The organism is Rhodococcus sp. ACPA4 (assembly GCF_002300185.1).
GTDB classification, from domain to species: Bacteria; Actinomycetota; Actinomycetes; order Mycobacteriales; family Mycobacteriaceae; genus Rhodococcus_F; species Rhodococcus_F globerula.
Map to the genome: position 1 here is coordinate 187,355 of NZ_NSDY01000002.1, position 115,343 is coordinate 302,697.

The window sequence follows — 115,343 nt, forward strand, 5'->3', positions numbered from 1 at the left end:
TTTGCCGGCATCGTGCCGAGTGGGGATCTTCGACGCGACCTTCGCAGGTTCATCCGTGCGTACGTCGCGGCCTTCAGTGCGCCGGCGGCGCGAGCGGCCGCTGCGGGGCTTCTTGCTCAGCACCAGAAGCCGGATCGCGATGCGCCATCGGAGGTATACCCGAGGATGTCGGTGCGGCCGCTGTTCGAGGACATTCTGCGCGCAGCAGCTCCCGGAAGTGTTGATCCCGCAGTCGATCCCGACGACGCCTTCGACATGCTTCTCGGTGCAATTCTCACTCGCACAGTGGTATTCACGCCGACGTCGAGGCAACGTCCCATTGAGCGCACGGTCGAGATGATGGTGCGATTGTTACGCCCGGTCGACTGAAGGTCCCGTCGCTAGCGGGCGCCGCGCAGATATGCATCGATCGGGATCCTCAGTTGAAGAACTAATTCCGACGATTCGGCGTGATGGGTCGGGGTTGATCTCGCTCCGATGCATCGATCGAATAGCAGTCCTTCCAGCAAGCTGACAAGATCGGCTGCTGCGCACTCCGGATTCTTCACGCCGTGACGTACGAAGATCTCTTGCGCTCTGGCCGTGGAGAACAGGCTTTGCGCGAGGGCGTCATGCAATTCGCGATTGCTTCGCGTCTCGAGGAGAAGTGCGTACCGGGCGATCAACTCGTCGCGGCGACGGGACAGGAGATCGCCGAGATATCGGGCGATCAGAGTTGCCGGATCGGAATTCGTCTCCAGCAGTTCGTCGAATGTCGATTGTGACCGTTCGACGATGTGTTGCACTGCAGCTGTCAGCAGCGCTTCTCGGGTTCGAAAGTAGTACGAGGTTGAACCCTGCGGGATACCCAGGGCGGCATCGACGGCGCGATGAGTCAATGTCCGCGGACCGTGTTCAGCGATGATCGTGACAGCGCACGCTCCGATGAGGTGTCTGCGATCTCCAGTCATGCCTATCCCGTTCTGCGTAGTGCGGATCACGTTGACTTGGCTCCGAGCCGGTCTCTAGCCTCAACTCTACAGATGTAGAGGAGGGTCATGCGACTGGACGAAGAGCAGTTGTCGGCACGTGCATCACTCGACGCCCTGCGGGCCCGGATTGCGATCGGCGGCATCGGGGGTGGGATCTACCTCTGGGGTGGTGTCGGACGTGGAAAGACCATGCTGATGGACGAGTTCTACAACAGTGTTCCAGTGGCGAAGCGGCGCATTCACTTTCACCAGTTCTTTGCCGATCTGCACACCCACGCGCACAGTCTCGGGTCGATGGGCGAGGCGCTGGATCAGGTGGTCGCCGGGATTCGGCTGCTGTGCTTCGACGAGTTCCACATCGACGACATCGCTGACGCACAGTTCGTGGCGAGAGTTCTGGAGAACATTGTTGCGAAAGATGTGACTGTTGTTGTCACGTCCAATGTTCCGCCGTGCGATCTCCTTCCCAACCCACTTTTTCACGATCAGTTCGTGCCGTCCATCGAGTTGATCGAGAGGGTGTGGGAGGTGATCGAGTTGGGTGGAGCGGTTGACTACCGAATGGTGGGGGAACCGCGTCAGCAGGATCGACGGTTTGCGTCGGGAGTTTTCCACTCGAGTGCAGGCACCGTTGACGGTGAACCGGTCGAATTAACAGTGGGGTCACGCACATTGATGTGCTCTGCGCTTCGCGGCGGAGCTGTCTGGTTCGATTTCGATGTGCTGTGCGGTGGTTCGACGTCGGCGGCCGACTACCTCGATCTTGTCACCCGCTTCGATGAATGGGTGATCCACGGTGTGCCGATCCTCAGCACCGCAACGGAATTCGCAGTGCGGCGTTTCGGGAACGTCGTCGATGTTCTCTATGACGCCGACGTGCGGTTGACATTGTTCGCCGAAGGAGGCCTCGAGGACGTAGCCGGCCACCTTCGTGGCGCCGCGGGGCTTGCCCGGCTGTTCAGTAGGTTGTCGCTGCTTCAGTCGATGGGCGTCATGGTGCGGTCAGAACAGTAGTCAGCGCGCTCGACAGTGCTGCCTTCACGTATGGCGTGAGGTTCTCGACGAGCCGCGACGCGATCGCAGTGGCTACCTCCGCCGGCTGTAGCGGAACAGCCGGTGATTCGGGAAGGCCAGGCTGCGGCGGCGGAGTGCTGTCGGTCATCATCGGTTGATACGTACCGTGTTTCGTGAAGTAGCCGAAAACCGAGTCCACAAACTCTTCCGGTGCATCGCGTGGTTTGGGCATGTTGCAGATGCCGTCTCCTTCGATACATACCTCCTGGACGGGTATGTCGCCGAAGCCGGCGCGCGTCCCGGACATCGTTGCACCCGGAACAACGTTCGGGATCACGGTTTCGATGCCGCCGTGAGAGTTTCGTGGATCTGAATACAGGACGCCGGTCACCTGGGATTGGGGAATTGACCCGTCGCGGGCGATGTCACCGAGAACGTCGCCCGCAATCCGTGCACCTTGGGAGTACCCGGTGATGACAACGTCGCTCCCGGGGCACTGGTTGTGAAAGGTATCAACTTCAGCATGAAGTGCTTGGACGCCCACAGCCACGCTGGCGTCGTAGGTTTGGTCGCCGAGAGGCCAGAAACTGGCGGGGTAGCTCACGGGTTTTGCGACGTATCCCTGGGCGGCATAGCGATCGGTGACGGGTTGTGTGGTCTGGCCGGTCGGGTCCCAGGTTCCACCAACTGCGAATACCGCGCCGGTCGGGCATGAGTTCGGTGATGCCGTCGCAGCATTGGCGGACAGCAGCGCGGTCCCCAGGGCGAATGTGCACACCACTGACAGCGAGTATTTCCTCATCGGGCCGTCCCAATCCATCTTTTGCTCTCGTAGCTCCACTGGGAAGCTCGCGGTCCGACGCGGGTTGTTCGGTACTGAGCGCAATGGTGACGGTGTGATGAGTCCTGGAGGTATTCCTCAGGTAAATACGACGTTGCCAGTCACAAGAATGGCAGTGACAGAGAAAACTCGATCTTACGGCCCTGGCACCTGCGGCGGGTTGTCCGGAACCATGACAGCACCGATGGTGTTGCTGATGGGGACAGCGTTGTTGCCGTTGGCGTTGGCTGTGGGGCCGAGAGTGGCATAGATGACAATGGTGGTTTCGGACTTCGGTTCGTAGAGTGCAACACCGTTGTATCCGCCGTACGACGGGTTCATGACAAGCCACCCGCCCAGGTGCGCCGTTCCGAACGTGAAGAACTTGTCGTCGGTCAGAGGTCCGAGACCTGCGGTTGTCGGGGCCATCTGTTCGTCGAAGACTGTGTCGGAGAGCAGCTCGCCGGTTCCGAGGGCGCGAACCCATTTCCCGACGTCGGTGACTGTCGAATTCATATTGCCGCTGTGTAGGAAGGCTGTGGGATTCCAGAACGTCGAGTCCTCGAAGACACCGCGTTCAGTGGTGTAGCCGTGCAGGACGGGATCCGGGATTTGCGGGTTGAGCGCAACCCGACTGTCGGTCATGCCGAGTGGGTCGAAAATACGCTGTTGCAGTAGGTCACTCAAAGATTGCCCGGCCGCCTTCTGGACAACTTCACCGAGCAGGGTCAGGTCGCTGTGTGAGTAGGCAAAACTCGTTCCGGGCGCGAACAGCGGTGGACGGGTGTTGGCGAGATCGAGGATTTCCTGTGCGGTCCACCCCAGGATCGGGTTGGCGTAGAAACGCTTCTCGAATTCGGGGTTGGTCACGTAGTCGGAGATTCCGGTGGTGCTGTTGGCGAGCATTCGCGGTGTGATCTGGGCGGAACGCGGAAAGCTCGGTTCCCACTTGGCAATCGGTTCGTCGAGTGGGAGAGTGCCGGACTCGTCGAGTTGGAGGAGGACGGTCGACAGCATCGGTTCCATGGGCTGTCCGACGCGTAGTTGCATATCGGTTGTTGCTGGCACGCCGAGTGGGGATTCGCCGACAGCGCCGGTGACCACGTTGGTGTCACCGCGCCACACCCCGTACACCGCGCCGCTGAGGCCGAGTTCGGTGACCTGGGTGCGGACAATGTCATCGATCTTCTGTGATTCGGGGCTGACGGTGCTGGACGCGGGACTACTCGTGCCAGTGGTGGTGTCCTCGTTGGATCCGCAGGAGGCAAGAGCTGTCACGGCGAGTGCAATCACGGCCAATCGAGTTCGTCGCTGTCGCGAGATGGACTTCATCGGTGGCGATCCCTTCGTGTCCTCAGCGGAAAAGGATGTCGCAATTGACTGAATCTACCGCGACCGAACAGTGCTCGTCGCTGAATTAAACGGGTGGAGTCAACAGAAAAGCCCGGCACCTTCGTAGAAGGTGCCGGGCAGTGCTGATCGAGGGCTTGTCGGCCGAAAATTACGGAAGTAGTTGGTCGAGGAAGGTGTTGCTGAAGACCTTGTGCGGGTCCAGTGCGTTGAAGGCGGCGTTGGCAGTGTCCCAGTTGTCGCTGGTGGGGACGCCGTCGCGGTAGGTCTGGGGGAGGGCGTTTTCGATGATCTGCGTGTCGGTGTACGGCTTGTCGGAGCTGAATGCCCAGCCCTTGGACCATTCAGGGCGGAAGGTGGCGTCGTTGTTGTTGTAGTGGCCGCGCATCCATTGCTCCATTTCGCGGTAGAACGCGAACATGCCGGGTGTTCCGGGGACTCCGAGGACGTTGAGCCAGATGGCGGTGTCCCATTCGGGGTGGTCCGGTCGCGGACGCATAGCGGAGATCGTGGGGGCGCCGGCGGATGCGACTTCGACGTCGGATGACTCGTCGAGGCCGCAGCATCGGATTTCGACGGGTCCGTTGAGAGGGAATTGCCCGATGGAGCGGTAGTACTCCATGCGGCCGTTGAACCACTGCGTGAAGTCGTGGATGACCTGGCCGATGTTGGCGCGGGACGTGATGACGGCGCCACCGCCTTCGGTCAGGCGCAAGGTGGTGGCCCGGATGTAGAACTGAACGTCCTTGGACCATCCCCATAGGTCGTTGGCGAAGGTCGCGGCAAGGCCGGCGACGGTGGTGGCGTACATAATCTGCCCGAATGCGGGTGCGATGCCCGGGTTTCCGGAGTTGATCTGTCCGATCATGTCGGTGATCGGTTCGGGGAGGTTGTCGGAGAAGATGTAGTTGTACGGTCCGGTGACTTCGCGGGAGAAGCGAGGCTTTTCAGGAGCGAGGGACCACACCTTCATCCACGGGCGTTCGGTGAAGGGGTACCAAATTGCCTCTGCGCGACCGTTTTCGCGGACGAACTTCTCGAAGGTACGTCCGGAAGCCCCGCGAGCGCCGAAGAGTTCCTGCCAACCGATGTCCGTGTGGCTGACGCAGCGCATGCGGTAGTTGGGCGCAGCCTGCAGTGTGACTGAGGTGAGGAAGGTGCGGCCGAGGTGAGTCAGGAGTGGCTTGATGGCGGTATCGGCCCGCGAGTACGTCTTCAGTGCGTATTCGTTGCCGTTCCAGACCACTGCGGTCAGGGAGGTGACGAGGTTGGAGAGTGAACCGAAAGTTTGTCCGGGAACGTGTGCTTCGCCTTCCGCGGGAAGGGCTGCGCCGTGGGCGTCGACGGCGAGGCAGCCTGCGATGGACAGGACGCCGGGCGCGGGGAGATTAGCGAAGCCAAGGCCCTGGGCCTGAAGTGCTGTGGTGATGGCGTCGAGGGTGGCACCTGGTCCCGCGGTGACCGTCGCCGGTGACCCGCCGGCGTCGACGTTGACCCAGTTCAGATGAACCATGGTGTCGGCGAGAATGACCTTGTCGATGGAAGCGCCGTTCACCACGGTCAGGGGTGTCCAGCCGTGCATGGCTCCGCGGGGCCGGATGGTGTAACCGTTGGCATGTCCCCAGTTGGCCAGGCGTACTACGTCTTCGGGTGTCTTGGGAGCGCAGGTCCAGATGGTGTCGAGCATGATCTCTTTGGACCAGTTCTGGTATGCCTGCTGGTAGAGCGCGATGCCTTCCGGGAAGGCCGGGGGTGCAGCGAGTGTGGGTACTTGTCCGCCACTGGATCCGACCGGAATTGCGTAGGCGGGGGTCCAGCTGCCGGCAAGGGCGGTGGCGGCGACTGCGCCGGCTCCGGCGGCGAGGAATCCTCGTCGGGACAGTCGGGTTGTTTCGTCTTGGGCCGTCATCTTCGGGCTGCTCCATCGGGGGTTGGGAACTGCAATGAGTTCGACAGGTGAATCTCAGGCAAGAGTGAGAACTACGTCAGCTAGGGCGGGGGCGTCGCGCTCTGCGACAGATGCGGAGATCAAGAGTTGCCCTTCGCCTTTCCAGATTCGGATGCTCAGGTTCTCACCCGGGAATACCACCCCGGCAAAGCGTGCACGGAACCCGGCCACCTGCGTGCTGTCGCCGTCGAGCATTGTGTCCACTGCGGCCTTGCAGACCATTCCGTAAGTACACAGTCCATGCAGGATAGGCGCTGGAAAGCCTGCAGCGGAGGCGAATTGCGGATCCGAGTGCAATGGATTGCGATCGCCGCACATGCGATACAGCAAGGCCTGCTGCGGAAGTACCGGTATCACGACCTCACCGTCGGGCCTGTGATCAGGCAACGGAATCGACTCCGACGGCCCGCGCTGCCCGCCGAATCCACCTTCGCCGCGCGCGAAGATCGACGAACGGGCAGTCCACAACGGGTTGCCCTCCACGTCGACGGTGACTGATTCCTGCACGATGACTGCAGCTTTGCCCTTGTCCCAGATCTCGGCGATCCGAGTTGTGGTTCGCCCGGTGCCGCTGGCCGGAATCGGCTGATGGACCGTGACTTCCTGGCTTCCGTGAACAACTTTCGCGAGATCGATCTCGACACCGGGGAACGAGACCTTCGGTGCTTGGGTGGCGTGAAAGTTGGCCGCGACGGTGGCGAAGGTGGGCAGCACCTGTGGCTTCTCGTCGTCGAGGTATCGCAGTTCGTTCGGATCGAGCGGACGAGCCCCAGCGCCGAGCGCCAGGTGGTAGTGCTGCACGTCCGACGGCGTCCACGAGAACTCCTGTGGCGCAAGCTCTGCGCCGAGTGCGACAGAAGGATCAATTGGCATGATCGACCGCCGTGTTTGCAGCCTCGGAGGCCTCAGGGGTCTCAGGGGTCTCGGCGGCCGTTGCGGTTTCTGTGACCTCAGCGGTCTTCATGCGCTCTGCGATGTCCAGCACTGCCAGGTACCCGAAAGTCATTGCGGGACCGATGGTCGCGCCTGGTCCGGCGTAGGTGTGACCCATGACCGGTGCGCTGGCATTGCCTGCGGCGTAGAGACCTTCGATGACGCTGCCGTCTTCACGCAGTGCTCGGCCGTTGACGTCGGTGCAGATTCCGCCCTTGGTGCCGAGGTCGCCCGGAACCATCTTGATGGCGTAGAACGGGGCCTTGCTGATTTCGGCGAGGCTGGGGTTCTTCAGTCTCGGATCGCCGTAGTACGCGTCGTAGCCGCTGTCGCCGCGCCCGAAGTCCTCGTCCTTGCCGTTGCGCGCGAAGCCGTTGAACCGCTCCACCGTTTCGGTCAGGGAAGCGACGGGAAGTCCTGTCTTCTCGGCCAATTCGGCGATCGTTCCCGCCTTGACCACGATGCCGGCCTTGAGCCAGCGGCTGGGGAAGGGGGACCGGGGAGTAATGCCGGCAAACGTGTAGCGGTTGCGGTAGCGCTGATCGAGGATCATCCAGGTCGGGATGTTCTCGCCGGGGCCTTTGCCCTGGCCGTACTCGCCGCCGTACATCGCATGCGTTGCCTCGACGTACGGCGCCGCCTCGTTGCCGAAGCGCTTGCCCGACAGGTTCACCATCATGCAGCCGGGAAGAGTGCGCTCGGACAGGGCGAACCACGGTCCACCGGTGAGTGGGATGGACGGGCCCCACCAGGCGTCGTCCATGAAATCGACTGCGGCGCCGATCTCTTGGCCCGCTCGGATGCCGTCGCCGGTGTTTGCCTTCGCGCCGACGGTCCATTCGGTGCCGATGGGCCCGCGCTGGTACTTCTCACGCATTTCCTTGTTGTGCTCGAATCCGCCGGAGCCCAACACGACTCCGTGGCGAGCACGGATGACCTGAGCTTCGCCGTCGACGAGAACATTGACGCCGCGAACCACGCCGTCTTCGGTGTAGAGGGACGTCAGGGGTGTGTTCAGCAAGATGGGAACACCGGCGGACTGAAGGCCGAGTCGAATGCCGGCGACGAGTGCCTGGCCGCGAACCAGCAGATCCTTCTTGGTGGCCTTGGCTGCGAGGAATCGCATGCCTACCTTCATGGCGCGCAGAGGTCCGCGAGGATTGCGCATCAGCAGGTTGAGCCACTTGTAGTCGGCCTGGGTGATGACAAAGTTCTTGGGTGCCTTGACGTAGTCGGGTTCGAGATTCTTGCGATCGGCACCCAACTTGTTGCCGTCGAAAGGGGTGGGCTCGACACTGCGTCCACCGAGGCGTCCACCGGGAGCTTCCGGGTAGTAGTCGGAGTAGCCGGGTACCCACTGCAGTTGGAGCGGAGTGTTCTTCAGAACGAACGAGAGCATCTCGGGCCCACGCTCGAGGTAGGTGTCGATGCGCTCGGGAGCGACGACGTCGCCGATGATGCTGTGCAGGTAGGAACGTGCGGCATCGGGTGTGTCGGTGACACCGTCTGCCTGCAGTGCCTCGTTGTTGGGGATCCAGACTCCGCCACCGGAACGGGCGGTCGATCCGCCGTAGTGGGCGGCTTTCTCCACGATGACCACACTCAAGCCCTGATGGGCTGCGGTCAAGGCCGCTGTCATACCTGCGGCACCACTGCCGACGACGACGATGTCGTATTCCTGCTTGCTCATGTAGAACACGTTATAGAATGATGGGGGTGTCAGTCCATGCTTTCTGCCAGGAAGTATTTACGAACGTTGCCTTCGATAACGAAACGCGTTGCAGTAAAATTGAGGATGGTGCAGTGTGACCTGGGATACTTCGGTTGATGTCCTCGTTGTCGGATTCGGCGTGGCGGGGGCAAGCGCCGCACTCGAAGCGGTGGCGGCCGGTTCATCGGTGATGGCGATCGACCGGGCATTGGGAGGTGGCGCCAGCACCATTTCCGGTGGAATCTTCTATGCCGGTGGCGGCACCGCGATTCAGAAAGAAGCCGGTATCGAGGACACTCCGGAAGCCATGCTCGCGTACCTGAACCGCGAGGTCGGTGATGCGGTGACGCCCCAGACCTTGCGTCGGTTCGTGGAGGAGAGTCCGGCGACAATCGACTGGCTGCGCGGTCACGGTGTGCCGTTCGAGGCGTCGCTGTGCCCGTACAAGACCTCGTATCCGAGCAACAAGCACTACCTGTACTTCTCGGGCAGCGAATCGGCCGGCGGGTTCCGGGACATCGCCAAACCTGCTCCGCGTGGGCACCGTGCCAAAGGCCGAGGAACGTCGGGGAAGATGCTCTACGGCCCGCTTGCGAAGTCGGCCCAGGCCAAAGGTGTGCGGTTTCTCGGTCAGACCCGAGCAGATCGGTTGATCATCGAGGACGGCCGGGTGATCGGCGTCGAGGCGCTGACGCTTCGGGATGCACCCGCCGGGGTCCGGCGGCGTCACGCTGCGCTCAGTTCGATTTCCGCCAAACCGGGTGTGTATGCGCCCCAACTGCGTTCGATTGTCGACGCCCAAATCAGCAAGATCGAGAAGAAGTACGCCAAGAAAATCCGCATAAAGGCGCGTGGCGGCGTGATCCTCAGCGCGGGTGGATTTGTATCCAACCGCGAGATGATGCGCACTCACGCACCCGCGTACAAGGGTGGGATCCCGCTCGGCACGTCGGGCGACGACGGCAAGGGAATCAACCTCGGAATCGAGGCGGGCGGCGCCACCGACAAGCTCGGTAACGTTTCCGCATGGCGGTTCATCGTCCCGCCCAGCGCTTTTCTCGGTTCGATACTGGTGGGCGAATCCGGAGCGCGAATCGTCGACGAATCGCGTTACGGTGCGGCGCTGGGGCAAGCAATGGTCGAGAAGAGCAACGGAATCGGTTGGCTGCTGGCGGATTCCGACCTCGTTCGTGAAGCGAAAGCGCAAATCCCCGATCAGTCCATGTGGTTTCAGCGGGTGCAGACCGCCGGCATGATGCGTACCGCAGTACACGGCAACACGATTGCCGAAGTGGCGCACAAGGCGGGAATCGATGCAGCCGGCCTGTATGAAACGGTCGATGCGCACAATACTGCTGCGGCGAACGGTCAATCCGATCCGATGGGCAAGCCGTCCGACTTCATCAGACCGATACTCAACGCCCCGTTCACGCTGTACGACGTCTCGATCAAGCCCAACATGATGAATCCGTGTCCCATGCTCACACTTGGTGGATTGGTGGTCGACGAATCGACCGGCCTGGTGAAAAATGAAGCCGGGGAATCAATCCTGGGACTCTATGCAGCCGGACGCACAGCCGTCGGTATTTGTTCCAATTCGTATGTGAGTGGCTTGTCGCTCGCTGACTGTGTGTTCTCCGGCCGTCGCGCCGGACTTCATGCGGCCACGGTCACCGCGATGGCCCGTTTCAGTTCACCCCCCAGCTTCAGCTCATCTAGGGAGTAGTCATGACCAAGGCAAGTGTGGCGATTGTCGGGTCGGGAAACATCAGTACCGATCTGCTGTACAAACTGCAACGTTCGCAGTGGCTGGAGCCGCGGTGGATGATCGGAATCGACCCGGAGAGCGAAGGATTGGCGCGCGCCGCCGCGATGGGGCTCGAGACCTCCGCCGAGGGGGTCGACTGGCTGTTGAATCAGGCGGAGAAACCGGACCTGGTATTCGAGGCGACGTCGGCCTACGTTCACCGTGACGCGGCTCCGCGTTACGAGGCCGCGGGAATCCGCGCTGTCGACCTCACCCCGGCTGCTGTCGGCCCGGCGGTAGTTCCTCCGGCCAACCTCCGCGAGCACCTCGACGCGCCGAACGTCAACATGATCACCTGCGGCGGGCAGGCAACTATCCCGATCGTGTACGCGGTATCTCGTGTGGTGGAAGTGGCTTACGCCGAGATCGTCGCCTCCGTTGCATCACTGTCAGCCGGACCGGGAACCCGCGCGAACATCGACGAGTTCACCAAGACCACCAGTCGCGGTATCGAGACGATCGGCGGCGCCCAGCGAGGCAAGGCGATCATCATTCTCAATCCCGCCGACCCGCCGATGATCATGCGAGACACCATCTTCTGCGCCATCCCCGAAGATGCAGACCACGCCGCGATCACCGACTCCATTCATCGCGTCGTCAAGGACATCCAGCAGTACGTGCCGGGCTACCGGTTGCTCAACGAGCCGCAGTTCGACAAGCCGAGCGTCGTGTCCGGCGGATATGCAACGGTCACAACGTTTGTCGAGGTCGAAGGTGCAGGCGACTTCCTGCCGCCGTACGCCGGAAACCTCGACATCATGACGGCGGCAGCCACCAAAGTGGGCGAGGAGATCGCCCAGAAGCTTCTGAGCGTGAAGGCATGAGCGACATGATTCACTTCGATTCGAGCTGGGACATCCGCGTCACCGACACCTCGCTGCGCGACGGTTCCCATCACAAGCGTCATCAGTTCACCCTCGAGGAAGTCCGGGCGATCGTCGGTGCCCTCGACGGAGCCGGTGTGCCGGTCATCGAGGTCACCCACGGTGACGGTCTTGGCGGGTCCTCCTTCAACTACGGCTTCTCGAAAACGCCCGAGCAAGAACTCATCAAAGCTGCTGTGGAGACGGCAAAAAACGCAAAGATCGCCTTCCTGATGCTGCCGGGGCTGGGTATCAAGGACGACATCGTCATCGCTCAGGACAACGGCGCGTCCATCTGCCGTATCGCTACTCACTGCACCGAGGCGGACGTCTCCATTCAGCACTTCGGCCTTGCTCGTGAGCGTGGACTCGAGACCGTCGGATTTCTCATGATGGCTCATTCGATTCCGCCGGAGACGCTCGCCAAGCAGGCGCGCATCATGGCCGACGCCGGTTGCCAGTGTGTATACGTGGTCGATTCTGCGGGTGCTCTTGTTCTCGAGCAGGTGTCCGAACGGGTCGAGGCGCTGGTCCAGGAACTCGGCAGCGACGCTCAGGTCGGCTTCCACGGACACGAGAACCTCGGTTTGGGTGTCGCGAATTCGATTGCCGCCGTGCGCGCTGGGGCCAAGCAGATCGACGGCAGCACCCGCCGTTTCGGTGCCGGTGCTGGTAACGCGCCGGTGGAGGCGTTTGTCGGAGTCTGCGACAAGATCGGCGTCAAGACCGGTATCGACTTCTTCGCGATAGCCGACGCCGCCGAAGATGTTGTGCGACCGGCCATGCCGCAGGAATGTCTACTCGACCGCCAGGCGCTGATGATGGGCTACGCCGGCGTGTACTCCAGCTTCCTCAAGCATGCTGAACGTCAAGCTGAGCGGTACGGCGTGTCCTCTGCCGAGCTACTCGTGCGCGCGGGGAAGCGCAAGTTGGTTGGCGGACAGGAAGATCAGCTGATAGATATCGCGTTGGAGCTTCAGCGGGAGGCCGCCGCGTCGTAGACTCGGTGTGTGGCTGACGTACTGGACGGAAAAATTGCACTGGTGACCGGCGCGTCCTCGGGGTTGGGGCGCGCCGTCGCCGAGATCCTGAACGGCAGAGGCGCCAAGGTTTTCGGAGTTGCCCGGAGCAAGGACACATTGCACCAGGCAATGACCGAACTGACGGGAAGTGACGGTGCGGGCCGTTATTCGGCTTCCGACGTTTCCGACTCCGCTCAGTGCGACGCCGCCGTGCAGGCGTGCGTCGACGCCTTCGGCGGAATCGACATCCTCGTCAATGTGGCTGGTTCACATACCATCCGCCATACCGCAGACATTGCCGATGACGACTGGGCACATGACCTCGCGGTCAACCTGAACGGGCCGTTCTTCCTGTCACGAGCTGCGCTGCCCCATCTTCTCGCGCGGGGCGGCAACATCGTCAACGTTTCCTCGATCGCTGGACTCGAAGGGCAGGCATACTCAGCAGGGTACTGCGCTGCCAAGCACGGGCTGATCGGGCTCACCCGAGCGATGGCTATGGAGTTCACCGGGAAATCTCTGCGCGTCAACGCAATCTGCCCTGGCGGCATGATGACTCCGCAGGTCACGGGATTCACCTTCCCGGACGGCGTCGATTTCGATCTGATCATGAAGGTCGCGTCACCGCGCGGACTGATGGAACCGGAGGACGTGGCGAAGATGGTGGCCTTTCTTGCTTCCGATGATGCCTCTGCGATTCACGGCGCGGTGTATTCGGTGGACAACGGAAAAATGGCATGACCCCGCTGGTTTCGGGACCGATCTTTCAGATCTGTTGGGTAGTAGCCGACATCACCGCAGCGGAAGAGGAGTTCTCCGAGAATTGGGGCGTTCAGCGATGGCTACGGATGCCCGACCTTCACTTCGGTCCGGAGACCACGACTTATCGGGGCCAGCCCGCCGATTACACAGCCCACATTTCCCTTGGTTATGCGGGAACTCAGCAAATTGAACTGATCCAACCGGTTTCGGGGCGCAGTCTTTATTCGGAGTTCCTCGACACCCATGGTGTTGGCGTTCATCACGTGGCATTTGTTCCGGACGATTACGACGAAACCTTGGCGGAGGTAGAGCGTCGGGGAATGTCGGTGTTGCAGCAGGGGCGCATCGAAGACGTGGGAATGGAATTTGCCTACGTCGACGCAGGCCCGACGGGCGGCTACGTGGAACTCATGAAGCTCTCGCCCGAGATCCGCTTGATGTTCGATTCGCTCATCACGTATTGAACGCAAAGACTTTCGATAAGTAGCCGGAGATACCGGCGCAGTCACCTCGGTATCCGAGGTACCCGTCCGGTCGGATTACCAACGCACAGTTCTCTTCCACGCCGTAGGCGGCACACAGCTGGGAATCGGTGTCGCGAATGATCGGCAGTGTCGAATAGACGGAATCAGACGACGGTGGTGCGATCACGTACACGTCGAGCTGTCCGTGTGCCGCGTGAACAGCAGCGGCAGAATGCTTTTCGCAGTCACCGATGCTGTCTTCGGATCCGTCCGAGCAGAGAAGAAGCGTGTGGTTGACACCGGCCAGCAATTCGAACAACCGGATGGGGAACTGCACGCAGTCGCGGGTTAGCCCACGTGCGTCCGGTGCCCGTTCGCCGGGGTGAACGTTCGAGACGTTCCCGGTTTCTCCGCCGTTGAGCGGACTGTCGGGATAGGCAACCAGTAGTTGTGCCTGCCGACGCATCGCGGTCTCGATCGAGGACTCTCCAGCGCCGATCCCTTCTCGAGCGTTTCGGACGGTCATTCCGACAACTTCTTCACCAACCGGCCGTCTTTCGGCGTCGTAGGTGTCGAGAAGGCCAGGGGAAGCGAAGTTCTGGGTTGCCAGTGCCAGTTTCCACGCGAGGTTGTGCGCATCCTGGATTCCGGTGTTCATACCTTGTGCGCCGGTGGGCGGATGAATATGCGCGGCGTCACCGGCGATGAAAACCCTTCCGCGACTGTAGGCATCGACAATGCGGTGGCTGATCCGAAAGACCGACGACCACCGCATCGCCGACGCTGTCGTAGGTTCGGGCGACAATCGGTCGAGCACAGCCTGAATGTGGTGGAGTTCGGGCGCCTTTCCGGACGAAAAGCCGTGTGCAATTCCGTCAAGTCCGGCAGGATCCGGGAGAAGCTCGTCGGGAACCAGCATCGACATCCGATATCGTTTGTGACCGGGGAGCGGGATGCACACCAGGAGATCGTCGGTAGTTCCAGCGTCGTCGACATGACTGGCGCGAATCGCGTATCCGCTGGGCATCGACCAGTCAACTTCGACGTCGCCGAGCATGTAGCTTTCGGCAAAAGCTCCACCCTCGAAGGTCAATCCCAAGCCCTTACGGACAACACTGTGCGCACCGTCGCATCCCACCAGATACTTGGCCCGCACGGTACTTCCATCGTTGAGTATGCAACTGACTCCGTCGTCGCTGTCCTCGAAACTGTCGAGTGAGAGCCCGCGTTCGATCGAGGTTCCGAGTTCTCGCAGCCTGGCCGTCAGGATTCTTTCGGTCTCGTACTGGGGGAGTCCGCAAAAGGTGTACGGCACGTCGCCGGGGAGTGTGAGATCCATCCGCCCCACTTCGGAACCGTTGGTGTAGCTGATCTGCCCGCGCAAGATGGTGGCGGCATCGAGAACCTGTCGCAGTACGCCCATGTTCTCGAATACTTCGAGGGTGCGGGGTTGGATGCCAACTGCTTTGGCGTACTGCGGAGGTTCGCCGAGCGGGTCGACGATCCGAACGTTCACCCCGCGACGGCGCAGTTCGATGGCGGCGGTCAGCCCGATCGGGCCGGCGCCTGCGACGAGTACATCGATATCCATGTGCACCTACTGGGTAGGGGGAAGCATCCATTCCAGTATGGCGAGCGAAATTTTGAGGCGTGGGAAATCTCGCAAATCCGGCATCATGCCATTCGAGTGAAAACGCGTCGAGGCAGAACTCAGGGAATCGGGGTCGGCGCGTCCACACTGGCTCGAATGCTCTCCATTCGCTTCTCGACGTAGTCGAGATAATGCGGGTGCGTGACGATGTACGGGAGATTCTGCGCTATCCCTCGAGCAACGTGTGCGCCTGCGGTCGCGGGCTCCATGCCGATGTTTCCCGTTCCTTTGATGTGGCTGACATCCTCGACCTGACCACCCAATTCGGTGGTGTTCCGATCGAGATTCGACATGACCAATCCCGGGCACAGCACGGAAACGCCAACACCGTGTGGCGCCATCTCGCTGCGCAGTGCTTCGGACAGAGCAATGACTGCGCTCTTTGCGGCACTGTATGCGCCCCGCCCGGGAGCGCCTGCGGTCAATCCCATGACGGAAGCGGTGTTGACGATATGCCCGTATCCACGTGCTCGCATATCCCCGCCGAAGGCGGACACGCCGTTGAACACTCCGGTCAGATCGATCGCGACAAGATTGTCGAAGGTCTCCGGATCCATGTCGACCACATCGCGCCCGTTGAAACCGATGCCCGCGTTGTTGACGAGGATATCCACCGGGCCGAAAGTATCTTCGGACGTTGCCTTGGCCGCTGCCCAGGCCTCGCGATCACGGACGTCGAGTGAGACGGCACTAAACCCGACACCTCGGGAAGCGATCACCGAATCCAGCGACTGCCGATTGATATCGGCGACCGTGACGGATAACCCGCGCTCTGCCAGCGCGTCGGCGATGCCGAGGCCGATACCGCTCGCGCCGCCGGTAATGAATGCGTGCCGCGCCGAGGACAACTCCATGCTTTTCCTCCAGTGAATACTGTTCGATCAGAACTCGGTGACACCCGCGTCGGGTGCCAATTCGTGTGCGGTGATGTACTTTGATTCGTCGGATGCCAAGAACAACACCGTGTCTGACACATCTTCGGGGGCGATGATGTCGACGGGTAGCATGTTGATCATCATCGCGCCGATACGACTGTTGCCGGCAATCGCCTTGTCGAGCTGCCCGCCGAGGCCACCGTCGTTGACCATGGGCGTGTTCACTCCGGTGGGATGGACGCTGTTCACCCGAATGCTGTGTTGAGCGAGTTCCGCGGCGAACGCTTTTGCCATTCCGCGCACTGCCCACTTGCTCGTGGTGTACGGCATCGTGAACGGTTGGGCCTTCAATCCCGCTGCGGAACTGATCAAGATGATCGATCCGCTACCGCGCTCGACGAGATGTGGGGCCGAGACCATGACGGTGTTCCAGACACCGGTCACGTTGGTACCTATTGTGTCCTCGAAGGATTCGGGGGTTACCTCATGCCAGGGAGCGGCAGAGCAGATCGCCGCGTTCGCGACGACGACATCCAGACGGCCGAGACGAATGACGGCATCGTCGACGATCCCACGAAGCTTCTCGAGGTCCCGCACGTCGACAATCGCTGAAATTGCCTGCTGTCCAGTCTTTTCCACCAGCCGAACGGTCTCCTGTAGATCCTCGGGGGTGGCCGGTGCATACGGGACGCCTCGGATGGGTGCGCACAGATCGACGACAATGACGTCTGCGCCCTCGGCGGCCAAGCGAACGGCGTGCGCTCGTCCTTGTCCGCGGGCGGCACCGGTGATCAGGGCGACTTTGCCGGATACACGCCCGTTTACGCGCTCGGTCATAGGTTTACCTTTCAGGCCGGCGACTTGGCGGGGTGGTTCGAGAACCACAGGTTCTCCTCGGTCACCCGAGCGCTCTTCCAGCCGTCGGCGGTGCGAACGACCTCATGGTGGTAGTTGCCGCCGCAGTAGGTCATCTCCGCAGCGCCCGGGAGTTGCATCGGGTTGTAGAACATCGCCCGTACGTTGGCGGTGTCACCGTCGAGTTCGACCTCGACGTTGGTGACAAAATGCTGAGTCATCGGAACCTGGCCGAGTGCTTGTGTGAGCAGCGTCAGCACTTGGTCCCGGGATCCGGCCGGGTAGCCGACGGCGCTGTAGTCGAGATGCGCATCCTCGGTGAACACGGTAGTCAGCAATTCCCAATTCTTGGTGTCCACGGCGCGGGCGTATCGGTAGATCAGTTCGGCGATCTCGATCTTGTCCTGAACAGTCTGCAGATCCACGAAGTTCCTTTGCTGACGGTGGGTTCCTGGCCCTCGTTTGCTCGATGAACTCTCGGCGAGGCGTCACGTTCATGAGAACGCAATTCTCATAAAGTAGAACATGAAGTGTGAAAAATCCATCGCCGCCGGATCTGGTGACGGGTTGCGGCTTCTGTCGACCTATGTGACCTCGTGCGAATTGCGATTGGATGTATCGATTCGACTGTCGAACAGCGTTGCCTTCCAGTACTCTACGCTGCTCATTTCGGCGTAGCCGCACTTGGTGAATGTGTTCGGTGTTGCAACCAGAAGGATATTCTTGAGATTGAGAATCGCCTTTTCAAAGTGTGGTCGAATCAGGCATGATTCACCTATGAGTACCTTGGAACATCTCCACGACCTGACCGGCAAAGTTGCGATAGTCACGGGTGGATCCCGCGGGATCGGCCGAGCGATTGTCCAGATTCTTGCCGAGGCGGGAGCTGACGTTGTCATCGCGTCCCGCAAACTCGACTCGTGTGAACGCGCCGCCGACGAGGTCATGGCGTCGACCGGGCGAAAGGTTCTGCCGGTTGCGTGTCATGTCGGACGTTGGGACGATTGTGAGCAGTTGATCGACCGGACGCTCGAACACTTCGGCCGACTCGACGTGCTGGTGAACAACGCGGGTATGTCACCCCCGTACAAGAACCTCGACGATATTACCGAGGACCTGTATGACAAGACTCTCGGCGTTAATCTCAAGGGGCCCTTTCGTCTTGCCGTGCGCGCCGGAACGTACATGGCCGAGAACGACGGCGGTTCGATCATCAACGTCGGCACCGCGGGCTCCCTCGTCGCCAGCGTTCGCGAGTTGCCATACGCGTGCGCCAAGGCGGGCCTCAATGCCCTCACTGTCGGACTGGCTGAGGCCTTTGCGCCGACGGTGCGCGTCAACGCAATTCTTCCCGGGCCCTTCCTGACGGATATCTCCAAGTCCTGGGCTCCGGCCGAGGGCGAAGATGCACCATTCGTGCCGCTCCGTCGGATGGGCCGTCCCGAGGAGATCGGTCCACTTGCACTCCATCTCGCAAGTGCGGCTTCCAGTTACACCACCGGGGCGATCATCCGCGTCGACGGTGGAGTTACCCGCAAGGTCTGACGAAAGGGAAACATGACCGACAACCTCCTACTCGAGGGCAAGGTGGCCATCGTTACCGGTGCCGGCGGCGGGATCGGCCGCACCTACTCTCAGGGACTCGCCGAGGCCGGCGCCGCCGTGGTCCTCGCTGACGTCAACCTCGAGGCCGCCAGTGCAGCAGCAGGCGAACTGACAGCGGCCGGTCACCGCGCCCTTGCGGTGCATGTCGATGTCCGGGACGAATCGAGTACGACCGAGATGGCGGCTACCGCGGCCCGGCACTTCGGGTCCGTCGACATTCTCGTGAACAACGCCGGACTGATGGCCGAAGTGGTGGGCGAGGGATCCCTGACCACTATGGATCTCGAACTCTGGAACCGCACGCTGGCAGTCAATCTCACCGGTCCGCTCCTGTGCGCCCGTGCGGTAGTGCCCTATATGAAGGAACGCGGATACGGCAAGATCGTGAATCAGTCGTCGAGCGGTGCATTCATGGCTGCGCAGGCGTACGGCATCACGAAACTCGGCCTGGTGAGCATGACTGTGTCGTTGGCGCGAGAGTTGGCGCCGTTCGGTATTCGTGTCAATGCGATCGCTCCGGGAATGGTCAACACCGAAGCGGGTTCGATCGCGTCACCGCCGGAACTCAAGGAAATGGTCAAGCACGCCATTCCGTTTCCGTTCGGCGAGCCGGAAGAGCTGATTCCCGGTCTGTTGTACCTCGTCTCGTCGGGTAGTGACTGGGTGACCGGCCACACGCTCAACATCGATGGCGGTTGGGTTGTTCGAGTCTGAATCTGCACTGCCACCAGTACTTCTCACAGTGAGGATCCACATTGAAGCATTATCTGGTTGTCGAATCGCATCCCTCTCATCCGGATCGGCTCGACGAGTTCAATCGGTGGTACGACGAGATCCACATACCTGAAGTAGTGGCTCTTGACGGATTTGTCGGCGGCACCAGACTGGCAGCCGCCGACGCAGATGGCGGTCCTTCCGTGACGCTCTACGAGCTCGAGGGTGATCCCCATGAGGCAAAGCGAAACGTTCATATCGCCGCTGCGGCAAAGAAGTTGAATATGTCGGACTCGCTGAGCTATGGCCCGATTCCGAAAATGCGGATCATGGCCGTGCAATCGGAGTATTCCAAGCCGCGTTGATCGTGCAAGGCACAGAAAAAGATCCGAGGCCGTCGTCGCACTGCGACGGCGGCCTCGGATGGTGCGGGCGGTCAGCTCGGCAGATTTGCTGGGATCCAGTTGGGGTCGCGCTTTTCCATGAAAGCGCGCATTCCCTCACGGGGCTCCGGTGACGTTTCGAGCGCGCCGAACATGGTTTCGTAGTCGAACAGTCCGTAACGCTCGTTGAGCATTCGCTTGACCTGGGCACGGGCCAGTGGCGCGCTCTGCAATACCTCGCGTGCGGCCTGGAGCGCGGCAGTTCGGAGATCCTCGTGCGGCACGACGCGGGAGATCACTCCGAGCCGAAGTGCCTCTGCGGCATCGAATTTACGTGCGGAGAGCATCAGATCGCGCGCAGCTGCAATGCCGACGTGAGCGGGCAGTACGGCGGCATAGGTCGCGTCAGGGATTCCTCGCAGAAGTTCGGGAACGCGGAATGTGGCCCGATCGCTGGCGACGGCGATGTCGGACATCATCGCAACAAGGAGGCCGCCGGCCTGACAGATTCCGTTGACCGCGGAAATCACAGGCGCGCGGCTGTCACGGATGGTCATGAACGGGACGACGTCGTTGCCCGAAAGCCCCTCCGGCATATTGTCTCCCGGATCGGAGCGTCCACCGAGATCGCCGCCGGGCGCAAATACGTCGTCGACGCCGGTGATGATCAGTGCTCCCAGATCAGGATCTGAGTTCACGAGGCGAACTGCTCGTTTCAGTCCGTAATACATTGCGGGGGTGAATGCGTTTCTCGCCGTTGGTCGGTCGATGGTGCACCACCCGATCGCGCCTTCGCGCTCGAACCGTAAACCGTCTGCTCCCAAGTCGTCTCCCATACGAAGAGCATACGTCATTCTCTGATGTAAGAATCACAATCTCGTCAAAAAGTAGGGCCCAGGAACACTGCTGTTCCCGGACCCCACTGATGACTTCTGCCTGTCAGGACGTCAGGTCGATGAGGACCTTCCCGACCGCCTGGCCGTCGGCGACCATCCGAAGAGCATCAGATGCCTTGTCCAGCGGGAACTCGGCACCGATGTGGGGAACTGTGCGGCCGGCGACCAGTAGATCGGTGAGTTCGGCTTCATTCCGACGGTATTCTTCCGGCGGTATGTCCTTGAACTGGAATCCGTTGACCTGCACACCCTTTACCAAGATCAGATTGAGCGGAATCTTGGGGATGACACCGGACGCGTACCCGATGGTGACAAAGCGGCCGCCCGGACGCAAAGCACGAAGCGCAGGTTCGGAGAGGTCGCCGCCGACTGGATCGGCAACAACGTCTGCTCCATGCGGGAGAGCCTTTTTCAGTGCCGTGCGCAGGTCCTCGGTGCGATGGTTGACGAGGTGCCCGGCGCCGTACGACGCCGCGACGTCAAGCTTGTTCGTGCTCGACGCGACCGCAGTGACCGACGCCCCGAGCGCAACACCGAGCTGAACGGCGGCAAGGCCGACGCCGCCACCGGCGCCGAGAACGATCAACTCGTCTCCGGGTTTGATGTGAGCCACGGATCGGAGCGTGTGGTACGCCGTGCGGTGAGCCACACCGAAAGCGGCGGCAATGCGTGTCTCGACACCGTCCGGGATGCGGCCCAGCGTGAGTTTGTCGGAAGCTATGACAATTTCCTCCGCAAACGCACCGACAAAACCGGTGCCGGTGACACGGTCACCCACGGAGACAGCTGTGACGCCTTCGGCAGTCTCGGACACGACTCCGGCGAACTCACTGCCGGGCGTGAATGGCGGTGGGACACTGACCTGATACTTGTTGGCAATCAACAACACATCGGAGAAGTTGACGGCTGCGGATTCGATACGGATCCGAATCTGCCCGGCCTCGAGCGGAGCCGAGGGGAGTGTTTCGACGGTGACAACCTCGGGAGGTCCGTACGCCCCGCACACAGCAGCGCGCATCGCAGGTTACCTACCCTGCCAGATCGGGGTGCGCTTCTCGATGAAAGCAGCAGCGCCCTCCTTGGCGTCACCACTGCTGAACACCGTTGACTGCCATTGCCCGAGTTTCTGTGCAGCGCTGGCTGAATCGGTTACCGCGAGGCGGACGAGTTCCTTGCATGCAGCCAAGCCGAGTGGAGCGTTTGCGGCGACGCGTTCGGCATATCCCACTGCGGCCTCCAGAACCTGGTCCGGATCTACGACGGCGTTGATCAGTCCGAGTTGGTAGCCCCGGTCAGCCGTGATGAGATCGCCGGTGAGGGTTAACTCCAGGGCGACGTGCATCGGGATTCGGGTTCCGATGTTGGTGCCGCCGCCGCCGGGGAACAATCCCCGTTTCACTTCGGGGAAGCCGAATTTCGCGGCCGACGACGCGATGATGATGTCGGAACCGAGGAGGAGTTCAAGCCCGCCGCCGATGGCGGTGCCGTTGGCGGCACCGATCACCGGGGTCGAGAGTTTGCCTGCTGCGAGTCGAGCGAAACCTTCGGAGGTGAAGGCTCCTTCGCCTTCCGTGGCAAAGGCCTTCAGGTCCATGCCTGAGCAGAATGCGCGGTCACCGGTGGCGGTGATGACGATTGCGCGGACGTCCGGATCGGTGTCGGCGGCCAGTACTGTATCGCCGAGTTCGCGATACAGGCTGCCGGTGAGCGCATTTCGTGCGTCCGGACGGTTGAGACGCAGGATCAGGATCTGTCCGCGGCGTTCCTGGATCAGTTCGGGGGTTGTGTCGGTCATGACTTGTACTCCGTTGTCTCGGCGAGTTCGGCAGCAGCGATCATCGATTGGGCGACAATGGGACCGAAGGCAAGGAGTTTCTCGTTGTCGCCGGCGCGCTGGAACCCCTGTTCGAGGATGATCGCGAGTTTCCACTTGGCGAGGATTCGGTAGTAGTCCAGGTCGTCGACCTGGCGACCCGAGATCTCGGAGTAGTGCCCGGCCAACTGTTCCATCGACGGCATGCCCTGCAGGTTGACGTAGCTGCTGGTTGCTGCCTCTGGAGCGCTGGTGTCCTTGGGCCAGCCCTCTAGCATCCAGGCGAGGTCCAGTTTGGGGTCGCCGACCGTTCCCATCTCCCAATCGACGATGGCGGAAAGCCGGGCCGGTGCGCCGTTTTCGAACATCACGTTCGCGAACTGGTAGTCGCCGTGCATGATTCCGGGGATGAAGTCGAGCGGCTTGTGGTTCCGCAGCCACTCGGTGGCGACTTCGATTCCTTCGAGTTCGCGGCCCTTGATCTTCTCGAACAAGCTGGTCCAGCGATCGACCTGACGCTCGTGGAAACCGTCGGGTCGACCAAGATCCTGGAGGCCCTTGGCTTTCCAATCGACCTTCGACAGAAGTGCGATGCCTTCGGCCAGCTGGTAGCCCAGTCCGCTCCGTGCTTCGAGGTCGCTCTTGAAGGGCTCCGGCCAATTCCGGTCGTCCATGGGGGACCAACCGTCGACAAATCCCATGAGATAAAACGGTCGGCCGAGTACGGATGCGTCCTCGCACACGGCGATTGCCTCGGTGTGGGGCACATCGGTGCCGTCGAGTGCCGAGATGATCTGCCACTCGCGGAGGATTCCCTTGTCGCGGTTTGCGGGAGCCTCCGGCGGTGGTATCCGGATCACGCAGCGCAAGTCGTCACGGGTGAGTTCGTAGATTTCGTTCTGGGTACCGCCGGAGAGGTATCGGTGCTCGAGCGGCGCGCCCTTGCCGAGGCCCTCGCCGTCCATCCAGTCCGAAAGCCGTTGAAAATCGATCACAGGTTCCCCACTTCCAGTTCGATGTAGTCGGCGTACTTTGCCTTAGCGGCTTCTTGCTTGCGCGGGATCCATTCCGTAGGCCAGAGGTCGTCACTGGGGCTGTAATCCCGCAGTACCTGCTTGGCGACGGTGGTCTTGTGTACCTCGGTCGGGCCGTCGGCGAGGCCCATCACTGCGGCACCGTGAATCATCTGGAAGAGCGGAAGCTCGTTGGTCACACCGAGCGCACCGTGTATTTGCATTGCCCGCCAAGCGATGTCGTGCAGCACAGTCGGCATGATGACCTTGGCGGCGGCGATGTCCTTGCGGACCTTCTTGTAGTCGTTGTACTTGTCGATCTTCCATGCCGTGTGCAATACGAAGAGCCTGAACTGAGCCAGTTGGGCGTAGGAGTCCGCGATGTAGCCCTGCACGAACTGCTTGTCGGCGAGCCGGCTGCCCGCGGTTTCGCGGCTCAGTGCGCGCTCGCACATCATGTCGATTGCCTTCTGTGCAAGGCCGATCGTCCTCATGGCGTGGTGGATTCGTCCGCCGCCGAGGCGCGTCTGTGCCACGGCAAATGCCTGACCTTCGCCGCCGAGGAGTGCATCCTCGTGTACCCGGACACCCTCGTAGTGGATGAGGGCGTGGGTGCCGTCGTTGAGGGGCTCACCGTACAGACCCACGTTGCGGACGATGTTGATTCCCGGTGTGTCCGACGGTACAAGGAACATCGACATGCCCTTGTACACACTGACATCGGAGTTCGTGACGGCCATGACGATCAGGAACGACGCGGTTCTCGCGTTGGAGGAGAAGTACTTCATTCCGTCGATGACCCAGTGGTCGCCATCCTTGACTGCGCGCGTGGTGAACTGCGCGGGGTCGGCACCGGCCTGTGGTTCGGTCATGGAGTAGGTCGAGAACATCTCGCCGTCGAGTAGTGGCTGCAGGTAACGCCGCTTCTGCTCTTCGGTGCCGTAGTGGGCAATGATCTCGGCATTGCCGGTATCCGGTGCCTGGCATCCGAATACGATTGGTGCCCAGGATGATCGACCGAGAATCTCGTTCAACAGAGCCAGCTTGAGTGCGCCGTATCCCTGGCCGCCCATGTCGGGTCCGAGATGCGTGGCCCACAGTCCTTGCTTCCGAACCTGCTCCTTGAGCGGGTCGATCGCTTTACGCCTGGCTCCGTCCAACGGCACGAACTGCTCGTGCGGCCAGACCAGGTCGAGCGGCTCGACCTCTTCACGTACGAACTTGTCCGCCCAGTCCAGTTTCGCTTGGTACTCGGGGTCGGTCTCGAAATCCCACGCCATGTGCGCCTCCTTGGTTACTTGGAGAATAGCGTTCTTATTGATAAAAATGCAATTCTTTTCGGGCAAAATTCTAATTCTTGATCGCCTCGACGGTCGGTGTGTGATCCAGTCAAACCTGTTGGGCTGGTGAGGTTCTCCAGCAGGCGCACCGCCCGCGTGTGGGTACGACAAATGCCGCCGACACGGGTGTCGGCGGCATTTGTCCAAGCATGGAGGCTACGAGTTGGCGAGCTCGTAGCGTCGACGGTATTCGGCCTTGGATGTCTCGCTGATGTCGACATCGGTTGCCCGTGCACGCAGGGCGCCCACGGTGGCGTCCTCGCGCTTGATGTGCTTGAAGGGATCCCAGTCGAAGAACCGGGCAACGTTTCCGAAGGTGATCTTGTCGATCTCCTCGTCGGTGAGCTTGGCGTCGACGAGTTCTTCCATCAGCATCTCCGGCGAAATAGGCCAAGTGGAGTCGGAATGGGGGTAGTCGCATTCCCAGGCGATGGTGTCGATGCCGAGGCGGTCACGGTTGTTCAGTCCGCTCGGCTCGGTGATGTAGCACGCCAGGAAGTTCTTGCGCCACACGTCGGTTGCCGTCATTCCCTTGGGTAGGAAGCTGGTTCCGGTCCAGGACTGGTTGACGACGTGGCGTTCGACGCGGTCGAGCCACGGTGCAACCCAGCCGACGCCACCCTCGCTCATGGCGACCTTGAGATCCGGGAACTTCTGGAAGGCTCCGCTGAGCATCATGTCGTTTGCCGCGATAGTCGAAATGAGCGGTGTCAGAACCATCATGTCGTCGATGTTGAAGCCCTCGGGGCGCTTGACCAAGCTGAAGCCGCCACCGATGTGCAGGCTCAGGACGATGTTGGTCTCGACGCATGCCTTGAAGATCGGATCCCAGTAGCCGGACTTGAAGTCGGGGTAGCCCTCACCCACGCCGTACGGAGTCTCAGGGATGCTGATGGATCGGCAACCCATCGCGGCGAGACGGTGGATCTCCTTGACGGATTCCTCCACGTCGAAGAACGGGATGATGCCGAGGGGGATGAAGCGCCCGGGGTGAGCATTCGGTACCTCACCGACGACCCAGTCATTGAAGGCCCGAGATGCCGCTAGGGACAACTTCTTGTCCGGCAGGCTCGCAAGGTGGGTTCCGGCGAATCCGGGGAAGGTAGCAAAAAGTGTTGCGGCCAAGGTGCCGTTGGCATCCATGTCGCGTACACGCAGGTCCATGTCGTAGACGCCGGGACGCATCTCGGCGTAGCCCGTGGGATCCATGCCCCATTCTTCCTTGGGCCAGGAGACGACGGCGTTCAGGCCGGAACTGCCGACCACCGTGTCCTGGAAAAGCCAGGCCTGCACGTTGGGGTTGCGGGGGTGGGCCGTCAGCTTGGGGGCCTGGTCCATGAGGCTTTTCGGGAAGTGCTTTTCGAAGATGTCAGCCGGTTCGACCACGTGGTCGTCGATGCTGACCATCACCATGTCGTCAATGTTCATTGAGAATCCTCTCCTGCGCTGCGCAGAGATGCCCGGCAGCGGCGCCTACTGCAATGAGAATATTGTTTTCGCTATTGAGAATCAATAGCTGGACGAGCGGAGAATCACATATTCGCTGTGTCCGGTCACCGCAACACCGTGCCGCCGTCGACGTTGACGACCTGCCCGTTGATCCACTCGCCGTCATCCGACATCAGGTAGGCGACCATGTTCGAGATGTCGCTGGGTCTGCCTCCCCGTGTACTGCGAGAACGCGCGATCAACGACTGCAGCAGTTCGGGCGACGCGCCCTCCTCGATCTCTTTGGTGAGGATCAGGCCGGGAGTGATGGCGTTGGCGCGGATGCCGTCGCGGCCCCAGCGCGACGCGACGTGCCGGGCCAGGGAGTTGATAGCGGCTTTGGTTGCCGAATAGGCAGGACGCTGCGGATCACCCGTGAACGAAGCGATCGACGATGTATAGACGATCGTGCCGCCACCGCGTGCGAGGAGTTCGGGAATGGCGTGCCGGGTCACGAGCATGTGGCCGCGGAGGTTGACGGCGATGGTGCGGTCCCAGACCTCGAGGTCGATGTCGACGATATCGGTGTCCTTGGACACCGAACCCATATCTCCGGCATTGATATGGACGGCGTCAAGGCCGCCGTAGGTCCGGACGCTGAATGCCACCAATTTCTTGACTGACGTGTCGTCGGAAATGTCGAATTGTGCTGCAACGGAACGCCCACCGGCTTCGTTTATTGCCGCAGCGGTCTTTTCGGCACCTTCGAGGTTGAGATCACCGATCACGATCTGTGCGCCCTCGTTTGCCAGTCGCTGCGCGGAGGCGGCGCCGAGGCCGGTGGCGCCGCCGGCAATCAGAATGACCTTGTCTGTCAAACCCTGCACGAGGGTCTCCTGTTCTGTCGTCAAGCGATAGGGGTGACGTTGCTCGCCCGATAACGGTCACGCAACAGGCGCTTGTACAACTTGCCGTTGGGATCTCGGGGGAGGGCGTCGACAAAATCGATACTTCGGGGGCATTTGTACGACGCGAGCGCTTTGTGGCAGTACTCGATGAGCTCGGCGGCGAGGGTAGCGTGGGCTGCCGCTGGATCGACCAGTTGCACAACAGCCTTCACCGACTCGCCCATCTCGTCGTCGGGTACGCCGATGACTGCGACATCGGCGACGGCAGGATGCCCGGCGAGTTCGTTCTCCGCTTCTTGCGGATAGATGTTCACTCCACCCGAGATGATCGTGTGCGCCTCGCGGTCGGTCAGATAGAGGTATCCGTCCTCGTCCAGACGCCCGATGTCGCCGAGTGTGCGCCACCCGCGGTCGTTGGTGACGGACGCGGTTTTCTCGGGATCGTTGTGATATTCGAACGGACGGCCGCCGGAGAAGTACACCGAGCCGACCTGTCCGACGGGGAGTTCCGCTCCGTCCTCGCCGACGATGTGGCATTGCTGCATCGGTCGCCCGACGGATCCGGGGTGCGTCAGCCACTCCTCGGGTGTGATCGTCGAAGCGCCGACATCCTCGGTGCCCGAGTAGTATTCGTGGATTATCGGCCCCCACCAGTCGAGCATCTGCTGCTTCACGAGGATCGGGCACGGCGCCGCTCCGTGAATTGCGTTGCGCAGGCTCGACAGGTCGTATCGCGCTCGCTCCTGCGGTGACAACCGAAGCATGCGCACGAACATGGTCGGCACGAACTGCGCGCTTGTCACTCGGTGACGCTCGATCAGTTCAAGGCATTGGAGTGGGTCGAAGTTCTCCATCACCACGACCGTGGCGCCGAGACGGTGCCATGACATCGAAAAGACCAGGGGCGAAGCGTGATACAGCGGTGCGGGCGACAGGTACACCGCATCGGTGACGGTGTTGCCGGCCATCAGGCCCCTGGCGATCAAGACGGGGGCGGCACTCGGATCTCCGAACGCCGTTCCTGGCAACGGTTTACGCACACCTTTGGGACGTCCGGTGGTCCCGGACGAATACAGCATTTCGCGGCCCTCGCACTCGTCGTCGAGTGGTGTGGCCGTCTCGCCGGCCAGCACGTCGTCGTACCGATCGAATCCGGAGATGTCACCGAGTGCCGATACCCGGATGGAAATACGCGAGACGTCGAGGCCGGCCACGACGTCGGCAAGTGCTTCGCTCGAGATCAAGGCGCGGGCACCACAATCGTCGAGAACGTACTGCACCTCGAGCGGGCGTAAGTGGCGGTTGATCGCGGTGTAGTGAATGCCGGATCGCTGCGCTGCCCAAGCAATTTCGAGAAAGGGGCGGTTGTTCTCCATCAGGATCGCGATGTGGTCGCCGACGCCCAACCCGCGCGCCCGCAATGCCCGCGCAAATCGCGTCGAGCGTTCGTCGAGTTGGGCGTATGTCGTAACCTCACCGCTCGAAGCCATCACGATGGCCGGGGTGTCCGGGCTCCGGCGAGCGTGGTAGCTGGGTGTCATCGTCGCGGTCGTCATTGACGCGCCTCCACTATCGATCCGTTCGAAGGAGCATTGCGCCGCCGGGGGACAGGCCACCCGTGGCCGCGACGGCGACCTTGGCGCCGACGACCTGACGTTCACCGGCCTCGCCGCGCAACTGTGTGACCGCTTCGTGAATCAGCCCCATGCCGTGGGTGCGGCCGTGTGAGAGTTGTCCACCGTGCGTGTTGAGTGGGATCACGCCGTCGCGGGCAATGTTGTGGCCGCCGTCGAGGAAGTCCTTTGCTTCGCCGATGCCGCAGAAGCCCAGCGCTTCGATCCAGGACAGGCAGTTGAACGAGAATCCGTCGTAGAGTTGCGCGACGTCGACATCACTGGGGCGCATCGTGGTTCGTGTCCACAGGTGAGCAGCTGGGCCGAGAACCTGAGGCTCGTGTGTCAGTGTGCTCTGATCCCATTCGATACGTTCGACAATCTGCGTTCCGACAGCTTCGACGAGTACCGGCGGCTTGGCAAGATCGTGTGCTGCATCGATGGCGGACACGATTACTGCGACCGAAGCGTCGCACGGTACGTCGCAGTCGTAGAGACCGAATGGCGTGGTGATGGTGCGGGCCGAGAGGTAGTCGTCCATCGTCATCGGGTCGCGATAGATCGCGCTCGGATTGAGTGCGGCATTGGCTCGTTGGTTCAGCGCAATCCAACCCAAGCTTTCGCGAGTTGTGCCGTACTTGTGGAAGTGGCGCTGCGCATTCTGCGCGAGAGTGTGTGCTGCGGAGGTCGCCCCGAACGGGAACATCCAGCTCGGGGTGCGACTCGGCGCAGGTGGGCTGATTTCGCCCAGACGCATCAATTCGTTGTGGGTGGCTTCCCAGACGGTTCGGTAGCACAGCACGTGGCGGGCAAGACCGCTGGCGACGGCGATCATCGCCGCGATCACGGAACCGCTGGGGCCGAAGGTTTCAATGCCGCCGTTATGCCAGGTCGGCCGGATGCCGAGAGCCGCCTCGACGCCGGTCACCCCGCCGCCCTCGCCGAACCCCCCTACCGGTCCGGCGCCGGGATAGCTTGCGAGACCGTCGATGTCGTCCATCGTGAGGCCGGCATCGGCGACGGCACGCTCGCACGCCTGCACCGTCAACTCCATGGGGGAGAGCATCAAGCGTCGGCCGATCTCGGACATGCCGATGCCGGTGAGCGCCGCCTTGTCCTCGAACTTCACGGTGGTGGACATCGGTCGCACGCGTCGCCGGATCTCTTCCGGATCACCCTCGGCCTGTGGCAGCGGCGCAGGTTCTGGTTGCTCGGCCGTCGGCCGGAACAACGGGAGCCACACGTCCCCGTCCTGATGGAAGACAACTTCCATGCGCATGCCCAAGTGCAGCTGCGCAGGATCGCACTCGATGACGTTGGTAGTCAGCCGAACCCGAGGATCGTCTTCGATCGCGACCTGAGCCACCACGTAGGGTGCCGGAAGCCCGGGCATGCTGAAGCGTTCGTTGACCGTGAATCCGATGAGTGTGGCGTAGCCGGAAACCACGCGCACGCCCATCTGATGTGAACGGCAGTACCTGCAGACCGGCTGCGGCGGATGGATGAGAGCCGAACAGGACTCGCACTCCTGTACGCGCAGCCGGCCATCCGCGCCGGACGTCCAGTAGAACCGGTTTTGCCGGGTCACAAGGGGAAGAGGACGCCCCGACTCGGCTACCTTGTTCTCGTTTACCGGATCGACTACCGCGGAATCAGTCACTTACTTCAGTTTCCTTACTTCTGCGCAGTGATCGGTGCGGCGAGTCCCTGCTCGTCGACGATCAGTTGGATTTTCTCGAGGGTCTCGTCGAGGCCGGCACCGAGACGCGGGCCGGGGGTGAAGGTCGCCGGGAGGTGACGCATGCCCTGGATGACGCCGATGGAGTCGTAATGCACGGTGCCTTCGGGGTCGCACGTGAAGTCCGGCATCCGGTCGAACACTGCGACGAGCATGCGCTTGAAGACCGTTCGGGCCAGGTTCGAGCCGATGCATCGGTGTACTCCCAGACCGAAACTGAAGTGTCGGTTGGCCGTTCGTTCGAGGTCGACGGTATTCGGGTCCTCGAAGAGTTCGGGGTCGCGGTTGGCCATTGCCCAGGAGAGCCAGAGTCGATCGCCCTCTTTGAACTGCACGCCGCCCAATTCGCCGTCGGCGGAGAAGGTGCGGCCGTCGCCCGGGGTCGGGCAGAAGAAGCGGAGAAATTCTTCCGTTGCCGAGTCCAGCATGGTGTCGCGTTCCCGGCTGAGGATCTCGCGCTGATCCGGGTTCTGTGACAGCCACTCGAGTGCGTGTGACGTGAGCGCCGTTGTCGTGTCGAACCCGCCGCCGATGAGCAGGCTGAGGACTCCGAGAAGTTCGAGATCGTCCGGCTTCTCGCCGTTGACAGTGGCTCGGGCGATCGCGTCGACCATGCCGGGCCTGGGGTTCTCGCGGATCTGGTGGAGATTGGTGAGGAGGTCCAATCCCATGGCGCGGTGGAGTTCACCGATCCGGGCGATGTCAGGTGAATCCGGCGGGGTGTACATAGCCGCGTGTACCGGCTCGCAGTAGACGGACCATTTGACGACGGGGATACCGAGCATTGCCAGCGTGATGACGGCCGGGACGATGTTTGCCAGATCGTCGATGAAGTCGATCTTGCCGGACTCGATCTTCTCGTCGAGGCTGGCGCGGATCACCTCGTCGATCAGCGGAACCCACTTCTTGATGGCAGCAGGAGACAGGTAGGGGTTGAGAACCGCACGGAACTCGCGATGCTCGGGGTCGTCCATTTCCAGGATGCCGCCACGGACGCCGGATGCGCGCTCGGCCGTCGGGATCATGATTCCCTTGTAGCCACGACGAACTCCCTTGAGGTCGTGATCATTCGAGATGTCAGCGGACCGAGCGAGAGCGAAGACCTCGTCGCCGCCCGACGCAACCCAGTGCCCGCCGTGAGTATCGGACCAGGCCATCGGACACTTCGAGTGCATCTCCTGGGTGATGTCCAGGAAGTTGTCGCGATAGTCCGCTGCGTGCCGGTCGAACTGGAATACGGGCTTCTCGTGGTTGTCTTGCGCTGGCGCATTGTCGATGCTCATGGAGCTGTCCTCTCTGGCGTCTTGGCGTCGGCGTTCTCGGAGGCGGAGTTGCTCGCAAAGATGGTGATGGCCTGCTCCGGGCAGGAATGGGCAGCTTCCCGCACCTTGTCCTCGAGATCGGCAGGAACATCGCCTTCGATGGCCGTAGCGTGGCCGTCGATGTCGCTCAGTTCGAACACATCCGGTGCAGCCATAGCGCACAGTGTGTGCCCTTGGCACAGTTCTGGGTCGACCTTCACCTTCACAATATTCCTCCTGTTTGCACGTGAATCTTTTTGTTATTCAGGCTGTTTCGACTAGCTGATCGGGGATGGCCGGCAATGACGATGTTGATCGAACTTGCGTCGTAGACGGACGGAAGGTGGGCACAGAACGTGTCCATGCCGCGAGATGGGCTGGGCTGGGAAATGGCTCGGGCCTGAGTGCGTGACTCACCGGCGACGGGGCTGCCGTCGTTACAGGTGAGCGTTCGAGTGTCGCATTCTGGTTCACAAGAATCTCCAATTCAATTTTGGAGAATCCTACTCTCGCTCTGACGTGGCCGCAAGATCCCGAGTAGAGACTGCTCAGGTGCAATGCAACCTTTCGGTGGGGGGTATGCGTACGACTTCACAGTTGCTACATTCACACCACCAGGATGCAATATTCTCGAATATGAGAACTCTATTTTCATACTTTAGTGAGGAGAACGGATGTCATCTCAGGAAACGGTGTCGGGCAACGAGGGCACCGCCGTGCTGGATGTCGATCGGCGCTTGCTCATCGACGGAAAGCTCGTGACAACAGAGCAGACGTTTGCGTCGATCAACCCCGCTACCGGTGAGATCCTCGGTTACGCACCGAATGCGGGTGTCGCGGAGGCAGAAGCCGCTATCGCAGCTGCGCGCAAGGCCTTCGACACCACCAGCTGGGCAACCGATGTGGAATTCCGCATCAAGTGCCTCGACCAGCTGCATCAGGCAATGCTCGACAACCTCGAAGAGTTTCGTGCGCTGACGATCGCCGAGGTCGGAGCTACCTACCTCAATACGCAAGGCAACCAGCTCGAGGCGCCCATCGGCATCATTCGCTACTACGCTGATCTCCTGCGCACCTACCCGCTGACCGAGCAGCTCGGCGAGGTAGACATCAAGGGGCAGAAGCACAATCGCTGGATCGAGAAGGAAGCCGCCGGAGTTGTCTCCGCGATCATTGCGTACAACTACCCGAATCAGCTGGCGTTTGCCAAGCTGATTCCGTCGCTCGCCGCCGGTTGCACGATCGTCCTCAAGGGCGCTCCGGACACACCGCTCATCACGTTGGCGCTGGGTGAACTGATCGCCAATCACACCGATATTCCGGCCGGCGTGGTCAACGTACTGTCCTCGTCCGACGTGGAGACCGGCAAGATCATGACCACCCACCCCGACGTGGACGTGGTCACCTTTACCGGATCCACACCCGTCGGCGCGTCGATCATGGCTGCGGCAAGCGCGAGCCTGAAGAAGGTCTTCCTCGAGCTCGGCGGGAAGTCGGCATTGATTGTGCTCGAGGACGCGGACTTCGGCACGGTTGCACAGTTCGCGGCATTCTCCATCTGCTCCAACACAGGTCAGGGTTGTGCGCTCACCACCCGGTTGCTCGTGCCACGGGCACATCACGACGAGATCGTCGCGAAGGTGGCCGGAATGATGGCGCACGTGCCGGTCGGAGACCCGACCAACCCGAAGATCTACATGGGCCCGCTCATCAGCGAGAAGCAGCGAGACAAGGTCGACGGTTTGGTTCAGCGGGCCGTCGAGGCGGGCGCGACGCTCGTGACCGGTGGCACGCGGATCGATCCCGGCTACTTCTACACGCCGACCCTGCTGGCAAATGTCCACCCGGACAGCGAAATTGCGCAGGAAGAGGTCTTCGGACCCGTGCTCGCAGTCATCCCGTTCGATGACGACGATCATGCCGTGGAGATCGCCAACAACTCGAAGTACGGACTCTCCGGTGGCGTGCTTGGTGCCGACGACGATCGCGCGATCGCCATCGGCCGCCGTATCCGCACCGGAACCTTCAGCGTCAACGGTGGCAACTACTTCACCCCCGATGTTCCGTTCGGTGGCTACAAGCAGTCGGGCATCGGCCGTGAGATGGGTACTGCCGGACTGGAGGAGTTCCTGCAGACCAAGGCTTTTGCGACGGTGGTCAAGTGAAGCCACTCGAGGGGATCCGCGTTCTCGAGGTCGCGATGTACGGCTTCGTTCCGTCGGCGGGCGCAGTGCTCGCCGACTGGGGCGCCGAGGTCGTCAAGGTGGAACACGCCGTCACCGGTGACCCACAGCGCGGCCTTCGTCAGGTCGGTGCGTTGAAGGTCGAGGGGGATCCCAACCCCAACGTCGAGCACGCCAACCGAGGCAAGCGCAGTATCGGCCTCGACATGGGAACCGCCGAGGGTAAAGAGGTGTTGGATGCACTGATCCGCACAGCGGACGTGTTCCTCACAAGCTTCCTGCCCCAGGCTCGGACCAAGTTCGGGATCGACGTGGACGACGTCCGCGCCGTGAACCCGAAGATCGTCTACGCCCGCGGCAGTGCACTCGGGCCGCGCGGTGTCGAGTCCGACAAGGGTGGGTACGACATGACGGCCTTCTGGGCCAGGGCCGGAATCGCCGCTACCCTCACTCCTCCCGGGGTCGACGGAATGATCACCCCGCCGGGGCCGGCGTTCGGTGACACTATCTCCGGCACGAACCTTGCCGGCGGTGTTGCGGCAGCGCTGCTCAAGAGAGAACGTACGGGCGAGACCTCGGTAGTCGACGTCTCCCTCCTGGGCAGCGGCGTGTGGGCCATGGGACACGGGATTGCGTTGTCGGCGCATCTCGACCAGGCCATGGTGGCGCCGGTGCCGGGTGGTCATGGTGCACTGACCAATCCGTTGTCCGGGTTGTACCGCACATCGGACGGGCGCTTCCTTTCGTTCGTGATGCTCCAGGCCGGCAAGTACTGGGCCGATGTGTGTCGCCACATCGATCGCCTCGACCTCATCGACGACCCTCGTTTTGCCGATTCCAAGCAGATTGCCGCCAATACCGAAGCCGCAGTGGCTATTCTGCGTGAGGTACTGGGCAGCCGCACACTCGCGGAATGGTCGGAGAAGTTTGCCACTCTTGCCGGTCCGTGGGCACCTGTGCAGGATTCGTTGCAAGTGTCGAGCGACGCGCAGGTTCTGGCCAACGAATATCTGCTCAAGGCAGGGGAACTCGAACTGGCCGCAAACCCGGTGCAGTTCGACGTCACTGCACCCGAGCTGCGTGCAGGACCGGAATTCGCCGCTCACACAGACGAAATTCTGACAGAGTTGGGATTCGACTGGGAACGTGTCATCGCTTTCAAGATCGCGGGAGCAGTTACCTAGGAACTGTGACCACACCTGACAAATGAGGGCCGACCCGTTGGGGTCGGCCCTCATTTCAGTTCTCGTGCAACTGTTCGCGGTGCTCAGCTGTTTTCGGCGTCGCGAACCGTAATTGTGCCGTCCCTGACGGCGTCGGCGATGCTCTCATGGAGCATCGGGCAGCCGTCCTTGAGTGCAGATTTCTGCCCCGACGCGATGGCGTCCTTGAACGTGTGACACCGACGTGCCGGGTCGGAGGTCCACTGAATGCTGGTGTGCTTGTACGTGTTCTTGCGAACCAGTACGCACGCGCCACATGTCTTGCAATCGACTTCCTGCATCCCCGAGTCGAGGTATTCCTGCTTGTCCTCGACGGTCTGGGCTTCGATTGCGCCCCGCCGTTCCGGTTGCCCGGCAAAGTCCGGAGCCTTGGCCCAACGGAGGTCACGGATCGAGGCGCTCACGATTAAACCTCTGCTTCCTTCTTTGCAGCGGCTTCCTTCTCGGCCTTCTGACGGGCGAGGTTTTCCTCGACCTCAGCGTGCCAGGCTTCGTTGGCCTTGGTGGTGTCCACTTCGAACTCGAAGCGCTGCGTCATCTTCTCGGTGACGTCGGCCTTGTCGACGTAGAACTGCTCGTACCAGCGTCGTAGCTGGTAGACGGGGCCGTCCTCCTCGCAGAGGAGTGGATTTTCGATCTTGGTCTTGTTCTTCCAGATCGCGACGTCCTGAAGGAATCCTTCGCTGATGCCCTCGGTGAACTTGCCGGCCAACTTGTCGGCCATTTCGTCGGAGACGCCCGTCGGCTTCTTGACCGTCACGCCCCACTGCAGCACGAATGAATCCGGGCTGATCGGGTAGTGGCAGTTGATCAGGACGCTTTCGACCTCGTATCCGCTGTAGCTGTTCCACAGAGGATTGACCATGTACGACGGTCCGTAATACGCAGCCTCTGAGCGAAGTAGCGTATCGCCGCCGTACTGGGACGCCATTCCGATGTCGGGACGGCCCGTGGTGTTGAGGTACTGAGTGGCGATCTCACCTTCGAAGACGTTCTTGAAGTACGTCGGGAAGGCGTAGTGGATGTAGTAGAAGTGCGCCATGTCCACGACGTTGTCGATTATCTCGCGGCAGTTGGAACCCTCGATGACCATGGAGTTCCAGGTCCAGTCTGTCCACTCGTCGCTGTACGCGCCCTCGATGCGAGGGATCACGATTTCCTCGGGCGGAGGATTGCCCTCTGGGTCGTTCCAGACGAAGAGCTGAGCGTTCTGTTCGAGTGTGTGCCACGCCCGGGTGCGGGCGAGCGGGGGCACGCGGCGGGCGTAGGGAATGCCGGTGCACTTTCCGTTTCCACCCCAGCGCCAGTCATGGAACGGGCACGCGATGGAATCGCCTTTGACCTCGCCTTGGGTGAGGTCACCGCCCATATGTCGGCAGTACCCGTCGAGGACTTTGATATCGCCCTTGCTGTCGGCGAACACCACGAGCTTGGTACCGAAAGCCTCGATCGCGTGCGGTTTGCCGTCCTTGAAGGTCTTCAGAAGACCCAGGCAATGCCATCCACGCGCGAACCGCGTCTGCACCGTTCCCACGTCGATCTCGCGAATCTGCGCCATAGTGACCTCACATCCCTTCTAGCTGTTAATAGAACACGTTATAGAATGAACTCTGATTTCGCTAGATTTCGGAAGCACTTGTTACAGCATTGCGGCCCTCAATGACGCGATTTGCGACATCTCGACAGAAAAGAGAACGTGTTCTAGTCTCAAAGGTAAGTGAACTATCCGAGCGAGACAGACGGGAGCGTCGAAGTGGGTAACCATGACAGCCACGAGGTGATGCAGAAGCTCGACGCATTGTTGCCGGCACTACGTGAGCGGGCGCAGGAGACCGAGGATCTTCGTCGTATCCCTGACGAGTCCGTCAAGGCATTGCAGGAGACCGGTTTCTTCCGTCTACTGCAGCCGAAGCAGTGGGGCGGATACGAAGCCGATCCGGTCCTGTTCTACTCGGCGGTCAAAAAGATCGCGAGCGCCTGCGGATCGACGGGGTGGGTCTCCTCGATCATCGGCGTTCACAACTGGCACCTGGCTCTGTTCTCGCAGCAGGCCCAGGAAGACGTGTGGGGCAAGGACTCTGACGTTCGTATCTCGTCCTCTTACGCGCCCATGGGTATGGGTGAGGTAGTCGAGGGCGGATACAAGGTCAACGGCGCGTGGGCGTGGTCATCGGGTTGCGACCATGCAACGTGGGCAGTTCTGGGCGGGCCGGTCTTCAAGGACGGTCGCGCCGTCGATTTTGTCAGCTACCTGATTCCCCGCGAGGACTACCAGATCGACGACGTCTGGAATGTGGTCGGACTGCGCGGAACCGGCTCCAATACCGTTGTGGTCAAGGATGTATTTGTTCCGTCGCACCGCGTGCTGAGCTTCCGGGCGATGAGCGAACTGACTGCGCCCGGACTCGAGAACAACACCGCTCCCGTCTACCGGATGCCGTGGGGCACCATTCATCCCACCACGATCTCCGCACCGATCGTCGGAATGGCTTACGGCGCTTACGAAGCGCACGTCGAGCATCAGGGCAAGCGTGTTCGCGCAGCCTTTGCCGGCGAGAAGTCCAAGGACGATCCGTTTGCGAAGGTACGTATCGCCGAGGCATCCAGCGACATCGATGCAGCCTGGCGTCAACTGTCCGGCAATGTCGCCGACGAGTACGCGTTGATCCTTGCGGGCGAAGAGGTTCCGATGGAACTGCGTCTGCGAGCGCGACGCGATCAGGTCCGGGCCACCGGTCGCGCGATCGCGTCCATCGACAAGCTCTTCGAGAACTCCGGAGCAACAGCACTGCAGAACGGCACGCCGATTCAGCGATTCTGGCGCGACGCTCACGCCGGACGCGTCCACGCGGCCAACGATCCAGAACGCGCATACGTCATGTTCGGAACAGGCGAGTTCGGTCTGCCGATCACCGACACGATGGTCTAGGGGAGACGTCCGTGACAACCACCGAAGAAGTGTTCACCTACGAATCCACGTCGCGTTTTGCGCAGGTGCGCCCCGACCTGAAACTGCATTTCCACGAAGCCGGGGTAGGGAACGATCGCACCATCGTGCTGCTGCACGGAGGCGGTCCGGGAGCGTCGTCGTGGTCGAACTTTGCCCGCAACATTCCGGTGTTGGCGAAGAACTTTCACGTCATCGCGGTCGATCAGCCCGGCTACGGACAGTCGGACAAGCCGACCGAGCATCCGCAGTACTTCGTGCACAGTGCGTCGGCGCTCAACGACCTCCTGGACACGCTCGAGATCACCGGTCGCGTTGATCTTCTGGGCAATTCGCTCGGTGGTGGCGCTGCTGTTCGCTTTGCGCTCGACTACCCGGACCGTGCCGGCCGGCTGGTCCTCATGGGGCCAGGCGGTCTGAGTGTCAATCTCTTTGCACCCGACCCCACCGAAGGCGTCAAGAACCTCGGGAAGTTCAGCTACCAGCCCACACGTGAGAACCTCGAAGCATTCCTGCGGATCATGGTCTTCGATCAGAAGCTGATCACGCCGGAACTCGTCGACGAACGTTTTGCCGCAGCCAGTACTCCCGAGTCCCTGGCTGCGGCCAAGGCGATGGGTAAGTCCTTCTCCAGCGGTGACTTCGAGCTCGGCATGCTCTGGCGCGAGGCGTACAAACTGCGCCAACGGGTGCTGTTGATCTGGGGCCGTGAAGACCGCGTCAACCCGCTCGACGGCGCACTGGTTGCGCTCAAGATGATTCCGCGCGCGCAACTGCATGTCTTCGGTGGTTGTGGGCACTGGGCGCAACTCGAGAAGTTCGACGAATTCAACCGGCTCGCAACCGACTTCTTGCTCGACGGAGGTAAGTGATGGGTATTCGATCTCTGGCATACATGCGTATCGGGGCCACCGATATGGGCGCGTGGCGCGAGTACGGGCTCAAGGTTCTCGGCATGAGCGAGGGCAAGGGCGTCGACCCCGATTCGCTGTACCTTCGCATGGACGATTTCCCGGCACGTCTGGTCATCGTTCCGAACGAGACGGACCGTCTGCTCGTCTCCGGGTGGGAGACAGCGAATGCGGCTGAGCTGCAGGATATCCGTGACAGGTTGTCGGCAGCCGGAGTTCCCTTCAAAGAAGGCACGTCGGAGCAGTTGAAGGACCGTCGCGTGGTCGAGCTGATTGCGTTCGAGGACACCTCGGGGAACTTGCTCGAGGTGTTTCACGGTGTAGCGCTCGAACATCGACGCGTCGTGAGCCCGTACGGACACAAGTTCGTCACGGGGGAGCAGGGGCTCGGACACGTCGTGCTCACCACCGATGACGACGACGCGTCGTTGCGCTTCTACCGCGACGTCCTCGGATTCAAACTGCGGGACTCGATGCGTCTGCCACCGCAAATGGTCGGCCGACCCGCTGACGGCGATCCGGCGTGGCTGAGGTTCCTCGGCTGCAACCCACGTCATCACAGCCTGGCGTTCCTGCCGTTCCCCAATCCGACGGGCATCGTGCACCTGATGCTCGAGGTGGAGAACTCAGACGACGTCGGACTGTGCCTTGACCGTGCGCTGCGCAAGAAGGTCAAGATGTCGGCGACCCTCGGGCGCCACGTCAACGACGAAATGCTCTCGTTCTACATGAAGACTCCCGGCGGCTTCGACATCGAATTCGGTTGTGAGGGACGCGAGGTCGAAGACGAGAGTTGGATCGCGCGGGAAAGTACGGCAGTGAGTCTGTGGGGTCACGACTTCACGGTCGGACTGAAGCCGTGAGTGCCCCTGCACTCGACCCGCGGCAGTTCCGTACCGTCCTGGGCCAGTTCTGTACCGGTGTCACCATCATCACGACCGTCGACGACGGCGTGCCGGTGGGTTTTGCGTGTCAGTCGTTTGCCGCGCTCTCCCTCGACCCGCCCCTGGTGTTGTTCTGCCCCACCAAGGGTTCTCGGTCGTGGGCGGCAATCGAGAAGACCGGAAAGTTTGCCGTCAACGTGTTGGCGGAGGAACAACAGTCGGTATGCGCGCGCTTCGGTTCGCGTGAGCCGGACAAGTTCGCCGGTATCGACTGGACACCGTCGCCGTTGGGTTCACCGATCATCGACAAATCGCTCGCGCACATCGACTGCACCGTCGAAACCGTCCACGACGGCGGCGATCACTTCGTGGTCTTCGGTCGGGTCTCGTCGATGAGTGAGGTCAAGACCGAGCGTCCACTGCTGTTCTATCGCGGGCAGTACACCGGGATCGAACCGGACAAGACCGTCCCCGCGCATTGGCGGGACGATCTCGAGGCGTTCCTGACAACAACGACGGAAGATACCTGGCTGTAGGGGCCTGCGGCCCCTGTGCGCCTTTTTGGTAGTGGGGACTGCCGGAAAGGCGCACGGGGGCGGAGCCCCTACAAGGAAAAACACGTCTGGCAGAAGTCCTCACCGAACGGCGTGAGCAGGATGCTACGACGCACTATCTTGTTGGACCGGCCCGCGCGTCGCACGGCGTCGATCACCGCGGGCTGGACTTCGACGACCTGATATCGATCCGCTTCGACAGGCTCTCGAGAGAATGACACCAGCCCGAGTCGGTGCAGGTTGTTGAGGTAGGCATTCGTGCGATCCAGGTGCCGGCACCCGGCGAGATCGCCGATCATCGACAGGCCTTCGTCGATCATTTCCGACCCGACGCCGAAGGGCCGGGCTGTCCGGACGTCGACGCTCGGTTGCGCGCCCGACAATGCGAGCAGGCGCAGGATGCGTGCTTCGTCCGGTGCAATCTCGTCGAGGATTCGGTCGTAGGCGGGGTGAAGATCGTCGCGGTCGGTGACGTCGGCGGAACGGTCGAGCAGGTTGTCGCCGCGCTGGCGAAGGGCCGCGAGCATGGCCTCGGTGCTCTGTTTACCGGTGGGGCGAGCGCGCATGGCCGATCGCAGGTTTTCGGATCGGGAGGGCCCGGCACTTGCCGGTCGCTTTGTCGAAGGTTGAACGTTGGCGGCTTCGGCGGCCTCTGCTGCCGCGTCTGCGGCGGCTGCAACGATCTGCCGCGTCGCCTCGCGCGCTGTGCCCAACGCCCATCCCGTTATTTTCAGGGAGGTGAGTGTGGTGGTGGCGGTCAAGCCGACCAGGCTACGGATCAACCGCTTTTCGACGGATTCTTCGGTGCCCGTGTCGATATCCCAGTCATACGTGGGTTCTTCGCGCTGCTCACTCATTCTCATACTCCGAATATCGCGAGGTGCAGGAAACCGGCCAACGAGCCGAGTACCGCTCCGTGGACGAACAACAACCATTCATCTTGTTTGACGGCAGATCTCAGCAGTTCGCTGAAGTCTTCCGGTGACAGTTTGTTCATTTGCGCCGTGACGAATATCCGGATTTTCTCGGACTGACTTTCGGCAAAAGCCGCGTCCTCGAATACTCGTGGAACGAGGTCGAGCACTTCGGTTGTCGCGAGGCTCGGCAGACGCTTGTAGCTTTGCGAGCCGACCGTCATTTTCACGACGGATCGTGCCCATCCGACGGCGTCGTCGACGGATTCACGCAGTACCTGATCGAGCATTCGGCGGGTTCGGTCCGAGCGTGGTCCTTCGAGAAGTTCTGTGCCGATGTTCTCGAGTGTGATGACGTGATCGGCGAGCGTTTTTGCGTACCCCTCGATGATCTCGGTGCGTCGTTTGAGGAAAAGACCTTGCCGCCACGGCACCCATCGGCTGGGCGCGATGGGCTCGAAGATCATTGTGATTCCGAGGTAGTTGACGATGTAGCCGATGATGACGCCGCCGATGGGCAGGATCCACCAGTACGGCAGGAAGTGCAGTACGGCCACCAGGACAAACCCCATCGGAAACCCGAAGTAGAAACCGAAGTTCTGCATGAATCGCAGTTCTTTGTTTCCCATGGTCCGGAAAATGTCGTTGAGTAGTTTCGGGTGCGACGACAGGTACCGGATCACCATGAGTTTGGCGTCGATGAATTCGTCGATGTTTTCTTCGATGCGGTCCGTTATGGTGCGGACGCTGGCCGGCAGATCTTCCTCGACCTTCCGGAAAACGGCTTCTTTCACCGGGTTCGGAAGGTTGTGCCAGAGCTGAGGATTCTCGGCGGTCATGATTCTGGTGACCACGCCGCGGACTTCGCTTCGCGAGATGGTGACCAGATGTTCGGCGATGCTGTCCGGATCGAGTTCACGGTAGAAGTCGGCGATGCTGCCCACTTTTGCCAACGATTTGTCCACTGCGATCGACGCCATTTTCTCGGCCCGGGAGGGCACAATTCCTTGCCAACCGAAGCGGCCGTCGCTGGTGATCGCCGGGATTACCTGGACCCGGCGCGGGAGCAGTGGGAACAGGATCTTGAGGCCCGGAATTCTGACTCCGTGGAATTCGAGTGGGGCGAAGAGCATCAGAACGCCGGACCAATTGGTGATGTACCCGATGATTCCTGTGAACAAAGGAATGGTGATCAACTGTTCGAGCAAGTGGTCCGGCACCGTCGCCCATCCTCCTCATATCCGAGAACCTCACGTTCGGACATGATTGCCGAAACTTCGCTCTTCGTGGGTGTTTCCTTCGCTACTACTGCGCCTTCCCAGTTGCGTCAGCATAGATCCCCGGTAATCCGGGCCGTCGATGGGTCGGAAGTTAATGTAACCTGACGTACATGGTCAGCTTTGCGCACAACACGACGACGCCGGTTTCCTTCCGGCGCATCGTTTAGCACCTGCTGACCGAACCCTTTCCGCCCCGGGAGTTATCGCCCCGGGGTTGTTCTGTTTCTTCGCTCCGATGCGCGACTCCCCTTGAACGATTTGGAGAGCTCTCATGAGCGTTGACCACCGCGAACTCGGACGCGAGCTGGAACTTTTCACCACCACCCCCATCGTCGGAGCGGGCCTTCCGCTCTGGTTGCCGGACGGCGCGATCATCAGGAGCGAACTCGAGAAGTTCGCGGCCGAGCAAGCTGCTCGGTCCGGATGTCGCAGTGTCTACACCCCGGTGATGGCGAAGAAGGAGTTGTACGAGAGATCGGGACATTGGTCCAAGTTCTCGGAAGACATGTTCCCCGAAATGCAGATAGGTGGGGAATCGTTTCTTCTTCGTCCTGCTAACTGTCCTCATCACGCACAGGTATTCGCCGCGCGCGGCCGTAGTTATCGCGAACTCCCTTTCCGCCTTCGCGAACTCGGCTCGATGTTCCGTAGCGAACTCTCCGGTGTTCTCAGCGGACTGAGCCGCGTCAGGCAGATCAATCTCGACGACGCACACGTCTTCTGCACTCGTGACCAAGTTCGAGCCGAAGTGATCGTTGCGATCGACGCGATCGAGCACTGCTACTCGACTCTCGGGATTGCCGAACGGGAATATCGGCTTTCGATCAGAGGGGCAGTGAGCGGAGGGGCAGCGGGGCAGTACCTCGGAACCGACGAACAGTGGGCCACCGCCGAGGATCAACTTCGCAGCGCACTGAATGCGCGCTCGATCGACTACGTGGAAGCCAAGGGAGAGGCTGCGTTCTACGGGCCCAAGATCGACGTCCAAGTGCGAGATGCGAACGGCCGCGAAGAAACACTCTCGACCGTCCAACTCGACTTCAACCAACCGGAGCGGTTCGGGCTCGAGTACACAGCGGAGGACGGAACCAAGGATCGTCCGGTGATGATCCATCGAGGCCTGCTGGGTTCGATGGAACGTATGACCGCGCTCTTGATCGAAAGGTTCGAAGGTCGGATGCCGCCGTGGCTGGCGCCCAACCAGGTCTCGATCCTGCCCGTCGGCGACCGGCATCAGGATGCGGCCGAGCGTCTACGGGCAGATCTCGAGGCTCGCGATGTCCGCGTGGCCGTTGCGTCCGAAGGGTCGTTGGGACGCCGCATCCGCGAGGCTCGTACTCACCGGGATTCGTACGTCGCCGTGATCGGGGACAACGAAGTGCGGGGCGGCACCGTCGACACTCTGATCCCGGCGCGGGATGAGCGGGCCGTCGTCGACGCGGGAGTGTTTGTCGATCAGGTGGTCGCGGACATCAACGAGCGTGCCCTGCTTCCGGCAGGGTTCTAGCCGACGGGAAGTTCGTGGAGCGCCCGCACCAACGGCGCGAGTTCGGGTGTCTTGCATGCCTCGTCGAGTGCGGCTTCGAGGGTGGCGTCGTGCGTCGGCCGTGCGCTTTCGAGAAGCTCGCGGCCGGCCGGCGTCAACTCGGTGTAGATGCCTCGACGGTCGTCGGCGCACAGGATTCGGGTCAGTAGTCCACGATCTTCGAGACGGTTGACCAATCGCGTCGTGGCACTGCTGCTCAGCGCGGCAGCGCGAGCCAGCTGGGCCATGCGCATGTGCCAGCCGTCTTGGCGGCTCAACGCGTCGAGGACTGTGTATTCGACGACGGACAGTTTGTGCTCACGCTGGAGAGCGCGTTCCAATTCGGTGTCGAGGGCGCCGTGCAGCGCTGCGAGCGTGCGCCACCCTTGCGAACGGATTTCGACGGCGTCGTCGGCGATCCCCATGTGATTCTCCTTGTCCGATTCCTGCCGCTCCAGGTTACCAGCTTGCGCATGTAGCGCGCGCATGCAACTATTTATAGCGCGCGTGCAACTACTGCACACGCCCGCTAACGGCTTACGCGTAAATCTGTGAAAGGAACATCGAGATGCCATTGGGTCTCATTGCCCTCGCTATGGGCGGGTTCGGGATCGGCCTCACCGAATTTGTCATCATGGGCCTGCTGCCCGAGGTCTCCGCCGATTTCGAGGTCACCGAAGCCGTAGCGGGCTACCTGATCTCCGGCTACGCACTGTCCGTCGCGATCGGTGCAATTCTGGTGACCGCGGCCGTCATCCGGTTCGAGCGCAAGAAGGTCCTACTCTCGCTGATGGTGCTGTTCATCATCGGCAACCTGATGTCTGCGCTGGCCCCGTCGTACGAGGTGATGATGGGTGGGCGCATCGTTGCGGCCCTGTGCCATGGCGCGTTCTTCGGCATCGGATCGGTGGTCGCCGCCGGAATGGTCGCACCGGACAAGCGTGCAGGTGCCATCGCAATGATGTTCTCCGGGTTGACCATTGCCAATGTTCTCGGCGTTCCGTTCGGCACGATGCTCGGCCAACAGTTCGGATGGCGCTCGACATTCTGGGCGATCACCGTCATCGGCATTGTCGCGCTGATCGGGATCGCGGTTCTGGTGCCTACGACGCCGGCACCAACGGCGGGCGGCGGGCTGCGCGGCGAACTCGGAGCCTTCCGCAACAAACAGGTGTGGCTCTCGATCGCGATCACGATTCTCGGCTACGGCGGAATGTTCGGCGCGTTCACGTACATCGCGTTCACTCTCACCGAGGTGAGTGGCTTTGCAGCGTCCAGTGTTCCGTGGTTGCTGATCCTTTTCGGTTCCGGTCTGTTTGTCGGCAACGTCCTCGGTGGGAAGGCCGCCGACCGTTCGCTGACGAAGGCGCTGGTCTGGATTCTCGCGATCTTGACCGTCGTTCTGATCGTGTTCGCGGCGTCTGCAGAGAGCAAGGTCATGACCGTGATCTCACTGTTCTTCATGGGCGCCTTCGGTTTTGCGACGGTACCAGGGCTGCAGATGCGGATCATGAATTACGCGTCGGAGGCGCCGACTATGGCGTCGGGCGCCAATATCGCCGCTTTCAATGTCGGAAATGCATTGGGCGCGTGGCTCGGTGGTCTCACCATTGCCGCGGGGCTCGGCTTCACCTCCCCGATCTGGATGGGAGCGGCAGTTACCGTCGCCGGTCTACTGGTCCTGATCGTCGCCGCCAAGATCGATCGCACGACGGTGTCAGAGCAGTCGGGGCAGACCACCTCGCTGCACCCGACCGCCGTGTGAACCTTGCCCATCGCGTGAACGTATCGCTCCCCCTGTCAGACAAGGGCAGCGATACGTTCACGCGGGTCAGGTGAGGCGGAATTCGGACGTCACTCCGGAAAATGGCGTGATCGCGCCACTACCCCGAGCCTTCGACGCGCCGAAGTGCTGGACTCGATAGGTACCAGCCGGAGTATCGGCCGGAACATCCCACGTGATGCGAACGACGGAACCGTTGCTCCCGACTCGGCGCCAGTGCAGTTTGGTGGACCAGTCGTTGTCGTCGGCGACCCGCGTCCAGGATCCACCGGTATTGCGCTGGATCTCGTAGAAGGTCCCGTTTCGGTGAGTGTCGTTCTTGGGGTGACCCGTGACGAACTCGACCGCAACCTGCCCGCCTGGTGAGCTGTCGCCAGGCTGAACGGTGGTATCGCCGAATTGTGTTCCCGGCAAAGGTTCGTCGAAGTCGACGCCAGGGCCGAAGCTGGGTTGGAACCCGGACAGGTTGGCGGGCGCAGGGCCTCGAGGAGGTTCGTTGCCATCGCGCATCGTGGCCGCGAGGGTGGCATACCCCTGCTGATAGGCAGGCAGCGTGTAACGGCCGAACATCGTCGAACCGCCCTCGTACTGCTGCGAATCGTATTCTTGCGGCGTGGTGCAGTAGCTGGAGTACGAGTTCGCGTATCCCTGGAAGATGACGTTCTCGAGGGGTATACCGAGTTCTTCGGCGACGGTTCTGCGCACTCGTAGGCCGGCGACAATGGTGAATTCCGCAGGGCCGCCGACGATGTAGAACTGGCCGATCCGCAGGATCTGGATCTTCAGCACGTTCGGCACCCATCCGCTCGGTGGCAAAAGGCCGACCGGAACGACTACGAGTTTGGGGGCCTGTGCATCCTGAAGCCATTGAGGCACAGGAGCATCCATGCCGCCCAAGGCGTCGATCATGGGGTTTCGGGTGCCCTCGGGGAAGATCGGAATTGCCGGCCCGTCCTCGACGCTTCCGGCACTCATCGCCGCACCGATCGCGGCCGGAGCGGTGCGGTGCTCGCGTCCGTCCGGGGTGAATCTTCCACTCACCACCTGATCTGCCATGTCCAGGTACATGATCCGACTGTCCACGCCGCTGGCGACGGTTTCGGAGGCCGAGTCGAAGGCAGTTTGAGCAGCCGCTACCTGGCGGAGCCCGATGATCCGTGCATTCTCGAATTCGTCGTCGGTCGGTCCGCGGCCGGGCTCGAGGAAGAGGTTGGGTGACATGTCGCCGCTGTTGGTCTGCGGAAAAGCAGCAATGAAGCTGGTGTCGCCGTCGAGGTAGCGCACACCCTGATCATCGTGCTCCCAGAAGTACGCCGCGGCGCCCTTGTTGTCCCCGGAGATGAGATGGTTCTCGTTCGTGAGCGAGGCGCAGTGGGTGGCGAACCAGTTGATCGCTCCGATGTCCCTGCTGCCCCGGCTGATCCGCATGACACGCATATGGTGATCGTTGCCGCCGGGGTAGTAGGCCTTGTCCTCTTCGGGATTGAGGTCGAACGCCACTCGTGATCGGTTGACGCTGGCATCGGTGAGATCGGACCGGCCGAAACGAACGGTGCCCGGCGCCAGGTTCTCGTGGGCGGCGCTGATCGCCTCGACGATGCCGTTGACCTCGGCTTCGAACACCTGCAGTTCGAATCCGAGAACTGCGAGGTTGTATGCGTTGTTGTGCGACGCCCCACCGCACGCCGCGTGTGAATGGATAGCGGTCAGCATGACATTGCGTTCGGTGTAGATGTCACCGAATTTCCCGGCCAGTCGGCGCAGGACCTCGTCGTGAACGGACTGGAAGATCATGCAGTTGTCGACGCAGACGTAGGCAATCCGCGACCCGCCGGACTCGAAGACGAAGGCGCGTGCGCGCATTCGCTGGTGCAGGCCTTCGGCGCGTTGGTCGAAGCTCGAGTAGCCCATCATGCCGACCTCGGCGACCGGTCCGGTCACGTCGGAAATTCCGACGCCCACCTGCAGCGAGGATGACGACTTGTCGGTGCGTGCGGGTGAAACGGTGCGTGCCGGCGACGCTGCGACGGCCGGGCTCGTCGACAGAGCGGCGAGCGCAGGTGCGGCGGCAGCGCCGGCCAGTACGGTGCGTCGGGTGATCTGCACGAGTGTCCTTTCGGGCGGTCTGACGCGAGTTGGTCAACCGTCCAGGAGTGTAGCCTGAGTCACACGTGATCGAAAGGGGTGCGTCGGTCCACCGTGCCGCAACCCCAGCGAGCGAACGTACCTTTCGGCGCATCCAAGGCGCCGAAAGGTACGTTCGCTCGTTCGGGCATGAGCCCGCAGCAGCTGACTTCCAGCATCAGAACTTGATCAGATCGCCCACGAAGATCTGGTCGGGATTGGTGATCCACGCATTCATGGCCCACACCTCTTGCCAGTTCTTTCCTCTTGCCGAAGCAAGGTCGAACAGCGTATCGCCTGCTGACACGGTCACCGTGTCGTCGACTGCCGATGTGGCAGGCTCTGGTGCCGGAGCATTCAACGCGGGTGCGAACGTCGGTCCGGGAGTGACGCTAGCCCCGGTATCGCACGCGCCTGTCGACTTCAGGAAGGCGACGGGATCGACGGCGCCGCCGCTGTGAATGCGCAGATGCAGATGCGGGCCGGTCGAGCTGCCGGTATTACCCGTGGCGCCGATTTGGTCGCCGGCCTCGACGTGAGCGCCTTCACCGACCCACGTTTCGGAGAGGTGGCCCATCTGGATCTGCTCGCCGGTATCGGCTTCGAGCTGGATGTAGGTTCCGTATCCGCCGGGGTCATATGGTCCGGCAACCGAGATTCTGCCCGAAGTCGGGGCATGGAGGACCGTTCCCACGTTGACCGCGAAGTCCGCTCCATCGTGTCCGGCGTGGAACCCCTGCGAGAGCACCCCATCGACGGGCCATTCCCAGCTGCAGCTGTTACCAGCATGAAGAGGGGCTACGTGGATGGCTTCTTCGGCAGAAGGCAGTGTCGATGAGATCACGTTGGCTGAACCAGGGGTGACTCCACCCCAGCCGAGGTGTGTGCCACACACCGGCCACGCACCGATGCCCTGAGCGTCGAGTGTTGCCTCCGCTGCTGCGACTTGATCCGCGACCGACGCCATGTCAGCACGGGCCGGTGCACCGGCTGGCTTGTAGGCATCCCACGTCGACTGCGTGAACTGCAGTCCGCCGTAGAACCCGTTGCCCGTGTTGATGCTCCAGTTTCCGGAACTCTCGCACATGGCCACTTGCGACCAGTCGTGTGCGCTGGCTACGCCCGTGTTTGCGAAGGTGCCGATGGCTGTCAGAGCCCCTGCTCCGGCAGCGAGTGTGATGAATCGTGTGGCGTGAGAACGATGGTGTTTCCTGTGTTTTCCCATGATCTTTTCCTTGATCGGTGTCGGCAATCTCGCGGCACGCAGCGGTCATCAACTGCTGAGCAGCGTGGTGTACGAGATCGCCCATGCTGGAAGGCGATTGAAGATGAGTTGACAACAAGTGCGCCAACAGTTCTCGCTATCCGTGGACAATTATTTGCATTGACCGAATTGGTCAGGCCAATTTCTTTGTTACAGAGCGCCTCTCGAGTGAAGAGAGAGCGTGCCGATAGTTCCTTCCGGTTTCATGGTCACGATTTGTGAGTCACGCCTAGGTTGTTGCCTCGCCCACATGCTTACAACGGCCCAATTACCCGGTGGCATACCTATTTCGCGGGTTACGTCAATTTTTGACAAGTCGAACCAAGCCGACCGGTACCACGTTTTTCAGGGCAACTGGTCGATGAACTCCACGTTGGCCGATTGGGTGGCCTTGCTGGTATTGCCGGGTATTCAACTGTGCCAGAAGGATTCTGGGTGGACCATCATGTCCTGGGAAAGTTAGCAGCGGGTCTGACGCGATCGGGCTGAGGAAACGGACTGACCGAGTTGCCACTGGTTCATGGCGCAGAAACTATTGATCTCTCACGCGGCATTATTGTCTTCGGCCAGTTCAGGGGCGGGTGAGAAATCATTTTCGTAGTGCGAGCGGCGTCGCTTGGCGGGGTAGGTCTACGGCAAAGCTACACGTCAAACAGGTTGAACCCTCGGCATTGATTGCGAAGGTAGTGACGCGCGACGACCCGAAAACAGGTACCCGAATGGGTCATTCGACCCGTGTGAGGAGAAAGGCCGGATGCCAGAGTGGAGCACACGGATTCACCCGAAGCTGTTCCACAATAGAAAACTTGCGACACGCCTTGCGCTCCCAGTGATCGATTGGCGCAACCCTTGTGAGGGATCTGTGTCGCACCCTGAGGGTCGCAGTCTGCGCCCGGGGATGAGCCCTCCTGCGGAGCCCCGACAAAGGGGCACCGCAGGAGGGCATTCAAACGCGTTCGCGCAATGAGGCAGACGCCGTCAGATGGTTGTCGCCTCACCGAATGTCATGGCGAGGTTGGTGATCGTGGTTGTCATCAAAGCTCGTTTCGGCAGGCCGAGGCGTCGTAGTTCGGCGGCCATAGGGTGGGTGCCAAGCTGGAGCTCCGCACCACCAGGGCGAGATTTGACGCCGGTGGGAGCCATGTCCCACGACGTACAGCGGGTGATGCCGTCGAGATGTGAATATGCGGCAAGTGACATGTTTGCTCCCGAGCCGGGAACGCTCACTCCCGATTTCACGCTCAACTGCGCGATGAGTTTGCCGTCGTGAGATACCGAACCGCGTTTGACGGAACCGACATGCTCGGTATCGAACTCCGCCATCACCTTCGGGAATCCCCAGATCTCACGGCCGGCGGCCTTGGTGAACTCGCCGTCGACGGGCAGTTCATGGATGAGGGCGCCCGCTGTGCCGGACGTGAGCGCACGAAGGTCGCCCAGCACCGAAATTTCCGGTGGGGCGGTATGGCTTCGCACCATGTATGTCACGCCGAATTCGTTGTACGGTCCCAGATCTCCGTCCACGTAGTCGACAAATACCAGTCCGCACAGTGCGCGCCCCGGGCGGAATTGCAGAACGGTCAGTCCGGTGTGGTTGATGATCGACTGGGCAGTAACACTCGGAACGGAGAACATCGCCATGAACGCGGAGGCGGTACGGACTTCTACGGGCATCTCGACGGTCTTGCCCAGGATGGTATAGCTCATGCCACCACCCCGCGGAGTCCGTCGGCGCCGTACACGGATTCGAGCATCGAGCGGAAATCCGGTCCGCGACGCAGCATTTGACCGCCATCGACGTTGATGATCTGTCCGGTGATCCACGTGGAGTCCGGTCCGAGGAGGAATGTCGCGAGTGCTGCGATGTCCTCCACTTCGCCGACACGTGCGAGGGGAGTGTTGGCCATGTAGTCGTCGAGAATCGGTCCACCGTCGGTGATGAGCGCGACCAGATCGGTCCGGGTGAGGCCGGGACGAATCGCATTGACTCGAATATTGCTGGCACCCAGTTCATCTGCCGCCAACTGTACGAGATGGTCGACGCCGGATTTCGACACGCCGTACGCTCCGAACCATCGATGTGTGTTGCTGCTAGCGATCGACGAGATCGCCACGATGGAACCACCGCCTCCGGAGACGAGGGCACGTGCGCCGTGCTTGATCGTCAGCATCGTGCCGGTCACGTTGAGGTCTACCGTGCGGCGCCACGCATCGACGTCGAGTTGGGTCACCGGGGCGATGGTTTCGTTGCCACCGGCGCAGGCAACAACGCCGTCGAGTGTTCCCGTTGCCTCGACCGCGGATGCGACTGCAGCGATGACCTCGGCTTCGACGGTTATGTCGGTGGGTACAGCAGTGACGGAGCCGGACTCGTTGCGGGCACGAATCGAGTTGGCCGCAACATCGAGTTTGTCCTTGTTTCGTCCGCAGATCGTGACGTGGGCACCGGCTCCGGCGAGCGCACCGGCAATGCCGAATCCGATGCCGCTTCCGCCGCCGGTCACAAGTACCGATCTGCCTGCAAAGGCGGTGTTGTCGCCCATGTCCATCTCCCGGTTGTCGTCTGCGCGGTGTACACGGATCGAGGTGCGCCGAAGAACTTCGGCAATAACGCCCCGAGCTCTATAGGAACAGGTTCTACTTGTTGAGGCAAGGGTTTCTCGAGAGAGGACGGCGAGATGGCGAATCGGCCGAACTTCGACCTGATCGACGGGCGCTTCTATTCCGGTGATCTCGGCGATGTGCGCGACGCATACGCGTGGATGCGTGAGCACGAACCCGTGTACCGAGACAGCGCGAACGGCATCACCGCCGCTGCAAGCTACGCCGCCGTCATCGCGGCCGAGCGAGACCCTGCGTTGTTCTCCAATGCCGGCGGCATCAGACCCGAAACCGGTCCGCTTCCGCAGATGATCGACATGGACGATCCAGAGCACCTCACGCGTCGACGCCTCGTCAATGCCGGATTCACCAAAAGGAAGGTCGAAGCAAAACGCGATCGGATTCGACAGATCTGTGACCAGTTGATCGACGCTGTCTGTGAGAGCGGGGAAGCGGACTTCGTGGCCGATCTTGCCGCGCCGTTGCCGATGGCGGTCATCGGAGACATGCTCGGTGTGCGTCCGCAAGAACGTGCGGTGTTCCTGCGGTGGTCGGACGATTTGGTGAAAGCGCTGGGTAGTAACGCTTCCCCAGAGCAACTTCAGGCGATGATGGCGGCGTACGTCGATTTCACCGAGTACATGACCCGGACGATCAGGGAGCGTCGGTCAGCCCCAGCAGACGACTTGATCAGCACGTTGATTCACAGCGAGATCGACGGAGAGGCGCTGTCGGACCAGGAAATTGTCAACGAGTCGTTGTTGATTCTGATCGGCGGCGACGAAACAACGCGCCACGTGCTCAGCGGAGGGATGGAACAACTACTGCGCCACCCCGATCAGTACCGAACGCTGGCCGCCGACCCGGAGATGATTCCGTTGGCGATGGAAGAGATGCTGCGATGGTCGTCGCCGATCAAGAACATGGCCCGCACACTTACCCGCGACACGGATTTCTTCGGTGCGCGTCTGAAAGCGGGAGAGAAGATGCTGCTGCTCTTCGAGTCGGCGAACTTCGACGACGCTGTGTTCGTGGATGCGCCGCAGTTCGATATCGGTCGGACACCGAACCCACACGTCGCGTTCGGGTTCGGCACGCATTTCTGCTTGGGTAATCAGCTGGCAAGGCTGGAAGGAACGATCATGTTCGAGCAGCTTTTCCAGCGTTTACCGGGGATGGAACTGGCGACGGACGCACCACTACCGCGTCGCGCCGCCAACTTCGTGTCCGGCATCGAATCGATGCCAATACGATTCCCGCTCGCCAATCCGCTACCCGGGTAGTTGGCAGTTGGGCGCTGCCGCGTCCTCGGACAAGGGACTGCCCGTGGGGTTGACGTAAACGACAAGGAGAACCAGGGGAGTGGTCTGCGAATTGTTGCCGATGTGAACGTGATCCGATCCGCTCGGTTCGATGAGGGTGTTACCGGTCTGATAGATGCCGTCGACCGAGCAATCGGATCGGTAGTGGCTCAAGGTGCCGCCGGCAACGGCGGCGTACAGAACACCGTCGTGGAAGTGCCAGCCGGTGGATCCACCCGGGTCGACAGTGATTTTGCGCAGCACATAGTCCTTGTCGCCGAACGTCACCTGCCCGAGGATTTCACCGTGCACCCCGGTGCTCGGTGTCGCCGACGCGACGGTGGGAGTCACCGCAAGACCGCATGCTGCAGTCAGAGCAAGTAGAACTCGATGTCGTATACGCATGAGCAGGCCTCTCGAATGGGTGTGCTCATGAGTGTCCCCCGGCAATGCTTGAATTGTCGGATATTAGGGACTGTGGTTGTAAACAGTCAGGAGTATTACGCGGACAACGCAGTTGGTACGTGAAGTTCTGTTTCGGCAAACCCGTTCCTCGTCCGGAACGTTGCCTCCGAGGTGATGTCCGTGGTGTTACCCGTGCTCGGTGTGGGACTTTTCCGAGTCGGGACGATTGAACGCATCAGTTGCGGCACGGTGGTGCAGATCCGTCACCGTGGAAATCTGCTTGGATACCAGTGCATTGAGTTCGCGATGCTGGTCCTCGGTCTCGCCGGCCGGGATATCGCGCAGAACTTCCCACATCGCACTTTTTCCGCAGAGCGCGGTTCGCATGACTTCCAGGGCAGCTAGTTTGACGAGACGGGACTGCCACAGTGCATCGATGTGAACAAGTTTTCTCATCCGATTCAATCCCGCATCGATCACCGGATAGCGAGGTAGCGAAATTTCCTGAGTGTCTTCGATCAGTTGCAATAACTGTCCGATTTCGTACTCCAATTCGTTCGGCAGCGAATCCAGCCGTCCCTCCGCCCACGATCCGTAGGAGTCGACAAGCGATCTCGCGAGCTGTAGACCCAACATTGCACCACAGAGGTGTGTGACCAGGTAGGCCGTGGCGATGTGTTCCTCGGATGATCGAGATCGATTTCCGAACATGTTCGCCCTTCCTTGATGCTGTGTGCAGTGTTTTCCTTCGCGAGATGCTCGCGATCAGCTGAACGCGGTGGCGCCGATTTATGCGTGGAGCACGGCATATGTGGGATTGTGCTTGCTGATTCTTCGTTTGCCGACAGTGGCTTCAGGGTATTCCGAGAGTGGTGATCGCGGTAGAGCAACTAGCCGTGTGTATCCGTCGATACTACAGTCGCGCGCGACTTGTCGGGACTTGATCGAGCGGCCCCTGGTTCGCGCACGACAAGGAGTGGAATCATGTTTCGTCAGAATGCATCTCGGCACGAGAGGCATGAATCGTCTGCAGGCGATGCAGCCCCGGCAAATGACTACGCAGCCTCTGATCGCGCGGCGGTGCCGGTTCGAGAAACAACGCCTGGTCGGATGTGGGTGCCTCGCACCCGTGGTGCTGTCAGTGGCCTGGCCCTGATTCTGCTTGGACTCTGGGGAGCGTTGATACCGTTTGTGGGTCCGTACTTCTCGTTTTCTTTCACGCCGGATGAGGCGTGGACCTGGACTTCCGCTCGGGGTTGGCTCGAAGTGTTGCCGGGTGCAGTGACCGTGGTTGGCGGGATCCTGCTCTTGTTCAGCGCCAACCGCGCCGTCGCCGGCTTCGGCGCGTGGCTCGGTGTTGTCGGCGGCGCATGGTTCATCGTCGGACCGGTGCTGGCGCCCGTGCTGCACATCGGAGACCCTGGAAGCCCGACAGCAACCCGGCCCGGATTTCAGGCATTGCAACAGTTGGCGTTCTTCGAAGGCCTCGGTGCGGTGATCCTGTTTTTCGGCGCGGTCGCTGTCGGGCGTCTTTCCCTGCGAAGTCATCGAGACGTGCGACGCGCGCAGCGACTCGCAGATACGCACGTTGCAGATACACCAGCCCCATGACGGCAAACTTCGACGGCATCATGAAGGCATGATGCCGTCCACCCATTTCTTGCCGTTTGCCTGTCCCAGGCGAAGCTGAATCTGCTTGTCGAACATAGTCATCAGTGGAAGTGGATCGATCATCCCGCCATGGAGCACGCTCAGCGAATTGCTGCCACTCCACTTTCGCTCGCAACGAGTGTTCTCGGCGGAATCGCCGCCGGTGCTGTGTTTCAACAAGTTTGGAAGCGTGTCGCGCACGAGGGCGAAGCGCCTGACCCGCACGATCTGACCAGGTCAAGCAAGGAGGTTCTCATTTCCGCAGCACTGCAGGGAGCAATTTTTGCAGTGGTCAAAGCGGCAGTGGATCGCATGGGTGCAAAAGGCTACCGCGCACTCGCACATGAGAATCCGGTCTGACTTCGGCTTCACCGCGACCACACCGACGACGGTAGGGATAGATTGATGAGCGAACAGCTACTGAACCGGCTTCCGAAGAATTTGGCGAGGACCGGAGCGTTTACCACCCTCACGGCTCTCGTCGGGTCTGCGGCCGGCCGTAGCCCCGAAAAAACATCGTGGTTCAGGAACTTGCGCAAGCCGGCATTTCAACCGCCGGCCGTTGTTTTTCCGGTCGTATGGACCGCCTTGTATGCCGATATTGCTGTCAGTTCCGCCATTGCACTTGATCGACTCCAAGAGGAGGGAGACCGTGCCGATGAACGAAGGTTGGCACTTGCACTACTCGCTAACCTCGCCGTCAATGCAGGCTGGAGTTGGGTCTTCTTTCGCTCACATCGACTCGCTGCTGCACCCGTCATCGCGGCAGCCCTAGCTGTCAGTAGTTCTGATCTGGCGATGCGAGTTGGGCGCGTCGACCGCTCTGCGGGCCTTGCACTGGTTCCGTATCCGCTGTGGTGCTCGTTCGCCACAGTCCTCTCTGCTGCAATCTGGAGAAACAATCGCTAAAAGTAGGATTGCGAGATGCACAAAGTTGCTAGTCGACGCCGGAGTGGAGCGAAATCGACTGCAACAGTTTTGGAATCGTAATGTGTCTCAGAAACCCGTCTCACCTTCTTCGGTGCCATCAGAGCGCCAGGAACACGTTTTCTACGTTGATCGGGACGGTGACGGCGCAGATGGTTGGGGATGCTTCTGATTCGCGGCGACAAGTCGTATGGAACACGAAGCGATTGCGCCGTACGACAGTGCTGATGCTCAAGATTTCAATCCAGATCCGTTGCTACGGAATCATTCTCGAACCGGTTGCGGGTGGGGTCAGGTTGCCGGCTGACGATGCCTCTTACCGCATGCTTGGATGCACACGGAGGATGCGGTCGTCCTCGGGACCCGGTTCGCCGCGGCCATCGGTGTTGTTGGTGATGAGCCACAGGTCCCCGTCCGGGGACTCGGCGACATCGCGGATGCGGCCGTACTCGCCGCTGAAATAGTCGGTCGAAGTGGCAGGGTGGGCGCTCGGGACAGCTCGCAGGACCTGACCGCGGAGATTGGCGATGAACAGTGTCCCTTCAATGTTGACCATGCCACTGGGGCTGGCCTCGCTGGGCTCCCACTGCTGTACGGGGTCGGTGAAACCGTCGGTGTCGGCGATGCCTTCGACAGTAGGCCACCCGTAGTTGCCGCCGGGGGTGATGATGTTCAGTTCGTCCCAGGTGTCTTGTCCGAATTCGGTGGCGAACATCGTTCCGTCGTCAGACCAGGCCAGACCCTGAGGGTTGCGGTGCCCGTAGCTGTAGGTGAGTGAGTCCGGGAACGGGTTGTCTTCGGGGACATCACCGTCGGGGGTCATCCGTAAAATCTTCCCGGCAAGGGAGGCTGGGTCCTGCGCGGTGCCGCGCTGTCCGGCATCACCTGTTGCGGCGTACAGCATTCCGTCGGGGCCGAACGCGATCCGTCCGCCGTCGTGCCATCCGGCGGCCGGGATCTGATCGATGATGGTCTGTGGTTCGCCGAGCGAGAGTGATCCGGCTGTTCCGGTCACGGAATACCGCTGGATGCGGTTTCCACTCGATGCTGTGGAATACGCGTACAGCCGACTCTGATCGTCGACCGCCATACCCAGGAGACCACCTTCGCCGCTGCCGGTGACGCCTGTGACCGTTCCGATTTCGCGTGCGGTGCCGTCCTCTGCGAGTTCGAGGATTCGCGCGCTGTCGCGTTCGCTGACCAGGGGTGTGCCGTCGAGGAACACCACCGACCACGGGGCTTGCAGGTTTGTCGTGACGTGGGAGGGCACGGATGTCCCGAGAGACGGGTGCGCCGTTGAGTGAGAGGAAGTAGAGGTCGTCGCGGAGGGTATGGGCTGCGCGGTGCACGAGGCAAGGAGAGCGCCCACAGTGAGTCCTGCGGCGATAAATGTGTACCGGGATGATGTGCGGGTCATAGCTCTCCATGTTTGCCGCGGATTCGCGGTCGGTGTGGATGGTCAGGATGGGTGTCGCCGTCACGTCAATAGTGGCGAAATATCTCTCGGGGTTCAGCACATCTGGCAGCCTGTGCCCGTGGGCAGAAGTTTGTTGGCTCGGTATCTACTGCTGGTGGACCACTTCGGCGGTGACGTCTCCGCCCTCGAGGCGGCTCAGCTGCTCGACGGATCCGTCGTAGGTGCCCAGGTGAATGGTCTGATCCGAGTAGCCGATGCCGTCGGTGTCGTAGTAGAAGCCGATATTCCCCCACGGTGCGTAATAGATGAGATCACCGTCCTCGGGGTCGGATCCAGGCGAGCGGTCTGTCTCCAGTTTTCGGGGCAGTTGGCTGATCTTTTCCCTTCCCGCGAATTCTTCGACTGACAATGTGAGTGGAAGCATCGAGAGGAAATCACGGGTTGTGGGATTGTCCGATTCGATCGTGACGTCGACTGCAGTTTCACCCGAGGTGAAGCGCACTACGGTTCCTTCGGCAGAACTGCTAGCAGAAGCGATGCCAGGTGGGAAGGTGGCGGAAATTGCCGACGTCGAGGAGGCGGGCCCCGCAGGGGTCGTGCATCCGGCGGCGGCGAACACGATTGCCGCTGATCCTGTGATGAGGAGCTTTCGTCGCATCGATTTCCTTCTTCTCGGTTGCAGTTCACAGGTTCGGCCCGCAGTGAACGGGACCATCGCCTAGGTGTGGCCGAAGTTCTGCCCTCCGGCCACACCGGAAACGTGGGGTCTAGACGAGGGTCGCAGTATCGATGACGAACCGGTACCTAACATCGGAGGCAAGGACGCGTTCGTAGGCATCGTTGATCTGATCGGCGGCGATGAGTTCGGTTTCGGGAGCGATGCCGTGCTCGGCGCAGAAGTCGAGCATTTCCTGGGTCTCGCGGATGCCGCCGATCGCAGACCCGGCGAAGGAGCGTCGCCCCAGGATCAGCGAAAATACATTCACCGGAAGCGGTTCCGGCGGTGCGCCGACGTTGACAAGGGAACCGTCGAGCGTCAGCAACTTCAGGTAGGAGCTGATATCGATTTGTGCGCTGACGGTGTTCACGATCAGATCGAAGGTGTCTGCGAGATCGAGGAACGTTGCCGGGTCACTGGTGGCGTGGTAGTGATCTGCACCTAGACGCAAGCCGTCGTCCTTCTTGCTCAGCGTCTGGGACAGGACGGTGACATCGGCCCCCAGCGCGTGTGCGATCTGGACGGCCATGTGGCCGAGTCCACCCATCCCCACGATGGCAACTTTCTTGCCGGGGCCGGCGCCCCAATGTTCGAGTGGTGAGTAGGTGGTGATGCCGGCGCACAGCAGTGGGGCGGCCGCTGCGAGGTCGATGCTCACCGGAACGCGAAGGACGAAGTCTTCGTCGACGACGACGTGGGTGGAGTACCCGCCCTGGGTGATCGTGCCGTCGCGGTCCACGCTGCCGTAGGTCGCGATGTTGCCTTCGCGGCAGTACTGCTCATCGCCGCCACGGCAGTTGACGCATTCGCGGCACGAGTTGACCATGCAGCCGACACCCACACGATCACCGACGGCGTGCTTTGTGACGGCGCAGCCCACTTCGGTGACGATGCCGGCGATTTCGTGGCCGGGGGCGAGGGGGTAGTTCTGGGGGCCCCAGTCGCCGCGGACGGTGTGGATGTCCGAGTGGCAGATTCCGGCGTACTTGATTTCGATGAGCACGTCACTCGGGCCGACGTCGCGGCGTTCGATGTGTGTGCGGCGTAAGGGTTCGGTTGCAGACGGGGCGGCGTAGGCGGTGACGGTGTGCATGTTCTATCTCCTGGTGTGTGGTCAGTCGGATGAGTGTGACGGTGGGCTATCGGGCGGGGAATGCTGTGCGGCGGGCAGTGAATGCGATGGAGACGGCGATTGCGGTGAGCCCGATCATGAGGAAAGGCAGGGCCATTCCGTCGAAGGTGCTCACGAGTACGGCACCCAGGACTCCGGCCGCGAAGATGGCGACATTGAACGCGACCCCGAGCATGGAGTTGGCGATGTCTGCGTTCTCGCCGCTTGCTGCGCTGATGGCTGTTTGCAGCTGTGGCGCCGCGCCGCCGAAGGCGACTCCCCAGAGAACAACGGCGACGAGCACCGCAGCGGGCGAGTGGCTTCCGGCAACGAAAACTACACCTGCGGTGAGGAAGAGGAAGAGGCTGCCTAAAATCAGTGGCCGAGGGACACGGTCGATGAGGGCGCCGGTGATCGCGATGCCGATCAGTGCGGAAACCCCGAACACCATCAGAGCCACGTCTACGGAGATCGGCACATTCGCGGTCCGTAGATAGGTCGCGATGTAGGTGTAGAGCGTGTTGTGCGCGAGCATCCATGCAAAAATGACGACGAGTATGACGGTGACGCCGGGAATGGCAAACACCCGCACGAGGGGGACGCGTGATTCCGCAGGTTGCCCTGGGGCGTCGGGAACGATCGTTAGTGCGAGGACGGCGGTGACAATAGTCAATACGGAGATGACTCCGAAAGACCAGCGCCAGTCGAATGTTGTGCCCAGCCACGATCCGAAAGGCGTTCCTATGGCCAAGCCGAGGGGTGTGCCGATCGAGGCAATGGTGAGGGCTCGCCCGGCAAGTTCCGGGGCGGTGATGCGGCGTGCATATCCTGCGAGCATTCCCCACACCAGACCGGAGAAAGCGCCGGCTGCGAACCTCGCCGTCAACGTCGCCGCGATATCCGGGGAGAACACGGCGATGGTGTTGGCGATCAGGAATCCCAGGATGCCGACGAGGAACACAGGTTTGCGTCGCATGCCGCGGGTGAATGCTATGGCCGGGATGGTGAGGACCACGGTACCCAGAGCGTAGGCGCTGACCAGCTGTCCCGCGGTCCCTTCGGCGATGTTGAGGCCGCCCGCGATTTGCGGCAGGAGCCCGGCGGGCATCGTTTCGGTGGTGATGAGGATGAACCCCATGAGCGCCATGACGAGCAGTGCATGCAACGGTAGGCGGCCGTGTGGATACGACGAGTCCACGAGTCTGGCCGGCATCGATGTGGTTGGCTCGGCGATACCGTCGTTGGAAGTGGATTGCGTTAGTACGCTTACGGTTTCGATCGACTCGGTGTCTGAATTCAAGGTGGGTTCGTTTCTTCCTTGTGGACGGCCGCTGAAAGTCGCAGGCGAGACCTTCGTCTCTCGATCACCAGCACACCACTCATTGCGCACAGGTGGGAGTCCCGGTTGGTGGGGGTACTACAAGGGACTCCCTCGACACCGGGACCTCGACTAGCGTCGAGACATGGACAATCGAGCGGAAGTCCGGGAATTCCTGACCTCACGTCGCGCCCTGGTCACTCCGGAACAGGTCGGACTCCCAGCGGGAACCAACCGGCGGGTCGAGGGGCTTCGCCGCAGTGAGGTCGCGACCCTGGCCGGGGTGAGCATCGAGTACTACACACGGATAGAACGCGGCGCAATTAGCGGCGCCTCACCCGAGGTGCTCGACAGTCTCGCCAAGGCACTGTGCCTTGATGATGCCGAGCGTGCGCATTTGTTCGATCTCGCCCATGCAGCAAGTCCCGTGGCCAGGCCCCCGCGGCGCCGCAATTCGAAGACGTGGCTGCCGCACCAGAGTCTGCAGTGGGCCCTCGACGCGATCACCGCCGGCCCGGCATTTGTCCGCAACGGACGCATGGACATCCTTGCCGGCAACATGCTTGCCCGCGCGTTCTACGGGGACGTCTACGACATGCCGGGCCAGCCGCCGAACATCGCCCGGTACACCTTCCTCGACGAGCGGGCACGAGACTTCTACCCCGACTGGGACCTCTTTGCCGAGGTGACGGTTGCCATCTTGCGCACCGAAGCCGCCCGCGACCCACACAACAAGGAACTTCACGACCTCATCGGCGAGCTCAGCACCCGTTGTGAAGACTTTCGTCGTCGGTGGAGTGCACACAATGTCCGACACCACGGCACCGGGTCAAAGACCTTCCACCACCCAGTTGTCGGTGAACTCACCCTGGCGTACGAGGGCCTCGAGATGGCGGCCGAACCCGGCCTGACACTGACCATCTACTCCGCAGAGCCGGGCTCCGGATCCGAACAAGCGCTGCGACTGCTCGCCTCATGGGCTGCCAGCGAATACGGTGCTCCGGTTCCCGCTTCGCCGGCAAAGGAATCCACCGGCCACTGACTCCGGGATGCACTTTGCTACATACCGGATCGCACACCGATAGTCGGTCAAGTCTGGGACAGAGCCGGCGACCTCGGTTCGCGCTGATCCCTGATTGACACGCCTCACGTCGGCTCCGGGCGTCAGTAGGATTGCGTGATGCACAAAGTTGCGAGTCGACGCCGGAGTCAGCCGCCGCCCGCGCGGTTCTTGTTCGAAGCTCTGATCGATCCGCATCGGGAGCCGGTTCGGCACTGGCTCGATTTGCGGGACAACGAGATTGAGCCGAGGATTATCGAGGCGGTTGAACCGGAGTTGGTGGTCTGGTCTTCGATCTGGCCCGACCGCCCCGATGCGATAATCCGTTTCGACATCGAGGCGGTCGGCAACAGTACGACACTGTGTTGGACGTTGTTCGTGGAGGATCCGGTCCCGACAGAGTCCGAGGTTGTCCGCTTGCGCAAACGGATCAACACACTGATCAACGCGAACCTGCGGTTCACCTTCGGTCAGTAGCGTCAGATGAGATCCGGGTTCTCGGCGTACACCTCCTCGAGGATCGACAGGTCGAACAGTTGATCTGCTGAGATCTCCAGTCCGGCTTTGGCCAATGCCGCGATGTTCTGTTCGATCAATGCCGGGGTCATCGTGAATAATCCGTTTGCCTTGGTGTCGGCCGAGACCACAAGATCGTTCTGTGCGGTCGCTTCCTTGGTCTGTTCCTCGAGTTCGAGGTTCTGGTCCTTGCCGTACACCTCGACTGCGAGGCGGGCGGATTCTGCGGGATCAGCGACAGCGTCGCGCCAGCCCTGAATTTCGGCCTTCAGGAAGGCTTTGAGCTTGTCTCGCTCGTTGTCGATGGTCGATTGCAGGACGGTGAACGATTCGGCTACGAGTGGCAGATTGTAGTCCGCGAACAGGAAGTGGGCGTTGGGAAAACCTTTTGCCGCCAGGGTGATCGGCTCGTTGGTGACGTAGGAGACCCAACCGTCTACCTCGCCGTTCGCCAGTGGGCTGGGGTCGAATTGAGCGGGCACTATGGTCATCTGACTTTCGGTGAGCCCGTTCGCGGCCAGGAGAGCGCCGAAGACCAGCTGATTGGAATCCTGGACACCGATCTTCTTGCCGATCATATCCTGCGGCGAATTGATCGGTGCTGCAGCGGAACTGACTATCGCAAACGGATTCTTCTGGAAGGTTGCGCCGACGATCTTCGCCTCGAGTCCGTCGAGAACAGCGGGAGCGGTGAGCTGCGGAGCTGACATGCCGATCCACACCTTGCCGGTGTCCAATCCGGCTTCGACACCGGTGCCGGCGGCGCCGCCCGCAACAAGTTCGACGTTCCCGAATCCGGCGTCCTTGTAGTAGCCCTTGTCGAGGGCGAAGTATTCACCGGCAAATTCGATGTTCTTGATCCAGGACAATTGCACTGCAACAGTTCCGAATTCGGATCCGTCGTCGGAGGTGCCACCGCTCGAGGCTGTGGAGTCACTACTGCAGGCGAGCAATGACGCGCTGCCTGCCACAGCGATGCCGGTCAGTGCGGAGTAACGGAAGAAAGCTCGGCGGTCCACCTGGCGGACGGGCTTGAAAGGCGTCATGAACCGGAACACTAGGGGCAGTCGATTTCGTCGAGTTTGCTTGGCGGACAATATTTGTTGAGGTTGTGTTAACAGTTCTCACGCTTTGCCTGCCGAAGGACCGAAATGGGACAGAGCGAGGTTCTCGAAGATTCCGACAATGGCGTAAAGGATGATCGACACGACCGTGATCACCACGATGGACGCCCACAACTCGTTGTACTGGTAGCGCGGAATCGCCTTGATCATGCTCGATCCCAGGCCTTGACCGCTACCGAGCCACTCGCCGATCAGCGCTCCGATCAGTGCTCCGGGTACGGAGACGCGCGCGGCGGCGAACACCGCGGGAAGTGCCGAGGGAACCGACACCATTCGCAGTGCAGTCCAACGACTCCCGCCGTATGCGGCAATGAGGTCCTGAGCTTGCGTTGGCGCTGCCCGCAATCCGACCATGATCATGACCAGTGCGGGGAAGAATACGACGATGGCGACCATTACTGTGACGCCGACGATTCCGCGTCCGAAGATCAACACGATGATCGGGGTCATCGCGACGAGCGGCACGGACCGCAGCAGCATCGCTACCGGCATGAATGTCTGTTCTACGGTGCGGGATACGACAAAGATCGAGGCTACGACAATCGCGGCCGTCATTCCGACGGCAAATCCGACACCCGCATCGCGCAGGGTGATGAGCAGATTGTCGAGGATTCCGGCCCTCGCGTCAGCGGATTTAGGTCCGGAGAACAGGTATTCCCATACATCGGCCGGTGTTTTTCCCACGCGCGGTCCGACTTGGGGAAAGGCGTTGAGAAAGACGACCCAGATGACGAGCAGCAGTGCGGACGCAATGGCGATCGGAGCGAGGAATCTGAATGTTCCTCGTACCGCGGTCATTTCTGTGCTCCCGGAGCCGACGTCCACGGTGTCACGATCTTTGCGACCGCGGCAACGAGGGCGTATCCCAGGCCGGCGAGCAGAGCTGCGGCGATAGCCATTCCCCACGTCCGAGGGACGTTGTACGACGATTGTGCGGCCGTCAAGGCAACTCCGATTCCGCTGTCGACACCGCCGAGGTACTCACCGAGGATGGCGCCGAGGACAGCCGACGGCGCGGCAATCTTGAGAGCGGCAAATGTGCTCGGAAGTGCGCTCACCAGTTGTACTTTGGTGAACTTCTGCCAGCGCCCACCGCCGTACGCGGCGACCAGGTCGAGGCTCGCTTTGTCGGCGGATCGTAGGCCGGCGAGAGTTCCGACCATGGTTGTGAAGAAGCAGTACATCGCCGCCAGGAAGATCGTCGGGGTCCGTCCACCGAAGACCACCAGGATGATCGGGCCGAGGGCGAGCAGTGGTGTGCAGTAGCTGAGGATCGCAAGTTGAGTGGCGAGACTCTCGATCGGTGGGATGAGAACAACCAAGACTGCCAGGGTGATCGCCAGCAGGTTTCCCCACAGGAAGCCTTGTAAGGCGCCGTAAGCGGTGACAGTGAAATTGGGGCCGTAGAGCGCCCAACCGTCGTCGAACATCGTCGAGATCACAACCCACGGTGTGGGGATCGTGCCGCCCGCAACGCCGGCAGCCGCGAGAATCCACCAGATTGCTATCAGCCCACAGATTCCGATGGCGCCGCCGAGCCAGGTGGGACGTGTGAAGCCCCGCCGCCTCGTCGGAATGGGTTCTGCAGCTGCGGTGGCAACATTTTCGATATCGGTAATTGTCATGCAACGCCTGCTTTTCCGAACAGGAGACCCGACAGGTAGTCGTGGATCGCGTGGAATTCGGGCGTACGCATCATCTCGGGGGTGCGCGGACGAGGGAGATCGATGGGAACAACTTCGAGGACACGTCCGGGCCGAGGACTCATGACGGCAACAACATCCGAGAGGAACACCGCCTCCGAGATGCCGTGAGTCACCATCAACGTTGTCGCCGGTTTCTCGGTCCAGATTCGAAGTAGTTCCATGTTGAGACGTTGGCGGGTCATGTCGTCGAGCGCACCGAATGGTTCGTCGAGGAGGAGGACACTCGGCTTGACGACAAGCGAGCGAGCGATCGAGACGCGTTGACGCATACCGCCCGAGAGTTGAGCGGGTTTTGCCTTCTCGAATCCTTCGAGGCCGACAAGAGCGATCAGATCGGCTATCAACTCCGGGTCCGGATCGATTCCGGCGACCTGGAGTGGCAGCTTGATGTTGGAAGTCACGGTCCGCCACGGGAGGAGAGCAGAATCCTGAAAGGCGATTCCGAGTTCCCGGCGTTTTGTCAGTTCGGCGGGCGTTTGCCCGTTGACCAGCGCAGTTCCCGCGCTCGGAGTGTCGAGTCCGGCGAGGATGCGCAGGACAGTGGACTTACCGCAGCCGGACGGCCCGAGCAGGGACAGGAAAGTTCCCTCGCTCGTCTGCAATGAGACGTCGGTCAATGCGGTCACCGACCGCCGTCCCATCGTGAAGGTCTTACCGAGGCCCGATATGTCGAGACCTGTTCCGAGAGGACGAGGTGTGGTGATGGGACTGGTCATTTCCGCACAGTACGAAGGTTCGATTGCAGGCATGTTGCCTGCTCGTCACTGCTGTGTGAGGGGCTTGCGGCCGCGGGTGCGAGTTCGTGTCGCACTCGCGTGGTGAGATGGACGCATCCGAGTTCAGGACATCGCGGGATCGAAAGGGGCGAGGGTTGCTGAAGTTGTATCGTGCCGAGCGCGCCGACACATTGGTCTGCGCTCTGTCCACTCTTCTCCGCTCGCCGTTGTCGGATCCGTTTGCCCGGGAGATAGTCGCTGTGCCGGCAAAAGGGGTGGAACGCTGGCTCAATCAGCAGCTTTCCTCACGATTGGGCACTGCGACGGAATCCTCGCAGGACGGCATCTCCGCGAACATCAGTTTTCCCTCTCCGGTTCGACTGGTCGACGACGTCCTCGCTACGGTGAGTGGTGTCGGCGCGGACAATGATCCGTGGGCGCCGACGCGCTTGGTGTGGACAGTTCTGGGTGCCATCGATGATTCCATTTCCGAACCGTGGTGCGGCGTGCTTGCCAAGCATCTCCGTGGACACGGGGTGGGGCGACGCTTTGCGTCGGCGTCGCATGTCACCGATCTGTTCTCCAGCTACGCGGCGCAGCGTCCCCAGATGCTGATCGAGTGGGCGGCCGGTCGGTTCACCGACGGCCACGGGTTACCGCTTGCCCAGGACTTCGAATGGCAAGCCAAGTTGTGGACGGTTGTCGCGGAGCGAATCGACGTGGCAGGTCCGGCCGAGCGACTCATGTCGGTGTGCAGCCGGCTGAGTGATGACGCTACTGTTATTTCTCTACCGGAACGTATTTCGGTGTTCGGTCCCACCCGACTGCCAGTTGATCAGCGAATGATTCTCGAGGCCTTGGCGACTCATCGAGACGTGCACATCTGGCTGCCACATCCAAGCCCCGCGCTGTGGGACGAGATGAGCTCCCAATTGTCGTCGGGGGCGGTCGCCACTCGCCGTTCGGACGACAACTCTGCGTTGATCTCGCCGAACCCACTGTCGTCCAGTCTTGCCCGTGATGTTCGTGAAATGCAATCAAGTCTGGCAAACACCGATCTCACTTCGGAATATCTGCCTGCCACATCAGGCGCACCGACCCTTCTGGCGGCAATACAGGCGGACATCGTGGCCGATCGTGCCCCTGCGGGTGGAGTGAAACCCGATGGGAGCGTACAGGTTCACGCGTGCCATGGCGCGGCTCGTCAGGTCGAGGTCCTGCGAGAGTGCCTGTTGCGGTTGTTCGAAGACGATCCGACGCTCGAACCCCGCGATGTCCTGGTGATGTGCCCGGATGTCGAAACATATGCGCCGCTGGTGCGTGGCGCGTTCGGGCAGGGTGTTCACGGGCACCCCGGTCACCGCCTTCGCGTCCGCCTTGCTGATCGTGGTCTGCGTCAGACAAATCCGATGCTGGCTGTGCTGGGCACTCTGCTCGAACTGGCAGACGGCCGCGCCACGGCCAGCCAGGTTCTCGATCTTGCCACCAGCATGCCGGTACGTACCCGATTCGCGTTCTCCGACGACGAGTTGGAGCGTCTGCGCGAGTGGACCGGAGCGGCCGGGGCGCGATGGGGCATCGACATCAGGCAGCGGGCAACGTTCGGTCTGGCCGGTTTCAAGCAGAACACTTTCAACACTGCCGTCGACCGTATTTTGTTGGGAGCCAGTGCAGACGAGTCCGAAAACGCGTGGCTGGACCTTGCATTGCCCCTTGACGACGTCGAAAGCACAGACATCGACCTCAGCGGGCGCTTTGCCGAGTACATCGACAGACTGGCGGTTTCGTTGCGTGACCTGGCGGGCCCGCATTCGCCGTCGGAGTGGCTTCGGGTGCTGCTCAGAGCGTTGGACCTTCTCACCGATGCGGCACCGGACGACGCCTGGCAGAGCGCGTCGGCCCAGCGCATTCTTGCGAGTGCGGTCGAGTTCGGTTCGGACACCACACTTCAACTCTCCGACATCCGTGCACTTCTTTCGAAGAGTCTGGCGGGGCGGCCGACTCGGGCCAATTTCCGTACCGGTGAATTAACCGTGTGCACCATGGTGCCGATGCGGTCTGTACCGCACCGGGTTGTTGTACTGCTCGGACTTGACGACGAGGTGTTTCCGCGCTCCGGCGGCGTCGACGGAGACGACATCCTGGCTCGTGATCCTGTTGTCGGGGAGCGGGATCTGCGTAGCGAAGACAGGCAACTGCTGCTCGATGCGGTGATGTCGGCCGGTGAACACCTGCTGCTGCTGTACACCGGTGCAGATCCCGTGACCGGCGCATCCCGCCCACCGGCTATTCCGCTCAGCGGGTTGCTCGATGTCCTGAAGTTGGCGGTGAGGCCGAACGGCCTGGACCAGGTTGTGACCCGGCACCCGTTGCAGTCATTCGACAAACGGAATTTCGAGATGGAAAGACCGTTCAGCTTCGACGCCGCAGCGTTGGCAGGCGCCCGTGCCATCACCCAGGCGCCGGTCCCACTGCCGTCGATCCGCTCGGCGTCGTTGCCGTCGATACCGCCACGCGACGTCAACCTCGCGGACCTGTCATCGTTCCTCACTCACCCGGCGCGGGGATTCCTGCGTCAGCGACTCGGTGTGCGGGTGCCGGAACTCGACGACGACATCGCCGATTCACTCGACGCGGAACTCGACGGGCTTGCGACGTGGGAGTTGGGAGATCGAATGCTCCTCTCTCGCTTGACCGGACGCAGTTCGGCGGACTTCCGGGCTGCCGAATGGCGGCGAGGCACGTTGCCGCCGTACAAACTGGGCAGCGCCGTGTTGGGCAACATCGAGTGGGTAGTGGATCAGTTGGCGTCACTCGCACTGCCACACATGGTCGGAGATGCCGCTTCCGTCGATGTTGCAGTCGATCTTGGTGGAGGTAGACGGCTGAGCGGAACCGTGACGGGACTGTACGGAAATTCGGTTGTGCGGGCGCAGTACTCGTCGTTGGCGCCCAAGCATCGGGTGAGCGCGTGGGTCAATTTGCTGGCGCTTGCCGCTGCCGGCGATCGCGGGCAGGTCAACGCGATCACGGTGGGGCGCGGTGGAAACCAGCGCGCGGCAACACGTTCCGTTCTGTCTACTCCCGAGAACCCGCTCGACATCCTTCTTCAGTTGGTCGATCTGCTCGATCGGGGCTTGCGCGGTCCGATTCCGATGTGGGTCAATACCACCGCCGAATACGCGAAAAGGCGCTTTGCCGGACAGTCGATCGACAATGCCATGAGCAGTGCCGAGGCCACATGGGGGCGGCAATTCAGCGACGGTGACGATCCCAGCAATGTCTACGTCTTCGGTGAATCCAGTTCCTTTGCCGACCTCGCCGCTACGGCGCCACTCGAGGACGAAGGTGTCTGGGCCGAGGAGCCAACCCGGTTCGGCGTCCTTGCCAACCGGTTGTGGTTGCCCGTGTTGCTCAACGAAAGTGCGGAGTAGTCATGGACTTCGACCTGCTTGGCCCCCTTCCTTCCGGCACAACGGTATTGGAAGCAAGCGCGGGAACGGGTAAGACCTACGCCATTGTGGGTCTGGCAACTCGGTGTGTCGCCGAAGGCGTGGCGGATATTTCGCAGGTATTGCTGGTGACGTTCAGTAGGGCTGCAACACAGGAGCTTCGGGAGCGGACGCGTGAGCGATTCGCTGGTGTATCGGCTGCGCTGGCCGACCCGGACGGTGCTCGTCACTCGGAAGACGTGTTGGTTCGTCAGCTGGCATCTGCCGGCGACGAAGAGGTGGCACGTCGCCGCCGCCGACTTCTGCAGGCACTCGCGGAGTTCGATTCCGGCACCATGACCACAACGCACAGCTTCTGCCAGCGGATGCTCGACGGTCTGGGTATCGCGGGTGAGCGGGAACCGGATGCGACGTTTGTCGAATCGGTCGACGATCTGATCGACGAGGTTGTGTCCGATCTCTACCTCGTCCGCTACAGCGCCCTGGATACGTCCCCACCGTTTTCTGTGAAGGACGCACTGGCGATCGCGCGGAGTGCGGTCGCAGACGGGCAAGCTGTACTCGAACCCGATGCCGACGAAGACACCATCCCGGGGCAGCGGGTGTTGTTCGCGGCGGCAGCGCGGGATGAGGTCGAACGACGCAAACGTGCCAGGGGGATTCGCGACTTCAACGACCTCCTGACGTTGCTGCACGGGGTGCTCGCCGACCCCGACTACGGACAGGAAGCCTGTCGCCGCGTGCGCGAGAAGTTTCGTGTGGTCCTGATCGACGAATTCCAGGACACCGACCCACTGCAATGGGATATCTTGCGCCTCGCATTTCACGGGCACACCACGCTGGTTCTTGTCGGTGACCCCAAGCAGGCTATCTACGCGTTCCGTGGAGCCGAGGTGCTGAGCTACCTCGACGCCGTACACCAGGCCGATTCGCATCAGGAACTCACTACCAATTGGCGCAGTGACCCCAGTCTGCTGGCTGCGCTCGAGCATCTGTACGGCGGTGCCGCGCTGGGTAACGACAGCATCGTTGCTCATCCGGTTGCGTCGTCGCACAAGGTTTCCCGGCTTCCCGGGCAGCCGGCGATGCGTTTGCGTTATCTGCCGCGCACCGGCGCAGGTCCGCTCAATCGGTCGCAATTTCCCGCGGTCGGCAGATTGCGGAGCCGAATCGCCGACGACCTGGCCGCCGACGTCGTGCGCGTGCTCTCGAGTGGTTCCGAGCTGAGTCTCGGTGGTGTGAGCCGGCCGGTTGTACCCGGCGACATTGCAGTCCTGGTGCGTAATCACAAGCAAGCCGAGATGATTCGTGGCACGTTGGAACTCGTCGGTGTTCCGTCTGTATTGACCGGCGGCTCCAGCGTCTTCGCGACGGCGAGCGCAAAACACTGGCTGTGGCTGTTGCAGGCCGTCGAGCAGCCTCACCGTGCAGATCGGGTGCGGCTGGCTGCGCTGTCGCCGATTCTGGGCCATACGCCCGAGGCGATGGATTCCGATGGCGACGCCGTCGTGGCTGCCGTGTCCGGGCAGTTGCGAGTGTTTGCCGAGCTGTTCCAGCGAATCGGGTTTGCGGCGGTGTTCGAAAAAATATCGGGTGAAACAGGTTTGGAGCGAAGAATCCTGTCGTCGCCGTCCGGCGAACGTGATTTCACCGATCTGCGTCACGTGGCGCAATTGCTGGGCCGAGTCGCGGCCGAAGAATCGTTCGGCCTGAGCGCCCTCGTACGGTGGTTGGGGGATCGGATCAAGGACCCGGCGTCGGGAAGCGTGAGTGATCGCAGCAGACGTCTGGACAGCGACGCAGCGGCAGTGCAGATCGCCACGGTTCACGCCAGCAAGGGCCTCGAGTTCCCGATTGTGTACGTGCCCTTCGGTTGGGACAGCGTCGGCGGATTCGCCGCTGCGACCCAGATGCTCCACGACGGCGACGGACGCCGGATTCTCGACGTCGGTGGGGCTGAAGGGCCGGGTTACAACACTCGGAAGCTGACTGCTGAAACGGAGGGAGCGGGCGAAGAGTTGCGTCTGCTGTACGTGGCGCTCACCCGGGCGCAGTGTCAGCTTGTTCTTTGGTGGGCACCGGCATACGGTACGTCGCGGTCTGCGTTGCACAGGTTGCTACTCGGGCGTACACCCGGAATCGTGGAGCCCGCCCGAGTGGTGAAAGTACTTGATGACGGCGCCATTGCCACGCGATTGGAATCGTGGCCGGCGGACCGCTCGGACGTGATTTCCGTCGAGTCGGTCGGGCCGCACCCACCGTCGGTCGATCGTTGGTCCGAATCCGTCTCGGAGACCTACGAGTTGGAGGCAGCTCGCTTCGATCGTGACCTGGATACGCTGTGGCGCCGGACGTCGTATTCGGCGTTGACGGCGGGCGCTCATCATGCGCCCACCACCGGCAGTGAGGTCGAGGATCCGGGGAAGGACGACGAACCGGCGGACTTCGTGGACGTCGGACCCGTGGAAGCCTCACCGCTGGAGGCATTGCCGTCGCCGATGAACGGACTTCCCGCGGGCGCCGCGTTCGGCACGTTGGTTCACGAAATTCTCGAAGTTGTCGATACCTCCGCTGTGGACTTACGCAGCGAACTCGAGATGCGATGTGCACAGGCGGCTTCTGCGCGGGCTGCGGACCTGGACCCGGTGGCGCTGGCGAACGCGCTCTTTGCAGTCATGCACACGCCACTGGGCTTCGGAACGCTGGCGACAATCGATCCTTCGGATCGACTGCCGGAGTTGGACTTCGAATTGCCGCTGGCCGGTGGTGACGATCCGGTGTCATTGACGGTCACGCTGCGTCAGGTGGCCGAACTTCTCCGAAAGCATCTGCCGCACGACGACATTCTGGCGGGTTATGCCGATCACCTGGGCCGGGTCGACGCCATACCGATGCGGGGATTCTTGACCGGCAGTATCGATGCAGTACTGCGCATTCCGGGGCCGTCGTTTGTGATCGTCGACTACAAGACCAACAGGTTGGGGCGCGGTGATCTCACGGCTGCGCATTACACCCGGGACCTGATGGCAGCTGAGATGATTCGCTCGCATTACCCGCTCCAGGCTCTGTTGTACTCGGTTGCATTGCATCGGTATCTGCGGTGGCGACTTGCGGATTACGATCCGGGGCGGCATCTGGGCGGAGCGCAGTATCAGTTTGTCCGGGGGATGCTCGGACCGGAAAGTCCGCCGGAATGCGGTGTATTCGAGTGGAAACCACCGGCCGCATTGATCGTCGAATTGTCGGATCTGCTCGCGGGTCGATCTTCGCCTGACGTACTGGAGTTCTCATGACCGAAGCGCAGTTGGCCCAGCGAGCACGTGGGATCGTGCGCACGTTCAACGAGGCCGGGGTCCTTCTGGCCGCCGACGTCCACGTTGCTGTCAGATTGTGCACGCTGGGCGGGGAACCGTCGCCAGGCGTGATGTTGGTGGCCGCGTTGGCGGTTCGGGCGGTGCGCTCGGGATCGGTTTGCCTGGATCTACGACGCATGCAGGATGTCAGCGTCGACGGGGCCACCGAAGCCGAACTTGCCGCGTTACCCTGGCCGGAACCTGAAGCGGTGATCAGCGCGTTGCGGTTGAGCCCCTTGGTGATCGGCGGAACTGCCGGGCCGTTGCGACCGCTGCGACTGGTGGATAGCGACGACGGAGAGTTGCTGTACCTGGATCGGTACTTTTTGCAGGAGCAGACAATTCGTCGCGTACTGGACGAGCGAGCCGAGACGCATCCGACAGTCGACACCGAACAGTCGCGCACCCGATTGCAGACAACTTTTCAGGGGGATTCAGGCCATACCAGTGGCCCTGACCGTCAGCGCATTGCGGCAGCCCTGTCGCTCACACACTGGACAACGGTTATCGCGGGTGGCCCGGGTACCGGCAAAACCCACACGGTGGCACGTATTCTTGCGCTGCTTCTCGAAGAGCACGGCAGCGAGTTACGAATCGGTCTGGCTGCGCCCACCGGCAAAGCGGCTGCGCGATTGCAGGAGTCGGTGCGCGAGCAGGCGGAGCAGTTGAAACTTCCGGCAGACCTCACGGCGATGACGCTGCACCGTTTGTTGGGCTGGCAACGGGGCAGCGCCAGCAGGTTCAAGTACAACGCGTCCAACCGCCTGCCGTTCGATGTGATCGTGGTGGACGAGACGTCGATGGTGTCGTTGACGTTGATGGCTCGATTACTCGAGGCCGTGCGTCCTGACGCGCGACTGCTGTTGGTCGGAGATCCGGATCAGTTGACGTCTGTGGATGCCGGCGCGGTCCTCGCGGATCTTGTTGCACGACCGTCGAATGCGGAGGGAAACAAGGCGCTGGCCGACATTGTCGGTGCGGACTTGGAACCTGGAGATACTGCCGAATCACTCACCGCGCACGATCGTGAACGTCTCCGCGGCGGCATAGTTCAACTTTCCCGTGGCCGACGATTCGGCGGAATCATTGCGCAGTTGGCAAGCGCGGTTCGGGAGGGCAAGGCAGAGGAGGTTATCGGCCTTCTTCGTAGCGGTGATTCCGCCGTGTCGTTTCACGCGCCCGAAGACCTCGACGCGCTGCGTTCCGATATCGTCACGAGCGCTGAGTCCGCGACTGGATTCGCGAAGCAGGGTGACGCGATGAGAGCGCTGAAAGCGATGGAATCGCATCGGCTTCTGTGCGCACACCGCGACGGCCCGTACGGCGTCAGCCGGTGGGCAAAACAGGCCATGGACTGGGTGGGGGCTGAGGCAGGGGAGTTCCTGAATCCTGAACAGTGGTATCCCGGCCAGCCGCTGTTGGTCACAGCCAACGACTACGAGGTCGGCATCTACAACGGAGATACCGGAGTCATTGTCGAGGGCGAGGGCGGAGTGCTCATGGCAGCCTTCCAGCGCGGCGACAACAATTTCCAGTTGCACCCGAGCTCATTGTCCTCCGTGCAGACGGTCTATGCGATGACCATCCACCGAAGCCAGGGCAGTCAATACGACACCGTCTCCGTCATGTTGCCGGCCGAGGCGTCGTCGCTGCTCACTCGGGAGTTGTTGTACACCGCGATTACTCGCGCGCGAACTCATGTTCGCGTGATCGGAACAGAGGAGTCCGTGCGCGCCGGCGTCGAACGCCAAGTGCTCCGGGCCAGCGGCTTGCGTCGTGCCATCCGTCCCTACGACGGTTGAAATGGCTGCATAAGTTCCTCTGGAAGCCCTCGACCTTCAGGTGAGATTGAGTGCGTTTGTATCTGGGTATGTACTTCTGTGCATGCTCCGCTGTCGATGCTTCATCGAGAGATACGAGACACTAGATGGACTCTGCTGATGCTGAACCCCTCAGTAAGTCGGAACGCGCCGAACTCGAGAAGTTACGCGCCCAATTTGCGGCTACCAAGCCGACTGAGCGGCAACGGGCTGAGCATTCGGGGCTTCGGTGGATCGGCGTCTGGATCTTGCTCATTTTGATTCTTGTGCTGTCGTTCGCCGGTGTTCTCGCGCGTTATGCACGCAGCGAATTGCTCGATTCCGAACGCTACGTGCAGACTGTTGCGCCGCTGGGGTCGAATCCTGTCATCCAAGGTGAGATCACCAACCGGATCACGGATGAGATCGATTCACAGCTCGACATCGAGAAAGTGACAGCGGACGCGTTGGCAACGCTGACCGAGAATGCGGAGCGGGTGCCACAGGTAGTGGTCGGTCTCGCGCCGGTCATTGCTGATCAGGCAAAATCGTTCATCCACCAGACAGTCGGCTCCGTGGTGTCCTCGGACGCATTCGAGAATCTGTGGGTCGAGGCGAATCGTGAAGCCCACCAATCCTTGACGGCGGTATTGACCGGCGACACGCGAGCTGCGGTCGATATCAGTGACAAGGGTGAGGTCAGCATCTCGCTGGCCCCGCTGATCGAGAAGGCGCGCAGCGCACTCGTCGATCGTGGGTTTGCTTTTGCCGACAAGATTCCCGATGTCGACAAGTCCTTCGTGATCTTCGAATCCCCGAAGTTGGTCAAGGCTCAGCGTCTTGTGTCTGCGCTGGACAAAGCGTCCTCGGTTCTTCCGTGGGTGATCATCATCCTCGCAGCCGGGGCAATCTGGTGCGCACCCAAGGGATCGCGTCTGCGGACTTTGTCGCTGGTCGGAATCACCGTTGCCGTGGCGATGGCGCTCCTCGCGGTCGCACTCAGCATCGGGCGCGCGGTGTACCTGGACGACATTCCTGCCGACGTGTTGTCGCCCGCGTCAGCCGGGGTTATCGTCGACACCCTTCTCCTGCCGCTCAAGACCAGCCTGCGTGCCGTCTTCGTTCTCGGCGTTGTGATTGCGATCGTCGGCTATCTGACGGGTGGATCGTCGTCGGCGCTTGCCGTGCGCCGCGGATTCAGCAAGGCAGTCGACTCTGTCAGATCACCGAGTACGGATCGTGAACCACGTGCCATCGAGACGATATGCGCAAAATACATTGTGGCGCTTCGTGTTTTGGTCGTTGTCATCGCCGTGGCTGTACTTGTCTTCTGGCGCTACCCGTCGGGAGTTGTCGTAGCGGTGACGGTGCTTGTGACAGTGCTCGCGTTGGTTGCGCTAGAGGTGATTGCGCGGCCGGCTCGGGTGCATTAGGGCCTTCGGCCCCGTGCGCCTTTTTGGTAGTCGGCACTACCAGAAAGGCGCACAGGGCCCGCAGGGCCTCAGACGTACGGCGAGTACGCGGGCAGATCCAGCTGACCGTTGCCGGACAGGCCGATCACGATCACCTCAGGTTCGGTGACGGAACGCGCGTGAGCGATCGCACCCGCAACTGCGTGGGTGGATTCCGGAGCCGGGATGATGCCCTCGGCGCGGGCGAAGATCAGACCGGCGTTCAGTGCATCGTCCTGATCGATGGCGATGGCATCCATCAGTCCCAGGTTGACAGCATGGGAGACCATCGGCGACATACCGTGGTAGCGCAGTCCGCCGGCGTGGATGGCCGGGGGAACGAAGTCCTTGCCGAGCGTGTGCATCTTGAGCAGTGGGGTCAGGCCGGCAACGTCGCCGAAGTCGTAGCGGTACTCGCCCTCGGTGAGGGACGGGCAGGCCGACGGCTCGCAGGCAACCAGACGAGTCTTGGTGCCCTCACGCAGATTCCGTCCCAGGAACGGGAAGGTCAGGCCGGCGAGGTTGGAACCACCGCCGGCGCAACCGAATACGGTGTCAGGGATGGCGTCGCCGGCTTCTTCGAGCTGAACCATGGCTTCCTGGCCGATGACGGTCTGGTGCAGCATGACGTGGTTCAGGACGCTACCGAGTGAGTAGTGCGTGTTCGGATCCTGCGCGGCAACCTCGACTGCTTCGCTGATCGCCATGCCCAGGGAGCCCGTGGTGTCAGGGTGCGATTTCAGCAGTGCGCGACCGGCTTCCGTCAGATCCGACGGCGACGGGTGGCAGATTCCGCCGTAGGCCTCCATCTGGATGCGGCGGTACGGCTTGGAGTCGAAGGACGAACGGACCTGCCACACCTCGACGTCGAGTCCGAGCAGCGCGCCGGCGAAGGACAGCGACGCGCCCCACTGGCCGGCACCGGTTTCGGTGGTGAGCTTGGTGGTTCCCTCGATGGCGTTGTAGTACGCCTGAGCCACAGCGGTATTCGGCTTGTGCGAACCGACGGGGCTCACGCCTTCGTACTTGTAGTAGATGCGGGCGGGCGTTCCCAGTGCGCGCTCGAGGCGGTGTGCGCGGAAGAGTGGGGAAGGCCTCCACATGCCGTAGATCTCGCGGACGGTCTCGGGGATCTCGATGTACCGTTCCGTCGACACTTCCTGCGCGATGAGATTCATCGGAAACAGCGGTGCCAGGTCCTCAGGACCGAGTGGCTCGCGGGTGCCCGGGTGCAGGTGCGGGGGAACGGGTTCGGGGAGGTCGGCCGCCAGGTTGTACCAGTGCGTCGGAACCTTCGACGGGATGGAAACGCCCAATGGTTCGAGCGAACGGTTGAGTGGGGTGGTGGTCAACTAACTCTCCTTCATGGATTTCGGTACCTGGTTCGCGGTATCGGGTGATCCAATGCTGGAGCGTTGCGGACCACCCGATCTCGTCTGGGCAGCACACAGTTGCGGCTGACCGTCAGCGGTCAGGCCACCAGCTGTGCGGGGCGGGGAAGGTCACGAGCCGATGGTACATCGAGTGCCCGCATGGTTGCTGAACCGTCTCGGTCTGTGGACTGGGCGAGGATCGAGTGAGCACGGTTTGTCTCGAGTGAGCATGGACTTCAGCAGGCAGGAAACCGTGCTCACTGTGCAGAAAGGGTGCTAGCTCCGGGACGTAGCATGAACCCGACAGATGAACGAGAGGAACGGAGGCGCAGTTGCGATGGCAGACCTGAGCTCGCGTGAGCGGATGATCCGCAGCGCTGTCGAGTTGATCAGCCGCAACGGCGTCGACGCGACCTCGTTCAACGACGTGATCAAGCACAGCAGCGCCCCGCGCGGGTCCATCTACCACCACTTTCCGGGCGGCAAAACCCAGCTGATGGTCGAGGCCGTGCAAGCTGCCGGCGCCGTCATCACGCGTCGGATCAGTGCGGCGTCGGCTACCGGATCGCCGGCCGACATCATCGATGCCGTCGGCGATATCTGGCGTCGCAACCTCGCGAACTCCGATTTTGCGATCGGCTGTCCGATCATCGCCGGGGGGCTCGCCCGGGCGAGCGAACCCGAAGTTGCGCAGGCCGCTGCCGAGGTTCTGGCGGGTTGGCAGACACTTGTCGAGACCGCGCTTGGTGAGGCAGGCTCACCGCCGGATCAGGCCAGGTCGATGGCAAATCTGACCATCGCCTCGATCGAGGGGGCCGTTGCGCTGTGTCAGACGACGCGCAGCATCGAGCCCCTCGAACGAGTGATGGCAACCCTGCAGGATCTGTCGGAAATTACTGTGGCGCACCGATATTAAGTTCGTCGGGATGCGCGCCGACGCGAGTGCCGTCGTCGAGCGTGGCGATTTCGCTGAGGTCGAGTTCGGTGAGTTCGAAGTCGAAGACGTCGATGTTCTCCGCGATGCGGGCATCGTGCACGGACTTCGGAATGACGATGAGGCCGTTCTGCAGATGCCAGCGGATCAGTACCTGCGCGGCCGACTTGCTGTGCCGATCACCGATTCGGGTGATGATCGGGTCCGTCAAAAGTGTGTTCGGCTTCGACGCCGGACCCCATCCTGCGTTACTGGTCCCGCCGAGTGGGCTCCACGATTCGACCGCAATTGCGTGCTCGGCAGCCTTCTCACGAATGGCGTGCTGGGGGAGATGGGGATGCAATTCCACCTGATCCACAGCGGGAAGCAGCCCACCTCGATCGACAAGAAGTTGCAGGTGGTGGGGTTCGAAGTTGCAGATGCCGACGGCCTTCGCGCGGCCTGATTCAGCGATCTTCTCCATGGCGTCCCACGTGCGGAGCAGTCGTTCCTTGTCCTGGAGCGGCCAATGGACTAGGTACAGGTCGACATAGTCGACGCCCAATTTCTTGATGCTGGTGTCGAACGCTGCCAACGCCGGTTCGTAGCCCTGATCGGAGTTCCACAGCTTTGTGGTGAGGAAAACGTCCTCACGGGCAACCGATGATGCCGCGATGCCGCGTCCTACGCCCTCTTCGTTGCCGTACGCGGCAGCGGTGTCGATGTGGCGGTAGCCGGCGTCGTCGAGTGCAAAGCGCACGGCGTGTTCGGTTTCGTCGTTGGTGGCCTGCCAGACTCCTAGGCCGAGTTGCGGGATCGTGGTTCCGGAATTCAGGCTGATGTCGGGGATGCTCATGTATTCAGGCTAGCGAGGCTGCCGACGGATTGCCTGGCATCATGTATTCACGTGACCCGAATCCGAATGTTTGCCACCGACCTCGACGGCACCCTGCTGCGCTCCGATCGAACGATTTCGGAGCGGACGGCGCAGGCGATGGAGAGCGCACGCCTGGCGGGAATCGAAGTGGTGTGGGCGACGGCTCGCGCTCGGCATTCGGTGCATACGTTGGCAAGCTCTTGCGGGTTCCGGGGTAAGGCGGTGTGCGCCAACGGTGCTGTGATTCTAGATCTTGCCGACGGTACACCGAAGATCGTCGATACTGTCTCGATCGAAACATCCTTGGCGGCAACGGCAATGGAACAAATCCGCACACTCGTTCCCGGCGTCGTGTTCGCGAATGTCGGGCCGACACAGTTCTTTGCGGAACCCGAATACGCTGCGCTGTGCGACTTCACGGATCACCACAGGCACGTCCACGAGATGGTTCTTGCCGATACGTTGCCGCTGGAGATCGAACCGATGGTGAAGATTGTCGCCCGGCATCCGGACGTGTCGAGTTCCGATCTCTACCGAACCGCCGCGGCAGCCGGAATTACCGGCGTCGAACTCACTCATTCCGGTGCCCCGTACATGGAAATGGCGGCGTCCGGGGTGTCCAAAGCCAGTGCACTCGCACAGTTGTGCGCCGCTGAAGGCATTGACCCGTCGGAGGTCGCGGCCGCAGGTGACGCCGTCAACGACCTGCCGATGTTGATGTGGGCAGGTACCGCCTTGGCGCCGTCGAACGCGCTACCGGAAATTCTCGAACTTGCAGACCGAGTGCTGGCGAGCAACGACGAGGACGGGGTGGCGAGCTACCTGGAGGAATTGGCGTCTTCGAACCACGGCTAACTCGCCAGTCTGGTGTGATCGCCGCCGGCGGCATGCTGCGCTAACAGTTTGATCGCATGCTCGACTGTCGCGGCGAGAATGTCCTCCGGCTCGCCGCTGAATACCTGTTTCTCAGTCTCGGCGACACCATGATCGACAACCCCGAACCACACTGTTCCAGGATCTTGGTCCTCCTGGGGTTCTGGGCCTGCCTCCCCGGTGACGGCCAGAGCCAGCGTGGCACCCATCAGGGTTGCAGTGCTGTGGGCCATGACTCGCACCGCGTCTTCACAGACGACGGGGCCGTCCGGAACGTGGAGCACGGAATGCTTGACCGCCGGACTGTACGCGACAATCCCACCACTGAACCAAGACCCGGCATCGGGCGCCTTTCCCAGGTGCGCAGCGATATTTCCGGAGGTCAGCGATTCTGCTGTTGCGACAGTCAAACCGCGTCTTGTTGCTGCGGTTGCCAATTGCTCACATACGTCGTCGAGGCCGCGTTCAATGGGGAGTTCGGGTTGCGGATCGGTGCTCACCTCTATTGTCCTTTCAGTTCGCAGAAGAAGTGTGAAAACGTTCCCATACCCGGTGCGTTTTCAGCAGTTCTGTTACGGCGGTGACTGCTTCCTCCGGGGTCGGGGCAACTACCACCCCGAATGCCGAGTCGTCGATTCCGGCAGCCCCAGTGCAAGAATACGGGAATGTTGTTACCTACCAAGTCGAATACACCTTCCTCGGTGTAGAACTTGGTAGCGAACCCGCGAGTGTCGCGCACTGTATCGGCTGAGCCGCGTGAGCCCAGTCCCGTCGAGAAGCGAACGAATGTGGGGGTTTGTGTTCCTTTGGCAAAAAGTGCTGCCTTGCAGATACTTTCGGCGGATCCGTTCGCGACGAAGTTGCCGTGTGCGGCAGCGCCACCCGTATGCATAACCCGCTCGGCAATGTGCTCGTGATCGAAGTGAGTGATCTTCTCGGTCTTGTAGAGGTGAGTTCCGATCGCAGTCGTGAGAAATTCGCCTTGTTGTGCCCGGCCGTGGCTGTCCGTCGCGGGCTCGGCTCCTGCGACAGTACGTACTTCGGGCTGTCTCTGATCTTCTTTGGGAGGCAGCGGCGGGCGTGGTTGGACGGGCTCTCGGAGGTCCGGCGCCCTGGGAGCAGGTGCGCCTGGGATGTACGGTGATGAAGGCATCGGACAGCCCCTTCTGTTCGTCACACATCGTGCGAAGAGAATTCCTCTGACAGAGCCCTACCCAACAGATGATTCGACAAACATGGTGCTGCTGAGAACCGGTCGTGTTGTTATTCGACCATCGGTAGTGGACGCGAGGCGCGGCGGCAATTTCAGCCCGTGACGGCTTTCGGTCCGAAGCCCACACCACAATCCGTCATGAACTCCGTGAATACGCGATCGAACCGGTCCGGGTAGTCCAGGTGCGGGAAATGTCCTGCGCGGGGGAAGATCTCGACCCGACCCAGGGGTAGTTCGGCGCGGGCGTTCTCGGTGTGCGCGTTGGGGATGATGGTGTCTTCGGCGCCCCAGACCAAGAGTGCCTGCAAGTTCTGGAACTTCGCGAAATGTGGTGTTGCGGCGACTGTTTGGCCCTGGTAATTGATCACCGAGCGGGCAGTGGCAAGGAAAGCCTGCCGGGTTGCGGCGTCGGATACCGTCGCAAGGCTCTTGCGAGCTTCACTGGCGCTGGCACCCAATTTGAACAGCCCGATCTTGTTGAACAGTTCGAGAGCTTTGTCGGTGACGTCGGTCAGCGTCTTGGACGCCAGGACGGGAAGAACCAGTTCGCTGCCGGGCAAGGTTGCGGCCCGAAGGAGTGGGCTGACTTCGGGGCCCAGGCCACCGCTGGCCACCAGGCACAGGCGCTCGACGCGGTCGGGGAACAGATACATGGCTTGCATGGCAACACCGCCGCCGAGGGAGTGGCCGACCAACGTGGCGGAGGGGATGTCGAGTGCTTCCAGGAGATCGCGCACGGTCGCGGCGTGGGCACTCAGGGAGTAGTCGCCGGCCGGCTTGTCGGACGCTCCGTGCCCGAACAGGTCGGGTGCGATGACGCGGTAGCGCCGCGACAGCGTCTCGATCTGCGGTTCCCAATTGGTATGTGCGCCGAGAAGGCCGTGGATCAGGACGACAACGGGGCCTTTGCCCTGGTCGACGAATTTCAGCTGGTCACCGTGCAGTACAACGGTCTGCAATTGATCGGTTGCCATGGTTGAGCCTTTCGGAGCGGCCGGTTTGTCCAGCGCTCGCGTGTTGTGATGGCCGCATCTCCGCCCCGACGCGGATTCACGGTATTTGTGACCGGGAGTTACCCCAGTTCCCTCAGTATGCCCATTGCAGGTCGTCCTGTCGTGGTCATACCGGGTGTTGTGACGAACCGCGATTGCTGTTGCGGCGGGAGACGTAGAACTCACTTGGCTGCGGATCAGGCAAAATCCTCGAGCTTTCCGAAGGTCAGGCCAACATCCCAGGGATGGACGTTCCACGTCTGGATGGCTGTTGTGGCGAAGATGCCTGCCGCTTCGATGGTCTCCTGCGACGCCGGCGCCGCGACGGAAACCCCTGGTTGATCGCTGGGAACCTCAGGCCAGACGCCGGTATCAGCGGGTGCGGGTGCTGCCTCCATGACGGCATTGGCTGCGCCGTCCTCGCTGATCACGGCAAACAGACAATGCGGCTGCGCTGGAGCGTCCCAGCCGCCCTGTTCTACCAGCCAGAATTCGCTGCGCGCCGCAGCGGAGAGAGCAACGTGTGCGAGTGCCAGCTCGAGTTCGTCCCACGGATCTCCGTCGACGGGGATGGGTTCGCCGAGTTGGAACGATCCGGCGGTTTCGGCGTTGTCGGAAGAGGCGAAGCGCGGTTGCACCGACAGGGTGCCAGACTGTGCGTCCAGGAAGGCAATTTCTCGAGATCTGTTGTCCGGCATCATGGTACGGGCGATTCGTCCACGACCGAGCAGCTCGGCAAGACCTTCGGGATTGTCGATGCTCCACAGACGGGTCTCGTCCTCGGACCAGGTGCGGATCATTCCACTGACGACAGGACTGATCAATACGGGTTCGAGATTCGTAGTGTCTGTCTGTTCACTCATCGCGCGCTCCCACCGAAGTTCGTACCGCCGGACGGGTTCCAGGGGACTCTCGGACAAGTATGCCGCCTCGCGCTGTGCGCCTTTCTTAACCGCGAGGGGTTAAGAGAGGCGCACAGTAGGCGATCACATATGCGTGCCGCCATCGATGCGGATTTCTGTCCCGGTCACGAAAGAGCCGTCGTCGGATGCGAGCATCGCGATCACGCCTGCCACCGCGGACGGGGGTGCAAAACCGTCGCCGATGGCCGGTAGCAGCTTGCCGAGCAACGTGTAGTCGATATCGGCGGGGAATCCGGGGTCGGAGGTCATTCCCGACGCGATGCTTCCTGGCGCGACGGCAACGGCACGCAGTCCCTGCTTGCTGTATTCGAGAGCAAGTGCATGCGTGAAGGATTGGATACCGCCCTTGGACGCCGCATAGGCCGCCATGTACGGGTGGGCAAACGTCGCGGAGGTGGAACTGAAGTTGACGACAACACCGCTGCCACTTTCCAGCAGAGCGGGAAGCGCCTCGCGTGTCATGAGAAAGGTGCCGGTGAGGTTGACGCCGATGACGGTGTTCCAGAAGTCGAGCGACATCTCGTGCGTGCGTTCGGAGCGCAGAATTCCAGCGGCATTGACGAGGACGTCCAAACCGCCGAGTGCCGTGATCGCAGAACCGATCTGTTGCCGAACGGAGTCCTCTTTCGAGATGTCGACGGTGACGACGGTGAGGCGGTCGCCATGGCCGGCGGCAGCTGCTGCGGCTCGAGTGAGTTCGAGTCCTGCTTCGGAAATATCCGCGGCAACGACGGTGCCGCCTTCCTCCAGGATTCGAGCCACCGTGGCTTGCCCGATGCCGGACCCGGCACCGCTGATGAGGATGCGCTTGTTGTCGAATCGGTTCATGAAAAATCTCCGGTCTGTGGAAGAAAACGGCGCTGCTACTTTTGATTCTCCGGAGAAGAAAAGCTCGAAACCAGGGGTTATCCCATTGAGCGAACAGGTGACCGGTAACGCTGAGCGAACACGTGGCAGTCGAGCATGCCACAGCCGGATGTGTGTACAGCGCAAGGCTGTACGTAGCGCGGCGCTGGTCGGGTCACCGCGAGATGAAAGGAGGAATCCTGCTCGCCGACCATGCATTCCCCAACCGCCATGAGTCACGGGTGGAGCGAGTTTGACGCCAAAGCTCTTTGACCGTATTCCTGCTGCGAGGTCTTCGGCGAGCGTTAGGGCGAAAGATGCAACTTCGTAACGTGATCGTGCTGTGTGCTCGACACAAAAGCCCCCTCGGCCTTTGCGAGGCTGAGGGGGCTTCGGGTGTCGTTGCTACAGGCCTGCGGCCGTTGCCAACTCGGGCAGGTATGCACTCGGCTGGCCGAACAACTGCGCGCTGCTGTGCGCGCGCTTGAAGTACAGCTGAGCGTCATGCTCCCAGGTGATGGCGATTCCGCCGTGCAACTGAACGGCTTCGGAGGTGATCTGCTGGAAAGCCTCGGAGCAGTAGACCTTGGCGATCGCTGCGTCACCGACTGACTGTGTGGCCACCGCGGCGTAGGTCATGGACCGTGCCGTTTCGACCAGCGTGTACATGTCGGCCATCCGGTGCTTGAGGGCCTGGAAGGACCCGATTGCGCGACCGAACTGTTTGCGAGACTTCGTGTATTCCACCGTCTGTTCGACGATGGCTGCGGCAGCACCCACCTGTTCGGCGGACAGTGCAATCAAGACAACCGTTCGGATGCGATCGACCAGATCCGCAGACCATGCGAGAGGCCGCCCGCGAACACCGGAGAACGTGACCTCCGAGAGCGTGCGCGTCGGGTCCATGGTGGGGACGCGTCGGCGGGAAACACCTTCGGCTTCGGGATCGACTTCGTAGAAGCCGTCGGCCGTCAGCACCAGTAAGGTGTCGGCGACGTGTCCGTCGAGGACATAGGCAGCGGTGCCGTTCAACGCGTCTTCAGTGGCGGAGACTCCGAAGGAATCCCAACCGCTCGCACCCGCCCAGCACAGTGCAAGTGTGCTTTCGCCGGCAGCAACGCCGGGGAGCAGACGCGAGCAGGCGTCGGCATCGCCCGAGAGCAACAGGGCCTGCGCAGAGAGAATCGCGGAACCCAGCATCGGCGACGGCGTCAGCGTGCGTCCGAGTTCTTCCTGGACCACATGAACTTCCGCCAAGCTTGCTCCGACGCCGTCGAACTCCTCGGGAATCGCCAGTGCGGCGACGCCGATCTGCTCACACAGCTTGCTCCAGAGAGCGGCGTCGTAGCCGTTGTCCGTGGTGATGGCGGCGCGGACGGAAGCTGAGTCGGAATGCTTGCTCAGGAGGTCGCGTACCGACGCGCGCAATGCTGCCTGGTCTTCGGTGTCGATGCTCATGACGCAACCAGGGATGCGACGACCCGGGCGCGGTGCTCGGACGGAGTGCCCCACGCGGTAAGCAATGCTCGTACCTTGGTGAGCCACAGCGAGAGATCGTGTTCCATCGTGTATCCGATGGCGCCGTGAACCTGGAGCCCGACGCGAGCGGCCTTGTAGGCGGCGTCGCCGCAGGCAACCTTGGCAGCGGAGATGTCACGCGAGGCATCGGCCGACTGATCGCGCACCGACAGCGCGGCACCGTGTAGGAGCGGGCGAGCCATTTCGAGAGAAACGGCAACCTCGGCCAAGTGGTGCTTCATGGCCTGGAACTGTCCGATGACCTTGCCGAACTGCTTGCGCTGCTTTGCGTATTCGGTGGTGACCTCGAGGAGGGTCTGCCCGAGGCCCTGAAGCTGAGCAGCAGTGGCGAGGGCGCCCATGTCGAATGCGGCGGAGAAGTCGGCGGAGCCGAGCGACTCGCCGGCGGATACCTCGAAGAGCTTGCGCGAGAGGTCAACCGACGCCTTGGCTTCTCCGGGAACGCCGAGGCTGACCGCGCCGTCCTGTGCCAGCAGAACCAGGTCAACAGAGTTGGCGTCGAGCGCAAACGGCGTGTGCGGGGGAGCTGCGACCGTGGCGAGCGAACCTTCGGCAAGAGCGGAGAGGCGCTCGGGCGCAACAGAAGCCAGCAGAGTTGGTGCTACTGCAATGGTTTCGACGACCGGGCCAGGTACCGCATGGCGACCGAGCTGCTCGAGAGCAACAACCAGGTCGACGGCGTCGGCACCCAGGCCGTCATGCTCTTCGGCGATGACAAGTCCGTTGACGCCGGTCTCGGCGAGGCGCTGCCACAGCTTCTTACCTGGTGCGGTGTCACCGTCGTTCCAGGATCGGATGACGGCGGGCATGTCGGACTTGGTGAGCAACGCATCGATGCTCGCAGCGAAGTCCTGGTGGGAGGAGTCGAGCGCGAATCTCATCGGTCCGCCTTAGGTAGGCCGAGCAGACGCTCAGCGATGACATTTTTCTGAATCTCGTTGGTGCCTGCGTAGATCGGGCCGGACAGGGAGAACAGGTATCCGTCCATCCAGTTGTCGGCCAGTTCGGCTTCGGGGCCCTGCAGTTCGAGGGCGGTCTCGTGGGTAGCGATGTCCCACTCGGACCAGAAGACCTTGTTGATCGAGGACTCGGCACCGAGTTGTCCACCGTCGGCGAGACGGGTGACGGTCCCGAACGTGTTGAGCTGGTAGGCGCGTGCGCCGATCCAGGCGTCGGCGACCTGATTGCGCAGAGCGCTGTCGTCCGTGCGTCCGCTGGCCTTGTACAGCTCGAGAAGACGGTCGACGGTCGCGAGGAAGCGGCCGGGGCTACGCAGCGAGAGGCCACGCTCGTTGCTGGCGGTGCTCATCGCGACGCGCCATCCTTCGTTGACGCTGCCGATCACACCGGACTCACCCGGGTTGGCCGGGTCGTCGGGAACAAAGACGTCTTCGAGGAAGATCTCGGCGAAGCCGGGCTCACCGTCGAGCTGATCGATCGGACGCACGGTGACGCCGGGCGAACGGAGGTCGAACATGAAGTAGGTAATGCCCTTGTGACGCTGTGCATCCGGATCGGAGCGGAACAGGCCGAAGCCCCAGTCCGCGTAGCTGGCGCGTGAGCTCCACGTCTTCTGGCCGTTGAGCAGCCAGCCGCCGTCGACCTTCTTCGCGCTCGAACGCAGGCTGGCGAGGTCGGAACCGGACTCGGGTTCGGACCAGGCCTGTGCCCAGATGTCGTCGGCGCGTGCCATGCGCGGCATGATGCGTGCCAGCTGCTCGGCGTTTGCATGTTCGAAAAGTGTGGGAGCCAGCAGGAAGATGCCGTTCTGGCTCACGCGTCCGGGTGCACCCGAGCGGTAGTACTCCTCCTCGAAGATGACCCACTCGAGCAGTGACGCGTCGCGTCCGCCGAGTTCCTTGGGCCACGAGACAACGGCGTAGCCGGCGTCGGCGAGAGTGTGCTCCCACTGACGGTGCTCTTCGAAGCCCTCGGCGGTATCCATCGACTTCAGGGGAGTGGCGGGCACATTCGCCTCCAGGAACGAGCGGACCTCGTCACGGAATGCGGTTGTGGCGTCGTCGAATACGAGATCCACTAGTTTGTTCCTTCCTGCGGTGTGCGAGCACTGGCAGCCATAGCTTTGGCGTCGAGACCACCAAGCGAGTCTTTGCCTACCTCGGCGTTGTGAGCGTGAGCGAAGTGATGCAGACCGAAGACGGAATCGATGCCGTTACGCATCCCCATCTGATCCTCACACTGGTTGACGGCCTTCTTGGTGAGTGCCAATCCGAAGCGCGGCATCTCGGAGATGCGTTCGGCAAGTGCAAACGTCTCCTTCTCGAGATCGTCGCGGGAAACAACGCGGTTGACCATGCCGATTTCGTAGGCACGTTGCGCGGTGAATCGATCGCCGGTGAAGAGCATTTCCTTTGCAAATCTCGAGCCCACCATCCACGGATGGGCAAAGTACTCCACGCCGGGGATGCCCATGCGGACAACGGGATCGGAGAAGAACGCGTCGTCGGCGGCGACGATCATGTCGCAGACCCACGCGAGCATGAGGCCGCCCGCGATGCAGGCGCCCTGCACCATGGCGATGGTGGGTTTGGGGATCTCCCGCCACCGGCGGCACATTCCCAGGTACACCTCCATCTCGCGCGCGAAACGTTGGTCACCACCGGGCTTGTCGACGTGATCCCACCACATGGCGGCTTTGTTCTCGTACTCGACGTGATGGTCACGGCCCGGAGTTCCCAGGTCGTGTCCCGCACTGAAGTGCGGGCCGTTGCCTGCCAGGACGATGACTTTGACGTCGTCGTCGTCGACAGCGCGCTGGAAAGCGGCGTCGAGTGCGTACGTCACCACCGAGTTCTGGGCATTGCGGTACTCGGGACGGTTCAGGGTCACGACGGCCACAGTGCCGCGGACCTCGTAGGTCACGACATCGGCTTCGAAAGGAACGGTCATGACTGTTCCTCGCGCAGAACTGTTTTGAGGACCTTGCCGGAGGGATTACGAGGGAGGTGATCGACGAAGCGCACTTCGCGCGGCACCTTGAATCCGGCGATCTTCTCCTTGAGGAAAGCGATGACGGATTCTTCGGTCAGTCCGGCACCGTCGAGCTGAGCGATGTAGACACGGCCCACCTCACCCATCCGGTGATCGGGAATGCCGATGGCAGCCGATTCGTGGACACCGGGCAGGCGAGCCAGCATTCCTTCGATCTCGGCGGGGTAGACATTGAAGCCGCCGCTGACGTACATGTCCTTGAGACGGTCGGTGATGTCGAGATATCCACGCTCGTCGAGGGTTCCGACGTCTCCGGTGTGCAGCCAACCGTCGGCGTCGACGGCCTTGGCTGTGGACTCGGGATCGTCGAGATATCCGAGCATGACGTTCGGTCCGCGAAGCAGGATCTCGCCCTGGTCGCCGATCTTGACCTCGAAATCAGCCGTCGCGCGGCCCGAGCTCGTGGACACCGTGACCGGGTCGTCGTCGGTGCGGCACATGGTGGCCACCACTGCTTCGGTCAGGCCGTAGGCGGTGAGGACTGCGTCGAACAGTTCGCTTTGCATGCGCTCGACCAACGCGACGGGAACCGGTGCAGCGCCCGTGATGGCGATGCGCAGCGACGAGAGGTCGTACTCGCCGCGGCGGGGGTGATCGAGGATCGTCTGGTAGATCGTCGGCGCGCCCGGGAGGATGCTGACCTTCTCGCGGTTGATCAGTGACAGGGTCTCGTCGATGTTGAAGACGGACACCGGCACGATGGTTGCACCGTTGAGAAGGCAGACCAGAATTCCGGCCTTGTATCCGAAGGTATGGAAGAAGGGGCTGATGATCAGGAAGTTGTCATCGGCAGTGACCTCGGCATTGTCTCCCCATGCCTGTGCGACGCCGATCGACTGGCGATGAGCGCTGATGGCGCCCTTGCTGCGACCCGTCGTACCGGAGGTGAAGAGGATGTCACTGACATCGTCGGGCGTCACCGCTGTAGCCCGAGCGTCGGCTTCGGTGCGGGTGTCGTCCGTCGCGAGGGCGAGGAAGTCCTCGAACTCGATGACGCCGGCGCGAGCGTCGTCGCCGTCTACCGGTACGCGGATCACCGTCGGAATCGACAGGTCGGGATTAGCGTCGAGCAACTGCTGGTATCGATCGGCCTTGAGGAACTTGCCGACGACTACCAGGGCAGCCGCGTCGACGCGCTCGACGATGTCGAGTGCCTCGGTGCCCGTGTATCTGGTGTTGATCGGGATAATTGCTGCTCCGGCGTACTGCGCGCCCAGCAGTGCAATCACCCAGTGGTGGGTGTTGGGCGCCCAGATGACAACACGGTCGCCTGCCTTCACTCCACGTGTGATCAGTGCGCCCGCAAAATCACGAACACGCTGGTGCAACTGTGCAAAGGTCAGTCGGGTGTCGCCATCGGCAATTGCCGCGAGCTCACCGAACTCCTCGGCGGCCCTGATAAGGGCTGATGGGATGGTTCTCGGTTGATCGGTCACTGGACTCCTACCTGACACGCTACCTAGCAAGTGCTTGGTAGGTTATCTTACATATGTGGACCAGAGCGAGAGCCCGGACGGGCAGATGACCGACGACGAGTTTGCGGCAGAAGTTTCGCAGTGGCTGGCAGAGAACCTGACCGGCAAATTTGCCCAGCTCAAGGGTAAGGGCGGACCGGGCAGCGAGCATGAATTCTTCGAGCAACGCCTCGAGTGGGACAAGCATCTCGCGGCCGCGGGCTGGACGTGCCTTGGATGGCCGAAGGAGTTCGGTGGCCGCGGAGCGACCATCTCCCAGCAGGTTGTCTTTCATCAGGAGTACGCGAAGTCGGGTGCCCCGGCACGCGTCAGTCACATCGGCGAGGAACTTCTCGGTCCGACCCTGATCGCTTACGGAACCGACGAGCAGAAGCGTCGCTTCCTTCCGGGCATCAACACGGTCAGCGAGCTGTGGGCGCAGGGGTACTCCGAGCCCGGAGCCGGCTCCGACCTTGCCAACGTCTCGACGACGGCCCGTCTCGAAGACGGCAAGTGGATCATCAACGGCCAGAAAGTGTGGACGTCGCTCGCGCACGTTGCGCAGTGGTGCTTTGTCGTGTGCCGCACCGAGGTCGGATCCAAGCGTCACCAGGGCCTGAGCTTCCTGCTGGTGCCCTTGGATCAGCCCGGTGTGACCGTGCGTCCCATCCAGCAGCTCACCGGCACCTCCGAATTCAACGAGGTCTTCTTCGACGACGCCGTCACGGACGCAGACCTCGTGGTCGGCGAACCGGGCGAAGGCTGGAAGATTGCCATGGGCCTGCTCACTTTCGAGCGTGGTGTGTCCACACTCGGTCAGCAGATCGGGTTCGCCCGCGAACTTCAAGGCGTCGTAAACCTGGCGAAAGCCAATGGCAGCGACCAGGATCCGCACATCCGCGAGAAGATCGCCCGCGCCTGGGTCGGGCTACGCGTCATGCGCGCCCACGCTATGCGTACTCTCGACGCGGTCGACGCCGGAACCGGTGGCGGCGAAGCGTCCGTCGCAAAACTGTTGTGGGCCAACTGGCATCGCGACCTCGGGCAGCTCTCGATGGACGTCCAAGGTGCGTCGTCGTTGGTTGCACCGTGGGAGAATTCCGAAGGCCAGCCATCGGACATCACCGATCCCGAACATCTCGAGTTGGACGAGTGGCAGCGACTGTTCCTCTTCACTCGCGCCGACACGATCTACGGCGGCTCCAACGAAATTCAGCGCAACATCATTTCCGAGCGTGTGCTCGGTCTTCCCCGAGAGGCTCGCTAAATGTCTGACTCCACAGTGGTTTCGCCCTTGTCCGTAGCGCCGGAGGAAACTCCGGGCCACGGATTGCTGAAGGGCAAGAAGGCCGTCATCACCGCCGCCGCGGGAACGGGTATCGGTTTCTCGACCGCGCGTCGTGTCCTGATGGAAGGCGGCGACGTCCTCGTCTCCGACTTCCACGAGCGTCGTCTCGGTGAGACCGTCGAGAAGTTGAAGGCCGAATTCCCTGGCCAGCAGGTCGAATCGATCATCTGCGACGTCTCCAGTACCGCACAGGTCGACGCACTCTTCGACGGCGCAGCCGAGAAGCTGGGTCGCATCGACATCGTGGTCAACAATGCAGGCCTCGGCGGGGAAACACCGGTCGTCGACATGACCGATGACCAGTGGGATCGTGTCATCGATATCACCCTCAACAGCACGTTCCGTGCGACGCGCGCCGCACTGCGCTACTTCAAGAGCGTCGAGCACGGCGGTGTTCTCGTCAACAACGCATCGGTTCTCGGCTGGCGTGCACAGCATTCGCAGGCCCATTACGCAGCGGCCAAGGCCGGCGTCATGGCCCTGACGCGTTGCAGTGCGATCGAGGCTGCCGAGTACGGCGTCCGCATCAACGCCGTCTCGCCGTCCATCGCCCGCCATGCCTTCCTGGCGAAGGTCACCAGCGAAGAACTGCTGGACCAGTTGGCGTCCGGTGAGGCCTATGGCCGCGCGGCCGAGGTGTGGGAAATCGCTTCGGTGATCGCGATGCTGGCGAGCGACTACACGACATACATGACCGGTGAGATCGTTTCTGTTTCTTCGCAGAGGGCGTAGGCCTGCCGTGCGCCTTTGTGGTAGCACCGACTACCAGAAAGGCGCACAGTGAAGCCCTGGATAGGATTGAAATCATGACGCCATCCCGAAATTCCGACGACACTGCAGGAAAATCCGGTCGCCGCGACGAACTTCTCGCGATCGCAGCCGGCCTGTTTGCCGACCGCGGAGTACGGGCGACGACGGTACGCGATATTGCCGATGCAGCCGGGATACTGTCGGGCAGTCTCTATCACCATTTCGATTCCAAGGAGTCGATGGTCGACGAGATTCTGCACCAGTTCCTCGACGACTTGTTCGGCAAGTACCGCGAGATCGTGGCTGCAGGTCTTGACAGTCGGGCAACGCTCGAAGCGCTGATCGTCACGTCGTACGAAGCGATCGACGCGTCGCATTCGGCCGTCGCGATCTATCAGGACGAGGTCAAGCACCTGGTAGCCAACGAGCGATTCTCGTACCTGGTCGAACGCAACACCGAGTTCCGGGACCTGTGGGTGGGAGTGCTCGAGGCGGGGGTCGCCGACGGAAGTTTCCGCTCCGATCTCAATATCGAACTGGTCTTCCGCTTCATGCGCGACACCGTCTGGGTTGCCGTGCGTTGGTATCGGCCGGGTGGCACATTGACCGCGCACACTGTTGCAGCTCAGTACCTCGCAATTGTTCTCGACGGACTCTCTGATCCGTCTGCGGCAGCTGCCGCACCCAAAACTACTGCTGCACTATCGAACTAGGAGTAAAGATCATGTCCGAGGTTTACATCGTCGATGCTATCCGCACCCCGATCGGTAAGCGCGGCGGCGCACTGTCGGGAGTGCACCCCATCGATTTGGGCGCACACGTCATCAAGGCGGTTGTCGAGCGCACCGGCATCGATCCGGCAGAGGTCGACGACGTCATCTTCGGTTGCGTCGACGCCATCGGTGGCCAGGCCGGCAACATCGCCCGCATGTCTTGGCTCGCAGCAGGATTGCCGCAGCACGTTCCCGGTGTGACGGTGGACCGTCAGTGTGGTTCCAGCCAGCAGGCCGTCCACTTCGGTGCGCAGGCAATCCTCTCCGGCACCGCAGACCTGATCATCGCCGGTGGCGTGCAGAACATGAGCCAGATCCCGATCTCGGCAGCCATGATCGTCGGCCAGCAGTACGGATTCGACACTCCCTCTTCCGGTTCCGTCGGCTGGACCGAGCGTTACGGCGATCAGGAAGTGTCGCAGTTCAAGGGCGCAGAGATGATCGCCGAGAAGTGGGATGTCAGCCGCGAAGACCTCGAGAAGTGGGCACTGCAGAGCCATGAGCGCGCCAAGGCCGCCATCGCAGCAGGCCGTTTCGACAACGAGATCGTCACCATGGGCGACGCAACCGTCGACGAAGGCCCCCGTGAGACCAGCCTCGAGAAGATGGCGTCGCTCAACGTCCTCGTCGAAGACGGCCGGATGACAGCTGCTGTCGCAAGCCAGATCTCGGACGGAGCGAGCGCACTGCTCCTGGCGTCGGAAGAAGCCGTCAAGAAGCACGGCCTCAAGCCCCGCGCCCGGATTCATCACCTCAGCGCCCGCGGTGACGACCCCATCTTCATGCTCAGCGCGCCCATTCCGGCAACGCAGCATGCGCTGGAGAAGACGGGGCTGACCATCGAGGACATCGACATCGTCGAGATCAACGAAGCCTTTGCTCCCGTCGTCCTCGCGTGGATCAAGGAAATCGGCGCGGATCCGGCCAAGGTCAACGTCAACGGTGGCGCAATTGCCCTCGGTCACCCGCTCGGCGCCACCGGCACCAAACTGATGGCAACGCTGCTCAACGAGCTCGAGCGCACCGGTGGACGCTACGGCCTGCTCACCATCTGCGAGGGTGGCGGCACCGCAAATGTGACGATTATCGAGCGTCTCTGACAAATCTGCTGTGCCGTTGTTAACCGCCCGCGGTAAACAACGGCACAGCAGTTAGTTCGGGGTATCCGCCACCTGCACGTCGAACTTGACGTTGTCGCCGTCGACGCTGGTCACAGTTCCCGTCACGTCGTATTCGGTGCCCTGGTCGGTCAAGGCGCACACGACGGTCGCACCGACCTCCGCGTCGAGTCCCTCTGGGCAAGTGACGTCGTCGGGTTGCCCTACCGACAGTCGCTGCAAGCTGGCTGGACATCTGGGCTGCGACTTTGTCGGCAGGTACCTGCTTGTCGCCGACGCTGACCGATGCCGAGCACGCGCCGGAAGCCAGTGCGGCACCTACGCAGATTGGCCAGGTCAGCGTCGGCGAACCGACAGCGTGAACCCCTCCGGCATCAGGGTCAGACGCTCGACAACTTTCAACCGGTACTCGGGATCCGGTTCGACGGTGTACTTCTGCAGGATCGTTCCCAGAACGAGAACTGCCTCATGGATGGCGAATTGTCTTCCGATGCAAGCGCGTTCGCCGGTTCCGAAGGGCTTGTACGTGTGGGCGGGGCGCGCCTTGATGTTTGCGGGCAAGAATCTGTCCGGATCGAAGGCTTCCGGATTGTTGCCCCACACGGGATCTCGGTGCAGCGACGGGATGAGGACAAGCATCCAGTCGCCCTTCTTCATCGGGTATTTGCCAATCAACGTGGTGTCCTGCCGAGCGGCGCGGGCATAGGCCGGGGCCGTCGGCCACAGCCGCAGTGATTCGTCGAGGACGCGTCGGACGTACCTCAGTTTTGCGATCTTCTCGAATGCCGGTTCTTCCGTGCCCCACACGGCATCAACTTCCGCCTGCGCTTTGGCCAAGACCTCCGGATTCTGCGACAGGTAGTAGAGCGCGAACGACAAAGCGCCGGAGGTTGTTTCATGCCCAGCGACCAGGAATGTCACGACCTGGTGCCGGATGTTCAGCTCGTCGATCCGGTTGGGATCATTCTCCCGGGCAGCGCGCAGCATCAGTTCCAGAAGATCTTCGTGTGCGCCGCCGGGGCTCTCTCGCCGAGCGCGGATCACCTCGTCCACAACTTCGGCCATGTACGCCTTGCGCACGTCGTCGCGTTGGTCTGCTCGCCGTGCGAGGCGTCGGCCGAGGGCTGTGGATTTGAGGAACGTAGTCCGCTGTGAATGGGACAGGGTGCCGATCATCGCCTTCACAAACGGATGCTGTTCTTCGCGTTCGAACGAATCGAAGGAGTAGCTGAACCCAGTGCGACCGATTGTCTCGAGCGTCAATTTGGTCATGTCAGCCGAGATGTCGATGGGGGAGTCGGTGCCATGACGGTCCCAGTACGCAACCAGTTCGCCGGCCACGTCGAGCATCGTGCGGTGGTACGAGCGCATGGCTGTCTGGCTGAACGCGGGAGCCAGAAGATTGTGGGCCTTGGCCCAGTTCGGTTCGCTGTTGTAGGCCGTGAAGAGTCCGTCGCCGCCGATCCCTCGTAGGGCTTTGACGCCGGGTGCCAGGTGTTTTGCAAACCTGGACTCATCGGAGAGGTCGGCAACCATGTCTGCGCCGGATACGAAGACAAAGCGATTTCCGACTACGTTGCGTTCGAAGATCGGGCCGAGTTCGCGGCCGATGCTCACGGAGTTCTGCAGTGGTGTCGAGGCGTTGACACCCAGAATGTCGCCGAGGAGCGGGAGGCGCCAGGCCGGATGCGGAATAGCAGGCGCGCCCGTGTTCGGCGTTGCGTCGACGCTCATCGTTGTCCCCCGAGAAGAGTTCGCTTACTGAATTGGTGTCTAGTACGCAAAGTACGCCTTACTGAATCGGTGTCAAGTAGTAATCTGAGTTCGCCATGGTCACCCCACGTAAGCGTCTCGATCGCGAGCAGCGACGCACGCAACTCCTCGATATCGGTGCGCAACTATTTGCCGACCGGTCGTACGAGGATGTCTGGATCGAAGAGGTCGCCGAAATCGCGGGCGTCTCGCGTGGGCTGATGTACCACTACTTTCCGACCAAGCGCGACTTCTTCGCGGCGATAGTCGAGCGAGAGTCCCAGCACCTCCTCGACGTGACGGCGCCGGATTCGACGCTGCCCATCCAGGAGCAAATCGCTGCTGGGCTGGATGCCTACTTTGCGTACGTGAAGTCGCACAGTAAGGGAGTGCGCGCAATCAATGTCGGGACGTTGTCGGCTGAAGCGGGTATCCGGGCAATAGTCGAGCGCGAGTTGGAACAGCAACAGATTCGGATCCTCGACGCGCTGGGATTCGACGACGAGCGCAGGCAGATTGCCGCTGTTGCGGTGCGCGGCTGGATCGCCTTCGTTCGTGCCGTATGTCTGAACTGGCTCGATCAACCGTTGATTCCGCAGGAAGAACTGCGTGTGATCTGTCTTCGCACTCTTGCCGGGGCACTCGGAACAGATCTGAGCAGCGCGCAAGAGAACTAGCGAAAACAGGCTGATCTCAGTCGATCTCGGCCATGTTTCGAGATTTTCGCGTGATGGCCGCACCGAATGCCGCTGCCAACGGGAACATCACGACGCCGTAGACCGCGGCCGGTACTGCCAGACGCACGTTGTCCATCAAGCTGACGGCAATGGTGATGGCCAAGGTGCTGTTGTGGATCCCGATTTCCATCGAACTGGCAATGGCTTGGCGGTCCTCGATACCGAAAAGCTTGGGAACGATGTATCCGATCGACAGACTCAGCAGGCAGAACAGTGCTGCGACAACTCCGATGTCGACGAGGTAGTCCGCAATGTTCTCGCGCTCCGATATGACAGTGCCGACTATGACCAGCGCCAGCACGATGGCCGACCCGATGCGCACCGGCTTGTCCATTCGCTGGGCAAAAGCGCTACTGCGCAGGCGAACCCACATCCCGATTGCCACCGGAATCAGGACGACGGCAAAAACCTGCACAACCTTCGTGAACTGGAGGCCGAGGGTGCCGTCGGCGTCGGTAGGTTCGAAATAGCCGAGGGCGAAGTTGGTGATCACCGGCAGGGTAACCACGGCGATTACTGAATTTACTGCTGTGAGTGTCACATTGAGCGCAACATCGCCGCGAAAGAGGTGGCTGAACAAGTTGGCTGTGGTGCCGCCCGGCGATGCTGCCAGGAGCATCATGCCGACAGCGAGCAGGGGATCGAGATCGAAGGCGGTGACAAGCCCGAACGCGGCGGCCGGCAGCAGTATCAACTGGCAGACGAGGGCGATCGAGACTGCTTTGGGTGCTTTTGCGACACGGGCAAAGTCCTCGAAGGTCAGTGAGAGTCCGAGGCCGAACATGATGATCGCGAGTGCAATCGGAAGACCGACCGATGTGAGAGCTGAGTCCATGTGGCCACTTCCAGTCACTTGGGGAGAATTTTACTGAAACTACCGTGATGCTTGGGTTTGCGTGGCCATTTGGATGCATTCGTGTATCGGTCCGTGACGAGGTGGCTGAGCGCGGTTATCGTCGAACTATGTGCCGAAACATCACCGAACTCCGAGGACTCGAACCAGCTGCCACAGCGGAGGAGATCGAGGCAGCCTCTCGCCAATACATACGTAAGGTGAGTGGGATTGCCAAGGTCTCCGATGCCAATCGTGATGCCTTTGAACAGGCAGTTCGGGAGGTCACCGAAACCACGACGCGTTTGCTGAGTGCACTGCCGCCGCGCAAGCAGCCACCCCAAACCGTCCCGCCGTTGCGTCGACCCGAGGTTCAGGCTCGAATCGCTGCTCGTTCGTCCTGACCCGAGTGGATCTCACTGACATCGACGTGTGGGACGTCGAACCACTCGAACAACTTGCCGGTGGACTCGAGGGTGTCCTGGTTGCGCACCGTGTTCGAGACATGCGACGACGGCTGGACTTGTTGCGCAGGGAGGCTGCCTCCGACGAATTACAGATCCGCGAAGACGGTTCGGTATCGGCAGTCGCTCCCATTGCAGAAGGGCATCCCCTTCACGTTCACGCAGAGCTGCTCTCGGCTGCCGCGCGTGAGTTGATCGGGGAAGCTCTGCTGGTATCCGCGGATCTGCACCACGCACTGTCCGTGCGGTCGCAGGTGGGTACGGATCTGCGGGACAAGGCTTTTCGTGTCAACGAAGAGTGGCGCGGTTTCAGTCCGGCGCGCCGACGAGAAATAGTGCAGCGCGCGCCGGATCTGATTGCGAATCTCGACGGTATCCCGACAGGTGTGCGCAGTCCGGTGAATCTGCGACGTGTGCAGGCCGAACGGGCACGGCTACAAGATGATTCGGTGCGTATCTCTCAGGAACTGCACCGCGAATACTTCGGTGGCCGTTTGAGCAATACCGGTGCGGGCCTCTGGTATGCGCAGCGCAAACTCGAGGATCTGAATGCGCTGGACGAGCTGCTGCACGAACAACCCGATCGTAAGCTGGTCCTGATGGATATGCGTTCCGGCGAGCGCGGGTTTGCCGCGATAGCGATCGGCGATCCGGATACGGCTGATCACATTGCCGTGACCGTTCCGGGGCTCAACACCAATGTCAAGGACTCACTGCGCGGAATGGTCGGGGAGGCAACACGATTGCGCGACGAGGCACAGCGTCAGCTCCACAGTGCCGGACGTGACGAAAGCGTTGCCACGATCGCCTGGATCGGATACGACGCCCCTCAAGTCATCGGCCCCGGAAAATTCGACCTCGGTCGGGCAAGTTTCGACGTGAGCCGTTCCGCGAAAGCGGGTATCGCGGCCGATGCGCTGGGGAGCTTCTTTCACGGCCTGCGAGCGGGCGCTGCGAACCCGGATGTGCACATCACCGCACTCGGCCATTCCTACGGCTCCCTCGCGACTTCGCTTGCGCTGCAACGGGGTGCCAGCGCATCGGTCGATGATGTGGTGTTCTACGGATCTCCGGGTGTGCGAGCAAAGGTGGAGGCGGATCTCGGGATCGCGGATCGGCACGTCTACGTCATGAAGGCCGAAGGGGACAGTATCGCCGGCTTCGGGCGCTTCGGTGGTGATCCGACGCGTACGGAGTTCCAGCGATTGTCCACAGCGGAGGGAATCACCCCCGACGGCGTGAAACATGAACGCGCCTTCGGGCATGCGGAGTACGCAAGAACCGGAGACAACGGTGAATTGCGGATGACAGGCTACAACCTCGCGGTTGTGGTGGCGGGGTTGCCGGAGCTTGCTGTCCTGGCCTGAATGCGCCGCCGGTAGTTTCGGTACAGACTGTGAGGGTTGTTCCTTCATTCGATCTCGAGGAGTGTTCATGCCTGTTTCCACCGTCACCCTGGCCGAAGGTCTGACCGTCAGCGCGCAGGGCTACGGCGCTATGTCGGTAGCCCCCGTGTACGGCCCGGTGGATCCGGCAGAAGCACTCGCGACGCTTCATCATGCGGTGGATATCGGGATCACCTTCATCGACACTGCAAACATCTACGGCGACGGTGCGAGCGAGCGGGCCGTGGGTAAATTGCTCGAAGGTCGGCGCGACGAGGTTCAGTTGGCCACCAAGTTCGGGTTGGTGGGCGGCATGTCGGCAGGTCAGCGGGGGATCAACGGCGATCCGGCCTACGTGGCACAGGCGCTCGAGGAATCGCTCGGTCGACTCGGCGTCGACCACGTCGATCTCTACTACCTCCATCGTGTTGATCCGAGCGTTCCGATCGAGGACACCGTGGGCGCGATGGCAGAGCAGGTGAAGGCCGGCAAGATCCGCCACATCGGGCTTTCCGAAGCAACGGGAGACGAACTGCGCCGCGCCTATGCGGTCCACCCCATCTCCGCGATTCAGTCCGAATGGAACATCTCGAGTCGCGACGTGGAGAACAAGGTGGTTCCCGCCGCCGCTGAGCTCGGCGTGGGATTTGTTCCGTTCTCTCCCGTGGGACGAGGGTTCCTCGCCGGGTCGTTCGATCCCAGCGAGTGGGGCGAGAACGATCTGCGTCGACGCTTCCCGCGTTTCACGGAGTCAGCGCTTGTGACAAACCAGAAGGTGCTCGACGTCGTGCGTGACGTGGGCGCCGAATCAGGAGCCACTCCGGCGCAGGTGTCACTGGCGTGGCTCGACGCCAAGGGACGGCATTACGGTCTGCCGTCGGTGTCCATTCCGGGCACTCGTTTTGCGGCGCGCGTGAGCGAGAACGCCGGCGCACTGGACATCGTGCTGACCGAGGATCAGATCGCCCGACTCGACGCGCTTGCGGCCATCACCGAAGGGGAGCGTTCGGCAGATCTGAACTGGATCTCGCAAGGCCGCGAGTAGTCAAAGCCGTAAGCCTGGCGAACTACTAGTAAGATAACTGCGCGATGAAAAAAGTGTGGTTGGTGTGGGGTATCGGTGTATTCGCGTACGTAATCGCCGTCCTTCACCGCACTTCATTTGGTGTCTCGGGTCTGGCTGCAGCAGAACGTTTCTCGATTACTCCCAGTGTGCTGTCCAGTTTCGTAGTGCTGCAGATCGTGGTGTACGCGGGTATGCAGATCCCGGCGGGAGTGCTTCTCGATCGATACGGCTCTCGCATCATGATCGGCGTCGGCGCGTTCATTCTGACGTGTGCGCAGCTGACGTTGGCGTTCACGGAATCGCTGCCCGTCGCGATTGGCGCACGCATCGCGGTCGGGGCCGGCGACGCTCTCACCTTCATCTCCGTGCTTCGACTGGTTCCGCAGTGGTTCCCACCGCGGCAGGTACCACTGGTGTCACAGTTCACGGGAATTCTCGGTCAACTGGGACAAGTACTTTCGGCCCTGCCGTTCATGTTGCTGCTGACCGGCACCGGTTGGACGCTGGCGTACGGCAGCGCAGCAGGCTTGGGGCTACTCGCTTTTGCATTGGCGCTCAGCCTGATACGTGATTCCCCGCCGGGAGCTGAAATAGTCACGGTTCCCGCCGGGGCAAAGGAGATCGGTCGCCAGATCAAGACGGTCTGGATGCGTCCGGGCACACGCCTCGGGTTCTTCAGTCACATGGGTACACAATTCTCGATCACGACATTTGCGCTGTTGTGGGGAGTCCCGTACCTGTCGTCTGCGCAAGGACTCGACGCCGCAACAGTCGGTTCGCTACTGACCCTGTCGGTGATCTCCGCCATCGTTGCGGGCCCCATCCTCGGCATCCTCACCGGCCGGTATCCCATGCGCCGATCCTGGCTCGTTCTTTCCATCATGGTGAGCAGTGCGGTGATGTGGACGATCGTGCTGGCCCGCAGCGAACCGTCACCGCTGTGGTTGCTGACGATATTGATCATCGTGATTTCAATCGGCGGTCCGGGTTCGGTGATCGGCTTCGACTACGCCCGCACGTCCAATCCAAGTTCGTCGATGGGCACCGCTCAGGGAATGGTCAATATCGGTGGATTCCTGGCGTCGTTGATCGTGATCCAGGTGATGGGTGTGATTCTCGGCCACATGGGCGGCTATACCTTCGACGGCTTCCGGGTGGCTTGGTTGGTTCAGTACCCGGTGTGGATTCTCGGCATCATCGGTGTACTTGTCACCCGGGGCAAAGCCCGACGCCAACTCGAGGCAGACGGAGTTCGGTTCCGTCCGATGCGCGAGGTTATCCGAGGTCGTCGGCAGTAATTCATCCGCGACGGGTGAAGCGAGTGCATGTGCGCTCGTACCACCCTTGATGGATGAACGATCCATTGGACATCGGCCCGGTTGAATTGGTGGTGCTGGGGTTCCCAGGTTCGAGAGTGGACCCGGATACCGTCGCCGCATTGCAGAATATCGTCGAGCGTGGGTTCGTGACCCTGCTCGATCTCGTGTACATCGCCAAAGATCTCGACGGCAACATCAGACAGGTCGACGTCGATGAAGACCTCACCGACATCGGCCTGGCGATCCTGTCGATCGAGGCAAAAGCTCTGATCAGCGACGAGGATCTCGACGTGGTTCGTGAGTCCCTGGAACCAGGTACCTCAGCGGCAGTCATCGTCTACGAGCAGACGTGGGCGCGAGACTTCACCACGAAAGCCCGCGCAGGCGGTGGCGAGGTAGTTCTCCATGTTCAGATCCCACACGACGTCGTAGTGGCCGCAGTCGCTGCGGCGCTCTAGGTAGCTCAGGCATCGTCTTAAAGCAGAGGAGATCAGCATGGTTTTTCGAGGTGGACGCAGAGGACGGCCGGGATTGCTCGGCACCGTCGCGCGCACAGCAGTGGTGGCCGGAACGGCAAAGGCGACATCCAATGCCATGGATCGGCGTAGCCAGCGGAAGGCGAGCGAGCAGCAGGCGCAGTATGACCAGTACGAGCAGCAACAGGCGCCGCCGCCGCAGCAACAGGCTGCCCCGGCAGCGCCGCCGGCCGGTGACGACCTTGTCTCGAAGCTTCAGGAACTAGGTCGATTGCATCAATCGGGAGTCTTGTCCGACGAAGAATTTGCGGCGGCAAAAGCTCGGTTGCTCAGTTAGCTTTCACGCCAGCGTGATGTCGGCAATCAGACCGTGATGGTCGGATCCTTTGACGTCGATACGGTCGAGTGACGTCGCCACCGGGCCTCTGGTGAGGATGTGGTCGATGCCGACTATTGCGGGGTATGGCTTGTCGGTCGGGTAGGTCGGGATCAGCCCCGCACCTACCTGATCGGCTGCGCTGGTGTACCCGTTCGTGAGGAGATCACGAAACTCCTTGTGTGAGTAAGTTGCATTGAAATCTCCGCTCGCTATGACGTTACCGCGACCGTCGACGTCGGCCAGGTAGCTGCCGAGCGTGCGCTGTTCCGCTGCCCAGATCGAGGCGGGGGAGATGTACGGCGGTGCGGTGTGGACGGCAAACAGTGTGACCGGCTGCGCCAGGCCGACATTCAACTCGGCCGCGAGTGTTTCGGGGGAGAATCCGTCCAAACTTCGTGTGGCGGACAGAGGGAAGCGACTGTAAATTCCCGCTCCACCTCCGCCGCCGCCATAGGGAACCAAGAACTGGTGGGGCAGAACATCCTCGAGCCCAGCGGTTTTCAGCGCGTCGGCCGCACCTGACGTCAACTCCTGCACCGTCAACACGTCCACGTCTCGATCGCGGACGGTGGCAACCAGAGATTCCGGGTCCGCTGAACCGACCATCAGGTTCGCCTGCATGATTCGAATGGACGGTCCGTGCGCGGCGCCGGTCGGCCCACCCACGTACAGCGGACCCACCGACCACGCGAACAGGCCAAGGACTACCGCCGATCCTGCGCACAGGATCCAGCGTCGGCCGAAGCCTGCCGCCACCCCACCGATCAGGGGTGCAAGCATCGCCACCGGGGCGAAGGACGCCAGAACAATCACCACATTGCGCTCTACGGCCAGACGCGTTGCGATCAAGGCAACAAGCCCGACGACGATTCCCGCCACCCCGATAATCATCGCGAGGCGACGTAGAGTTCGTCGTCGGGTTGTTGTCGTATCGGTGTGCATGTTCTCTATAGAAGCAGAACACCAAGATTCAGAGTCCGTGTCAGAGGGTATTTCTTGCCCTGCGGTCCCGGTCACGGTCGGCGAACATGACCTCCATCCGAGCTTTGATCTCTGCGGTACTGATTGCTCCACCGCGTGGGGCAGAGTTCGTGGCGGTAATCGGGGATGTCGAGGATTGCGGAATCTGGAAGCCCATGGTGAATGTCCCTGTCCTGGTTGGAAGATGTGGCGATCGTTGCAGGAGTGGTGGATTACAGGCCGGCGGCGGTTTCGAGGAGTTCGAGTTCGGTACCTAGGTGATCGAGCAGCGGGTTGAGGTCCGGAACGGCTCTTCGGCAGCTGGTCAGCCCGAATGAAATTTGATCGTCGCTGCTGGTGCAGGTGATGTTGAGGGCTTGTCCGGTTGTCGGGATCGACAGCGGGTGGAGGGTGTCGAGACGGAATCCGTTCCAGTACAACGGTGTACGCGGACCGGCAATATTGGAGATGATGATGTTGAACGGTGGCCGCTGCGGTCCCCGCTGCCCGACAAGCATTTCCATTCCGAGGGGAGCGATTCCGAGGGCGCTCATGGCGAGCACCTGGGCGGGACTCATCGCGCGGAGTGAGTCTTTTCCTTCATTCATGCAATTGCGTATCACGTCGAGTCGGTCTGTGGGGTTGTCGAGGTGAGTTGCCAAGTTGCACATAAGCAGTCCCACGCGATTGCCGCCAGGGGTGCGATCGTCGGCGTTGTCGTCGGCGCGCAATGACACGGGAACCATGGCAACCAAGGGGGCGGACGGTAGCGCGTCTCGCTCGTGCAGGTAGTGGCGGAGGGTGCCGGCGGACATTGCCAGAATGATGTCGTTGATGGTGGCGTCGGAGTGCTTGGCCAGCAATCGGATCCGTTCGAGAGGGAAGGAACGGGCGGCGATGTGGCGGCTTCCACCGATCGGAACGTTGAACAACGAGTGGGGCGCGGTCACGGAGACAGCGCTGCCTTTGCCGCGTACGGCGCGGTCCATGGTGCGGACCGTCGTCGGTATCAGTCCGGCCACCTCACCGACGGCGGCCCGAGATGCTCCCCACAAGGTTGCAGGTAGGGACGATCCTTGCGCGCTGGACTTTGCCGAGACCGGTGTCGGCACCGATCTCAGTGAGTGCGGAACCTGCCAGGGGGCGGACATGTTTCGACGGTGGGGATCTTCACTCATGCTCTCGCGGAGCAGCCTCATCGCGCTGGCTCCGTCGGCGAGGGCGTGGTGGATCTTGGTGTACACGGCGTAGCGGCCGTCGGTGAGCCCTTCGATCAAGTGCATTTCCCATAGTGGGCGGCTGCGGTCGAGCAGAGTGCCGTGCAATCTCGAGATCAATGCGGTGAGTTCGGTCATGCCGCCCGGGGTGGGAAGTGCATCGCGGCGTACATGGTGCTCGATGTCGATCTCGTTGTCGGCGAGGGTTTCCCATCCCCACTGGCCAAGCGAGGTGAGGGAGCGCCGGGCCCGCTTACGGAACACTTCGGCTACTTTGCCGCCGGTGAGGGCGATATCGAACATCGCGCGCATGTCGGTTGCGGATGCTCCGTCGGGTGGGGTGAAGATCGCCAGGCCACCGACGTGCATCGGGTTCTCGCGGGACTCGCCGAGAAGAAATAGCGAATCGGTGGGTGCCATCGGTAACAGCATGCATGTCCTTCACTCATGAAGTCGGGGTTGGTGCGCGTGGCTCTTCCCGAGAACTGGTATTCGAGTGGGTGTTATCGATCGGTCGTGGACTTTAGGCGTGGTCGAAGTCACATTGAAGTATCTCGCTATCGGTTCTACAGCCCTGGCACGGTCGGCGCTATTCGACATGTCAGGGCACTGACCTGGACGTTTGCATAGGTGGCAGGTAGGGCATTGTGGGTTGAAACTAATCATCAAAATGAAGTGATATGTCTCACATTTCGTATGTTGATCGGCACCTGTGGCCGTTCCGACCGCACTCCTTTTTTTGGGGCGTCTGCGGCCGGGTCGCGAAAGCGCGCTGCGTTGACGGCCGGGCCCGTGTGGGCACATTATCGAGAGGTAACGCGACGGTGCATCATCGACGATGCCGCGGAATCGAAGTAGCAGATGGACGAGAACGATCCACTCCAAACGCGTCGTGACGTGCTTCCGTTCATTTCGGATGAGCTGCGAGAGGCGGGATTCGACGATGCCCGTGAGATCGGGCGCGGCGGCTTCGGTGTGGTGTACCGCTGCACGCAGGCCGGGCTGGACCGCACGGTGGCCGTGAAGGTCCTTACCGCCGACCTCGACGAGGAGAATCGGGCGCGCTTCTTTCGGGAACAGCGAGCGATGGGGCGACTGACCGGGCATCCGAATATCGTGGGTGTCCTGCAGGTTGGAACCACCGATACCGGTCGCCCCTATCTGGTGATGCCCTACCACCGTCAAGGGTCCGTCGATACCAAGATTCGTGAGAACGGGCCGCTCGACCTGGAGGAAGTCCTGCGGCTCGGGGTGAAGATGGCGGGGGCGCTCGAGACCGCGCACCGACTCGGCATTCTGCATCGCGACGTCAAGCCTGCCAATATTCTGCTCACCGACTACGGTGAACCGGCCCTGACGGACTTCGGGATCGCACACATTGCAGACGGTTTCAAGACCGCGACCGGCACTGTCACGGGCTCGCCCGCGTTCACTGCCCCGGAGGTTCTCGGTGGTGAACCGCCAAGTCCCGCCTCGGATGTGTACGGGCTCGGGGCCACTCTGTTCAGCGCCCTTACCGGGCACGCGGCATTCGAGCGCCGCAGCGGCGAGCAGGTTGTTGCCCAGTTCCTGCGGATCACCGCGCAGCCAGTTCCCGACATGCGCGAGCACGGTTTCCCCGACGACGTATGTGCCGTCATAGAGAAGGCAATGTCCCGCGATCCAGGGGACCGTCCTTCTACGTCGGTGCTCGGTGAGAATCTTAGGGAGTTGCAGGTCCGCCGCGGTTTGCCGGTCGATGAGATGGCGCTACGCGCCGCCCCAGGGGCCGACCCGCGGGATCCGCAGCCGCCGTCGGCGCGATGGCATCCACCCGCATCTCCGGTGGCTCGGAAAACCGATAGAAATCTGCCGCTGGAGCTGACGAGCTTCGTTGGTCGTCGCACCGAGCTGGCGGAGGTGAAGAATCTGCTGTCGGTGTCCCGGCTGGTGACGTTGACGGGGATCGGTGGTGTCGGTAAGACGCGTCTCGCGTTGCGGGTCGCGAGCAATGTTCAGCGGGATTTCGCCGATGGCGTGTGGCTGGTCGAGCTGGGCGAGTTGCACGACGAGTCGCTTGTGGTCGGAGCGGTGGCCGCAGAACTCGGCGTGCGCGACCAGTCGTCGCGGCCGTTGTCGGAGATTTTGGTGGAGTTCCTGGCCACTCGGACATTGCTACTGGTTCTCGACAACTGCGAGCAGGTGATCGATGCGGTGGCGGGGTTGGCCGAAGTGCTGCTGCGTGCGTGCCCGCAGCTGCGGATTCTGACGACCTCGCGCGAGCCCCTGGGTATCGGGGGGGAATCGGTATTGCGAGTGTCCCCGTTGGCGGTCCCCGACCCGGATCGGGAGCCGTCGCTGCGGGGCTTGCCCCGGTACGACGCGTTGACGTTGTTCTCCGAACGGGCAGCGGCTGCGGTGCGCGGCTTCGAAATCACGGAGGAGAACAAGGCGACGGTGGCCCGGATCTGCCAGCGTCTGGAAGGGCTGCCGCTGGCGATCGAGCTGGCGGCTGCCCGACTGCGGGCGATGTCGCCCGAGCAGATCCTGCAGCGGCTGGACGATCGTTACACGCTCCTGACCAGCGGCAGCCGGGGCGCGCCGACGCGTCAGCAGACCTTGCGATGGAGTATCGACTGGAGCTACGACTTGTGTACGCCCGGCGAGCAGCATCTCTGGGGCAGGTTGTCGGTGTTCGCGGGAAGTTTCGAACTCGACGCGGCGGAGGAGATATGTCGTGGCGACCTGACACCCGAGGGGCTGCTCGACACGTTGGGGTCGCTGGTGGACAAGTCGATCCTGATCCGGGAGGAATCGGACACAGTGGTTCACTTCCGATTGCTCGAGACGCTCCGTGACTACGGCCGGGAGAAGATTGTCGAGACCGGCGAGTACGAGGTGCTGCGTCGTCGGCACCGGGACTGGTACCAGCAGTTAGCGCTCGAAGCGGCAGCCGGATGGATCAGTCCCCGGCAACTCGAGTTGATTGATCGGCTAGACCGGGAAGTTCCGAATATGCGGGAGGCGCTCGAGTATTGCCTCTCCGACAACGACGACGGAGTCGCCGCCGGACTGAGTATGTCCACCGCGCTTTATCACTTCTCGCTGACTCGCGGTCTGTACACCGAGTCGCGGCATTGGCTCGATACTTTCCTGGCCCGCGACGCCGGAAAGCCCACGGTGGAACGCATTTGGGCGATACACGCAGACAGCCTCCTGGCAGTGGTGCAGGGCGATCTTTTGGCAGCAACCGCGTTGGTGGAGGAGGGTCACGCTCTTGCCGAGCACCTCACCGACCCCCTTGTTCACGGACTCCTCGACCAGTTGGACGGGATGCTGGCGCTTTATCGCGATGATCTTCCCCGCGCATCCTCGGGGCTGGAGAGCGCACTCGACGTGTTCGACACCCGTGGTGACCTCACACTGCAAGTGGGCGTGCTGCAGATACTCGGGTTGGTGTACGAGCTGCTCGGTGAAACGAAGCGGTCTGTTGGCTGTTACGAAAAAGCGCTCGCGATCTGCGAATCTCACGGGGAATCGGTCTATCGGTCGTACACCCTGTGGGCCATGGCTGTCGCGGTGTGGCGGCAGGGTGATCAAGATCGTGCCGTGGCGTTGCTCGGGCAGGCGTTGCAGCTCACCGAGCAGGTGAACGATCCACTCACCTGCTCGGCATGTCTGGAGGTGTTGGCCTGGATTGCCGCCGCGGAACCGGATCCTCGACGCGCCGCCGTGCTGATGGGAGCAGCAGAGGAGTTGGGTCACTCCGTGGGCAGCATTACGATCGTCTTTCCCTCCCTGCAGCCTTACCATGAGGAAAGTGCGGCGACGACGCAGCGTGCATTGGGAGAGAAGGCATTCGGGACGGCACGTCGTCAGGGTCGACTCATGAGCATGAATGAGGCGGTCGCATTTGCGCTCGGCCGGCAACCTGTGGATACAACGCCCACCGGGTCGTCGGTGGTGCTGACCAAACGTGAGCGTGAGGTCGCCGAACTCGTCGCTCAGGGACTGACGAACAAACAGATTGCTGCCAAATTGGTGATCTCGCTCCGCACCGCACAGGGCCATGTGGAGCACATTCTCACCAAACTCGGATTCAACTCGCGTGCGCAGATCGCAGCATGGGTGGTCGAGAAGTCGGGCAATGGTCAGGCCTGAGCTTGTGCTCGCGCTGCGCGATCCCTCGGCGATTTCACGTCGCTTCACCGTCGAGGAATACTTCGAAGCCGCTTGTGTGGGAAGGGTATTGGTCGAGCCCTGGGATATGTATGAAGGTGCGCGGCGACAGGCTCAATGAAGAGGTGTCGATACCTCGGTTGTTCGGCCTCGTCGGATTCCTATCGAGACGAACACCCCGATCAACGAGACGATTGCACCCACCCACATGGTGGTGTGTAGTCCGTGCATGAATGCGACCTCTGTTGCAGATTGCAGTACGTGCGACGTTGTCGGATCGTCACCCGTCACAGTCGGTGCGGTTCCCTGGGCGACTGCCCGAACAGCTTCGTCCGAGATCTGATCGGCAGTACTATTCGGAATATTGTTGTCTACCAATGTTTCGTGGAACTTCTGTGCAGTTACCGATGCCATTACGGCTCCGAGTACCGCGGTCCCGAGGATGCCGCCGACTTGCAATGAGGTCTGATGGACACCTGCGGCGGGACCGGCGTCGGCGACGTCCGCATTCCCGAGGATTGCTTGAACTGATGCTGTCATCACAAACCCGATTCCCAGGCCCAGTACCACAAACGGGATTGCCAGGGAGAGGTAGCTTCCGTGTGGTTCGATCGTAGTGAATAGCATGAATCCCGCTGCGCTGAGCAACATTCCCACAAACAGCGGTGGACGGGCGCCGTACCGTTTGATGATCCAACCGCAACTGCTCGAAGCTGCAACATTCGCGACACTCATCGGGAGAATGTGGAGTCCGGCAGTCATAGGGGAGTCGCCGTTGATCTGTTGCAGGAACAAGAGAATGAAGAACAGTGATCCGACAAGCGCAAAGAAGGAGATGATCGTAAGGATAACTCCGAGTGTGATTGATCGGTCAGCGAAGAGGCGAAGCGGTACAAGGGGATCCGGTGCTCGCCTCTCGATCTCGACGAAGAATAAACCAGCAAGAATGCCACCGACGAGCCAGCCGATGACATGCCAATCAGCCCAACCGCTTTCGGGGGCTTTGATAAGGCCGTAGGTTACGGCGAGGAGTGAACCCGTAAGCATGATCGACCCCAGGATGTCGAACTTCGCACTCCGTATTTTCTTGCTGGTGGGGAGGAGAAACAATCCCGCAGCAAGAGATATCGCCGCCACCGGGACGTTGATCAAGAACGCCCATCGCCAACTGGTGTGTTCGATCAGCAATCCGCCGATCAGAGGGCCTGCGGCGGAGGAGGCGCCGATCAGTGAGGCGAACACCGCAAGTGCCTTCGGAAGTGTTGCTTCGGAGAACAGTGACCGAAGCAATGCCAGGGCGTTGGTGACGATCAGTGCGCCGAAAACTCCCTGACCGAGTCTGGAGAAGATTACCATCTCGACGCTGTGCGCCAAGGCAATTCCGGCTGATGCGACCCCGAAGCCGACGATTCCTGAAAGGAACACGGATCGTCGCCCGAAGCGATCGCCCAACTTGCCCGCGAGAACGAGTGTTGCCGCCATCGCGAGTAGATAGATGTTGGTAATCCATTGCAATCCAGAGAGACTCGCTCCCAGGTCGACGACAAGAACTGGATTGGCCACTGCCGTTATCGTTCCGTCGAGCGAAACGATGAGAACACCGAGAGCGATCGCAGTCATAGCGACCCAGGGATTGGACTCTCGGGGTGGATCTGTGACTGTGCGCGAGTTGATTTCGGTGCTGCCAGTAGCTGTCACTGAGGTCTACTACTTTCTGATCGATCGGAGTTCTTCAGAAGTTGATCATGTGGCCGGCGAGGCCGTGGATCGCTTCCTGCAGCGCCTCACTGAGCGTGGGGTGCGTGTGGACGTTGCGTGCCAACTCGTTGACCGTGAGGTCCCATTTCTGGGCCAGGGTCAGCTCGGGCAGCAGTTCCGAGACGTCCGGTCCGATGAGGTGTCCACCGAGCAGTTCGCCGTGTGTGGTGTCGGCGATCAGCTTGACGAAACCGGTCGGGTCACCGAGACCGTGGGCCTTGCCGTTGGCAGCGAACGGGAAGTTCGCGACCTTGATGTCGTAGCCCTCGGCCTTGGCCTGCTCTTCGGTCAACCCGAAGGACGCGACCTGCGGCTGGCAGAACGTCGCACGCGGCATCATCCGGTAGTCGCCGAGCGTCTGCGTGTCTGCGCCGCCGATGGTCTCGGCTGCAACGACGGCCTGCGCCTCCGCGACGTGTGCCAGCTGCAGCTTGGCGGTGACGTCACCGATGGCGAAGATGTTCTCGACGTTGGTGCGCATGTAGTCGTCGATCGCGATGGCGCCGCGGTCGGTGAGGGCGACACCGGTGTTCTCGAGGCCGAAGCCCTCCACGCGCGGTGCAAATCCGACGGACTGCAGAACCTTGTCCACGACCACGGTTTCGATCTCGCCGGACTTGTTGTCCTTGATCGAAACGCTGACCTTGCTGCCGTCGTCACTGATGGACTGGACAGCGGCGCCGGTCTTGATGGTGACGCCGAGCTTCTTGTACTGCTTCGCGATTTCCTTCGAGACGTCGGCGTCCTCGTTGGGCAGTGCCCGGTCGAGGAACTCCACGATCGTCACGTCGACGCCGTAGTTCTTGAGGACGTAACCGAACTCCATGCCGATGGCGCCGGCGCCGACGATGAGGATCGAGCCCGGCAGGTCGCGGGTGAGGATCTGCTCTTCGTAGGTCACCACGTTCTCGCTCAGCGAGGTGCCCGGCAGCAGCTTGGTGTAGGAACCGGTGGCGATGATCGCGTTGTCGAACGTGATCGTCTCGGTGCCTCCCTTGCTGAGCTCGACGTTGATGGTGTTGGCGTCGGCGAACGTGCCTTTGCCGTCGAATTCGGCGATCTTGTTCTTCTTCATCAAGAAGTGGATGCCCTTGACTCGCCCGTCGGCAACCTTGCGGCTGCGATCGAAGGCGGAGCCGAAATCGAAGGACATGTCTCCGGACATGCCGAACGTCTTCGCTTCTTTTGTGAAGATGTGCGCGAGTTCGGCATTGCGGAGAAGCGCCTTGGACGGGATGCAGCCCACGTTCAGGCACACACCGCCCCAGTACTTCTGCTCGATGATGGCAGTGCTCAGGCCCAGTTGTGCCGCGCGGATAGCAGCGACGTACCCACCGGGGCCGGCTCCGAGGACAACGACGTCATAGTGTGAGGTCACGGTAATTCTCAAGTAGTCGATTCAGATCAGGTCAGTGCTTCCACCGACTGGGGCTTTCGGCCATGGGGCATGAGGAGAGTTGCGGCGAGTCCGACTATCGCCAGACCTGCTGCCACGAAATAGACTGTTGTGTAGCCAATTCCGGCGTAAATAGGTGTTCCGTCGGCAACCGTTGCAATGTTCAGGGCGAGGATGGCAAAACCAATCTGTACAGCGACCGCGCTGCCGACGGATCCCACCACATTGACCGTCGACGCTGTGACGGCCTGCAGTCGGACCGGCGCGGCTGCGATCACGAGGTTGGGGATTGCCGCACTGATCAGACCGGCGCCGAATGCGTATACCAGGTATCCCAACAGTATTGGCCAGAATTCCTTGTGGGAGAGAGCGAGTGACACAGAGCCAATCGCCATCAAGGCGAAGCCGATCCAGTTCGGCAGGCGTGCGCCCCGACGTTCTGCGATTATGCCGACAAGCAGCCCCATTGCGACGGTAGCCACGCCTGCCGGTGTGGTCAACCGCGCCATGTAGCTTGCGCTTTCACCCAACCCGTAGGTAACGCCGAGGGCGATGGGTGTCTGAACGATGAAAGACAACAGGACGAATTGGAGAACGATGACGGCCTGGCCGGTAAATTGCGCGACAAGTGTCGTCACGACAGCGCGACCACGCAGCACTGCAATGTCAATCAGTGGGTTCTCGATTCGCTTTTCGTATCGAGCCCATCCGATGAAAATTGCCACCGCGGCGATGGCGCAGAGAAGTGTCTTCCACGACGTCCAGCCCCACGTTCCGCCTTCGCCGATGCCGTACAGGAGGAGTGCGATCGAGAGCCCGAGCAGGATCCCACCAATCCAGTCGATGGACGTTTTCACTCGGATCGGGGACTCGGGAACGACGAGCATTACCAAGGCTCCCAGGAGTATCGGGAAGAGTGCCAAGGCGAAGAACACTCCGCGGAATCCGAAATTGTCGATCAAAACTCCGGCGATGACTGGTCCGGTGATCGTGGTGACACCGATTCCGGCGGTTGTCATGCTGACCGCCATCGCCAGCATCCGCTTCGGGAAGATGTCGCGCATCAGTGAGTAGGTTATCGGCACGATTGCCAGGCCGAGCCCTTCAACGGTTCGACCGACCAGCACCACGGAAAAGGTCGGCGCGATTGCGACGATCAACGAGCCTGCTGCCATGCAGGCGGTTGCGATCAGAAGCCATTTCTTCTTGCCGTCCCGATCTGCGAGCTTGCCGATCAACGGTGCGCTGATCGCGCCGGAGAGCGTGAACAGTGTTGATACCCAAGCGATGTTCGAGGTCTCGAATGAACCGGCCATGCTGGGGAGCGCGGGCGTCACCAGATTGAACGCGTATGCGACTTCTTCGGACAGAAGACAGAGGATCAGGAGGATTCCGATCCAGCCGGCGGTTGATCGATTGCCCACGCCCTCGAGAGCGAGAGTGGGGTTGTCGGAGGAAGGCTCCGATGGAGTCGAGGAAGGATTATCCGTGGATGGAGCGGTCATCGTGGCTCCTGCATCTTTCTGACGGGAAGACGGGGCAGTGAGCGGGACAGTCGGCGCGGCGAGTGTGCAGACTCACTGAAGCATGTTTGTGATGTGAGGCACAGTAAAATGGATCGAGTGATTCTGTCAAGTGATCCACTAAAAATGAACTCACAATTCGCCACACGATGAGCGGTCATTGCAATCTGCGCGAGTGACGAATTCGCGGCTCTACCTGGGGAAATCCATCCACAAAGCTAGGTCTGGGCTGGATGCATGAGCGATTCGAGTCCGCCCGCGACAAAATCCGCGAGTGTGTCGAATCGGCCATTGGATAGTGCGCGAGATCCCTCGATGCTTGCGTCCGACCATCGTGCCGCCATCACGATCAGCGTGTTCACGGTGAGTGACCAATTCAGTTCGATCGCAGTCTCGTCGGCTGAGGGGTAGGCGCGTTCGAGTAGTTTGCGCAGCAGCTCTGCTGTGTCGTCCTTGACTGGGAAGAGTCGGGGGTCGTTGGCGAGGCTGAGTTGGCCGCAAATAGTCAGCCACCGAACACCTTTGTCGGGTGCCTCATCGAGGAACTGGCGATACGGCAGTGCCAAGAGATCAACGATCTGCCTCGCTGTCGGGATGGTGTCGGAATCGACCATGTCCTTGGCCAGGCGATGTATGTGTGCGAGTACTTCGGCACCGGAGTCGAGGAGAACGGCGTCGAGGATCGCGTCCTTGGATCCGAAATGATAGTGCGCGGACGCAGCTCCCAATCCGGCTTCGGCATTGATCGCTCGAATCGAGACAGCCTCGACTCCCTGTGCTGCGAACAGCTTTGCCGCTGAGTCGATCAGGGCGCGGCGAGTTGCTGCGCCGTCGCGTGGACTGGATCGTGGCATTTCCGCAACCTTTCGGTTTGTTGACCCCATCATATCGCGATGTCTCGGCTTGATTTCCGGCGTTCTGACGCGCCGATTTCGGAGCGAGTTTCGTTCGTTAGAGAGAATGCACTTGATTGAATCACTTGATCCACATATGGTGATGTGACAGCAGCCACACGATTGGCGCAATCGATGCCGTGTTGTCAATGACGCGAACCTCGTACTTGCGTACCGAACCGCAGAAGGAGATCGGAATGGCCACGCACACAAGCGAACAGCTGACCGAAGTATTGGAGCCGGAGTCATTCGACCCACGGTTGGCGGTCGACATTTTTACCGTCATGGCCCGTGCGCGTGCGATCGAGGATGCCGTGCAGATTCACATCCGAGACCACGGATTTGCCGGATTCTGGCATCCGGGCAAAGGGCAGGAAGGTGCTGTCGCCGGAGCGGTCGCAGCGATGCGAGACGACGACTATCTCTTCTATCAGGGGCGGGGAGCCACGTGGCCGCTTGCCAAAGGGATGGCGATGGGGCCGATCATCGGTGACCTGCTTGGAAAGGTGACAGGTTCTACCGGTGGAAAGGGCGCCGGCGTTCCTCACTGGGCAGATCCGGCGCTGGGAATCATGGGGGAGGGTGCGACGCTGGGTTCGGTGTATCCGGTGGCAGCAGGCGCGGCATTGTCGGCGCAAATGAGAGGCACTGGGCAAGTTGCGCTGGCGGACTTCGGCGACGGGACGGCGGCACGTGGCACCTTCCATGAAACTCTGCTCGAGGCATCGCGGTGGAAACTACCGCTGGTCTACTTCTGTGAGAACAATGGAATCTCGGTAACCACCCCATTTGAATCTGTGAGTCCGACACGCACTATCGCCGAACGCGCGACTGCATACGGGATTCCGGGAGTTCGCGTCGATGGTCATGACGCCGTCGCTGTCTACCATGCGACAAAGGCCGCGATTGATCGAGCGCGCGATGGTCAGGGGCCGTCGTTGATCGAGGCAGTCGTCACCCGCGTCGGCGGACACTGGGAAGGTGACGCGCAGAAGTATCGCCCGGAAGA

Annotated in this window: 102 protein-coding genes and 2 pseudogenes (2 of these 104 running past the window's edge); 43 read left to right on the plus strand and 61 right to left on the minus strand. The window is 61.5% G+C overall.

Features of this window, described 5'->3' with window-relative positions; genetic code table 11:
• Nucleotides 1–369, plus strand: partial view of a TetR/AcrR family transcriptional regulator gene (locus tag CJ178_RS24105; protein WP_095888184.1) — the 3' portion only. Its footprint begins 216 nt before the window's first position; 369 of the gene's 585 nt are visible here — the last part of the coding sequence; the start codon falls outside the window, past its left edge; its stop codon occupies nt 367–369.
• Between the two features lie 11 nt (nt 370–380).
• Here CJ178_RS24105 and CJ178_RS24110 read toward each other — a convergent pair whose 3' ends face one another.
• Nucleotides 381–950 (minus strand): TetR/AcrR family transcriptional regulator, encoded by a 570-nt coding sequence (locus CJ178_RS24110; RefSeq protein WP_095888185.1) that lies wholly within the window; start codon nt 948–950, stop codon nt 381–383.
• An 87-nt stretch (nt 951–1,037) separates the two neighbouring features.
• Between CJ178_RS24110 and zapE the strand changes: the two genes are divergently transcribed.
• Complete coding sequence (gene zapE / locus CJ178_RS24115) at nt 1,038–1,985, plus strand: cell division protein ZapE (RefSeq protein WP_095888186.1); 948 nt, start codon at nt 1,038–1,040, stop codon at nt 1,983–1,985.
• Here zapE and CJ178_RS24120 read toward each other — a convergent pair.
• From CJ178_RS24120 to kstD, 5 genes are all read right to left on the minus strand, one after another.
• Complete coding sequence (locus CJ178_RS24120; protein WP_257013412.1) at nt 1,963–2,787, minus strand: PE-PPE domain-containing protein; 825 nt, start codon at nt 2,785–2,787, stop codon at nt 1,963–1,965. The two genes, zapE and CJ178_RS24120, sit on opposite strands and share 23 nt — an antisense overlap.
• A gap of 174 nt (nt 2,788–2,961) precedes the next feature.
• Nucleotides 2,962–4,137, minus strand: coding sequence for a serine hydrolase domain-containing protein (locus tag CJ178_RS24125; protein ID WP_095888187.1), 1,176 nt, complete (start codon nt 4,135–4,137; stop codon nt 2,962–2,964).
• A gap of 169 nt (nt 4,138–4,306) precedes the next feature.
• On the minus strand, nt 4,307–6,064 hold the full coding sequence (locus tag CJ178_RS24130; protein WP_095888188.1) for a cholesterol oxidase substrate-binding domain-containing protein: 1,758 nt from the start codon (nt 6,062–6,064) through the stop codon (nt 4,307–4,309).
• Between the two features lie 54 nt (nt 6,065–6,118).
• Nucleotides 6,119–6,976 carry a MaoC/PaaZ C-terminal domain-containing protein gene (locus tag CJ178_RS24135; protein ID WP_045068442.1) on the minus strand — a complete coding sequence of 286 codons (858 nt, stop codon included), beginning with the start codon at nt 6,974–6,976 and terminating at the stop codon, nt 6,119–6,121.
• A complete protein-coding gene (gene kstD, locus CJ178_RS24140) occupies nt 6,966–8,726 on the minus strand; it encodes a 3-oxosteroid 1-dehydrogenase (RefSeq protein WP_179300837.1) in 1,761 nt (586 codons plus the stop codon). Before kstD ends, CJ178_RS24135 begins: the two co-directional genes overlap by 11 nt.
• A gap of 115 nt (nt 8,727–8,841) precedes the next feature.
• Here kstD and CJ178_RS24145 point away from each other — a divergent pair, with 115 nt between their 5' ends.
• Genes CJ178_RS24145 through CJ178_RS24165 form a run of 5 tightly spaced genes read left to right on the plus strand, consistent with a single transcriptional unit; the run spans nt 8,842 to nt 13,665 of the window.
• Complete coding sequence (locus tag CJ178_RS24145; protein ID WP_095888190.1) at nt 8,842–10,473, plus strand: FAD-binding protein; 1,632 nt, start codon at nt 8,842–8,844, stop codon at nt 10,471–10,473.
• 2 nt (nt 10,474–10,475) lie between these two features.
• Nucleotides 10,476–11,378, plus strand: a complete 903-nt coding sequence (locus tag CJ178_RS24150; protein WP_045068448.1) for an acetaldehyde dehydrogenase (acetylating) — start codon at nt 10,476–10,478, stop codon at nt 11,376–11,378.
• Nucleotides 11,375–12,418, plus strand: coding sequence for a 4-hydroxy-2-oxovalerate aldolase (gene dmpG, locus CJ178_RS24155; protein WP_033232497.1), 1,044 nt, complete (start codon nt 11,375–11,377; stop codon nt 12,416–12,418). Before CJ178_RS24150 ends, dmpG begins: the two co-directional genes overlap by 4 nt.
• Before the next feature lie 9 nt (nt 12,419–12,427).
• The gene (locus tag CJ178_RS24160; RefSeq protein ID WP_033232495.1) at nt 12,428–13,180 is read left to right on the plus strand and encodes an SDR family NAD(P)-dependent oxidoreductase; all 753 of its coding nucleotides are present in this window, start codon (nt 12,428–12,430) and stop codon (nt 13,178–13,180) included.
• Nucleotides 13,177–13,665 (plus strand): VOC family protein, encoded by a 489-nt coding sequence (locus CJ178_RS24165; RefSeq protein WP_045068453.1) that lies wholly within the window; start codon nt 13,177–13,179, stop codon nt 13,663–13,665. Before CJ178_RS24160 ends, CJ178_RS24165 begins: the two co-directional genes overlap by 4 nt.
• Here CJ178_RS24165 and CJ178_RS24170 read toward each other — a convergent pair.
• The 4 genes from CJ178_RS24170 to CJ178_RS24185 form a co-directional block, all read right to left on the minus strand.
• Nucleotides 13,655–15,256, minus strand: coding sequence for an FAD-dependent monooxygenase (locus CJ178_RS24170; RefSeq protein WP_033232491.1), 1,602 nt, complete (start codon nt 15,254–15,256; stop codon nt 13,655–13,657). The two genes, CJ178_RS24165 and CJ178_RS24170, sit on opposite strands and share 11 nt — an antisense overlap.
• 119 nt (nt 15,257–15,375) lie before the next feature.
• Nucleotides 15,376–16,170, minus strand: a complete 795-nt coding sequence (locus CJ178_RS24175) for an SDR family NAD(P)-dependent oxidoreductase (protein ID WP_095888191.1) — start codon at nt 16,168–16,170, stop codon at nt 15,376–15,378.
• Between the two features lie 27 nt (nt 16,171–16,197).
• Nucleotides 16,198–17,028: a mycofactocin-coupled SDR family oxidoreductase gene (locus CJ178_RS24180; RefSeq protein WP_045068460.1), complete on the minus strand. Its 831-nt coding sequence runs from the start codon at nt 17,026–17,028 to the stop codon at nt 16,198–16,200.
• An 11-nt stretch (nt 17,029–17,039) separates the two neighbouring features.
• Nucleotides 17,040–17,471 carry a nuclear transport factor 2 family protein gene (locus CJ178_RS24185; protein ID WP_033232488.1) on the minus strand — a complete coding sequence of 144 codons (432 nt, stop codon included), beginning with the start codon at nt 17,469–17,471 and terminating at the stop codon, nt 17,040–17,042.
• Nucleotides 17,472–17,823: 352 nt separating this feature from the next.
• On the opposite strand from CJ178_RS24185, the gene CJ178_RS24190 reads away from it, so the two are divergent.
• Genes CJ178_RS24190 through CJ178_RS24200 form a run of 3 tightly spaced genes read left to right on the plus strand, consistent with a single transcriptional unit; the run spans nt 17,824 to nt 19,730 of the window.
• Nucleotides 17,824–18,591: an SDR family NAD(P)-dependent oxidoreductase gene (locus CJ178_RS24190; RefSeq protein ID WP_033232487.1), complete on the plus strand. Its 768-nt coding sequence runs from the start codon at nt 17,824–17,826 to the stop codon at nt 18,589–18,591.
• Between the two features lie 12 nt (nt 18,592–18,603).
• A complete protein-coding gene (locus CJ178_RS24195; protein ID WP_095888192.1) occupies nt 18,604–19,365 on the plus strand; it encodes an SDR family oxidoreductase in 762 nt (253 codons plus the stop codon).
• Nucleotides 19,366–19,406: 41 nt separating this feature from the next.
• Nucleotides 19,407–19,730 carry a hypothetical protein gene (locus CJ178_RS24200; RefSeq protein WP_045068465.1) on the plus strand — a complete coding sequence of 108 codons (324 nt, stop codon included), beginning with the start codon at nt 19,407–19,409 and terminating at the stop codon, nt 19,728–19,730.
• Nucleotides 19,731–19,801: 71 nt separating this feature from the next.
• Here the strand turns inward: CJ178_RS24200 and CJ178_RS24205 are convergent, their stop codons facing one another.
• From CJ178_RS24205 to CJ178_RS24255, 11 genes and pseudogenes are all read right to left on the minus strand, one after another.
• On the minus strand, nt 19,802–20,584 hold the full coding sequence (locus CJ178_RS24205; RefSeq protein ID WP_045069635.1) for an enoyl-CoA hydratase/isomerase family protein: 783 nt from the start codon (nt 20,582–20,584) through the stop codon (nt 19,802–19,804).
• A 103-nt stretch (nt 20,585–20,687) separates the two neighbouring features.
• Entirely contained in the window at nt 20,688–21,662 is a 975-nt protein-coding gene (locus CJ178_RS24210; RefSeq protein WP_095888193.1) for an NADPH:quinone oxidoreductase family protein, read from the minus strand.
• 6 nt (nt 21,663–21,668) lie between these two features.
• The gene (locus tag CJ178_RS24215; protein ID WP_095888194.1) at nt 21,669–22,439 is read right to left on the minus strand and encodes an enoyl-CoA hydratase-related protein; all 771 of its coding nucleotides are present in this window, start codon (nt 22,437–22,439) and stop codon (nt 21,669–21,671) included.
• A complete protein-coding gene (locus CJ178_RS24220) occupies nt 22,436–23,452 on the minus strand; it encodes a phosphotransferase family protein (protein ID WP_257013415.1) in 1,017 nt (338 codons plus the stop codon). Before CJ178_RS24220 ends, CJ178_RS24215 begins: the two co-directional genes overlap by 4 nt.
• Nucleotides 23,449–24,750 (minus strand): acyl-CoA dehydrogenase family protein, encoded by a 1,302-nt coding sequence (locus CJ178_RS24225; RefSeq protein ID WP_045068471.1) that lies wholly within the window; start codon nt 24,748–24,750, stop codon nt 23,449–23,451. Before CJ178_RS24225 ends, CJ178_RS24220 begins: the two co-directional genes overlap by 4 nt.
• A gap of 216 nt (nt 24,751–24,966) precedes the next feature.
• Entirely contained in the window at nt 24,967–26,238 is a 1,272-nt protein-coding gene (locus tag CJ178_RS24230; protein ID WP_033232474.1) for an amidohydrolase family protein, read from the minus strand.
• A gap of 125 nt (nt 26,239–26,363) precedes the next feature.
• On the minus strand, nt 26,364–27,125 hold the full coding sequence (locus CJ178_RS24235; RefSeq protein ID WP_095888665.1) for an SDR family NAD(P)-dependent oxidoreductase: 762 nt from the start codon (nt 27,123–27,125) through the stop codon (nt 26,364–26,366).
• A 20-nt stretch (nt 27,126–27,145) separates the two neighbouring features.
• Entirely contained in the window at nt 27,146–28,702 is a 1,557-nt protein-coding gene (locus CJ178_RS24240; protein ID WP_095888195.1) for an acyl-CoA synthetase, read from the minus strand.
• 13 nt (nt 28,703–28,715) lie between these two features.
• Entirely contained in the window at nt 28,716–30,419 is a 1,704-nt protein-coding gene (locus CJ178_RS24245; protein WP_095888196.1) for a thiolase C-terminal domain-containing protein, read from the minus strand.
• Between the two features lie 14 nt (nt 30,420–30,433).
• On the minus strand, nt 30,434–31,780 hold the full coding sequence (locus CJ178_RS24250; RefSeq protein ID WP_033232470.1) for a cytochrome P450: 1,347 nt from the start codon (nt 31,778–31,780) through the stop codon (nt 30,434–30,436).
• Nucleotides 31,781–31,839: 59 nt separating this feature from the next.
• A pseudogene (locus CJ178_RS24255) lies at nt 31,840–32,025 on the minus strand (ferredoxin); the annotation flags it as partial.
• Between the two features lie 447 nt (nt 32,026–32,472).
• On the opposite strand from CJ178_RS24255, the gene CJ178_RS24260 reads away from it, so the two are divergent.
• Together CJ178_RS24260 and CJ178_RS24265 are read left to right on the plus strand one after the other, a co-directional pair.
• Nucleotides 32,473–33,963, plus strand: a complete 1,491-nt coding sequence (locus CJ178_RS24260) for an aldehyde dehydrogenase family protein (protein WP_033232468.1) — start codon at nt 32,473–32,475, stop codon at nt 33,961–33,963.
• Complete coding sequence (locus CJ178_RS24265) at nt 33,960–35,165, plus strand: CaiB/BaiF CoA transferase family protein (protein ID WP_033232467.1); 1,206 nt, start codon at nt 33,960–33,962, stop codon at nt 35,163–35,165. The genes CJ178_RS24260 and CJ178_RS24265 overlap by 4 nt, the downstream gene beginning before the upstream one ends.
• A gap of 83 nt (nt 35,166–35,248) precedes the next feature.
• Here CJ178_RS24265 and CJ178_RS24270 read toward each other — a convergent pair whose 3' ends face one another.
• Together CJ178_RS24270 and CJ178_RS24275 are read right to left on the minus strand one after the other, a co-directional pair.
• The gene (locus CJ178_RS24270; protein WP_033232465.1) at nt 35,249–35,608 is read right to left on the minus strand and encodes a hypothetical protein; all 360 of its coding nucleotides are present in this window, start codon (nt 35,606–35,608) and stop codon (nt 35,249–35,251) included.
• Between the two features lie 2 nt (nt 35,609–35,610).
• Nucleotides 35,611–36,762 (minus strand): Rieske 2Fe-2S domain-containing protein, encoded by a 1,152-nt coding sequence (locus CJ178_RS24275; protein WP_033232463.1) that lies wholly within the window; start codon nt 36,760–36,762, stop codon nt 35,611–35,613.
• 195 nt (nt 36,763–36,957) lie between these two features.
• Here CJ178_RS24275 and hsaA point away from each other — a divergent pair, with 195 nt between their 5' ends.
• The 4 genes from hsaA to hsaB are packed head-to-tail and all read left to right on the plus strand — an operon-like array spanning nt 36,958 to nt 40,482.
• Nucleotides 36,958–38,133: a 3-hydroxy-9,10-secoandrosta-1,3,5(10)-triene-9,17-dione monooxygenase oxygenase subunit gene (gene hsaA / locus CJ178_RS24280; RefSeq protein ID WP_033232672.1), complete on the plus strand. Its 1,176-nt coding sequence runs from the start codon at nt 36,958–36,960 to the stop codon at nt 38,131–38,133.
• An 11-nt stretch (nt 38,134–38,144) separates the two neighbouring features.
• Nucleotides 38,145–39,023: a 4,5:9,10-diseco-3-hydroxy-5,9,17-trioxoandrosta-1(10),2-diene-4-oate hydrolase gene (hsaD, locus tag CJ178_RS24285; RefSeq protein ID WP_033232461.1), complete on the plus strand. Its 879-nt coding sequence runs from the start codon at nt 38,145–38,147 to the stop codon at nt 39,021–39,023.
• Nucleotides 39,023–39,925: an iron-dependent extradiol dioxygenase HsaC gene (gene hsaC, locus CJ178_RS24290; protein WP_033232459.1), complete on the plus strand. Its 903-nt coding sequence runs from the start codon at nt 39,023–39,025 to the stop codon at nt 39,923–39,925. The genes hsaD and hsaC overlap by 1 nt, the downstream gene beginning before the upstream one ends.
• The gene (gene hsaB / locus CJ178_RS24295) at nt 39,922–40,482 is read left to right on the plus strand and encodes a 3-hydroxy-9,10-secoandrosta-1,3,5(10)-triene-9,17-dione monooxygenase reductase subunit (RefSeq protein ID WP_033232457.1); all 561 of its coding nucleotides are present in this window, start codon (nt 39,922–39,924) and stop codon (nt 40,480–40,482) included. Before hsaC ends, hsaB begins: the two co-directional genes overlap by 4 nt.
• Nucleotides 40,483–40,550: 68 nt before the next feature.
• Here hsaB and CJ178_RS33365 read toward each other — a convergent pair whose 3' ends face one another.
• Nucleotides 40,551–41,357: an Abi-alpha family protein gene (locus tag CJ178_RS33365; protein ID WP_033232455.1), complete on the minus strand. Its 807-nt coding sequence runs from the start codon at nt 41,355–41,357 to the stop codon at nt 40,551–40,553.
• A gap of 2 nt (nt 41,358–41,359) precedes the next feature.
• The gene (locus CJ178_RS24305) at nt 41,360–42,634 is read right to left on the minus strand and encodes a hypothetical protein (RefSeq protein WP_033232453.1); all 1,275 of its coding nucleotides are present in this window, start codon (nt 42,632–42,634) and stop codon (nt 41,360–41,362) included.
• Between the two features lie 331 nt (nt 42,635–42,965).
• Between CJ178_RS24305 and thrS the strand changes: the two genes are divergently transcribed.
• Entirely contained in the window at nt 42,966–44,201 is a 1,236-nt protein-coding gene (thrS, locus tag CJ178_RS24310) for a threonine--tRNA ligase (RefSeq protein WP_045068489.1), read from the plus strand.
• Here the strand turns inward: thrS and CJ178_RS24315 are convergent.
• On the minus strand, nt 44,198–44,644 hold the full coding sequence (locus CJ178_RS24315) for a MarR family winged helix-turn-helix transcriptional regulator (RefSeq protein WP_003945852.1): 447 nt from the start codon (nt 44,642–44,644) through the stop codon (nt 44,198–44,200). The genes thrS and CJ178_RS24315 overlap by 4 nt on opposite strands.
• 143 nt (nt 44,645–44,787) lie before the next feature.
• Between CJ178_RS24315 and CJ178_RS24320 the strand changes: the two genes are divergently transcribed.
• Nucleotides 44,788–45,984: an MFS transporter gene (locus CJ178_RS24320; protein ID WP_095888197.1), complete on the plus strand. Its 1,197-nt coding sequence runs from the start codon at nt 44,788–44,790 to the stop codon at nt 45,982–45,984.
• Nucleotides 45,985–46,050: 66 nt separating this feature from the next.
• Here CJ178_RS24320 and CJ178_RS24325 read toward each other — a convergent pair whose 3' ends face one another.
• From CJ178_RS24325 to CJ178_RS24340, 4 genes are all read right to left on the minus strand, one after another.
• Entirely contained in the window at nt 46,051–48,108 is a 2,058-nt protein-coding gene (locus tag CJ178_RS24325; protein ID WP_095888198.1) for a neutral/alkaline ceramidase, read from the minus strand.
• A 196-nt stretch (nt 48,109–48,304) separates the two neighbouring features.
• A complete protein-coding gene (locus CJ178_RS33065) occupies nt 48,305–49,351 on the minus strand; it encodes a transglycosylase family protein (RefSeq protein WP_095888199.1) in 1,047 nt (348 codons plus the stop codon).
• Nucleotides 49,352–50,368: 1,017 nt separating this feature from the next.
• Nucleotides 50,369–51,097, minus strand: coding sequence for an acetoacetate decarboxylase family protein (locus CJ178_RS24335; RefSeq protein WP_045068498.1), 729 nt, complete (start codon nt 51,095–51,097; stop codon nt 50,369–50,371).
• A complete protein-coding gene (locus CJ178_RS24340; protein WP_095888666.1) occupies nt 51,094–51,933 on the minus strand; it encodes an SDR family oxidoreductase in 840 nt (279 codons plus the stop codon). The genes CJ178_RS24335 and CJ178_RS24340 overlap by 4 nt, the downstream gene beginning before the upstream one ends.
• A 135-nt stretch (nt 51,934–52,068) precedes the next feature.
• Here CJ178_RS24340 and CJ178_RS24345 point away from each other — a divergent pair, with 135 nt between their 5' ends.
• Entirely contained in the window at nt 52,069–53,274 is a 1,206-nt protein-coding gene (locus CJ178_RS24345) for a cytochrome P450 (protein ID WP_095888200.1), read from the plus strand.
• On the opposite strand, the gene CJ178_RS24350 is transcribed toward CJ178_RS24345, so the two are convergent.
• Both CJ178_RS24350 and CJ178_RS24355 read right to left on the minus strand, forming a co-directional pair.
• Nucleotides 53,263–53,697, minus strand: coding sequence for a cupin (locus CJ178_RS24350; RefSeq protein ID WP_045068504.1), 435 nt, complete (start codon nt 53,695–53,697; stop codon nt 53,263–53,265). The two genes, CJ178_RS24345 and CJ178_RS24350, sit on opposite strands and share 12 nt — an antisense overlap.
• Nucleotides 53,698–53,883: 186 nt before the next feature.
• Nucleotides 53,884–54,408: a hypothetical protein gene (locus CJ178_RS24355; protein ID WP_095888201.1), complete on the minus strand. Its 525-nt coding sequence runs from the start codon at nt 54,406–54,408 to the stop codon at nt 53,884–53,886.
• Nucleotides 54,409–54,681: 273 nt separating this feature from the next.
• Here CJ178_RS24355 and CJ178_RS24360 point away from each other — a divergent pair, with 273 nt between their 5' ends.
• From CJ178_RS24360 to CJ178_RS24375, 3 genes are all read left to right on the plus strand, one after another.
• Nucleotides 54,682–55,308 (plus strand): hypothetical protein, encoded by a 627-nt coding sequence (locus CJ178_RS24360; protein ID WP_051730361.1) that lies wholly within the window; start codon nt 54,682–54,684, stop codon nt 55,306–55,308.
• A 129-nt stretch (nt 55,309–55,437) separates the two neighbouring features.
• Complete coding sequence (locus CJ178_RS24370; protein WP_095888202.1) at nt 55,438–55,707, plus strand: DUF4235 domain-containing protein; 270 nt, start codon at nt 55,438–55,440, stop codon at nt 55,705–55,707.
• A 45-nt stretch (nt 55,708–55,752) separates the two neighbouring features.
• A complete protein-coding gene (locus CJ178_RS24375; protein ID WP_080711651.1) occupies nt 55,753–56,256 on the plus strand; it encodes a TspO/MBR family protein in 504 nt (167 codons plus the stop codon).
• A 334-nt stretch (nt 56,257–56,590) separates the two neighbouring features.
• On the opposite strand, the gene CJ178_RS24380 is transcribed toward CJ178_RS24375, so the two are convergent.
• The 4 genes from CJ178_RS24380 to CJ178_RS24395 form a co-directional block, all read right to left on the minus strand.
• Complete coding sequence (locus tag CJ178_RS24380; RefSeq protein WP_095888203.1) at nt 56,591–57,691, minus strand: PQQ-dependent sugar dehydrogenase; 1,101 nt, start codon at nt 57,689–57,691, stop codon at nt 56,591–56,593.
• A gap of 145 nt (nt 57,692–57,836) precedes the next feature.
• Nucleotides 57,837–58,349: a cyclophilin-like fold protein gene (locus CJ178_RS24385; RefSeq protein WP_095888204.1), complete on the minus strand. Its 513-nt coding sequence runs from the start codon at nt 58,347–58,349 to the stop codon at nt 57,837–57,839.
• A gap of 109 nt (nt 58,350–58,458) precedes the next feature.
• A complete protein-coding gene (locus CJ178_RS24390) occupies nt 58,459–59,502 on the minus strand; it encodes an NAD(P)-dependent alcohol dehydrogenase (protein WP_095888205.1) in 1,044 nt (347 codons plus the stop codon).
• 46 nt (nt 59,503–59,548) lie between these two features.
• Nucleotides 59,549–60,733, minus strand: coding sequence for an MFS transporter (locus CJ178_RS24395; protein ID WP_051730371.1), 1,185 nt, complete (start codon nt 60,731–60,733; stop codon nt 59,549–59,551).
• A 250-nt stretch (nt 60,734–60,983) separates the two neighbouring features.
• Between CJ178_RS24395 and CJ178_RS24400 the strand changes: the two genes are divergently transcribed.
• Together CJ178_RS24400 and CJ178_RS24405 are read left to right on the plus strand one after the other, a co-directional pair.
• Nucleotides 60,984–61,880 (plus strand): helix-turn-helix transcriptional regulator, encoded by an 897-nt coding sequence (locus tag CJ178_RS24400; protein ID WP_033232431.1) that lies wholly within the window; start codon nt 60,984–60,986, stop codon nt 61,878–61,880.
• A gap of 138 nt (nt 61,881–62,018) precedes the next feature.
• Nucleotides 62,019–62,375, plus strand: coding sequence for a hypothetical protein (locus tag CJ178_RS24405; protein ID WP_095888206.1), 357 nt, complete (start codon nt 62,019–62,021; stop codon nt 62,373–62,375).
• Nucleotides 62,376–62,377: 2 nt separating this feature from the next.
• Here CJ178_RS24405 and CJ178_RS24410 read toward each other — a convergent pair whose 3' ends face one another.
• The 4 genes from CJ178_RS24410 to CJ178_RS24425 form a co-directional block, all read right to left on the minus strand.
• Nucleotides 62,378–63,460, minus strand: a complete 1,083-nt coding sequence (locus CJ178_RS24410; protein WP_033232660.1) for an ABC transporter substrate-binding protein — start codon at nt 63,458–63,460, stop codon at nt 62,378–62,380.
• Between the two features lie 78 nt (nt 63,461–63,538).
• Entirely contained in the window at nt 63,539–64,336 is a 798-nt protein-coding gene (locus CJ178_RS24415) for an ABC transporter permease (protein WP_033232428.1), read from the minus strand.
• The gene (locus CJ178_RS24420; RefSeq protein ID WP_045068522.1) at nt 64,333–65,163 is read right to left on the minus strand and encodes an ABC transporter permease; all 831 of its coding nucleotides are present in this window, start codon (nt 65,161–65,163) and stop codon (nt 64,333–64,335) included. Before CJ178_RS24420 ends, CJ178_RS24415 begins: the two co-directional genes overlap by 4 nt.
• Nucleotides 65,160–65,993, minus strand: coding sequence for an ABC transporter ATP-binding protein (locus CJ178_RS24425; protein ID WP_080711649.1), 834 nt, complete (start codon nt 65,991–65,993; stop codon nt 65,160–65,162). Before CJ178_RS24425 ends, CJ178_RS24420 begins: the two co-directional genes overlap by 4 nt.
• Before the next feature lie 122 nt (nt 65,994–66,115).
• Between CJ178_RS24425 and recC the strand changes: the two genes are divergently transcribed.
• The 4 genes from recC to CJ178_RS24445 all read left to right on the plus strand — a co-directional run bounded on the left by recC (nt 66,116) and on the right by CJ178_RS24445 (nt 75,997).
• Nucleotides 66,116–69,394 carry an exodeoxyribonuclease V subunit gamma gene (gene recC / locus CJ178_RS24430; protein ID WP_095888207.1) on the plus strand — a complete coding sequence of 1,093 codons (3,279 nt, stop codon included), beginning with the start codon at nt 66,116–66,118 and terminating at the stop codon, nt 69,392–69,394.
• 2 nt (nt 69,395–69,396) lie between these two features.
• A complete protein-coding gene (locus tag CJ178_RS24435; protein WP_095888208.1) occupies nt 69,397–72,705 on the plus strand; it encodes a UvrD-helicase domain-containing protein in 3,309 nt (1,102 codons plus the stop codon).
• Nucleotides 72,702–74,567 carry an exodeoxyribonuclease V subunit alpha gene (gene recD / locus CJ178_RS24440; RefSeq protein WP_095888209.1) on the plus strand — a complete coding sequence of 622 codons (1,866 nt, stop codon included), beginning with the start codon at nt 72,702–72,704 and terminating at the stop codon, nt 74,565–74,567. Before CJ178_RS24435 ends, recD begins: the two co-directional genes overlap by 4 nt.
• 125 nt (nt 74,568–74,692) lie before the next feature.
• Nucleotides 74,693–75,997 carry a hypothetical protein gene (locus CJ178_RS24445; RefSeq protein ID WP_045068530.1) on the plus strand — a complete coding sequence of 435 codons (1,305 nt, stop codon included), beginning with the start codon at nt 74,693–74,695 and terminating at the stop codon, nt 75,995–75,997.
• 68 nt (nt 75,998–76,065) lie between these two features.
• Here CJ178_RS24445 and CJ178_RS24450 read toward each other — a convergent pair whose 3' ends face one another.
• Nucleotides 76,066–77,367 carry a TrpB-like pyridoxal phosphate-dependent enzyme gene (locus CJ178_RS24450; RefSeq protein ID WP_033232418.1) on the minus strand — a complete coding sequence of 434 codons (1,302 nt, stop codon included), beginning with the start codon at nt 77,365–77,367 and terminating at the stop codon, nt 76,066–76,068.
• A gap of 358 nt (nt 77,368–77,725) precedes the next feature.
• On the opposite strand from CJ178_RS24450, the gene CJ178_RS24455 reads away from it, so the two are divergent.
• On the plus strand, nt 77,726–78,304 hold the full coding sequence (locus tag CJ178_RS24455) for a TetR/AcrR family transcriptional regulator (protein ID WP_092806828.1): 579 nt from the start codon (nt 77,726–77,728) through the stop codon (nt 78,302–78,304).
• Here CJ178_RS24455 and CJ178_RS24460 read toward each other — a convergent pair.
• The gene (locus CJ178_RS24460) at nt 78,282–79,157 is read right to left on the minus strand and encodes an aldo/keto reductase (RefSeq protein WP_095888210.1); all 876 of its coding nucleotides are present in this window, start codon (nt 79,155–79,157) and stop codon (nt 78,282–78,284) included. The two genes, CJ178_RS24455 and CJ178_RS24460, sit on opposite strands and share 23 nt — an antisense overlap.
• A 51-nt stretch (nt 79,158–79,208) precedes the next feature.
• On the opposite strand from CJ178_RS24460, the gene CJ178_RS24465 reads away from it, so the two are divergent.
• Nucleotides 79,209–80,033: an HAD family hydrolase gene (locus CJ178_RS24465; protein ID WP_033232415.1), complete on the plus strand. Its 825-nt coding sequence runs from the start codon at nt 79,209–79,211 to the stop codon at nt 80,031–80,033.
• Here CJ178_RS24465 and CJ178_RS24470 read toward each other — a convergent pair.
• From CJ178_RS24470 to CJ178_RS24515, 10 genes and pseudogenes are all read right to left on the minus strand, one after another.
• Nucleotides 80,030–80,551, minus strand: coding sequence for a CinA family protein (locus CJ178_RS24470; RefSeq protein WP_045068535.1), 522 nt, complete (start codon nt 80,549–80,551; stop codon nt 80,030–80,032). The genes CJ178_RS24465 and CJ178_RS24470 overlap by 4 nt on opposite strands.
• A gap of 155 nt (nt 80,552–80,706) precedes the next feature.
• Nucleotides 80,707–81,204: pseudogene (locus CJ178_RS24475) on the minus strand (catalase); the annotation flags it as partial.
• A 152-nt stretch (nt 81,205–81,356) separates the two neighbouring features.
• On the minus strand, nt 81,357–82,238 hold the full coding sequence (locus CJ178_RS24480) for an alpha/beta fold hydrolase (protein ID WP_095888212.1): 882 nt from the start codon (nt 82,236–82,238) through the stop codon (nt 81,357–81,359).
• A 215-nt stretch (nt 82,239–82,453) separates the two neighbouring features.
• Nucleotides 82,454–83,119 carry a hypothetical protein gene (locus tag CJ178_RS24485; protein WP_095888213.1) on the minus strand — a complete coding sequence of 222 codons (666 nt, stop codon included), beginning with the start codon at nt 83,117–83,119 and terminating at the stop codon, nt 82,454–82,456.
• Between the two features lie 123 nt (nt 83,120–83,242).
• The gene (locus tag CJ178_RS24490; RefSeq protein WP_095888214.1) at nt 83,243–84,007 is read right to left on the minus strand and encodes an SDR family NAD(P)-dependent oxidoreductase; all 765 of its coding nucleotides are present in this window, start codon (nt 84,005–84,007) and stop codon (nt 83,243–83,245) included.
• A gap of 423 nt (nt 84,008–84,430) precedes the next feature.
• Nucleotides 84,431–85,483 (minus strand): acyl-CoA dehydrogenase family protein, encoded by a 1,053-nt coding sequence (locus CJ178_RS24495; RefSeq protein ID WP_095888215.1) that lies wholly within the window; start codon nt 85,481–85,483, stop codon nt 84,431–84,433.
• Nucleotides 85,480–86,445 carry an acyl-CoA dehydrogenase family protein gene (locus CJ178_RS24500; RefSeq protein WP_092806206.1) on the minus strand — a complete coding sequence of 322 codons (966 nt, stop codon included), beginning with the start codon at nt 86,443–86,445 and terminating at the stop codon, nt 85,480–85,482. The genes CJ178_RS24495 and CJ178_RS24500 overlap by 4 nt, the downstream gene beginning before the upstream one ends.
• The gene (locus tag CJ178_RS24505) at nt 86,442–87,602 is read right to left on the minus strand and encodes an acyl-CoA dehydrogenase family protein (protein WP_033232408.1); all 1,161 of its coding nucleotides are present in this window, start codon (nt 87,600–87,602) and stop codon (nt 86,442–86,444) included. The genes CJ178_RS24500 and CJ178_RS24505 overlap by 4 nt, the downstream gene beginning before the upstream one ends.
• The gene (locus tag CJ178_RS24510) at nt 87,602–88,474 is read right to left on the minus strand and encodes an enoyl-CoA hydratase (protein ID WP_095888216.1); all 873 of its coding nucleotides are present in this window, start codon (nt 88,472–88,474) and stop codon (nt 87,602–87,604) included. Before CJ178_RS24510 ends, CJ178_RS24505 begins: the two co-directional genes overlap by 1 nt.
• Entirely contained in the window at nt 88,471–90,012 is a 1,542-nt protein-coding gene (locus tag CJ178_RS24515) for a FadD3 family acyl-CoA ligase (protein ID WP_033232405.1), read from the minus strand. The genes CJ178_RS24510 and CJ178_RS24515 overlap by 4 nt, the downstream gene beginning before the upstream one ends.
• 55 nt (nt 90,013–90,067) lie before the next feature.
• Between CJ178_RS24515 and CJ178_RS24520 the strand changes: the two genes are divergently transcribed.
• The 4 genes from CJ178_RS24520 (at nt 90,068) to CJ178_RS24535 (ending at nt 94,001) form a co-directional block, all read left to right on the plus strand.
• Nucleotides 90,068–91,297 (plus strand): acyl-CoA dehydrogenase family protein, encoded by a 1,230-nt coding sequence (locus CJ178_RS24520; RefSeq protein WP_033232403.1) that lies wholly within the window; start codon nt 90,068–90,070, stop codon nt 91,295–91,297.
• A complete protein-coding gene (locus CJ178_RS24525) occupies nt 91,298–92,110 on the plus strand; it encodes an SDR family oxidoreductase (RefSeq protein WP_033232401.1) in 813 nt (270 codons plus the stop codon).
• Between the two features lie 74 nt (nt 92,111–92,184).
• On the plus strand, nt 92,185–92,841 hold the full coding sequence (locus tag CJ178_RS24530) for a TetR/AcrR family transcriptional regulator (RefSeq protein WP_045068555.1): 657 nt from the start codon (nt 92,185–92,187) through the stop codon (nt 92,839–92,841).
• Nucleotides 92,842–92,852: 11 nt separating this feature from the next.
• A complete protein-coding gene (locus CJ178_RS24535) occupies nt 92,853–94,001 on the plus strand; it encodes an acetyl-CoA C-acetyltransferase (protein ID WP_033232400.1) in 1,149 nt (382 codons plus the stop codon).
• A gap of 51 nt (nt 94,002–94,052) precedes the next feature.
• Here the strand turns inward: CJ178_RS24535 and CJ178_RS24540 are convergent, their stop codons facing one another.
• Both CJ178_RS24540 and CJ178_RS24545 read right to left on the minus strand, forming a co-directional pair.
• Nucleotides 94,053–94,241, minus strand: a complete 189-nt coding sequence (locus CJ178_RS24540) for a DUF4333 domain-containing protein (protein WP_233363987.1) — start codon at nt 94,239–94,241, stop codon at nt 94,053–94,055.
• A gap of 114 nt (nt 94,242–94,355) precedes the next feature.
• On the minus strand, nt 94,356–95,753 hold the full coding sequence (locus CJ178_RS24545; RefSeq protein WP_095888217.1) for a cytochrome P450: 1,398 nt from the start codon (nt 95,751–95,753) through the stop codon (nt 94,356–94,358).
• 95 nt (nt 95,754–95,848) lie between these two features.
• On the opposite strand from CJ178_RS24545, the gene CJ178_RS24550 reads away from it, so the two are divergent.
• Nucleotides 95,849–96,448 carry a TetR/AcrR family transcriptional regulator gene (locus CJ178_RS24550; protein WP_092806210.1) on the plus strand — a complete coding sequence of 200 codons (600 nt, stop codon included), beginning with the start codon at nt 95,849–95,851 and terminating at the stop codon, nt 96,446–96,448.
• 16 nt (nt 96,449–96,464) lie between these two features.
• Here CJ178_RS24550 and CJ178_RS24555 read toward each other — a convergent pair whose 3' ends face one another.
• On the minus strand, nt 96,465–97,343 hold the full coding sequence (locus tag CJ178_RS24555) for a bile acid:sodium symporter family protein (protein WP_095888218.1): 879 nt from the start codon (nt 97,341–97,343) through the stop codon (nt 96,465–96,467).
• A gap of 128 nt (nt 97,344–97,471) precedes the next feature.
• Between CJ178_RS24555 and CJ178_RS24560 the strand changes: the two genes are divergently transcribed.
• The 6 genes from CJ178_RS24560 (at nt 97,472) to CJ178_RS24585 (ending at nt 102,387) form a co-directional block, all read left to right on the plus strand.
• Complete coding sequence (locus CJ178_RS24560) at nt 97,472–97,744, plus strand: DUF2277 domain-containing protein (protein WP_033232393.1); 273 nt, start codon at nt 97,472–97,474, stop codon at nt 97,742–97,744.
• A 5-nt stretch (nt 97,745–97,749) separates the two neighbouring features.
• Nucleotides 97,750–99,171 (plus strand): alpha/beta hydrolase, encoded by a 1,422-nt coding sequence (locus CJ178_RS24565; protein WP_095888219.1) that lies wholly within the window; start codon nt 97,750–97,752, stop codon nt 99,169–99,171.
• 67 nt (nt 99,172–99,238) lie between these two features.
• Nucleotides 99,239–100,234 carry an aldo/keto reductase gene (locus CJ178_RS24570; RefSeq protein ID WP_033232391.1) on the plus strand — a complete coding sequence of 332 codons (996 nt, stop codon included), beginning with the start codon at nt 99,239–99,241 and terminating at the stop codon, nt 100,232–100,234.
• A gap of 44 nt (nt 100,235–100,278) precedes the next feature.
• Nucleotides 100,279–101,553, plus strand: coding sequence for an MFS transporter (locus CJ178_RS24575; RefSeq protein ID WP_045068559.1), 1,275 nt, complete (start codon nt 100,279–100,281; stop codon nt 101,551–101,553).
• 53 nt (nt 101,554–101,606) lie between these two features.
• Entirely contained in the window at nt 101,607–102,032 is a 426-nt protein-coding gene (locus CJ178_RS24580) for a DUF6325 family protein (protein ID WP_033232388.1), read from the plus strand.
• A 37-nt stretch (nt 102,033–102,069) separates the two neighbouring features.
• Nucleotides 102,070–102,387 (plus strand): SHOCT domain-containing protein, encoded by a 318-nt coding sequence (locus tag CJ178_RS24585; protein WP_033232387.1) that lies wholly within the window; start codon nt 102,070–102,072, stop codon nt 102,385–102,387.
• Between the two features lie 3 nt (nt 102,388–102,390).
• Here the strand turns inward: CJ178_RS24585 and CJ178_RS24590 are convergent, their stop codons facing one another.
• Both CJ178_RS24590 and CJ178_RS24595 read right to left on the minus strand, forming a co-directional pair.
• Nucleotides 102,391–103,371, minus strand: a complete 981-nt coding sequence (locus CJ178_RS24590; RefSeq protein WP_095888220.1) for an endonuclease/exonuclease/phosphatase family protein — start codon at nt 103,369–103,371, stop codon at nt 102,391–102,393.
• A gap of 251 nt (nt 103,372–103,622) precedes the next feature.
• Nucleotides 103,623–105,038, minus strand: coding sequence for a WS/DGAT/MGAT family O-acyltransferase (locus CJ178_RS24595; RefSeq protein ID WP_095888221.1), 1,416 nt, complete (start codon nt 105,036–105,038; stop codon nt 103,623–103,625).
• 429 nt (nt 105,039–105,467) lie between these two features.
• Between CJ178_RS24595 and CJ178_RS24600 the strand changes: the two genes are divergently transcribed.
• Complete coding sequence (locus CJ178_RS24600) at nt 105,468–108,746, plus strand: protein kinase domain-containing protein (protein ID WP_095888222.1); 3,279 nt, start codon at nt 105,468–105,470, stop codon at nt 108,744–108,746.
• Nucleotides 108,747–108,878: 132 nt separating this feature from the next.
• On the opposite strand, the gene CJ178_RS24605 is transcribed toward CJ178_RS24600, so the two are convergent.
• The 4 genes from CJ178_RS24605 to CJ178_RS24620 all read right to left on the minus strand — a co-directional run bounded on the left by CJ178_RS24605 (nt 108,879) and on the right by CJ178_RS24620 (nt 114,295).
• A complete protein-coding gene (locus CJ178_RS24605) occupies nt 108,879–110,384 on the minus strand; it encodes an MFS transporter (RefSeq protein WP_095888667.1) in 1,506 nt (501 codons plus the stop codon).
• A 112-nt stretch (nt 110,385–110,496) separates the two neighbouring features.
• Nucleotides 110,497–111,900 carry a dihydrolipoyl dehydrogenase gene (lpdA, locus tag CJ178_RS24610; protein WP_095888223.1) on the minus strand — a complete coding sequence of 468 codons (1,404 nt, stop codon included), beginning with the start codon at nt 111,898–111,900 and terminating at the stop codon, nt 110,497–110,499.
• A gap of 26 nt (nt 111,901–111,926) precedes the next feature.
• Nucleotides 111,927–113,423: an MFS transporter gene (locus CJ178_RS24615; RefSeq protein WP_257013420.1), complete on the minus strand. Its 1,497-nt coding sequence runs from the start codon at nt 113,421–113,423 to the stop codon at nt 111,927–111,929.
• 236 nt (nt 113,424–113,659) lie between these two features.
• Nucleotides 113,660–114,295 (minus strand): TetR/AcrR family transcriptional regulator, encoded by a 636-nt coding sequence (locus CJ178_RS24620; RefSeq protein WP_257013421.1) that lies wholly within the window; start codon nt 114,293–114,295, stop codon nt 113,660–113,662.
• A 236-nt stretch (nt 114,296–114,531) separates the two neighbouring features.
• On the opposite strand from CJ178_RS24620, the gene CJ178_RS24625 reads away from it, so the two are divergent.
• On the plus strand, nt 114,532–115,343 hold the 5' portion of the coding sequence (locus CJ178_RS24625) for a thiamine pyrophosphate-dependent dehydrogenase E1 component subunit alpha (RefSeq protein WP_257013422.1). Its footprint extends 172 nt past the window's final position; 812 of the gene's 984 nt are visible here — the first part of the coding sequence; it begins with the start codon at nt 114,532–114,534; its stop codon lies off the right edge, out of view.

What these genes read in the sequence shown, in the direction of transcription:
- CJ178_RS24110 (WP_095888185.1), bottom strand. Translation starts at nt 950, where the DNA reads ATGACTGGAGATCGCAGACACCTCATCGGAGCGTGCGCTGTCACGATC.
- zapE (WP_095888186.1), top strand. Translation starts at nt 1,038, where the DNA reads ATGCGACTGGACGAAGAGCAGTTGTCGGCACGTGCATCACTCGACGCC.
- CJ178_RS24120 (WP_257013412.1), bottom strand. Translation starts at nt 2,787, where the DNA reads ATGAGGAAATACTCGCTGTCAGTGGTGTGCACATTCGCCCTGGGGACC.
- CJ178_RS24125 (WP_095888187.1), bottom strand. Translation starts at nt 4,137, where the DNA reads ATGAAGTCCATCTCGCGACAGCGACGAACTCGATTGGCCGTGATTGCA.
- CJ178_RS24130 (WP_095888188.1), bottom strand. Translation starts at nt 6,064, where the DNA reads ATGACGGCCCAAGACGAAACAACCCGACTGTCCCGACGAGGATTCCTC.
- CJ178_RS24135 (WP_045068442.1), bottom strand. Translation starts at nt 6,976, where the DNA reads ATGCCAATTGATCCTTCTGTCGCACTCGGCGCAGAGCTTGCGCCACAG.
- kstD (WP_179300837.1), bottom strand. Translation starts at nt 8,726, where the DNA reads ATGAGCAAGCAGGAATACGACATCGTCGTCGTCGGCAGTGGTGCCGCA.
- CJ178_RS24150 (WP_045068448.1), top strand. Translation starts at nt 10,476, where the DNA reads ATGACCAAGGCAAGTGTGGCGATTGTCGGGTCGGGAAACATCAGTACC.
- dmpG (WP_033232497.1), top strand. Translation starts at nt 11,375, where the DNA reads ATGAGCGACATGATTCACTTCGATTCGAGCTGGGACATCCGCGTCACC.
- CJ178_RS24165 (WP_045068453.1), top strand. Translation starts at nt 13,177, where the DNA reads ATGACCCCGCTGGTTTCGGGACCGATCTTTCAGATCTGTTGGGTAGTA.
- CJ178_RS24170 (WP_033232491.1), bottom strand. Translation starts at nt 15,256, where the DNA reads ATGGATATCGATGTACTCGTCGCAGGCGCCGGCCCGATCGGGCTGACC.
- CJ178_RS24175 (WP_095888191.1), bottom strand. Translation starts at nt 16,170, where the DNA reads ATGGAGTTGTCCTCGGCGCGGCACGCATTCATTACCGGCGGCGCGAGC.
- CJ178_RS24180 (WP_045068460.1), bottom strand. Translation starts at nt 17,028, where the DNA reads ATGACCGAGCGCGTAAACGGGCGTGTATCCGGCAAAGTCGCCCTGATC.
- CJ178_RS24190 (WP_033232487.1), top strand. Translation starts at nt 17,824, where the DNA reads ATGAGTACCTTGGAACATCTCCACGACCTGACCGGCAAAGTTGCGATA.
- CJ178_RS24195 (WP_095888192.1), top strand. Translation starts at nt 18,604, where the DNA reads ATGACCGACAACCTCCTACTCGAGGGCAAGGTGGCCATCGTTACCGGT.
- CJ178_RS24205 (WP_045069635.1), bottom strand. Translation starts at nt 20,584, where the DNA reads ATGGGAGACGACTTGGGAGCAGACGGTTTACGGTTCGAGCGCGAAGGC.
- CJ178_RS24210 (WP_095888193.1), bottom strand. Translation starts at nt 21,662, where the DNA reads ATGCGCGCTGCTGTGTGCGGGGCGTACGGACCTCCCGAGGTTGTCACC.
- CJ178_RS24215 (WP_095888194.1), bottom strand. Translation starts at nt 22,439, where the DNA reads ATGACCGACACAACCCCCGAACTGATCCAGGAACGCCGCGGACAGATC.
- CJ178_RS24225 (WP_045068471.1), bottom strand. Translation starts at nt 24,750, where the DNA reads ATGGCGTGGGATTTCGAGACCGACCCCGAGTACCAAGCGAAACTGGAC.
- CJ178_RS24230 (WP_033232474.1), bottom strand. Translation starts at nt 26,238, where the DNA reads ATGAACATTGACGACATGGTGATGGTCAGCATCGACGACCACGTGGTC.
- CJ178_RS24240 (WP_095888195.1), bottom strand. Translation starts at nt 28,702, where the DNA reads ATGACGACCGCGACGATGACACCCAGCTACCACGCTCGCCGGAGCCCG.
- CJ178_RS24250 (WP_033232470.1), bottom strand. Translation starts at nt 31,780, where the DNA reads ATGAGCATCGACAATGCGCCAGCGCAAGACAACCACGAGAAGCCCGTA.
- CJ178_RS24260 (WP_033232468.1), top strand. Translation starts at nt 32,473, where the DNA reads ATGTCATCTCAGGAAACGGTGTCGGGCAACGAGGGCACCGCCGTGCTG.
- CJ178_RS24275 (WP_033232463.1), bottom strand. Translation starts at nt 36,762, where the DNA reads ATGGCGCAGATTCGCGAGATCGACGTGGGAACGGTGCAGACGCGGTTC.
- hsaC (WP_033232459.1), top strand. Translation starts at nt 39,023, where the DNA reads ATGGGTATTCGATCTCTGGCATACATGCGTATCGGGGCCACCGATATG.
- CJ178_RS33365 (WP_033232455.1), bottom strand. Translation starts at nt 41,357, where the DNA reads ATGAGTGAGCAGCGCGAAGAACCCACGTATGACTGGGATATCGACACG.
- thrS (WP_045068489.1), top strand. Translation starts at nt 42,966, where the DNA reads ATGAGCGTTGACCACCGCGAACTCGGACGCGAGCTGGAACTTTTCACC.
- CJ178_RS24315 (WP_003945852.1), bottom strand. Translation starts at nt 44,644, where the DNA reads ATGGGGATCGCCGACGACGCCGTCGAAATCCGTTCGCAAGGGTGGCGC.
- CJ178_RS24320 (WP_095888197.1), top strand. Translation starts at nt 44,788, where the DNA reads ATGCCATTGGGTCTCATTGCCCTCGCTATGGGCGGGTTCGGGATCGGC.
- CJ178_RS33065 (WP_095888199.1), bottom strand. Translation starts at nt 49,351, where the DNA reads ATGGGAAAACACAGGAAACACCATCGTTCTCACGCCACACGATTCATC.
- CJ178_RS24335 (WP_045068498.1), bottom strand. Translation starts at nt 51,097, where the DNA reads ATGAGCTATACCATCCTGGGCAAGACCGTCGAGATGCCCGTAGAAGTC.
- CJ178_RS24340 (WP_095888666.1), bottom strand. Translation starts at nt 51,933, where the DNA reads ATGGGCGACAACACCGCCTTTGCAGGCAGATCGGTACTTGTGACCGGC.
- CJ178_RS24345 (WP_095888200.1), top strand. Translation starts at nt 52,069, where the DNA reads ATGGCGAATCGGCCGAACTTCGACCTGATCGACGGGCGCTTCTATTCC.
- CJ178_RS24350 (WP_045068504.1), bottom strand. Translation starts at nt 53,697, where the DNA reads ATGCGTATACGACATCGAGTTCTACTTGCTCTGACTGCAGCATGCGGT.
- CJ178_RS24355 (WP_095888201.1), bottom strand. Translation starts at nt 54,408, where the DNA reads ATGTTCGGAAATCGATCTCGATCATCCGAGGAACACATCGCCACGGCC.
- CJ178_RS24360 (WP_051730361.1), top strand. Translation starts at nt 54,682, where the DNA reads ATGTTTCGTCAGAATGCATCTCGGCACGAGAGGCATGAATCGTCTGCA.
- CJ178_RS24370 (WP_095888202.1), top strand. Translation starts at nt 55,438, where the DNA reads ATGGAGCACGCTCAGCGAATTGCTGCCACTCCACTTTCGCTCGCAACG.
- CJ178_RS24375 (WP_080711651.1), top strand. Translation starts at nt 55,753, where the DNA reads ATGAGCGAACAGCTACTGAACCGGCTTCCGAAGAATTTGGCGAGGACC.
- CJ178_RS24380 (WP_095888203.1), bottom strand. Translation starts at nt 57,691, where the DNA reads ATGACCCGCACATCATCCCGGTACACATTTATCGCCGCAGGACTCACT.
- CJ178_RS24385 (WP_095888204.1), bottom strand. Translation starts at nt 58,349, where the DNA reads ATGCGACGAAAGCTCCTCATCACAGGATCAGCGGCAATCGTGTTCGCC.
- CJ178_RS24390 (WP_095888205.1), bottom strand. Translation starts at nt 59,502, where the DNA reads ATGCACACCGTCACCGCCTACGCCGCCCCGTCTGCAACCGAACCCTTA.
- CJ178_RS24395 (WP_051730371.1), bottom strand. Translation starts at nt 60,733, where the DNA reads ATGCCGGCCAGACTCGTGGACTCGTCGTATCCACACGGCCGCCTACCG.
- CJ178_RS24400 (WP_033232431.1), top strand. Translation starts at nt 60,984, where the DNA reads ATGGACAATCGAGCGGAAGTCCGGGAATTCCTGACCTCACGTCGCGCC.
- CJ178_RS24405 (WP_095888206.1), top strand. Translation starts at nt 62,019, where the DNA reads ATGCACAAAGTTGCGAGTCGACGCCGGAGTCAGCCGCCGCCCGCGCGG.
- CJ178_RS24410 (WP_033232660.1), bottom strand. Translation starts at nt 63,460, where the DNA reads ATGACGCCTTTCAAGCCCGTCCGCCAGGTGGACCGCCGAGCTTTCTTC.
- CJ178_RS24415 (WP_033232428.1), bottom strand. Translation starts at nt 64,336, where the DNA reads ATGACCGCGGTACGAGGAACATTCAGATTCCTCGCTCCGATCGCCATT.
- CJ178_RS24420 (WP_045068522.1), bottom strand. Translation starts at nt 65,163, where the DNA reads ATGACAATTACCGATATCGAAAATGTTGCCACCGCAGCTGCAGAACCC.
- CJ178_RS24425 (WP_080711649.1), bottom strand. Translation starts at nt 65,993, where the DNA reads ATGCCTGCAATCGAACCTTCGTACTGTGCGGAAATGACCAGTCCCATC.
- CJ178_RS24435 (WP_095888208.1), top strand. Translation starts at nt 69,397, where the DNA reads ATGGACTTCGACCTGCTTGGCCCCCTTCCTTCCGGCACAACGGTATTG.
- recD (WP_095888209.1), top strand. Translation starts at nt 72,702, where the DNA reads ATGACCGAAGCGCAGTTGGCCCAGCGAGCACGTGGGATCGTGCGCACG.
- CJ178_RS24445 (WP_045068530.1), top strand. Translation starts at nt 74,693, where the DNA reads ATGGACTCTGCTGATGCTGAACCCCTCAGTAAGTCGGAACGCGCCGAA.
- CJ178_RS24455 (WP_092806828.1), top strand. Translation starts at nt 77,726, where the DNA reads ATGGCAGACCTGAGCTCGCGTGAGCGGATGATCCGCAGCGCTGTCGAG.
- CJ178_RS24460 (WP_095888210.1), bottom strand. Translation starts at nt 79,157, where the DNA reads ATGAGCATCCCCGACATCAGCCTGAATTCCGGAACCACGATCCCGCAA.
- CJ178_RS24480 (WP_095888212.1), bottom strand. Translation starts at nt 82,238, where the DNA reads ATGGCAACCGATCAATTGCAGACCGTTGTACTGCACGGTGACCAGCTG.
- CJ178_RS24485 (WP_095888213.1), bottom strand. Translation starts at nt 83,119, where the DNA reads ATGAGTGAACAGACAGACACTACGAATCTCGAACCCGTATTGATCAGT.
- CJ178_RS24490 (WP_095888214.1), bottom strand. Translation starts at nt 84,007, where the DNA reads ATGAACCGATTCGACAACAAGCGCATCCTCATCAGCGGTGCCGGGTCC.
- CJ178_RS24495 (WP_095888215.1), bottom strand. Translation starts at nt 85,483, where the DNA reads ATGAGCATCGACACCGAAGACCAGGCAGCATTGCGCGCGTCGGTACGC.
- CJ178_RS24500 (WP_092806206.1), bottom strand. Translation starts at nt 86,445, where the DNA reads ATGAGATTCGCGCTCGACTCCTCCCACCAGGACTTCGCTGCGAGCATC.
- CJ178_RS24510 (WP_095888216.1), bottom strand. Translation starts at nt 88,474, where the DNA reads ATGACCGTTCCTTTCGAAGCCGATGTCGTGACCTACGAGGTCCGCGGC.
- CJ178_RS24525 (WP_033232401.1), top strand. Translation starts at nt 91,298, where the DNA reads ATGTCTGACTCCACAGTGGTTTCGCCCTTGTCCGTAGCGCCGGAGGAA.
- CJ178_RS24530 (WP_045068555.1), top strand. Translation starts at nt 92,185, where the DNA reads ATGACGCCATCCCGAAATTCCGACGACACTGCAGGAAAATCCGGTCGC.
- CJ178_RS24535 (WP_033232400.1), top strand. Translation starts at nt 92,853, where the DNA reads ATGTCCGAGGTTTACATCGTCGATGCTATCCGCACCCCGATCGGTAAG.
- CJ178_RS24545 (WP_095888217.1), bottom strand. Translation starts at nt 95,753, where the DNA reads ATGAGCGTCGACGCAACGCCGAACACGGGCGCGCCTGCTATTCCGCAT.
- CJ178_RS24550 (WP_092806210.1), top strand. Translation starts at nt 95,849, where the DNA reads ATGGTCACCCCACGTAAGCGTCTCGATCGCGAGCAGCGACGCACGCAA.
- CJ178_RS24555 (WP_095888218.1), bottom strand. Translation starts at nt 97,343, where the DNA reads ATGGACTCAGCTCTCACATCGGTCGGTCTTCCGATTGCACTCGCGATC.
- CJ178_RS24560 (WP_033232393.1), top strand. Translation starts at nt 97,472, where the DNA reads ATGTGCCGAAACATCACCGAACTCCGAGGACTCGAACCAGCTGCCACA.
- CJ178_RS24570 (WP_033232391.1), top strand. Translation starts at nt 99,239, where the DNA reads ATGCCTGTTTCCACCGTCACCCTGGCCGAAGGTCTGACCGTCAGCGCG.
- CJ178_RS24575 (WP_045068559.1), top strand. Translation starts at nt 100,279, where the DNA reads ATGAAAAAAGTGTGGTTGGTGTGGGGTATCGGTGTATTCGCGTACGTA.
- CJ178_RS24580 (WP_033232388.1), top strand. Translation starts at nt 101,607, where the DNA reads ATGAACGATCCATTGGACATCGGCCCGGTTGAATTGGTGGTGCTGGGG.
- CJ178_RS24585 (WP_033232387.1), top strand. Translation starts at nt 102,070, where the DNA reads ATGGTTTTTCGAGGTGGACGCAGAGGACGGCCGGGATTGCTCGGCACC.
- CJ178_RS24590 (WP_095888220.1), bottom strand. Translation starts at nt 103,371, where the DNA reads ATGCACACCGATACGACAACAACCCGACGACGAACTCTACGTCGCCTC.
- CJ178_RS24595 (WP_095888221.1), bottom strand. Translation starts at nt 105,038, where the DNA reads ATGCTGTTACCGATGGCACCCACCGATTCGCTATTTCTTCTCGGCGAG.
- CJ178_RS24600 (WP_095888222.1), top strand. Translation starts at nt 105,468, where the DNA reads ATGGACGAGAACGATCCACTCCAAACGCGTCGTGACGTGCTTCCGTTC.
- CJ178_RS24605 (WP_095888667.1), bottom strand. Translation starts at nt 110,384, where the DNA reads ATGACTGCGATCGCTCTCGGTGTTCTCATCGTTTCGCTCGACGGAACG.
- CJ178_RS24615 (WP_257013420.1), bottom strand. Translation starts at nt 113,423, where the DNA reads ATGACCGCTCCATCCACGGATAATCCTTCCTCGACTCCATCGGAGCCT.
- CJ178_RS24620 (WP_257013421.1), bottom strand. Translation starts at nt 114,295, where the DNA reads ATGCCACGATCCAGTCCACGCGACGGCGCAGCAACTCGCCGCGCCCTG.